At 37.2% G+C, this 101,247-nt stretch carries 88 protein-coding genes and 1 riboswitch (1 of these 89 only partly in view); of the genes, 40 read left to right on the top strand and 48 right to left on the bottom strand.

The window, feature by feature from the left end; translation table 11 throughout:
* From HW347_RS18820 to thiH, 7 genes are all read left to right on the top strand, one after another.
* Window positions 1-1,756 (top strand): OmpA family protein (locus HW347_RS18820; protein WP_214613276.1); only part of this gene is annotated, 1,756 nt, incomplete at its 5' end.
* A gap of 212 nt (window positions 1,757-1,968) precedes the next feature.
* Window positions 1,969-2,064, top strand: a riboswitch (TPP riboswitch).
* A gap of 114 nt (window positions 2,065-2,178) precedes the next feature.
* Window positions 2,179-2,382 (top strand): sulfur carrier protein ThiS, encoded by a 204-nt coding sequence (gene thiS / locus HW347_RS18815; protein ID WP_214613275.1) that lies wholly within the window; start codon window positions 2,179-2,181, stop codon window positions 2,380-2,382.
* A 101-nt stretch (window positions 2,383-2,483) separates the two neighbouring features.
* Entirely contained in the window at window positions 2,484-4,343 is a 1,860-nt protein-coding gene (thiC, locus tag HW347_RS18810) for a phosphomethylpyrimidine synthase ThiC (RefSeq protein ID WP_214613274.1), read from the top strand.
* Window positions 4,344-4,494: 151 nt separating this feature from the next.
* Window positions 4,495-5,088 (top strand): thiamine phosphate synthase, encoded by a 594-nt coding sequence (locus HW347_RS18805; RefSeq protein ID WP_214613273.1) that lies wholly within the window; start codon window positions 4,495-4,497, stop codon window positions 5,086-5,088.
* A 2-nt stretch (window positions 5,089-5,090) separates the two neighbouring features.
* Window positions 5,091-5,744: a thiamine phosphate synthase gene (thiE, locus tag HW347_RS18800; RefSeq protein ID WP_225901985.1), complete on the top strand. Its 654-nt coding sequence runs from the start codon at window positions 5,091-5,093 to the stop codon at window positions 5,742-5,744.
* Between the two features lie 2 nt (window positions 5,745-5,746).
* On the top strand, window positions 5,747-6,517 hold the full coding sequence (locus HW347_RS18795; RefSeq protein WP_214613272.1) for a thiazole synthase: 771 nt from the start codon (window positions 5,747-5,749) through the stop codon (window positions 6,515-6,517).
* A gap of 10 nt (window positions 6,518-6,527) precedes the next feature.
* Window positions 6,528-7,634, top strand: a complete 1,107-nt coding sequence (gene thiH, locus HW347_RS18790; RefSeq protein ID WP_214613271.1) for a 2-iminoacetate synthase ThiH — start codon at window positions 6,528-6,530, stop codon at window positions 7,632-7,634.
* Window positions 7,635-7,651: 17 nt separating this feature from the next.
* Here the strand turns inward: thiH and HW347_RS18785 are convergent, their stop codons facing one another.
* Entirely contained in the window at window positions 7,652-8,437 is a 786-nt protein-coding gene (locus HW347_RS18785; RefSeq protein ID WP_214613270.1) for an RluA family pseudouridine synthase, read from the bottom strand.
* A 158-nt stretch (window positions 8,438-8,595) separates the two neighbouring features.
* Complete coding sequence (locus HW347_RS18780) at window positions 8,596-9,663, bottom strand: hypothetical protein (RefSeq protein ID WP_214613269.1); 1,068 nt, start codon at window positions 9,661-9,663, stop codon at window positions 8,596-8,598.
* Between the two features lie 541 nt (window positions 9,664-10,204).
* On the opposite strand from HW347_RS18780, the gene HW347_RS18775 reads away from it, so the two are divergent.
* Window positions 10,205-11,434 carry a glycosyltransferase gene (locus HW347_RS18775; protein WP_214613268.1) on the top strand — a complete coding sequence of 410 codons (1,230 nt, stop codon included), beginning with the start codon at window positions 10,205-10,207 and terminating at the stop codon, window positions 11,432-11,434.
* Between the two features lie 54 nt (window positions 11,435-11,488).
* On the opposite strand, the gene HW347_RS18770 is transcribed toward HW347_RS18775, so the two are convergent.
* A complete protein-coding gene (locus tag HW347_RS18770; RefSeq protein WP_214613267.1) occupies window positions 11,489-12,253 on the bottom strand; it encodes a YoaK family protein in 765 nt (254 codons plus the stop codon).
* A gap of 371 nt (window positions 12,254-12,624) precedes the next feature.
* Between HW347_RS18770 and HW347_RS18765 the strand changes: the two genes are divergently transcribed.
* From HW347_RS18765 to HW347_RS18725, 9 genes are all read left to right on the top strand, one after another.
* Window positions 12,625-13,920, top strand: coding sequence for an integrin alpha (locus tag HW347_RS18765; RefSeq protein WP_214613266.1), 1,296 nt, complete (start codon window positions 12,625-12,627; stop codon window positions 13,918-13,920).
* A 473-nt stretch (window positions 13,921-14,393) separates the two neighbouring features.
* On the top strand, window positions 14,394-15,248 hold the full coding sequence (locus HW347_RS18760) for an alpha/beta fold hydrolase (protein WP_214613265.1): 855 nt from the start codon (window positions 14,394-14,396) through the stop codon (window positions 15,246-15,248).
* Window positions 15,248-15,982: an SDR family NAD(P)-dependent oxidoreductase gene (locus HW347_RS18755; protein ID WP_214613264.1), complete on the top strand. Its 735-nt coding sequence runs from the start codon at window positions 15,248-15,250 to the stop codon at window positions 15,980-15,982. Before HW347_RS18760 ends, HW347_RS18755 begins: the two co-directional genes overlap by 1 nt.
* A 37-nt stretch (window positions 15,983-16,019) precedes the next feature.
* On the top strand, window positions 16,020-16,706 hold the full coding sequence (locus HW347_RS18750; RefSeq protein WP_214613263.1) for a hotdog family protein: 687 nt from the start codon (window positions 16,020-16,022) through the stop codon (window positions 16,704-16,706).
* Entirely contained in the window at window positions 16,690-17,250 is a 561-nt protein-coding gene (locus tag HW347_RS18745; protein ID WP_214613262.1) for a hypothetical protein, read from the top strand. Before HW347_RS18750 ends, HW347_RS18745 begins: the two co-directional genes overlap by 17 nt.
* Window positions 17,251-17,262: 12 nt before the next feature.
* Window positions 17,263-17,523 (top strand): acyl carrier protein, encoded by a 261-nt coding sequence (locus tag HW347_RS18740; protein WP_155596945.1) that lies wholly within the window; start codon window positions 17,263-17,265, stop codon window positions 17,521-17,523.
* A gap of 47 nt (window positions 17,524-17,570) precedes the next feature.
* Window positions 17,571-18,905, top strand: a complete 1,335-nt coding sequence (locus HW347_RS18735) for a beta-ketoacyl-[acyl-carrier-protein] synthase family protein (RefSeq protein ID WP_214613261.1) — start codon at window positions 17,571-17,573, stop codon at window positions 18,903-18,905.
* 3 nt (window positions 18,906-18,908) lie between these two features.
* A complete protein-coding gene (locus HW347_RS18730; protein ID WP_214613260.1) occupies window positions 18,909-19,715 on the top strand; it encodes an enoyl-ACP reductase FabI in 807 nt (268 codons plus the stop codon).
* On the top strand, window positions 19,708-20,109 hold the full coding sequence (locus HW347_RS18725; RefSeq protein ID WP_214613259.1) for a holo-ACP synthase: 402 nt from the start codon (window positions 19,708-19,710) through the stop codon (window positions 20,107-20,109). Before HW347_RS18730 ends, HW347_RS18725 begins: the two co-directional genes overlap by 8 nt.
* A 269-nt stretch (window positions 20,110-20,378) precedes the next feature.
* On the opposite strand, the gene HW347_RS18720 is transcribed toward HW347_RS18725, so the two are convergent.
* The 17 genes from HW347_RS18720 to HW347_RS18640 form a co-directional block, all read right to left on the bottom strand.
* Window positions 20,379-20,822 carry a DUF1572 family protein gene (locus HW347_RS18720; RefSeq protein WP_225901984.1) on the bottom strand — a complete coding sequence of 148 codons (444 nt, stop codon included), beginning with the start codon at window positions 20,820-20,822 and terminating at the stop codon, window positions 20,379-20,381.
* 56 nt (window positions 20,823-20,878) lie between these two features.
* Window positions 20,879-22,495: a M28 family metallopeptidase gene (locus HW347_RS18715; RefSeq protein ID WP_225901983.1), complete on the bottom strand. Its 1,617-nt coding sequence runs from the start codon at window positions 22,493-22,495 to the stop codon at window positions 20,879-20,881.
* A 39-nt stretch (window positions 22,496-22,534) separates the two neighbouring features.
* Window positions 22,535-23,998, bottom strand: a complete 1,464-nt coding sequence (locus HW347_RS18710; RefSeq protein ID WP_214613258.1) for an alpha/beta hydrolase-fold protein — start codon at window positions 23,996-23,998, stop codon at window positions 22,535-22,537.
* A 360-nt stretch (window positions 23,999-24,358) separates the two neighbouring features.
* The gene (locus HW347_RS18705; protein ID WP_214613257.1) at window positions 24,359-25,168 is read right to left on the bottom strand and encodes a hypothetical protein; all 810 of its coding nucleotides are present in this window, start codon (window positions 25,166-25,168) and stop codon (window positions 24,359-24,361) included.
* A 133-nt stretch (window positions 25,169-25,301) separates the two neighbouring features.
* A complete protein-coding gene (locus HW347_RS18700; RefSeq protein ID WP_214613256.1) occupies window positions 25,302-25,916 on the bottom strand; it encodes a fumarylacetoacetate hydrolase family protein in 615 nt (204 codons plus the stop codon).
* Between the two features lie 41 nt (window positions 25,917-25,957).
* Entirely contained in the window at window positions 25,958-28,102 is a 2,145-nt protein-coding gene (locus HW347_RS18695; protein ID WP_214613255.1) for a DUF349 domain-containing protein, read from the bottom strand.
* A 190-nt stretch (window positions 28,103-28,292) separates the two neighbouring features.
* The gene (locus HW347_RS18690; RefSeq protein WP_214613254.1) at window positions 28,293-29,033 is read right to left on the bottom strand and encodes a shikimate dehydrogenase family protein; all 741 of its coding nucleotides are present in this window, start codon (window positions 29,031-29,033) and stop codon (window positions 28,293-28,295) included.
* 31 nt (window positions 29,034-29,064) lie between these two features.
* Window positions 29,065-30,093 carry a DUF368 domain-containing protein gene (locus HW347_RS18685; RefSeq protein ID WP_214613253.1) on the bottom strand — a complete coding sequence of 343 codons (1,029 nt, stop codon included), beginning with the start codon at window positions 30,091-30,093 and terminating at the stop codon, window positions 29,065-29,067.
* Between the two features lie 10 nt (window positions 30,094-30,103).
* A complete protein-coding gene (locus HW347_RS18680; RefSeq protein WP_214613252.1) occupies window positions 30,104-31,018 on the bottom strand; it encodes a DUF368 domain-containing protein in 915 nt (304 codons plus the stop codon).
* 115 nt (window positions 31,019-31,133) lie between these two features.
* Complete coding sequence (locus HW347_RS18675) at window positions 31,134-32,534, bottom strand: tetratricopeptide repeat protein (RefSeq protein ID WP_214613251.1); 1,401 nt, start codon at window positions 32,532-32,534, stop codon at window positions 31,134-31,136.
* 96 nt (window positions 32,535-32,630) lie between these two features.
* Entirely contained in the window at window positions 32,631-33,812 is a 1,182-nt protein-coding gene (locus HW347_RS18670) for an aspartate aminotransferase family protein (RefSeq protein ID WP_214613250.1), read from the bottom strand.
* Window positions 33,809-35,551: an OstA-like protein gene (locus HW347_RS18665; protein ID WP_225901982.1), complete on the bottom strand. Its 1,743-nt coding sequence runs from the start codon at window positions 35,549-35,551 to the stop codon at window positions 33,809-33,811. The genes HW347_RS18670 and HW347_RS18665 overlap by 4 nt, the downstream gene beginning before the upstream one ends.
* A 162-nt stretch (window positions 35,552-35,713) precedes the next feature.
* On the bottom strand, window positions 35,714-36,985 hold the full coding sequence (locus HW347_RS18660) for an adenylosuccinate synthase (RefSeq protein ID WP_214613249.1): 1,272 nt from the start codon (window positions 36,983-36,985) through the stop codon (window positions 35,714-35,716).
* A 12-nt stretch (window positions 36,986-36,997) separates the two neighbouring features.
* Window positions 36,998-37,453 carry a Fur family transcriptional regulator gene (locus HW347_RS18655; RefSeq protein ID WP_155596927.1) on the bottom strand — a complete coding sequence of 152 codons (456 nt, stop codon included), beginning with the start codon at window positions 37,451-37,453 and terminating at the stop codon, window positions 36,998-37,000.
* Between the two features lie 55 nt (window positions 37,454-37,508).
* A complete protein-coding gene (locus HW347_RS18650) occupies window positions 37,509-39,713 on the bottom strand; it encodes a RelA/SpoT family protein (RefSeq protein WP_214613248.1) in 2,205 nt (734 codons plus the stop codon).
* A gap of 102 nt (window positions 39,714-39,815) precedes the next feature.
* On the bottom strand, window positions 39,816-41,042 hold the full coding sequence (locus tag HW347_RS18645; protein ID WP_214613247.1) for a M48 family metallopeptidase: 1,227 nt from the start codon (window positions 41,040-41,042) through the stop codon (window positions 39,816-39,818).
* A gap of 53 nt (window positions 41,043-41,095) precedes the next feature.
* Window positions 41,096-41,908 carry a TrmH family RNA methyltransferase gene (locus HW347_RS18640; protein WP_214613246.1) on the bottom strand — a complete coding sequence of 271 codons (813 nt, stop codon included), beginning with the start codon at window positions 41,906-41,908 and terminating at the stop codon, window positions 41,096-41,098.
* Between the two features lie 62 nt (window positions 41,909-41,970).
* Here HW347_RS18640 and HW347_RS18635 point away from each other — a divergent pair, with 62 nt between their 5' ends.
* The 8 genes from HW347_RS18635 to HW347_RS18600 are packed head-to-tail and all read left to right on the top strand — an operon-like array spanning window position 41,971 to window position 46,971.
* The gene (locus tag HW347_RS18635) at window positions 41,971-42,771 is read left to right on the top strand and encodes a DUF6503 family protein (protein WP_214613245.1); all 801 of its coding nucleotides are present in this window, start codon (window positions 41,971-41,973) and stop codon (window positions 42,769-42,771) included.
* A 47-nt stretch (window positions 42,772-42,818) separates the two neighbouring features.
* Entirely contained in the window at window positions 42,819-43,061 is a 243-nt protein-coding gene (locus HW347_RS18630) for a MoaD/ThiS family protein (RefSeq protein WP_214613244.1), read from the top strand.
* A 57-nt stretch (window positions 43,062-43,118) separates the two neighbouring features.
* Window positions 43,119-43,592 carry a cyclic pyranopterin monophosphate synthase MoaC gene (gene moaC / locus HW347_RS18625; RefSeq protein WP_214613243.1) on the top strand — a complete coding sequence of 158 codons (474 nt, stop codon included), beginning with the start codon at window positions 43,119-43,121 and terminating at the stop codon, window positions 43,590-43,592.
* Window positions 43,576-44,172 carry an NTP transferase domain-containing protein gene (locus tag HW347_RS18620; RefSeq protein WP_214613242.1) on the top strand — a complete coding sequence of 199 codons (597 nt, stop codon included), beginning with the start codon at window positions 43,576-43,578 and terminating at the stop codon, window positions 44,170-44,172. Before moaC ends, HW347_RS18620 begins: the two co-directional genes overlap by 17 nt.
* On the top strand, window positions 44,169-45,242 hold the full coding sequence (moeB, locus tag HW347_RS18615) for a HesA/MoeB/ThiF family protein (protein WP_214613241.1): 1,074 nt from the start codon (window positions 44,169-44,171) through the stop codon (window positions 45,240-45,242). The genes HW347_RS18620 and moeB overlap by 4 nt, the downstream gene beginning before the upstream one ends.
* Entirely contained in the window at window positions 45,226-46,002 is a 777-nt protein-coding gene (locus tag HW347_RS18610; RefSeq protein ID WP_214613240.1) for a sulfite exporter TauE/SafE family protein, read from the top strand. The genes moeB and HW347_RS18610 overlap by 17 nt, the downstream gene beginning before the upstream one ends.
* A gap of 26 nt (window positions 46,003-46,028) precedes the next feature.
* Window positions 46,029-46,658 (top strand): WbqC family protein, encoded by a 630-nt coding sequence (locus HW347_RS18605; RefSeq protein WP_214613239.1) that lies wholly within the window; start codon window positions 46,029-46,031, stop codon window positions 46,656-46,658.
* The gene (locus HW347_RS18600; protein WP_214613238.1) at window positions 46,651-46,971 is read left to right on the top strand and encodes a DUF6122 family protein; all 321 of its coding nucleotides are present in this window, start codon (window positions 46,651-46,653) and stop codon (window positions 46,969-46,971) included. The genes HW347_RS18605 and HW347_RS18600 overlap by 8 nt, the downstream gene beginning before the upstream one ends.
* Here the strand turns inward: HW347_RS18600 and HW347_RS18595 are convergent.
* The 7 genes from HW347_RS18595 to HW347_RS18565 all read right to left on the bottom strand — a co-directional run bounded on the left by HW347_RS18595 (window position 46,954) and on the right by HW347_RS18565 (window position 53,199).
* Entirely contained in the window at window positions 46,954-47,976 is a 1,023-nt protein-coding gene (locus tag HW347_RS18595) for an endonuclease/exonuclease/phosphatase family protein (protein ID WP_214613237.1), read from the bottom strand. The genes HW347_RS18600 and HW347_RS18595 overlap by 18 nt on opposite strands.
* Window positions 47,977-47,979: 3 nt before the next feature.
* Window positions 47,980-48,846: a rhomboid family protein gene (locus tag HW347_RS18590; RefSeq protein WP_214613236.1), complete on the bottom strand. Its 867-nt coding sequence runs from the start codon at window positions 48,844-48,846 to the stop codon at window positions 47,980-47,982.
* A 1-nt stretch (window position 48,847) separates the two neighbouring features.
* Window positions 48,848-49,591, bottom strand: a complete 744-nt coding sequence (locus HW347_RS18585) for a rhomboid family intramembrane serine protease (protein WP_214613235.1) — start codon at window positions 49,589-49,591, stop codon at window positions 48,848-48,850.
* Complete coding sequence (gene mutL, locus HW347_RS18580; RefSeq protein ID WP_214613234.1) at window positions 49,592-51,442, bottom strand: DNA mismatch repair endonuclease MutL; 1,851 nt, start codon at window positions 51,440-51,442, stop codon at window positions 49,592-49,594.
* The gene (locus tag HW347_RS18575) at window positions 51,442-51,735 is read right to left on the bottom strand and encodes a riboflavin synthase subunit beta (RefSeq protein WP_317195329.1); all 294 of its coding nucleotides are present in this window, start codon (window positions 51,733-51,735) and stop codon (window positions 51,442-51,444) included. Before HW347_RS18575 ends, mutL begins: the two co-directional genes overlap by 1 nt.
* 214 nt (window positions 51,736-51,949) lie before the next feature.
* Entirely contained in the window at window positions 51,950-52,432 is a 483-nt protein-coding gene (gene ribH / locus HW347_RS18570) for a 6,7-dimethyl-8-ribityllumazine synthase (protein ID WP_214613232.1), read from the bottom strand.
* Entirely contained in the window at window positions 52,432-53,199 is a 768-nt protein-coding gene (locus tag HW347_RS18565) for a tetratricopeptide repeat protein (protein ID WP_214613231.1), read from the bottom strand. The genes ribH and HW347_RS18565 overlap by 1 nt, the downstream gene beginning before the upstream one ends.
* 115 nt (window positions 53,200-53,314) lie before the next feature.
* On the opposite strand from HW347_RS18565, the gene recF reads away from it, so the two are divergent.
* The 3 genes from recF to HW347_RS18550 are packed head-to-tail and all read left to right on the top strand — an operon-like array spanning window position 53,315 to window position 55,128.
* On the top strand, window positions 53,315-54,394 hold the full coding sequence (recF, locus tag HW347_RS18560; protein WP_214613230.1) for a DNA replication/repair protein RecF: 1,080 nt from the start codon (window positions 53,315-53,317) through the stop codon (window positions 54,392-54,394).
* 16 nt (window positions 54,395-54,410) lie between these two features.
* On the top strand, window positions 54,411-54,851 hold the full coding sequence (locus HW347_RS18555; protein WP_225901981.1) for a hypothetical protein: 441 nt from the start codon (window positions 54,411-54,413) through the stop codon (window positions 54,849-54,851).
* Window positions 54,832-55,128 carry a DUF721 domain-containing protein gene (locus HW347_RS18550; RefSeq protein WP_155596907.1) on the top strand — a complete coding sequence of 99 codons (297 nt, stop codon included), beginning with the start codon at window positions 54,832-54,834 and terminating at the stop codon, window positions 55,126-55,128. Before HW347_RS18555 ends, HW347_RS18550 begins: the two co-directional genes overlap by 20 nt.
* 58 nt (window positions 55,129-55,186) lie before the next feature.
* On the opposite strand, the gene HW347_RS18545 is transcribed toward HW347_RS18550, so the two are convergent.
* Complete coding sequence (locus HW347_RS18545) at window positions 55,187-55,606, bottom strand: nucleoside-diphosphate kinase (RefSeq protein ID WP_194534514.1); 420 nt, start codon at window positions 55,604-55,606, stop codon at window positions 55,187-55,189.
* Between the two features lie 48 nt (window positions 55,607-55,654).
* Entirely contained in the window at window positions 55,655-56,704 is a 1,050-nt protein-coding gene (locus HW347_RS18540; protein ID WP_214613229.1) for an alkaline phosphatase D family protein, read from the bottom strand.
* Between the two features lie 78 nt (window positions 56,705-56,782).
* Between HW347_RS18540 and HW347_RS18535 the strand changes: the two genes are divergently transcribed.
* From HW347_RS18535 to HW347_RS18515, 5 genes are all read left to right on the top strand, one after another.
* A complete protein-coding gene (locus tag HW347_RS18535) occupies window positions 56,783-57,799 on the top strand; it encodes a DHH family phosphoesterase (protein ID WP_214613228.1) in 1,017 nt (338 codons plus the stop codon).
* Window positions 57,796-58,341, top strand: coding sequence for a gliding motility-associated peptidyl-prolyl isomerase GldI (gene gldI, locus HW347_RS18530; RefSeq protein WP_214613227.1), 546 nt, complete (start codon window positions 57,796-57,798; stop codon window positions 58,339-58,341). The genes HW347_RS18535 and gldI overlap by 4 nt, the downstream gene beginning before the upstream one ends.
* Window positions 58,342-58,390: 49 nt before the next feature.
* Complete coding sequence (locus tag HW347_RS18525) at window positions 58,391-59,503, top strand: peptidylprolyl isomerase (RefSeq protein WP_155596902.1); 1,113 nt, start codon at window positions 58,391-58,393, stop codon at window positions 59,501-59,503.
* 131 nt (window positions 59,504-59,634) lie between these two features.
* A complete protein-coding gene (locus tag HW347_RS18520; protein ID WP_214613226.1) occupies window positions 59,635-60,672 on the top strand; it encodes a glycoside hydrolase family 5 protein in 1,038 nt (345 codons plus the stop codon).
* Window positions 60,673-60,814: 142 nt separating this feature from the next.
* A complete protein-coding gene (locus tag HW347_RS18515; protein WP_214613225.1) occupies window positions 60,815-61,171 on the top strand; it encodes a DUF805 domain-containing protein in 357 nt (118 codons plus the stop codon).
* A 60-nt stretch (window positions 61,172-61,231) separates the two neighbouring features.
* Here the strand turns inward: HW347_RS18515 and HW347_RS18510 are convergent, their stop codons facing one another.
* Window positions 61,232-62,692, bottom strand: coding sequence for an aminoacyl-histidine dipeptidase (locus HW347_RS18510; RefSeq protein ID WP_214613224.1), 1,461 nt, complete (start codon window positions 62,690-62,692; stop codon window positions 61,232-61,234).
* A gap of 144 nt (window positions 62,693-62,836) precedes the next feature.
* Between HW347_RS18510 and HW347_RS18505 the strand changes: the two genes are divergently transcribed.
* Window positions 62,837-63,904, top strand: coding sequence for a DUF3810 domain-containing protein (locus tag HW347_RS18505; protein WP_214613223.1), 1,068 nt, complete (start codon window positions 62,837-62,839; stop codon window positions 63,902-63,904).
* A gap of 28 nt (window positions 63,905-63,932) precedes the next feature.
* On the opposite strand, the gene HW347_RS18500 is transcribed toward HW347_RS18505, so the two are convergent.
* The 8 genes from HW347_RS18500 to udk all read right to left on the bottom strand — a co-directional run bounded on the left by HW347_RS18500 (window position 63,933) and on the right by udk (window position 71,371).
* Entirely contained in the window at window positions 63,933-65,123 is a 1,191-nt protein-coding gene (locus tag HW347_RS18500) for a molybdopterin molybdotransferase MoeA (protein ID WP_214613222.1), read from the bottom strand.
* Window positions 65,124-65,166: 43 nt separating this feature from the next.
* Entirely contained in the window at window positions 65,167-66,867 is a 1,701-nt protein-coding gene (lepB, locus tag HW347_RS18495; RefSeq protein WP_214613221.1) for a signal peptidase I, read from the bottom strand.
* Window positions 66,868-66,965: 98 nt separating this feature from the next.
* Window positions 66,966-67,667: a 4-hydroxy-tetrahydrodipicolinate reductase gene (gene dapB, locus HW347_RS18490; RefSeq protein WP_214613220.1), complete on the bottom strand. Its 702-nt coding sequence runs from the start codon at window positions 67,665-67,667 to the stop codon at window positions 66,966-66,968.
* A 56-nt stretch (window positions 67,668-67,723) separates the two neighbouring features.
* Complete coding sequence (locus tag HW347_RS18485) at window positions 67,724-68,365, bottom strand: DUF5683 domain-containing protein (protein ID WP_214613219.1); 642 nt, start codon at window positions 68,363-68,365, stop codon at window positions 67,724-67,726.
* Entirely contained in the window at window positions 68,358-69,260 is a 903-nt protein-coding gene (locus HW347_RS18480; protein ID WP_155596896.1) for a ParB/RepB/Spo0J family partition protein, read from the bottom strand. The genes HW347_RS18485 and HW347_RS18480 overlap by 8 nt, the downstream gene beginning before the upstream one ends.
* Entirely contained in the window at window positions 69,260-70,033 is a 774-nt protein-coding gene (locus tag HW347_RS18475; RefSeq protein WP_214613218.1) for a ParA family protein, read from the bottom strand. The genes HW347_RS18480 and HW347_RS18475 overlap by 1 nt, the downstream gene beginning before the upstream one ends.
* Window positions 70,034-70,424: 391 nt before the next feature.
* On the bottom strand, window positions 70,425-70,757 hold the full coding sequence (locus HW347_RS18470) for an FtsB family cell division protein (protein ID WP_214613217.1): 333 nt from the start codon (window positions 70,755-70,757) through the stop codon (window positions 70,425-70,427).
* A 5-nt stretch (window positions 70,758-70,762) separates the two neighbouring features.
* A complete protein-coding gene (gene udk, locus HW347_RS18465) occupies window positions 70,763-71,371 on the bottom strand; it encodes a uridine kinase (RefSeq protein WP_214613216.1) in 609 nt (202 codons plus the stop codon).
* 109 nt (window positions 71,372-71,480) lie between these two features.
* Between udk and HW347_RS18460 the strand changes: the two genes are divergently transcribed.
* Window positions 71,481-72,704, top strand: a complete 1,224-nt coding sequence (locus tag HW347_RS18460; protein ID WP_214613215.1) for a multidrug effflux MFS transporter — start codon at window positions 71,481-71,483, stop codon at window positions 72,702-72,704.
* An 80-nt stretch (window positions 72,705-72,784) separates the two neighbouring features.
* Here HW347_RS18460 and acs read toward each other — a convergent pair whose 3' ends face one another.
* The 5 genes from acs to nagB form a co-directional block, all read right to left on the bottom strand.
* Window positions 72,785-74,692, bottom strand: a complete 1,908-nt coding sequence (acs, locus tag HW347_RS18455) for an acetate--CoA ligase (protein ID WP_214613214.1) — start codon at window positions 74,690-74,692, stop codon at window positions 72,785-72,787.
* A 183-nt stretch (window positions 74,693-74,875) separates the two neighbouring features.
* Window positions 74,876-75,952: an anhydro-N-acetylmuramic acid kinase gene (locus HW347_RS18450; RefSeq protein WP_214613213.1), complete on the bottom strand. Its 1,077-nt coding sequence runs from the start codon at window positions 75,950-75,952 to the stop codon at window positions 74,876-74,878.
* A 4-nt stretch (window positions 75,953-75,956) separates the two neighbouring features.
* Window positions 75,957-77,531: a glycoside hydrolase family 3 protein gene (locus HW347_RS18445; protein WP_214613212.1), complete on the bottom strand. Its 1,575-nt coding sequence runs from the start codon at window positions 77,529-77,531 to the stop codon at window positions 75,957-75,959.
* The gene (locus HW347_RS18440) at window positions 77,524-78,798 is read right to left on the bottom strand and encodes an MFS transporter (protein WP_214613211.1); all 1,275 of its coding nucleotides are present in this window, start codon (window positions 78,796-78,798) and stop codon (window positions 77,524-77,526) included. The genes HW347_RS18445 and HW347_RS18440 overlap by 8 nt, the downstream gene beginning before the upstream one ends.
* A 192-nt stretch (window positions 78,799-78,990) precedes the next feature.
* Window positions 78,991-80,919, bottom strand: coding sequence for a glucosamine-6-phosphate deaminase (nagB, locus tag HW347_RS18435; protein WP_214613210.1), 1,929 nt, complete (start codon window positions 80,917-80,919; stop codon window positions 78,991-78,993).
* 193 nt (window positions 80,920-81,112) lie between these two features.
* Here nagB and HW347_RS18430 point away from each other — a divergent pair, with 193 nt between their 5' ends.
* Window positions 81,113-81,862 carry a DeoR/GlpR family DNA-binding transcription regulator gene (locus HW347_RS18430; RefSeq protein WP_155596886.1) on the top strand — a complete coding sequence of 250 codons (750 nt, stop codon included), beginning with the start codon at window positions 81,113-81,115 and terminating at the stop codon, window positions 81,860-81,862.
* A gap of 5 nt (window positions 81,863-81,867) precedes the next feature.
* Entirely contained in the window at window positions 81,868-82,677 is an 810-nt protein-coding gene (gene murQ, locus HW347_RS18425) for an N-acetylmuramic acid 6-phosphate etherase (protein WP_214613209.1), read from the top strand.
* A gap of 2 nt (window positions 82,678-82,679) precedes the next feature.
* Here murQ and HW347_RS18420 read toward each other — a convergent pair whose 3' ends face one another.
* A complete protein-coding gene (locus tag HW347_RS18420; RefSeq protein ID WP_225901980.1) occupies window positions 82,680-83,081 on the bottom strand; it encodes a c-type cytochrome in 402 nt (133 codons plus the stop codon).
* A gap of 52 nt (window positions 83,082-83,133) precedes the next feature.
* A complete protein-coding gene (locus HW347_RS18415; protein ID WP_214613208.1) occupies window positions 83,134-84,255 on the bottom strand; it encodes a PQQ-dependent sugar dehydrogenase in 1,122 nt (373 codons plus the stop codon).
* A gap of 136 nt (window positions 84,256-84,391) precedes the next feature.
* Here HW347_RS18415 and HW347_RS18410 point away from each other — a divergent pair, with 136 nt between their 5' ends.
* The 3 genes from HW347_RS18410 to HW347_RS18400 all read left to right on the top strand — a co-directional run bounded on the left by HW347_RS18410 (window position 84,392) and on the right by HW347_RS18400 (window position 95,673).
* A complete protein-coding gene (locus HW347_RS18410; protein ID WP_214613207.1) occupies window positions 84,392-93,184 on the top strand; it encodes a T9SS type B sorting domain-containing protein in 8,793 nt (2,930 codons plus the stop codon).
* 128 nt (window positions 93,185-93,312) lie between these two features.
* The gene (locus tag HW347_RS18405; protein WP_214613206.1) at window positions 93,313-94,029 is read left to right on the top strand and encodes a carboxylesterase family protein; all 717 of its coding nucleotides are present in this window, start codon (window positions 93,313-93,315) and stop codon (window positions 94,027-94,029) included.
* Between the two features lie 96 nt (window positions 94,030-94,125).
* On the top strand, window positions 94,126-95,673 hold the full coding sequence (locus tag HW347_RS18400) for an FG-GAP repeat domain-containing protein (protein ID WP_214613205.1): 1,548 nt from the start codon (window positions 94,126-94,128) through the stop codon (window positions 95,671-95,673).
* 4 nt (window positions 95,674-95,677) lie between these two features.
* Here HW347_RS18400 and HW347_RS18395 read toward each other — a convergent pair whose 3' ends face one another.
* The 3 genes from HW347_RS18395 to HW347_RS18385 form a co-directional block, all read right to left on the bottom strand.
* Window positions 95,678-99,265 (bottom strand): VCBS repeat-containing protein, encoded by a 3,588-nt coding sequence (locus HW347_RS18395; protein ID WP_214613204.1) that lies wholly within the window; start codon window positions 99,263-99,265, stop codon window positions 95,678-95,680.
* Window positions 99,266-99,369: 104 nt separating this feature from the next.
* The gene (locus HW347_RS18390; RefSeq protein ID WP_214613203.1) at window positions 99,370-101,115 is read right to left on the bottom strand and encodes a RagB/SusD family nutrient uptake outer membrane protein; all 1,746 of its coding nucleotides are present in this window, start codon (window positions 101,113-101,115) and stop codon (window positions 99,370-99,372) included.
* A 59-nt stretch (window positions 101,116-101,174) separates the two neighbouring features.
* A protein-coding gene (locus HW347_RS18385) for a SusC/RagA family TonB-linked outer membrane protein (protein ID WP_214613202.1) crosses the window boundary here: on the bottom strand, window positions 101,175-101,247 show its final stretch. The gene runs 3,326 nt beyond the window's last position; the window shows 73 of its 3,399 coding nt (coding positions 3,327-3,399); its start codon lies off the right edge, out of view — the gene reads right to left on this strand; it ends in the stop codon at window positions 101,175-101,177.

The raw sequence follows: 101,247 nt of genomic DNA, 5'->3' as shown, positions 1-101,247 counted from the left end.
GGGTAACGCGAACTATTTGAACGCGAACTACCAAGAGGCGTCCAATTGGTACGGGCAACTGTTCCAGTTGGGGATAACGGATATCGACCCGGAATACATGTACCGGTACGCCCAGACGTTAAAATCGCTGGAAAAGTACGATGCATCTGACGTTTGGATGAACAAGTTCAAGACGGCAAGGTCCAACGACCAGCGGGCCCTGGCCTTCGGCAACAACGAGGACTACCTGGAACAGATCGAGGAACGCTCGGGGAGGTACGAACTGAAGAACCTGGGACTGAACTCCAAGGTATCGGATTTTGCGCCCTCTTTCTACGGGAAGGACCTGGTCTTTTCCACGGCAAGGGACAGCGGACTGGTATCCAAGAACATCCACAGATGGAACAACGGCGCCTTTCTGAACCTGTACAAGGCTACCGGGGACGACCAGGGCAATTTCACGGAACTGGACAAGCTGGACCGGAAACTGAACAAGAAGACCCATGAATCCTCCACGGCCTTTACCAAGGACGGAAAGACGATGTACTTCACGAGGAACAACTCCAACAACGGAAAGTTCTCCAGGGACGAGGAAGGGATAAGCAGACTAAAAATATATCGCGCCGATCTAATTGATGAAGAGTGGGGCAATATCGTAGAACTTCCCTTTAACGGGGACAGCTACTCGGTGGCACATCCTACCTTGAACAATGATGAGACAAAGCTATATTTCGCCTCGGATATGCCGGGAACGGCAGGGGAGTCGGATATCTTTTCGGTAGAGATAAACGAGGACGGTACTTTCGGTGCACCCCAGAACCTGGGCCCACAGATCAATACGGAGGCGAGGGAGACCTTTCCCTTCGTAACGGCATCGGACATATTATATTTCTCGTCTGACGGACATCCCGGACTGGGAGGTCTCGATGTATTCGGAACGGATTTGAAGAACGATAGCGGCAAGGTACTTAACGTAGGAAGACCGTTGAACGGGGAAGAGGACGACTTTTCATATATCGTGAACGAGGGAACGAAGAAGGGCTTTTTCGCCTCGAACCGAAAAGGGGGACAGGGAAACGACGATATCTACAGTTTTGTAGAAAAGGAACCATTGGACTTTACCTGCCATACGAACATTACCGGGGTGGTGAAGGACAAGAAGACGGGAGCCTTGCTTGCCAACGCGACCATCAAGGTATACGATACGAAGAAGAACCTGATAGCGAGCTCGGAAACGGACGCCAACGGTGCGTTCGCCATGGAAGGGAACTGTGAGGACGGAAACTACAAAGTGGTGGCCACGAAAACGGACTACGACGAAGGCGACAAGATATTCGCCACGGTGAACGCGAAGGACGCCACGGGCATAGAAGTGGTATTGGCACAAACGGACAAGTCGGCACCTATCGGGACCGACTTGGCGAAGTACCTGAACATCGAACCGATCTATTTCGATTTCGACAAGCACTTTATCCGTGAAGATGCCCGTATCAGTTTGAACAAGGTATTGGCGTATCTTAACGAATATCCCAATGTGAAGATACAGGTAGGATCGCATACGGATTCAAGGGCCAACGATAACTATAACCTACGTCTGTCTGCAAACAGGGCGAAGTCCACGGCAGCGTACTTGGTGGAACAGGGAATCGATGAAGGCCGCATTTCTTTTGAAGGCTTTGGCGAAACGCAGCTGACGAACGATTGTAGCAACGGGGTACCATGTACCAAAGAGCAACATCAGATGAACAGACGTTCGGAATTCATCGTCGTGAAATAGAGCGGCATAAACAAATAAAGAAACAAACCATTAACTACATAGTAAAAAGGGAAGGAGCAATGCTCCTTCCCTTTTTATTTGTGCCATAAAATCACTCTCAGGTAAGGATAGAATGGAGATAGTCACATTTTTAGTTTATCGACATAACTCCTAAAAAACAAACTTCTTCAGTTTTTTCATTTTTATAACAGTTTCATTCTATACATTTGTAGGGTAAGCTTTAGGGGTGTTCCGAAATAAGGAACTGAGACATACCCTTTGAACCTGATGCGGTTAGTACCGCCGAAGGGAAAAGTTGAATAACACCTCGCAATGGGTGTTTACAACCTTTTCATTAGAATATTCCGTTTTTTTCTATAGGAATGTTTTCTTTTCAAAGACCTTTTCTAGACTTCTATTCTTACAGCATAAATCTATACTGTATGATAACTATTCACATGAACCAAAAGCGGTTAGAGGTCAACTCTAATACTACCATTCATCAATTTTTACAACAAATTGATTCTTCTTTAAATGGTGTGGCCGTCGCTATAAACGAACAGGTTGTTTCAAAAAATAATTGGCAAACCCAGGAGTTGAAAGACCAGGATAAGGTATTGGTTATTCAGGCCGCTCAAGGCGGATAATTGGAATACAGTTTTAGCGCAAAGCGAAAAATCAATTGAATTTAGAAAACTATATATAAACGAGTAAAAGCAATTAGCTTGAAGCTCCTAGCCACAGAAAAATGAAAAGTAAAGACACTGCACCAAAACAAGATCATATTACGAGACAACCGTTTCCGAATTCAAAAAAAATCTATGTGAGCGGAAAAATTCACCCAGAGCTTAAGGTGGCTATGCGGGAAATTGAGTTGAGCGATACTAAAGATTCTTTAACAGGAAAGTTGAAACCAAACGAATCTGTTACGGTTTACGATACTTCAGGACCATATACGGATCCAGAAAAAAAGATAGATGTACATAATGGTATTGAAAGAATAAAGGAGCAGTGGATTGTTGGGCGAGGAGATGTAGAGGAATTGGATAGTTATTCTTCGGAATATTGTAATGAACGTTTAAACGATGCTAGTTTAGATCACATGCGTTTTACACTCCTAAAAAAACCATTACGTGCTAAAAAAGGAAAGAACGTTACGCAGTTACATTATGCCAAACAGGGTATGATTACCCCTGAAATGGAATACATTGCCATTCGTGAAAACCAACGAATAGATGAAATGACGGAGATTACCAAGCAGCATAAAGGCGAGCATTTTGGTGCAGCAATTCCAGATAAAATTACACCAGAATTTGTTCGTGAAGAAGTGGCTCGTGGGCGAGCAGTAATTCCGTCTAACATTAATCACCCAGAAGCAGAACCCATGATTTTGGGTCGTAATTTCTTAGTGAAAATTAATGCCAATATTGGTAATTCAGCTACTACATCTTCTATAGAGGAAGAAGTAGAAAAAGCAGTTTGGGCCTGTCGTTGGGGAGCTGATAATATAATGGATCTTTCAACCGGTCAAAATATTCACGAAACACGAGAATGGATTATTCGTAATTCTCCAGTTCCCGTTGGTACTGTGCCTATTTACCAAGCATTGGAAAAAGTTAACGGTGTTGCCGAAGACCTTACTTGGGAGATTTTTAGAGATACATTAATCGAGCAGGCGGAACAAGGTGTGGATTATTTTACGATTCATGCAGGCGTTCTGTTACGTTATGTGCCTATGACGGCTAAGCGCGTTACGGGCATTGTTTCTCGTGGTGGTTCTATCATGGCAAAATGGTGTTTGGCACATCATAAAGAAAGTTTCTTGTATACTCATTTTGAAGATATTTGTGAAATTCTTAAGCAGTACGATGTTGCGTTTTCATTAGGCGATGGTCTACGACCAGGTTCTGTTGCAGATGCCAATGACGAAGCTCAGTTTGCGGAATTGGAAACTTTAGGAGAATTAACAAAGATTGCAAGAAAGCATGAAGTACAATGTTTTATTGAAGGTCCTGGTCACGTGCCCATGCACATGATTAAGGAGAATATGGAAAGACAAATTGAGGTTTGTGATGAGGCTCCATTTTACACTTTAGGTCCTTTAACTACTGATATTGCACCGGGTTATGATCATATAACTTCTGGTATTGGTGCGGCTATGATTGGTTGGTTTGGTTGTGCCATGTTGTGTTATGTAACTCCTAAAGAGCATTTAGGTTTACCGAATAAAGATGATGTACGAACTGGAGTAGTTACCTATAAATTGGCGGCACATGCGGCGGATTTAGCAAAAGGGCATCCAGGTGCACAGCATAGGGATAACGCATTGAGCAAAGCTCGATTTGAATTCCGTTGGGAAGATCAGTTTAACCTTGGTCTAGACCCGGAATTGGCTCGTGAGTATCATGATGAGACTTTACCTGCAGATGGTGCTAAAATAGCCCACTTCTGTTCTATGTGTGGACCTAAATTTTGTTCTATGAAAATATCTCAAGAAGTGCGTGATTTTGCGGCTGCTAATGATATTGTAAATAATGAGGTAATACAAAAAGGAATGGATGAAAAGTCGAAAGAATTTAAAGATAAGGGGTCAGAAGTGTATTTGTAGTTCATAGTTGTTAGGTGATCTTACTTCTATCACTTTCTACAATTTGGAGGCGGGAACCTGCTTTACACTTTATCTTTTATAGCTTTACAAAAAGTAACTAAAAAAGATGTTACTAGAATCAGGGCTAAATATTGAAAAATAGATTTAAAGTATGATTGTATTAATAGCACCAGAAGAAGATGTAATAAATGAAATAGACATACTTAATCGCCTGTTTGAGGAAGGGTTGGAATATTATCATTTAAGAAAACCTAATAAGGATTACCAACAGTATTGCGACTATTTAAATTTAATAGAAGAGAAGTATCATAATAAGATAGTGGTGCACCATCATCATGAGTTGGTAAATACCTTTAATTTAAAAGGTATTCATTTTCAGGAACAGAAAAGGCGGGATAATATAGACAATCCAGGTCAATATTTTTTAAACCTTAGTATGTATGGAAAAACCATTAGTTCTTCTTTTCATGAACCAGAAGAGTTAGAAGCTTGCGGTTTTGAATTTGATTACCATTTATTGAGTCCGGTATTTTCATCTATTTCAAAGAAGGGATATGAGGGTAGGGGATTTAATGTAAACCATATTGATAAAAGAATTATTGGTATGGGTGGTGTAACCAAAAACAACTTGTCAGAAATTCAAAAATTAGGATTTCAAGGTGTAGGAGTTTTAGGAGGAATCTGGAATAGTAAGACGCCTATAGATGATTTTAAGGCGATGCAAGAATTTTATAGAAACACATGATTATGATTATACCAAAACTACATTATATTTCTCAAGGAAAGACGCCTGAAGAGCATTTAGAAAACATTCAGAAAGCCTGTACATCGGGAGCTGAATTGGTACAATTGCGCTTAAAAAACGTAAAGAAAAGTGTGGTGTTAAAGACTGCCGAAAAGGCAAGAGAAATTACGGGGCATTTTCAGACACGATTAATTATTAATGACCATTATCAAATTGCCAAAGAAGTAAAGGCAGATGGTGTGCACCTGGGTAAAACTGATGCCGACCCAGCAGTTGCCCGTAAGTTTTTGGGTGATTACTATATCATTGGAGGTACGGCAAATACTTTGGATGACTGCTTGGCTTTAGTTAAAAAAGGAGTAAACTATATTGGTTTAGGCCCTTTTCGGTTTACTACTACAAAAGAAAATTTGAGTCCAATTATTCCACTTATAGGCTATCAAAGTATTGTGGAGGAATTAAAATCAGATACGCCCATTATCGCCATTGGCGGAATTACCATAGATGATGTGCTGGAAATTTTAAAAACAGGTGTTTACGGAATTGCAGCATCAGGTGAAATAACTAAGGATTTTAATAAAATAAATGCGTTTCATAAACTCTTGAAAGCGTCTTCTACCAACGAACAACCTTGGGATAGGGAAACAAATTTTTAGATATGACAGATGCACTTCAAATAGCAGATAAAACCTTTACCTCAAGGTTATTTACCGGTACGGGCAAGTTTTCGAGTTCGGAAAAAATGAGGGAAGCTATTCTGGCTTCGGAAAGTGAATTGGTTACCGTTGCGCTCAAAAGGGTAGAGGTAGACAATAAGTCTGATGATATGCTCAAGAGCCTGAATGCTGAACAAATCAACTTATTACCAAATACTTCTGGGGTGAGAACTGCTAAGGAAGCTGTTTTTGCAGCACAATTGGCACGTGAGGCTTTAGAAACCAATTGGATGAAATTGGAGATTCACCCAGACCCAAGGTATCTTTTACCTGACCCTATAGAAACTTTAAAAGCAGCTGAAGAATTAGTGAAATTAGGTTTTGTGGTGATGCCTTATATCCATGCTGACCCTGTTTTGTGCAAGCGATTGGAAGATGTGGGTGTACAATGTGTAATGCCTTTGGGTGCGCCTATTGGCAGTAACAAAGGAATAAAAACAGATGATTTTCTTAAGATTATTATTGAACAAAGTAACGTTCCGGTAATTGTAGATGCAGGTATAGGAGCACCATCTCATGCGGCATATGCCATGGAACTTGGTGCAGATGCTGTTTTGGTGAATACAGCCATAGCAGTTTCCCAAAGTCCGGTTGAAATGGCAATTGCCTTTAAAATGGCGGTCGAAGCTGGCCGAATGGCGTACCGAGCAAAATTGGCTCCTATGAAAGAAGTAGCTGAAGCTAGTAGTCCACTTACCTCATTTTTGAATTAAAATAGACCTTATGTCCTTTAGAGAAACATTTGATGCACATGATTGGAATACTCTTGAGCAAGAAATTTATGCGGTTACCGAGGCAGAAGTGGCAGCAGTTCTAAAGAAAGATAAAATTTCGTTAGATGATTTTAAAACACTGATTTCTCCTGCCGCCAAACCTTTTCTAGAAGAAATGGCACAGCGGAGTCATGGGCTGACCAAGAAGCGTTTTGGTAACACCATACAGATGTATCTGCCCATGTACTTGTCTAACGAATGCCAGAACATTTGTACGTATTGCGGGTTTAGTATGACCAATAAAATTCCTCGGAAAACTTTGAGTGATGCGGAGATTTTAAAAGAGGTTGCGCATATAAAGGCATTGGGTTATGACCATATTTTATTGGTAACGGGTGAAGCCAACAGAAAAGTAGGTGTAGCGTATATCAAACATGCTATTGAGTTAATAAAAACACATTTCTCAAATATTAGTATGGAGGTGCAGCCCATGGATCAAGAAGAATATGAAGAGTTGATGGAGGCTGGGCTGTATGCTGTTTTGGTATATCAAGAAACGTATCATGAAGCTACTTATAAAGTACATCACCCTAAAGGTAAAAAGTCGAATTTCCATTACCGATTAGATACCCCAGACCGATTAGGAAAGGCTGGAATTCATAAAATAGGAATAGGTGCTTTGTTCGGATTAGAAGACTGGCGTGTAGATAGTTTTTATACGGCTTTACATTTAAGATACTTGCAAAAGACCTATTGGAAAACCAAGTACAGTATTTCATTTCCAAGGTTGAGACCGCATCAAGGTGATGTGCAGCCCAAAGTTGAAATGACTGATTCTGATTTGGTTCAGTTGATTTGTGCATATCGACTTTTAGATGAAGATGTAGAACTCTCCATGTCCACAAGGGAGAGTGAAACGTTTCGGAACAATATTATAAAACTGGGAATTACATCTATCAGTGCGGAATCTAAAACCAATCCGGGAGGTTATACAGCGGAACCAGAATCTCTAGAGCAATTCGAAATTTCCGATGAACGCTCTACGGCGGAAATCAGTGAAATGATAAAGAAACAGGGCTATGAGCCTGTTTTTAAAGATTGGGAAATTTTTGCTTAATCACGGGGTGATACAGGTTAAATAGAACCAAATATTTTGGTAAACCGTTCCGGTAAATCATCTTTTATACTGATTTTCTCTTCTGTAAAAGGGTGGATGAATTCTAGGGAATAGGCATGAAGGTAAAGGCCTTTTCCCTTCAAAATAAAACCTTCTCTACCGTAGGTTTGATCCCCAAGAATAGGGTTGCTTATGGAAGCTAGATGTTTTCGTAGCTGATGGCGTCTTCCAGTTTTCGGGTCAAGTTTTACCAGATTGAGAGTTGCGTATTTTTCGGAAGCAACGGACTGGATAACCTCAAAATGACTCTCGGCAATCTTATTATCTATGGGAGTGGTGATTTTTCCGTGCGGAGGCATTTCTCCAATAGTTACCGCATAGTATACTTTTTGAACTTTTTTGTCCTGAAAAAGTTGATTGAGTTTACGAATGGCACTCCCTGTTTTTCCTGTTAATAAAACGCCCGTTGTAGCATAATCCAGCCTATGAACGGGTTGTGGTTTAGTAGTATCAATTAGTGCACTTGGTTTTAAGTTTTGAGGTAGAGCATCGGCCATAGTTTTAAAGCTATTACCACTAACAAGAATACCAGCAGGTTTGTGTAGTATAGCAAGATGTTCGTCTTCAAATAGGACATTCAAAGGGAAAATCAACTTTTTGCTAGAGTCCGTTTCGTTTGGAATTGATAATGTAATTCTTTCGCCACCAATTATATAGGTGGCTGTCGTAGCAATTGCACCGTCTACTTCTACATATTTTTTTTTGAGAACTTTCTTTAATGCCGACTTGGTAGGTACACTCATGAAAATCCCCACACCATATTCCTGAAGTCGGATTGGAGATGAAAGTGATGGAACGATATGATTTTCGGCAGCTATTTTTTTTAATGGATAGGTGAAATGTAAAATTAACTAATTTCAGCTTTAATCAATATCCTTTTAAGAAAGCGTACTAGGTTTGACTAAAAGATGTTAGACCAATCTAGCTCATGTAAATCGGAATATCCCCATTCACCAAATCGTCCAAAAGGAACTACTTCGTTTTCTTTGAGTCTAGCAATACTTTCAAGAGTGCTAGGTTCTGTAATAAGTTCTAATGGGTAGCACATGGGCACAAAAAGTTCTTGTGCAAATTCTAACCCCTCTATAGTGGGCGCCAATTCTTGAACTCTTTTTCTTATTTTTTCAACAGGTATCTGACCGTGCTTATCACTTCTTAATTGAGCGAGTAGAAAATCATTTTTTATTGAAAAAACGCGGAGAATATCAGAATTGAAATCACAATCATACACCACTTGGTTTTCTTTGAAACCGGTTTTATACTTGAAGAAGTAAAAGTATGCGCTTGCGAAGTCAGTATTGTGGTTATGTTTTAATCCGCAAAGGTCAAGCAAATAATGAAACGGTATAGTTGAAATTAATTTTTCATATTTAATGATGTAATCATTGGTATGAACTTCTTTTTTCTCAATATCTATTTTCTGAATATTGCTGTAATTTAATACTTCAGGATTTAGCTTATTAATAGCATACTTAAAAATTGATTTGCCGTTTACATAGCCTATTCTTGTATTACCGCTTTTTGATATGTAGTGTCTTTTAATTTTATCCTGAACTTGACTGAAAGGTTTAGAAAGCATTGAATCTCCCCATTGTTTCAACCCTAGACATAATCTCTGATCAATACCTTGATTAGATAGCATGAATGATGCTAGTGAGCCCTCCTCTATAGAGTGATCTTTATAATTAAAATTAGTCAGTTCGGAAAAGCTGACTGAAATAGGATCTTGTTTTGGAACATCATCGAATAAATCTGAATTGTAAAGCTCAGATTCTTCAACAGGGAAAATTGGTAGGGGACTAAAACGGGTTCCCTCGTGTTCTATTGAAAAGATTGGTGTAGAATTCTCATTTCTAAGTATCAGAATATCTTCGTGATTGTTTGTTTTAAGTAATTTGTGATAGGCAATTAAGGAAGCATAACCATAACCTAATAAACAATTTTTAACGTGCACCGTTTTTGTACTCATGAAAAGGGACTTTTTAGTCATTTAAAGCAATTTTTTTTCACTTTAAATATAAAGGCATGTTTTAAAGAGTTTCCATCTCTTGAGATTGATGACGAAGATAAAGCCTTTGTTAAAAAATAAAAGACTTAGTTAAAAATAATCGATTAAAATCAAATTATATCGACCGAATAATGTTATGTGAAAGTTTTTAAGACGTAATATGAAGGTGTTCAACACGTTTATTATATACAAGTAACTTTGATTTTAGGGAATTTATGCATTTTTAAGGATCTTTGAGGTTAGGATTTATTGTTTTATAAAATCCTATTTTTGTAGGATAATCGTAGTACATTGTAGTATTTCAAAAACGTTTAAAACCAAACCACTAATAGTCTTAAGTCATAGTTGTTCAACAATCCTCTTTTCTAAAGTAGGAGTAAGGGTTCAGCTACAATCTAATTATAATAATGCTTAAACCTTTCCTTACCAGTAAGGAGACAACCATGAAAGTTATTTTTATAATGGTAAAATTAGACGATGGTCTATTCTTTAATTAATTAAAATGAAGAGAGTATTATTAAGTGCATATGCTTGCTCGCCATATAAGGGTTCTGAATATTGTGTTGGCTGGTCATGGGCTGTAGGCTTAGCCTCGAAAGGTTTTGAAGTATGGTGTATTACGAATACAGAGGATCATGAAGATTGTGAAAAAGAGAAGCAAGAACTAAAGTTGGATAACCTTCATTTTATACCTATAAAATTTCCTTTTGTTGCAGATAAATACTGGCTTAATAATTCAAAAAAAGTAATTTATGCGCATTACTTTTTGTGGAAAAAGAAGGCTTCAAATGTAGCGGTATCTTTACATGAAAAATATAATTTTGATATTGCCCATCACGTTAGTTATGGCAGTTTTCAGCAAGGTAGCAGCTTATATAAATTAGATGATTGCAAAATTATATTTGGTCCAGTAGGTGGTGGACAGATGTCATTACCCATTTTTAAACCTTATTTTGGCTCTTCATGGGGTACCGAGATAATTAGAAAATATATGTCTGAATTTCTTATGAAGTACAATACTTCTTTGAATGAAACTTTAAAAAAAGCGGATGTTATTTTAACGGTTAATGAAGAAACAAAAACACTACTTAAAACTTCAAAATATTACAAGGAAGGACACGACTTTAGCGTCAGCGACTCAGCACTGCCAAAACAATTTGAGGGAAATCAATTTAATGCTAAGGAGCCTACAGAGGAATTTAGAATATTGTGGGTAGGCAGATTAATACCTCGTAGAGGTCTGGAATTGTCACTTAAGGCATTATCTTTTTTACCAGAGTACGTTAATTTTAAGCTCATTATTGTTGGAGATGGAGAACAGGGAGGGAAAGTACAAGGTTGGATAAAGAAATATAAACTAGATCCTTCAAAAATTCAACATTTAGGTTGGATTCCTTATTCCCAAGTTCACGAAGAATATGAAAATGCTGATGTAATGCTTTTTTGCCCTTTAAGGGATACGGCAGGTCTCCAGGCAACTGAAGCGATGGGATTTGGTTTACCTATTATAACAATGAATATAAGTGGAATGAGAACTATTGTGACCGAAGATTGTGGTATAAAAATAACACCTACTACTACAGATGGCACAGCCGAAGATATTGCAAATGCTATTGAACATATGTATTCTAACCCAGATTTTAGAAAAAAAGCATCAGAACAAGCATATAAAAGAGCTATGGCAAATACATGGGAAAATAAGATAGACGCGGTAACGGCTCAGTTTTATTAAAAATTAATCTATTAGATTACTCAGAAAACATCGTATTCTTTTAGGCTCATTAAATCACCTGCGAAATGCATGCTTATGTTTTCCACTTTTTTTTTGATTATACTTTCTTTTTACTTTTATGAGACGATATCTAATGTCATCATAAAACAAACTAATTAGAAGAATAACAGCAGCTATTATAAGAGTGTTCAGCTTTAAATCAGCTCTAGAATAGAGAAACCCGCCCATTAATCCTCCTCCAAAAAAGAAAAGAATAATAGAGATGCGTAACTGAATAGTGGATTTTAGTTTTTTTCTGTTCGGGTGTAATTTGGGGAAGAACAACTGGGAAAGTTCTATGCCTAAATCGGTAAAAAGGCCTGTTAGGTGGGTAGTTCTAACTACGGCATTAGAAATTTTTGTAACATAGGAGTTCTGAAGTCCCATGGCAAAAAGTAACATACAGGCAATAGCGTCCGGATATTCCATTTCCATAACATTGCTCAATAGGGCTATGGAAACTAAAATCAGACATTCAATTATTGTGGGTAGAACAAAAACGTTTAATTTTTTATTCGCTCGAAACTTTTCTATCAGGAAACTGGATAAAAAAGAACCAAAAAGAAAAGAGAAAATATAGAGAAAATATATGGTTCCTTTCCAGAACTTAAAATTAGCCACATCATAAATAAACAGCGCAAAATGCCCAGTGACATTGGTAGTCAGTTGTTCAATTGATAAAAACCCTGTTACATTAACGATTCCTGCTACAAAAGACAAAACTGTAGCAATCTGCAGATTATGTTTTAGTGTTCTGCTTTTACCTTGATGTCTGAACATTCACTCTTCATTTACCTTATTGCATAGTACAAAGGTCACATTTTTTTTAAGCTATACACAGGAATGCGTATTTTTTATTGAGACGAGGTAAAGTGTAGTAAAAATTTTCAATTTAAAAGAATTACAAAGTTTGACTGAATCAATGTTTAGGTAATAGTAATAACTCTTGAACTAAATTATTTTCTTTATTCCAAATACTATTAAGAGAGTAAATTTTTAGAGGAACTAATATTCCATTTGTCTTCTTTGATAAATTAGAGATGTTTTAATTATATTTTTTTCAATATATTATCTCACCTTATTTGAGGTTTTTATTTTAAAATTAAACTATTGTGATAAATACCAGTCAAAGGAGCAAGCAAAATATTCTTATGAAAAATCTAGCATTCCTTTTGATTATTCTAGTCCTTATAAGTTGTAGTAATGACGACAACTCAAACCAAATTACGGAGACAACGGAAACAACAGAAACTTTACAATATCAACCGGAAGGCTTTATAACTTTAAATGAGGGCTCAGGAGGGTTGGTTGCCAATTTAGAAGGAGGAGATAGGTTTGGAAGAGATCATAATAAAATAGGTGATGTTAATGGTGATGGAGTAATAGACTTTGTAGTAGGTGCACGCTCTGATGATGACGGGGCAATAGATGCTGGGGCCGTGTATATCTTATTCATGAATAGCGATGGAACTGTACAATCCAATCAAAAAATATCGATGTTGGAAGGAGGTTTTACAGACACTCTAAATGACGGAATTTTTTTTGGTTACGGTGTAGCAGGTATTGGAGATTATGATAATGATGATATTCCTGATATAGCTGTATCAGCGCCAGTTGCTCCTAACAATTCACTATACATTATTCATTTAAATATAGATGGGACGGTCAAGGATTTTGTTAAAAATGAAAATATTATTGCTAATGGCTTATCGGCTATTGGAGATTTAAACGGAGATGATAGAATAGATTTGGTTGCCTGCGTTCCGGGTTCTGATGACGGTGGAACTAATCGCGGAGCCATAGATATTTTGTTTTTGAATAGTTCATCTCAAGTTATCTATTCTGACAAAGTAACAATTAGCTCTACACAAGGTGGTTTTGGAACTGGCCTAGAAAATGAAGATCAATTTGGAGGAAGGGAAGTTGCTATGCTTGGCGATTTGGATAATGATGGGAACAAGGAGTTGGCTGTAGGTGCATTTATGTCCAATGGAGGAAAAGGTGCTATTTGGATACTCTCTTTGGACAACACCACGTATAATGTGGTAGCCAAAACTAAAATAACTGAAAACTTAAACGGTTTTGAAGATGAGCTAACTACAGATATCAATCCTAATGGTACGTTTGGTGCTAATTTTGGGCATGCCATGTGCGCGCCTGGAGATATTAACGGAGATGGAATACCTGATTTAATTACTGGAGCAAACCAACAAAATGAAGGTTGGGGATATGTAGTTTATCTAAATGCGGACAGGACCGTAAAAGCCTACGATAGAATAAATAATGCGGAAGGTGGTTTTGATTTAAATTTGGAACTAGAAGAACGTTTTTCCCGTTCCATTTCTTTTGGGGGAGACCTAAAAGGCGATGGTTCCATGGCTATAAATTTTGGGGGTGGAGCTGGAGGAACAGGAACGTTATACACATTGTTTCTTAGACCTCAATAACTATCGCTTAATTTACTTTATACTTCTCTGTCCTTAATTAGAATCTATTGTTTTGCTTGTTTACAGCTTATTTATTTATTAAATAGGCTCGGTTAGCATTAAAGTTACCTCTTCTACAACTATTTCTTTTGACAAACATATTACTCTGTAGAAATTAGTTGTCTCATAGGTGCTTTACTAAAATATAATTGAATTTTCTTCAAATTATAACGTATTATAAAATTGCATAGTTTTCTTCAAAAAGATTGAATTTTTGCGCTTTCGGTAGATTTTATAATCGGTATTAAGAAACTAATATTTCGATAATATTTAGTTGGTGTTGATGTAATTTTAAAGAAAATTTTGCCTAAAATTACTATAGAATTGTTTGAGGTCAATGATATTAAAATTGATTAGGAACTCTCTATAGTTTTGCTAAATTTGTGAAGGTATGTGACTAAGCAGGTATCCCCAAACAGACTAAATCACAAGTAATGAAGTCAGCCCAAATCCCCAAACTTGTTGGGCGATTGATTAATCTTATTGTTCGTGTTTCGCCTAAACTTGGGGCACGTATGGCGTTGTATCTTTTTAGATATCCACAGGCAGGAAAAATCAAAAGTAAACATGCAGAGCTTCTAAAAGATGCAGAAACCAAAACTCTGTATCTGAATAAATCAAAGATTCAAACCTACCGATGGAAAGGTGAGGGGAAAAGAGTACTCTTAATGCACGGTTGGCAATCTAATTCGGCCAGATGGACTCCCTTATTGCCTGGACTTCAAGAAAAATCTTATGATGTTATAAGTATGGATGCTCCAGCCCATGGTGCTTCAGGAGGTCGTTTCTTTGATGCTTATCAATATGCTTTAACGTTAGATGTAGTAGTAAAATATTTTAACCCGGAAGTAATCATAGCACATTCGGTTGGAGGATTAGCGGCACTCTATTATAAATCTCATTTTGAAAGTAATGGGATTAAAAAAATAATTTCTCTGGGTGCTCCTGACAGGCTAATAGATTTAACAACAGTTTTTATTAAACTGTTGGGATTTAGCGAGCAGACCATAAAAGCCTACGATAGGGAATTCACTAAGTTTTTTGAGAACGATCAGGATTATTACAACGCCGCAGATTTTGTAAAGAAAATTGATATCCCGGGGGCCGTTATTCATGATAGGAATGATAAGTTGAACCTGTATAGGGATGGGGTGAATATTGCAGAGAATTGGAAGGACTCCACGTTTTATACTACCTCAAGATTGGGGCACTCCTTGCAATCAGAGGAAGTCTATAATATTATCATGAAGGAGTTAGAAAAAACAAAGGAAGCAAAAATAATAACTTAATGGAGAAGAAGAAAGTTTTGGTAACGGGCGCTAGTAGGGGAATAGGCAAGGCAATAGCTTTTGCTCTTTCTGAGCAGTACAGTCTTATCCTTCATGCCAGCAAACCAGAATCTTTGGAGAGCCTTTTAAAGGAATTAGATGGCGAGCATGAAGTGCTGTGTGCGGATTTCTCAGAAATTAATGCTGTAAAGGAATTTTGTAGTGCACTAAAAAAGATGGCTGGAAAATCGTTTTACGGTGTTGTGAATAATGCGGGTGTTGCTTTAGATAAACCTTTAATGTACCAGTCCTTAAATGATATAGATAAGATGCTTAACATTAATGTAAAAGCACCATTGCTTATATCTAAAACAGCTCTAAAATTATTTATAGGTAATAAAGAGGGAGTTATTATAAACATGGGTTCTTGTGTTGGCGAAACCGGTAATGCCTTCCAAGTGGTTTATTCCATGACCAAAGCGGCCATGGTAACTATGACCAAGTCAATTGCTAAAGAAGTTTCTTTGATAGATAAAAGCCTTAACATTAGAGCGGTAACCGTATCACCAGGTTTTATAGATACGGATATGACCAAAAGTCTATCAGACGATGTAAAAGAAAAGTATCTAGAAATGATACCTTCTTCTTATTTTGGTGATCCAAATGAAGTTGCCAATGTTGTGAAATTTGCATTATCGGCGGAAGCGAAATATATAAACGGAACTAATATAGCCGTAAACGGTGGCATTGTCTAGGCTCAAGTTAAAACCAACTTAAATCTAATTTTAAATTATGAAATTAACCGAATGGCCTACAGATATTATTTTCTTAGATAAAGAAGATATCCATTTAATTTCTACCAAAGCGCATCCATGGCAAATAGCTCAAGGTCTTAAGAATAATACTCCGGATAAGGGAGACTGGTTTTCTTTACCGCAACCTTATATGCAATGTTTTCATGAGGTTGAGCTCAACTATATTAAAGGAGGAGGCAAGTATGGAAAAGGATATGCTAAGGCCAGTTATACTATCTCTGATAACGACCCATGGTTTTGGTGTCATTTTTTAGGAGACCCAGTTATGCCAGGAGCTCAAGGGCAGGATGGCTTTGCTCAGCTTGGTGGTATGTGGGCTGCAGGTTCTTGTGAAATTACAGGTCGCGGAAGAGCATTAAGTGGTGCTTTTGAGTATTATGGACAAGTGCTCCCCACGGCTAAAAAAATAATTTTTCACTTGGATGTAAAGAGATTTTTGAAAAAGAAAAAATTAATCTTCTTTGATGGATATATGTCCGTAGACGAACCTGATAACAGGGTTTATGAATTTGGCGAACACAAAGTAGGCTTTTTTACAAGAGAAGAATTGGGTATACCTAGCGGTTTGGCCTCTGAATATTATAAACCCGAATGGGACAAAGTGAAATCTAACACCGAATCGTGGATAAACGATGCTCGTAAATTTTATGGAGAAAACAAATAACTTAACTAGTTTGGTAGGGCTTTCCCCCCACGAAGTACTTCCGCATGGGCCTTCAAAAGTATATATAGATGAATTTTTATGGCACAAACCGGGAGTAGGAGTAGTGGCTGTTTATACTGCACGGGAGAAAGATACTCATGATCATTTTGGTGTTTTTAGAGGAGTAGATCAAATAGAGGCTTTTGGACAGGCAAGTGTAGTAGCTGGTAATGCTTTCATTTCTTGTGTAAAGAAAGGAATTACCTTTTCTGAGCTCTATGAAAATTACAATTTTGTCTTTCTTACGATGGGCTCGGCCATATGTAAATCATTTATTAAGCTTGGAGATACAGCTATAATTCATGCTCATTTTGACGATTATAAGTTTCGTCAGATGATTTCTAGCGGTAAAGTATATAAGGCATCTAAAGGTTTTGATTTAGAAAAGTATTACCAAGATTATACGGAAGAGCAATTTAGGAATGATGAAGTTCCGGAGGAGTACATGGAAGTTTCGGAATTTAATGGGTTAACCGGTAGAGGAATAAAGAATAATTTAATTTAAATAGATAGTAGAATGACAAGAGAAGAAATACTTAAAGGACTTATTGAAATTTTAGAGAATACACCACAGGTTGATTCTAGTAAGTTGAAAAATGTAACCGAGAAAACAGATTTTATTACAGATTTAGAGGTGCCTTCAACTGAATTGATAAATGTTATTGCTAAAGCGGAAAGTAAATTTGATGTTGAGTTTGATGATGATGATATAGATGATTTAGGATCGTCGGTTTCAGGAACTATCGATTTGATAGAGGCTGCTTTTAAAAACCAGTAGACATCTATCTGTAAGATTCACTAATCAAACTAAATCCCATTTTTAAAATGAATAAAGTCGCTATTGTAGGTATGGATGGTGTGTTCCCTCATTGTAAGGACATGCAAGAATTTGAAGAAAAACTTTTTAGCAACCAATCACTTATTCGAAATTGGGATTTAGTAGCTTCTTACGATAAAAAAATACGAACCAAAGTTGCCGGTTATGCTACGCCAGAGGAAACTGGATTCCAAAAATTCTCTAATGGTTTGCCAGATGAATATCCTATGGACTTAGAGGATATAAGTGGGCAGATACCCAACGTTAATTTAGCGACTAGTGATTTGGGTAGTGCATGGGCTATGAAAGCTAGTCTTGGAGCTATTAAAGATGCAGGTTGGACTAAAGAAGAAATAGAGTCCGAGGAAACCGGAGTTGTAATTGGTACAGGTTCGGGAGGTCAAGAAGGAACCCGTAAAGTCTGGAATTTATTTTTTGAACACGGTAAAAAAACAAGAGCTTTAGGTTCTAGTAATGTGTCTAGGTCTATGATTTATAGAGATGCAGCCAATGTATCTTGTCTTATTAAAAACAAAGGAGTTTGTGAGGCTATTGGTTCTGCCTGTGCTACAGGGCTAGGTAGTATTGGTTATGCATATCGCTTAATAGCTTTTGGTCTTCAGGATAGGGTTATTGCCGGAGGTACGGAAGGTACAGCCTTAGAAACCTTAATTGGTTTTGATGCTATGCAGGTTTTAAGTACCAAGTTTAGTCCAGAAGAGAGCTCTAGGCCTTATGATAAGGACAGAAATGGTTTTGTGTGTTCATTTGGTTGCGGTATTGTAGCTTTAGAAAATTACGACCAGGCCAAGGCAAGGGGAGCAAATATTCTAGGAGTAATAGATGGATATTTTAATAATTCTGATGGTGATGGTGATATGTTTGCACCTTCTTTTGATGGTCAACAAAGACTATGGACAGGCTTAAAAAAACAAACGTATATTAATCCAGATGTGGTTAAAGCCCATGGAACATCAACAGCTACCGGAGATGTAGTGGAACTTTTTAGTATTGCGGCACAATTGGGTAAGGATGGTTACCACGTAAGTGCACCAAAATCTCAATTTGGTCATATGTTAGGCGCTGCAGGAGCAGTGGAGGTAATCGTTTCTTTGTTAATGTTGAAGAAACAAATGGTTTCTCCATGTCTAAATAGTGATAATTTAAAGACGGAGCTTGAGTCGTTTCAAACAAAAGATGATTGGCAAGGTCCAAAAGAACCATTGGCTGCCTATCGTAATTTACTTCCTCAATTGGCACTAGCCAAACCCATCAATCAAATTGTATGTTTAAACTATGGTTTTGGTGGTACGAATAGCGCTATGGCCATTTCAAAAGATTAAAGTATGATTGATAACACAGGAAAAAATGCCTTACTATTCGGGGTTCGTAATGACAGTAGTATTGTTTGGGCTATCGCATTAAAGCTAATTGAGAGTAACTGTAAAGTTGCCTTGAGCGTAGATCATGACAATGTAGCCGTGGTGCAAACCATGGTCAAAGATTTACCAATTGAAGTATTTGCGTGCGATATTAGAAAGGATGACGAGGTAAAAGAGCTGTTTGATGCAATTGGTCAGAAATGGCAGCAAATAGATTATATGTTGCATGGTGTGGCTTATGGCAATCATAAAGTAATGTGTACATCTCCTCCAGGAGTAAAAGAAGCTCCGCCGGAATTTATAGATATTCCTTTTGATGATTTTATGGATTCTTTTAATATCAGTGCATTTTCATTAATGAGAATCTGTAAGATGGGTAGGTCCTTATTAACAGAGCAAGCTTCTATTTTAACATTGACTTACCACGCTAGTCAAAAAGTATTTCCTGGGTATGCAGGTATGGCAATAAGTAAAGCTGCTTTGGAGAACATGGTGAAATACTTAGCTTTTTACTTTGGAAAATCGGCCATACGGGTGAATGCTCTTTCTGCAGGTCTTGTAATGACGACTTCTGCAGGTGGTATAAAAGGGGTTAGAAAGCTTCGGAAAATGACTCGGAATTCAGCGCCGTTAGGTAATATTACTTCTGAAGATGTAGCAAACGGTGCACTCTATTATTTTTCGGATTTATCAAAAGGTAATACGGGAAACCTCCATTATATAGATGGGGGATTGAACGTAATGGCAGTAGCTACGAATCAGAATGAATAAACCCGATGTAAAGAAAATATTTGGGGAGAGCCCGGATTATAAAATTGGGAACGACCTGGTGTTTTTACCAGATTTCTATGCTATGCTCAATGATGCCTTTATCAATAGAGTTTACACCGAAGTTGAAAAGGAGTATGCGAATCAATTTAAAACTCCTTCGTTGCGGTTTGCTTCAACATTCTCAGTTAAGGAAGCTATTTATAAAGCGGTGAAGCAAGTTTATCCCAATGAGACCTTAGCCTTTAATAAAATTGAAATTACAAGGGATAGGGCAGCGGGAAAACCTAGTTGTAGAATTTTGTATTCGCACTTACAGCATTTAGAGATATCAATAAGTATTACCCATGATGGCGATTATGTGTGGACTATGGCGCTTTTGAAAAGTCGGAAATAGTAGTTGAGTTATCGCTATAATCAGTAAGTTTAGATTTACGAACTATTTTGCGACGGATGTAAAATGCTTTTTAATTAAAACAGACAGTCCAGTAGGATAATACGTTTTAGCTCTTTCTGAGGTTTACCACATATTATATTTATCACTCTAAAATAGAGTGAATTATAAGTGATTATTTAGAAATTAATAGAAAATGTATTCCTTTGGGCAAGGTTAAAAAATGAAGCGCTGCTACAGATAATCCAATTTACCGCTTTTCATTTTTTCTATTAATGTTCTAAAAGTCTTCTATGATAGTTTATCTGTCCAAGATGGTAAGTTAAATGGGAGTGTAAATGAATGAGTGTGAAATCAGTTTTTGTTTCATTTTTCCAAATAAGTGCAGGATAATTTCCATTTAGCTGATCATCGCTAAGCATACTAATTCCTTTAGTTACTATAGAAATTGTTTCGTCTATTTCTTTGTAAAGTATAGTCCTATCCACATTTTTCCCAGAAAACTCAAAATCTCTTCTACGGATGTAGTCATCTAGGGCCAATGCATTACCAATAAATGTTTTTAAGTTGCCTATGATATGAAGACATAGATTTCCGCCAGAATTTTTAATCGAATTTTCAACCTTCCATAAAGTAGTATCATCACTGTACAGGGCAATTTCATTCTTCAAGGTATTTAAATCTCTGGTAAATAACTCTATTAAGGTTTCTTTCAAAATTTTATTTTTCAGGATTAGTATGGCGCATTCAATACGGGTTGTGTTAGTTTCAATTACTTTATAACCGCTCTAAACTCGCTACCAGCGTAATATTTTGGAAAATAATCTTCATTAGCCAATTTTGAACCTACCTCAAAAAATAACTGTAAATCAAACTGAACACCACTTAAATCACTCGTTGCAGCATCGTATTCATCAGACGGTTGATGATATATATGCATAAGGTAGTTTTCTTTGATTTTCTTTACCTCCTCAATACTGGTGTCAAATCCTTCATAGGAACCACTTGCATAGAGGGCAGGAATACCAATTTTCGCAAAATTAAAATGATCCGATCTAAAGAAATATCCTTTATCAGCATCAGGATCTTGAATAATATAACGGTCTTGTTTTAGCGCAGCTGCTTCTGCATATTCATCCATTTCTGATTGTCCGTAACCAGTAATGGTTAGGTCTTTCATTTTTCCGGGACTATTTAGTGCATCAATATTAATATTGGCAACTGTTTTTTTAGGGTCAAAAATGGGGTTCTCAGCATAAAAGGCAGAACCCAGCAAACCTTGCTCTTCTCCGGTAAGGGCTATAAAAGCGATGGAACGTTTTGTAGGTGTACTTTTCTTGAAAGCTTCGGCAATAGCCAATAGAGCTGCAGTACCAGATGCATTATCTATAGCACCATTGTAAATAGAGTCTCCATCAATGGCTTTACCAATACCAAAGTGATCCCAATGTGCGGAATAGATAATAACTTCATCCTTCCTTTCTGTACCCGGTATTAGGGCAACTACATTTTTAGAAACATCTTTTTTAATTTTGTTCTGAATGGCGACGGAAACATTTAAATCTAGCGAAGTAGCTTTAAATCCTTTAATTCTTGCAAGGGTTTTATAATCCTCACCTTTCATGATAGAAGCATCAAAAATTTTTTGCGCACTCTCATTACTTATCCAAGACTCAACATCAAGAAGGGGCAAGTTACTTTCAATAATTAATTTAGCTCCGCTCCATCCAGATTCTATTACGTTCCAACCATAAGAAGCAGGCTCGGTATCGTGAATTATTATTAATCCGCTAGCTCCTTGTCTTGCAGCCTCTTCGTATTTGTAGGTCCAACGGCCATAGTACGTCATTTCATTACCTTTAAACAAGGTGGAATCTCCAGACTGAAAACCAGGGTCATTAATTAGGACCACTGCAGTTTTACCTTTCCAATCAACGCCTTCATAATCATTCCAATTATATTCTGGAGCAACAATGCCATAACCTGCAAAAACAAGTTCTGAGTTGTCCAGACTTACATCTGTTTTCACTTTACTAGTTACGGCAACAAAATCTTTTAAAACGTCCAAATTAAAACTTCCATCTTTTCCGGAAACAACCATCTTTTCTGAAGGTGTACCTGTAATTTCAACCATGGGGACCTCTTGGAAAAAGCTATCCCCATTTCCGGGAAGGACGCCTATTTTTTCGAACTCATCTTTTAAATAGTTTACCGTTTTAACCTCACCTTCAGTAAACGGTTTTCTTCCAAGAAATTCATCTGATGCTAGACGCTCAATATGTTTGGCAATAGTGGTTTGGTCAACTTCAGCCAACTCTTCAGTAGTTTTGTTGTTGCTTTTGCAACTTAAAAATAAGACAACCACCAAAAGCATTAAGTAATTCTTCATAATTGATATTTTAAATAGGTAGACCCTTGTAGGCATGCTTTATTTCTTTTTGTTTAACCAGGTGTTATAGTTTTTTTCTAAAAAATCAACTCCATCTTTCTTATAATCTTCTGTAAATAAAGTAAAATGGTCTCCAGGAAAATAGTCAAATTTAATATTTGCATTTAATGATTTCATTTCTTTTTCTAAAAGTTCAACAGAACGGTTCAAGAATATATTATCGCTAGTACCGACTGATATTCTAATCTTACCACCTAAATCTTTCTTAAGGTCTGTCCAATTTTCTCTTAGTATAATAGAGAGGTCGTATCTTTTCCAGAGCGGGAGGGCATTTTTATTTATTTCACCAGTAGATGAGTTAACTAGCCTAATTCTATTGCCAGCTTCATCGTATCCTCCAAAAACGGCGTCAAAAGAATGAATCTGTGAACCTCTGTAAAGAACATGTTCAGTTCTATAAAAGTCTTTCGTGCTAATTACAGGAATACGGCCAGCTATCGTAAATACAGGTAAGGGAGTACCTTTTTCGCTATAAAAGATATTATTGGATTCATAAATATTTACGTTTTGATAATTTCTAAAATCTACTTGGTCTGGTGCACTTGCCCAAGCTCCCGCAAATGTTTTTGGGTAGTTTACTTGTAGCCAAAGAGTAGTCCAGCCTCCGCTACTGTGCCCATGTAATAAAAAGGCACCATTGGTTCTATATTTTTGGTTTAGGGCAGGAATAAATTCCTTTACTAGTGCATCTCCCCAAGGTCCATTAACATCGCTATTTGCATATGTGGAATGACCTTCTGGACAATTGCCATCTAAATAAATTACAATGGCTGGTTGCTCGCCCAGCCGCCCCAAAAAACCATTATGTCCAGAATGTAATTTGTAATTGGCTCCAAAACCAAAAATAGAAAAGATAACAGGGTAATCTTTATCAGGTTGATTATAGTATTCTTCAGGTAAGCTCACCGCTGCATTTACTAAAACATCTTTTTTATGAAACTTGCTTAAGAGTTCTGATTTTACACTCAACTCTTTCAAAAATTCGGTTTCATTGAATTTTATGGCTTCAATAACCTTATTTGCTTCAATCTTGAAGACCTTGTCAAAATCTTTGTTTAGGTTTATTTGTGTTGATTCAGAGTAAATATTACCAGAACTTGAGCCAATATTAGCATCCCCAAGATTCATGTCAAACACAGCTTGTACATAATATTTTCCTCTCTCAATATTGGATAGTTCTACAGGATATGATATAGCGTCATCATTGAAAATCACAATTTCATTAGCTTTTAAATCTTCAACTGCAACCCTGTAGACAGGAGTCAATTCAAGGCCAACAAATATGTCTTTGGGTGATTTTTTTTCCTTTGAAAGATAGAGTAGAACATTTCCCGAAAAGTCTTCTCCCATTAAGCTTGAATCATAGCTAACCTCAAATATTTGAGCATTTACATTGAAACCAAGTATTATGAATAGAATACTTGAAATATACATTTTTCCCATATGAATATTTTTATGAATACTAAGTGTTGAGGGAAGTTTGATGGCTGTAATTTGCGAAACAGAACAATACAGCACCATCTAAAGATAGTATTTTTATGTGTAATCTTCGTTTAGAAAGTCCGCAAGTAATAAGTACTCAGGTTTCTTCAGCACTTAGTTTATATTCGTGAGAGGAGCAGGAAAGTTTATCGTACAACAAATTTGTATGTAGATAAATCGTTTAGAGAATCTGAAGGTTTCTTTTTGTATTTCTAACTAGATTATTATGGTAATCTTGAAAAACTATAATTGAATTTATCTGTCTCTAAGTAAAGAAGTCGGTTTTAAAGAACAACTTTGGGTCTTTATAAAAGAATATATCTATTGATTACAATCCCAATCAGGTCTATATTGAGCATCATTTAATTCAGCAAGATCTTTGTTAGCTCCAGTTGTGATTGATATATCTTTGGTATCATAAAGTAAGATATAGTCTATGTTGGCTTTTTGAGAACGACCAGACATGGTGAGAGTATATTCTTCTCCTTCTATTAAATTATACAAAATAGCAGATTTGTTATGAGCTTCACCACCATCTCCGGAATAAACAGCTCCCCATTGATCAACACCTCTGCCAAAAAACTTCAAATCAGTTTGTAAATCTTCGGTTGTATATTTATCAGTAGCAGAAGTAAAGTTGCCCTCCATCTTTATATAAACATCATTAGATTTATCTTCTTCGGCGCCTTCTAAACGCTGATATAAACGCATTAATAATTTATATTCTCCAGTAGATGGTGCCGTAAATATGTAATCTAAGGGGGATGTAACAGGACCACTACCTTGATTATTACCTGTGAATTCTAAATGTGTTTCATTTATGGGACCAAGACTTTCTTTGTCTAAATAATCGGAGTCACCTTTGGTAATTAGTTTCCATTGGTCTAAAGGTGATTCTGTTGCTTCTGCGTCAAAAACCACATAGTTTGTTCCCAATGTTTTTAGGCAACTTAAAACACTTTCAGTATCGGTTGTTTCTGGTTCAGGCTCTCCGTGAGTAGGGGTGTCAGTTGAATTTTCATCAAATAGATTTGTCTCGTTATCTTCCAAAGAGTCACTCTCTGATGAGCAAGAGATTAAATTCAAGGAAATACAGACAATTAACGCACTTAAATAATGTTTTGTTACCATGATTTAGATAACGCTATCACTAAGTATAAAATTGCAGAAACCTACTTTTCAGTACGATTAAGTCAATCTCACTTGTTTTTTACCACAGTTTTTTGCCAGATACTACAAATCCATATTTTGAGAATACCTTTTATTAAATCATCTTAAAATCCAGCAATAATTCTCCTTCTATTGATGCTTGTAGATGGTCACCTTTAAAGGTTTGTCCGGTCCCAGATGCTGGTGTGCCCGTGAATATTAAATCTCCAGGATTTAAAGTCATAAAAGTGGATACAAAACTTATAATTTCTGCAAAATTGTAAATAATAAAATCGGTGTTTCCTACTTGTTTTTGCTCACCGTTTATAACCAAATCAAAATTAATATTGTCTAATTCAGGGAAGTCTGAAATAGGTTTGAAACTAGAAATAGGTGAAGCGCCATCAAACCCTTTTGCTAATGCCCATGGTTGTTTTTTCTCTCTACTTGCAGTAAGAACGTCTTTTGCCGTATAGTCTATACCTATTCCTATTTCAGAGATGTATGAGTTTGCGTCATCTAAAGAAATATCTTTACCTTTCTTGCCAATTTTTACAACCAATTCTACTTCATAAACAAGTTGGTTCGTTATTGAAGGAAATACAACATCTTTATTATCTGTAACCAAAGATGAATCTGGTTTGGTAAATATTAATTGAGTGTCATTTTTTAATCCGCTTATTTCAGATTTATCATTGACATAATTTTTCCCGATACCTATTACTTTCATTTATTCTAATTTGTTGGTAAGTGATTGATTCTCAAAACTGGTTATTCTTGCTCTTCTGCGTCAGCTTCTGCACTGGCAGCTTCTTCCTCTGCATCGTGTGCTCTAATAATGTCATTCTTTAGAATGTTAAGTTTCTTCAACTTAGCTTTCCAGGTTTCAAGAGTTTCCTTGTGACTTTCAACTCGTTTAATAACATCACGTACTAATGGATTGTCCTCAGAAGCATTTGAGAAAAATTCAAGATTGGTTTCCAACTGTCGAATCTCTCCTTTGCTTTCCTCTATTTTCTTACGAATAAAACTACGTTCGTTTTGTATAGCGCGCTCATTATCGGCATTTGCCAATTCCTGAATTTTATTACCATATTTAAGGAGTTCAGATTCTTGACGGTCAATATCTAACTTCTTGAAAATTCCGTCTAGAATTTTATTAAACTTCTGGTCTATATTCTTCTTCTTAAATGGAACTCTACCATAAGTTTTCCATTCAGCAATAAAAGCTTTTATAGATGTTAAATCATCTTCTCTTTTACCGGATAGTTCAAAGGCCGCTAATTTATCCAAACAAGCACTTTTCTTTTCGAAATTTTCTTGTTCATCCTTAAGACCTTCATTTTTAACAGCATGCATGCGGTCAAAATAGTGGTTGCAAGCAGTTTTAAACTCCTTCCATATCTTGTCCGAATATTTTCTAGGTACGTGCCCTATTTGCTTCCAATCATTCTGGATGCGTTTCATTTCTGGAGTGGCACGGTCCCATTCTTCACTTTCCTTTAATGCAACTGCACGGTCTAGTAAAGCTCGTTTTTTATCAAGATTATCTTGTTGTTCTTTTTTGAGGTTCTTGTAATACGCATTTTTACTCTTGTTAAAATTACGTACAGCACCTTTAAAGGCATCCCAAGTTTTTTCATTTTGGTTCCTAGGTACTTTACCAGCTCCAAAAAAGGCATTTCTGAGCTCCTCTAACTTTTTAATTTGTTGTTGCAATGCTTTGTGACTGGTAGCAACGTTTCCGGACATAGCTTCAATAGCAGCTATAATCTCATTCTTTGCAACAAGGTTCTTTTCATACTCAGCATCAAGTTCTTTATAGTGATCTTGCCTTCTTTGATGTAAAACCTTTGTAGCATTACTGAAGCGTTCCCAGATTTCCTCACGGTGTTCTTGGCCTACAGGACCAATATCTTCTTTCCAGATTTTATGTAAAGTCTGTAAATCTCTAAATGCTATAGTTAAGTCGGGTTCTTTTGTTAAGATTTCCGCTTGTACAACCAACTTTTCTTTTTCCTCCAAGTTGTGCTTGAAATCTAAATCGCGTAACTCACGATTTAGGTGGAGAAAATCATAGAAAATCTCAATATGGTGCTGGTAGGTGCGCCATACGTTATTGTAATCCGTTCTTGGTATTGGTCCAGCATTTCGCCAGCTTTCCTGAAGTTCTTTGAATGCCTTGTAGGTTGTGTTCATGTCTTCATCAACATTCACCAAACCTTTTAACTCCTCAATAATCTCAAGACGTCTGCTTAGATTTTCTTTTAGATTTTTTTCAAGAGATTTATAGTATATATTTCGTTTTTCACGATAATCATCATATACTTCGTTGAATTGCCTTTTAGTTACAGAATTGTACCTAAAGTCAATTTCATTACCACCACCATTTATAAAATCTTCTTTTTTCTCTTCTAGAAATTCTTGAAATTTTAGGTCGAATTCAGATTTAATGCCATCTACCTGTTTCTTAATGGCCTGTACTTTCTCGTTACGAACTAATTTCTGTAATTCACCCACCAAATTCTCCATAGACATGGAGTGGTAGTCTAAAATAGGAATGGTATGACGCTCGTTGTTCCCTGTGTCTTCGGCATCCTCGGCATTACTCTCATCTATTTCTTCAAGAACAGCATCATCTCCATTTGCCGTTGTCTCCTCTTTTTTAGAATCGGTAGCTACAGGCTTTTCCCCTGCTTCTGATTTGGACGGAAGACTCTCTTCTGGTTCGGCAGCCTCTGTTGTTTCGGCCTCATTTTGAGTGCCGTTTTCATCTAGTGTTCCGGATGGTTCTTTTTCAGGAATTTCCACTGTTTCCGAAGCTTCCGTACTTGGCGTAGCCTCAGTATTTTCAGTGATTTTTTCTGTATTCTCTTCCCCTACGTTATGTTGTAGTTCCCGTTCCTTATCTTCCATCGTATATAAGATATTGATTTTGCAAATTGCTAGGGTAAGATACTAACAACCGCTCTAATGACAAAGGGTATAGGGGTATTTTAGCTTTTGATTAAAACCGAAGTATTACTGAAGCCCCTGTAAATGGCAGACGAGGCTAAACCCGCTTTGGCTTAGGGAGTTAGTGTTTTAAAATGAAGCTTAATGTGAATTAACTTTCTTGCCAAATTTGCCATGAACGGTCTGCCTGAAGTTCTAACATGCGTAGACCATTAGAAATTTGGGCACCTTTAGCCTCACCGGCAGTCAAAAAAGCTGATTTTTCAGGATTGTAAATAAGGTCGAAAAGGAAATGTTGGTCACTAAGAAATTCATAGGGTAGGGCAGGACGTTCCTCAATATTGGGATGTGTACCCAAAGGCGTACAATTTACCAATATGGTATGTTCTTTTAGAATGTCTTCAGTAACCTGATCATAACTTATTTTGTTATCTCCGGCGCTTCTTGAAACAAAAATATATGAAATATCTAGTTCGCCCAACACATAAGCCACGGCTTTTGAAGCGCCGCCAGTTCCTAGAATCAACGCTTTTTTATGGTGAGGTTTTAAAAAAGGTGCCATGGCATTCTTAAAGCCATAAGCATCTGTATTGAAACCCTTCAGTCCGTTTTTAGTGAATTGAATAGTATTGACAGCACCAATCTTTTTAGCCTCCGGGTCTAATTCCGATAAAAAAGGCATCACTTCTTGTTTATAGGGTATGGTAACATTCATACCTTTAATATCTGTATTGTTTTTAAGAACATCGGTAATTTCATCAATAGCTTGAAAATCAAAATTCTCGTACGAATAGTTGTCTAGACCTAAATCAGAGAATTTTTTGGTGAAATACCCTCGTGAAAAGGAGTACGAGATATCTTTTCCTACTAATCCAAACCTTGTTCTTTTCATGTTTTATTTTTTTTGATAAAGCTGAAACCTGTTACATTGATAACTCATTCTCTTTTCGAACCTTTCCGTACCAATCTAACAATAGTAGAATTGCAATACCAATGACCACAAAAAATACGGCCCACCAAGTTTCGGAACTTCCCAAATCTGGAAAGAACCGCTCATAATTAAGGATAATTTCTTTTCCGTTGCTATCCAGAACTAACTCTCCCAAAGCATCTGTTTTAAAAATAGTACGTTTCCACGGCCAAACCACACCTAGGGAACCTGTTATAAAACCAATGATAACCGCTGTGGTAATATTTTTAAAATGTTTTAGAACATAGGTCAAAAGATGCGAAAGGCTAACCAGTCCAGTGGCTGAACCTGCCGTAAATACAGCTAAAATGGTCAAAGTTCTTAAGCGCTCAGGGTTATTTGTAAAGCTATAATCGCCAATTAATATCTCTGCAAAAGTGTCATAGAGCGCATTTACGGAATCTACTAATAACAATACATAATTGCCTAAAAGTATAAGAATGAAAGACCCAGAAAGCCCTGGTAATGTCATACCGGAAACACTAATAATACCACAGACAAAAATGAAAAAAAGATTGTCATTCTCTTTTGCTGGACTAAGAAAACTTATGGATATACCTACAATAAGCCCAATTAAACCAGCTGTTATGGTTCTTTTGCTCCAATGTTCAAAGTCTTTTGAGATGTAGTAAATAGAGCCTAAAATCATACCAAAAAAGGCGGCCCAGACAAAAAGTTCTTTCTGTGCTAAGAAATAATCCAACAATCTAGAAATGCTGAAATAACTAATCAACATACCAAAAATAAGTAATGAAAGAAATGTACCGTTAATATACCGATAGAAACTTTTGAACCTGCCGCTTACAAGGAGTTTGAAAGCTTTGCCATTTACTTTTTGAAGTGAATAAATGAACTCTTCGTAAAACCCAGCAACAAACGCAACTATGCCACCTGATACACCAGGTACTTTGTTAGCGGCACCCATGCACAGACCCTTTATGACTAAAAAGAATTTGTCAAGAAATGTTCTGGTGTTGTACATGAATGGGGACTTATTTTTTTGAAGCTGTTCTTTCAAGAACGAAAATAACCAAGAAACCGACCAATGCAGCAATAATGGCTATCATAATTTTATTATCTCCATCAAAATTAAACGGACTCACGTTTTCATCTATCGTAATGATTTTTTTGCCTATCGTTTTAGTATCCAGAATTCTTTTCCATGGCCATATTTTATTCAAAGAACCAACAATGAAACCGGTCAATAGCGCAAGGGTAAGGTTCTTTTGGTGGTTGAACATCCACTTCAATAATTTAGCGAAACTCAATAATCCAAAAATAGCACCAACACCTACAACTCCTATAATTTTAAAGTCAAGATTGTGCACCGCATCAATTATGGTTTTATAAGAACCTAGTAGAACTAGGATAAAGGCACCAGAAATGCCCGGTAGAATCATAGCACAAATAGCAAGTGCACCAGATAAGAATAAATAGGGTAGGCTATCTGCACTTTCCGAAGGTGGTAAAGTTGTAATAAAGTATGCAATGGCAGCTCCTAGAACTAGTGCTATTAAGGTTTTAGCATCCCATTTCTGCACCTCTTTACCTACTAGCAGAATACTTGCTATAACTAGACCAAAAAAGAAAGACCATATAAGAATAGGCTTGTTTTCTAACAACCAGCTTACTAGTTTGGCCAAAGAAAGAACACTAATTCCAATACCTACAAAAAGAGCTAAAAGAAAGTTACCGTTTAGTTTGCTCCAAGCGGCTTTTAGTCCGTTTTCTTTGAGTTCTTTAAAAAGAGAAATATCTACGTTGTTGATAGAAGAAATAAGTTCTTCATAAATTCCTGAAATAAAAGCGATTGTACCGCCAGATACTCCTGGAACAACATCGGCAGCGCCCATGGCCATACCTTTTAAAGTGATGAAAGTATAGTCTAAAAAATTTCTGTTTTCCATGTGGTTTGTTCGTTGAAAAGCAAAAATAGCTTTTAAAATTTGAACGTAGGAAAAAATGGAACAAGCCCTTATAATTTTTATGGATTAAAAATATAAGGGCTTGTTAATTAGTTCTTTATTTTGAAGCTTTTTCAGCCTTTTCTACAGCTTCCAATACCCAGTCAGATTTGGTGTATTGAGGAAATTCTTCAAAGAAAAGTGAAAGTTTTTGAAGATCTAGCTTTAATGCATCCATAAAACTGATACGACCGTTTATCATATCCCTGTTGGCTAAATGAAACCCTGCAGTCTTATATTTAAGTTCTGCACTCTCAGGATAAAATTGTTGGCCTTGTGCCAAAATCTGTAAAGCACTTGCCGTATCTTCATTATTCAACACAACATCTGCCCAATTTAGCCAAGTCTTTAATTCATAGTTACCAAGATCTACAGCCTGTTTAAAAGCAAAATCTGCTTGATCGTACTTCTTAAGGGCTGCATTGATATAGGCACATTTTTTCCAATACGATGGGTTTTCTCCATCTATGTTTAAAGCTTTGTTCACGTAGTGAAGGGCTTTGTCATAGTTTTTTCTTCGGAAATAGAAATCGGTAATGGCTAACCATCCCTTGTCTAATAAAGGGTCTTCATGAACGGTATGGTAGTAATAATACTTGGCCATATCATCATTCTGCAATTGCTCATGACACTTTCCTATTCTCAAATAAGCGTGAGAAGTTGGATCTTCCATTTTAATGGTAGTCTCATAATTTTCTATCGCTTCATTGTATTTTCCCAATTTCTCCAACACTTTACCTTTCTCGAAGTAAGCTCCAATAAAAGTATCATCAGATATAATGGCAAAATCGAATGCAGCTAGGGCTTCAGTATGCATTTTCTTATACGTATACTGTTTACCGAGCTGATGCCATGCTACTTCACAGTATGGGTTTCGCTCCAGGTAATCGTTCAAGTACACAATAGCACCATCGTGATCTTCTAAGAACTCAAAACAATAAATGACATTGTATAGTGATGAATAGTCTTGCTCATCAAAGGAAACACAGCGCATAAAACTCTCTTTAGCCGATTTAAAATCGTCCATAAAGAGATACTCCATTCCTAATAAAGAATGAATATCAAAGCTGTTTTCCGCTAAATTAAGTGCCTTGTTCAATAAGGCTACGGCTGCTTCGTGGTTGTCTTTTTTTGAATATATGTTTGCCCGCTGTATAAAGATTTCTTCATTGGTAGGGTCTAGTATTTGAAGTTCGTCCAGATACTGCTCAGCAATATCTAGTTGGTTTTCAAAAACTAACACCTCAATATTCAACAATTTCAGCTCAATAGCATCTGGATGTTGTTGAAGACCAATTTTAATTGCTTTCTTCGCTAGCGCTATTTTGCCATTGTTTAAATAATGATGTATGATGTCCTCAAAATCCTCCGAGTCAAAGAAATAGACGTCGTCGGTTTTAAGCATCGATTCAAACTTGGCAATTGGCCTGTTCGGCCTTTCGTTGGATTCTAACGCCATAGGAACGTTTTGGTTAAACTCTGTTATTAAAAGTAGCCTTTTGAAGTGCTCTTCCGAACCTGATTCACCTATATTATTAACAAATTAGTTAACAAGTTATTGCTTGTAACCTTCTAAAACTTCAATGATTATGCCACACCCGGTTTCAATCTCATCTTTGGAAATGGTTAGTGGTGGTGAAATTCGTACCGCAGTGGGTTCAAAAAGTAACCAAAATAAGATCAAACCTTTCTTGGCACAGGTTAGCACTAAGTAATTGGCTATTTCGGCATTTTCTAGAATTAAGGCCAACATGAGACCTTTTCCTCTAATTTCTTTAATTAGTCGGTGTTTGAGTAGTTTTCTAACAAGAGCTTCTTTTATAAGGGTGTCAGAGATAAGTTGAGTTTCGGTAATTTCTTTTAATGTGGCCAAACAGGCAGCTGCAATAACAGGATTACCACCAAAAGTAGTGATATGACCTAATTTTGGACTTTCCTGTAATGTAGCCATAAGCGCATTAGAAGCTGTGAATGCCCCAACAGGTAGTCCTGAAGCCATTCCTTTTCCGGTCACTAAAATGTCTGGCACACAGTCATAATGCTCAAAAGCGAATAGTTTGCCTGTACGACCAAAACCAGGTTGAATTTCATCAAGAATCAATAAAGTGCCCGTTTCGTTACAACGCTGTCGTACTTTTTTTAGATATCCATTTTTTGGCTCTATAAAACCTGCACCACCTTGTATGGTCTCTAAAATGACACCCGCAGTCTTCTCTGTTATCTGTTTTAAATCTTCATCGTTGTTAAACTCAATAAAACTTACATCTGGTAATAGTGGTCTAAAGGCACTTTTTCGTTCTTCATACCCCATTACGCTTAAACTGCCCATGGTATTACCGTGGTAGGCATGGCGGGCTGCTATTAATTGACTTCTGCCAGTAGCTCTTCGTGATAATTTCAGTGCACCTTCAACAGCTTCAGTTCCGCTATTGACCATATAAGTGGTTTCTAAAGAAGCTGGTAGGAGCGAAGCAAGTAATTTGGTGTACGCTACGGCCGGTTCTTGAACATATTCTCCATACACCATTACATGCATATAGGTTTCTGTCTGTTTTTGAACGGCAGCTACAACTTTGGGATGACAATGCCCTAAGCTACAGGCCGAAACACCTGCAACAAAATCTAAATGTGCGTTACCATTGGTGTCATAGATATAACTGCCTTTGGCATGCGAAACTTCTAAGGCCAACGGATGTGGCGAAGTTTGCGCTTGGTATTTTAGAAAATCTTGTTTCATTGTACAGGACTGGAAGTAACTTTTTTGACCTTTGGTCTAAGGATAGGTGCAGAGGCCTTATCATTGGCTGGAGGTATCTTGTTTATAGGGTCGCCAGAGTTTCGGGAACGTTCTGCTTCTTCAGCATCAATATCAATAGGGTTTTCTATACCTCTTATAATAGTGAGTTCCATATTATTGTCGTCTTCGTCAAAAATATCATCCTTGGTTACTATACGCTCATCGCCACGCCAGATAAAACCTTTTAGCTTCCTACTTTCAACGGGAAGTTCCGTTTCAGGAAAAATATCACCATCCGGATCAATAAAAAAGGAAAGGTCTTCTACATCGTTGTTGGCCATTACAATATTTATTTTACTGCAAATGGTTTTGTTTATACCTATAAGCTCTTCATCATCATTATACATGTAATAAATAACCTCGGTATTCTTTACTAAATCTATATGTTTCAGTTCGTTTTCTACAAATTTTCCGAAGAGGTCTTTACCTTTAGCTTGGTTGTAACCGTTCATACTAATACTGTCCAATGAGATAATAAAAGCATTTTCCAGTACTTTGAGCGAATCTAGTTTCTCTGTTTCAAGGTTGGATATAAGGTGTATGCTGTCACCGGTCATTTGATTATCACCGTTCCATATCACGGGATTACGAATCAATTGAGTAATTCCTGATTTTTCGGAGGAATGTATAGAATCACACTTTCCGCTTAAATCTGTCTTGAAAAATTTAGCATTTCTAAAAGCGCGAAGCACCCTATTATCGGGCTTTCCTGTAATCATCAATGTATCGCCGTGCATATAAAGCGAATCTTGTTCTACTAGACTTATAGAAACAGCTCGTTTAGTGGCAAATACAGAATCTTTTGCTTTAAATACTTCTGCATAATGAGCGCGAATAATACCGTTGTTTACCGTATCCGTTACTGTAATATTATTGGTAGCCGATGCAAACTCAGAAGCTTTATCAAAATAGACACTATCGCCTTCAATAATACGGTTGTTATAATCAATACGAGTATTTTTAATCCCGTAGCCGCTTTCTATTTTTGTATCATAAAAACCACGTTCGCAATATATTTTATAGGCTTCACCAGTAATGGTAGAAGGGCCATACATATATGCATTTTTAGAGGTGGTGTAGTAATCAAGCTGTTCGGAATCTAGAATGTACTGTGGGTTGTCTATATGAACGCTATCTAGAAACTGATATTTATCTAACTCCATAAAATAGCGACCTATTTCACTTGTCAAAGTATTTGTAGAATCTATTATAGTACCCGAACTATTATAATACGACTCTTGATTTTCACGATCAAAATACAGTGTATCTGTTTGAAGAGTCATCTTTCCACTCTGTTGATCAGTTTCCAAGAGAACACTCTCAAAAGCCTTGGCTAGTTTTGTTTCACCATCGTAATTGATTTTTCCACTGGTCATTTCAATGGAATCACCCTGCTTCAGGCGTACATTGCCAACTGCGCGTAAGCGGTTTTCCTTTTGGTAAAATATAGCAATATCGCACCAAAGGTCTGCGCCTTGGTGTTCAAACTGCACCTGCTTATCATCTTTACTGAAAATTGATGCTCCAGGAAATTGAGATTCGTTTTTGGTGAAGTTAGCACCGTAAACAATATTAATCTGCTTGCTTTGTGTGGTGTCTTGAGAGGAAGTCTTTTCTTCTTGTGCGTAGCCAATTAGCGACGTGGCAAGGAAAAACAATAAAATACGGAGTAGATTCAATGCTATCTAAATTTTGCCTAAAAGTAGGTTTTTTTTAAAGGAAGCAATATAGTTTAGGATAGATTTAGGAGGATTACAGATTGCAATGAAATCTATAGGTGTCCACACTATCCTAAACTACATATCGAAATGTGTATTTCGAAGTTCTTTTATAACCTTTGGTTATCTGTGTATAGTCTGCGTACGGTCAGGCCCTACGGAAACTATTTTAATAGGCACTTCCAGCTCTTTTTCTAAGAACTCTATGTAAGCCATTAAGGTTGCTGGTAATTGATCAGCGCTACTCATTTTAGTAAGGTCTTCTTTCCAACCTTTCATTTCTGAATAAATAGGCGTTACGTTTTCTGCTTCAATATTAAACGGAAGGTGCTCTATTTTTTCGCCTTTATAGTTGTAAGCAGTACAGATTTTTAAAGTATCAAATCCGCTTAAAACATCAGCCTTCATCATCATTAATTCGGTAACACCGTTAATGATTACAGCATATTTTAAAGCAACAAGGTCTAACCAACCACATCTTCTAGGACGGCCAGTAGTAGCTCCAAACTCGTTACCTACACGAGCCATAGTCTCACCATCTTCATCAAAAAGTTCTGTTGGAAAAGGGCCACTACCTACTCTTGTAGTATATGCTTTAAAAATACCTTTTACCTCACCTATTTGGTTTGGGGCAACGCCAAGACCTGTACAGGCACCTGCAGCAGTAGTGTTACTAGATGTTACAAAAGGATATGTTCCAAAATCAATATCTAGTAAGGAACCTTGTGCGCCTTCAGCCAATATTTTCTTTCCACTTTTTTGAGCTTGGTAAAGATATTCTTCACTGTCAATAAAAGTAAGTTCTTTTAATTCGGTAATAGAGTCAAAGAAGTCTTTCTCCAATTCTGCCAAATCATACTGGATATCTACATCGTAAAAAGAAATCATAGCTTCATGCTTGTTAGCTAGGCTACGATATTTTTCTTTCCAATCAGACATTTCAAGATCACCGATACGCATACCGTTACGACCTGTTTTGTCCATATAAGTTGGGCCTATTCCCTTAAGGGTAGAACCAATTTTAGCTTTCCCTTTAGATGCTTCTGAAGCCGCGTCTAATAAACGGTGGGTAGGCAATATAAGATGTGCTTTTCTTGAAATGAACAATTTAGCTTTAATATCTAAATTGAACTTTTTTAAAGCGTCTAATTCTTTTTTGAAGATTACTGGGTCAATTACTACTCCGTTACCAACAATGTTTAAAGCGCTTTTGTGAAAAATTCCTGAAGGTATGGTGTGTAAAACGTGTTTAATACCATCAAACTCCAAAGTGTGTCCTGCATTGGGACCTCCTTGAAATCTTGCGATAATGTCGTAATCTGTTGTAAGTACATCAACAATTTTACCTTTTCCTTCGTCTCCCCACTGTAATCCTAACAATAAATCTACTGCCATTTAAAATTTTGGTTAGCTGTTCGTGTTTTCTTTTTTATTTCGAGTACCATAAAAATAGAGGGAGTGTGTATTGATTGTAATATCAAAAACTTCCTCAATGGTTTTCTTTATAGATTGAATACGAGGGTCGCAAAACTCCATAACTTCACCGGTATCGGTCAAGATAACATGATCATGTTGGCGATCAAAATATGATTTCTCGTATTGTGCCTGGTTTTTACCAAATTGATGCTTTCTAACCAGTTTACACTCTAATAAAAGTTCAATAGTATTATAGAGTGTAGCACGACTTACCCTGTAGTTTTTGTTCTTCATGTTTATGTACAGCGATTCGATATCGAAGTGCTCTTCGCTGTCATAAATTTCTTGAAGTATAGCATAGCGTTCGGGTGTTTTTCTATGCCCGTTCTCTCCTAAAAAAGTGGTAAAAACATTTTTTACGATTTCCTGATTTTTGTTGGCTGCCATAACTAGGGTTACATTCGTCAATCCGCAAAGGTACGGTTATATTTTAATTACAATTCTAAATTCTTGTGACTTTATCTATTCCGTTTATTTTCTTCAGATTTGCCATCACTTTTTTCAGAATGCCGTTGTTTTTGACTACTACAGTAATCGTACCCTTAAAAGTTCCACCATCAGTACTAAAGTTAAGATTTCGGATGTTTACGTGCATATCATCAGATATAACTTCTGTAATCTCGCTTACTAAACCAAGGTTGTCTATTCCCGTTAATCGTATTTCAGACAGGAACTCTTCTTGGCTAGAATCAATCCATTTGGCACTAATAATACGATACGCATAATTAGATTGAAGCTGTATGGCGTTGGGGCAGTTTTTCTTATGAACTTTGATTCCTTCGTTTATACTAACAAAACCAAAAACCTCGTCTCCAGGAATGGGGTTACAGCAAGGAGAGAGTTTATACTCAAGTTTTTCCTCTTCCTTACCAAAAACCAATACATCATATTTGGCGGTAATCTCCTCTTTTTGGATTTCTAACGGATTAGGATTTCTTCGCATTTTATTTTTGAAGAAACTTATGAACGCATTAGAGTAAGACGAAGAAAAGTCTTTTAGCATCTGGTTGTCTATAGATCCAATGCCTACTCTATAAAAGAGATCTAAGCTGGTCTTTAGCTTAAAGAAGCTTACCATTTTATTAACTGAATCCTCGTTAAGGGTAACTTTCTGGGATTTTAATTTTCTGCGTAAAATTTCCTTGCCCTCTTCCGCAACAGATTTTTTCTCTTCTCTTAAAGAAGATTTTATTTTTGCTCTGGCCCTTGCTGTAGTAGCATAATCCAACCAGTTTTGATTAGGTTTTGCTTGAGCAGAAGTTATAATTTCTACTTGATCACCACTATTAAGAGTTGTGTTTAAAGGAACTAATTTTCCGTTTACTTTAGAACCTCGGGTACGCATACCAACCTCTGTATGTATATTAAAGGCAAAGTCTAACGGTGTGGCTCCTTTTGGTAAAGATTTAAGTTCACCTTTTGGAGTAAAGACAAAAATTTCTTTGGCGTAGAGGTTTAGTTTAAATTCTTCAACAAAATCTACTGCGTTTGTATTGGCGTTTTCAAGTGCTTCCTGTAAACGATTGAGCCATACGTCAATACCTTTTTCTTTTTGGTCTCCGTGTTTGTATTTAAAGTGAGCTGCGTAACCTTTTTCTGCGATTTCGTGCATACGTTCGCTACGAATCTGTACTTCTACCCATCTCCCTTTGGGTCCCATAACAGTAATGTGCAGAGCTTCGTATCCTGTAGATTTAGGCGATGATATCCAATCGCGAAGGCGCACTGGGTTAGGAGTAAAGTGATCGGTTACGATAGAATAAATCTTCCAAGCCAAGAATTTTTCATTCTGCCGATCTGACTTATAAATAATACGAATGGCAAACTTGTCATAAATCTCATCAAAAGCTACGTGCTGAACTTTCATCTTTTTACGGATGGAGAAAATGGACTTCATTCGCCCTTTTATGTAATAGTTTAGACCTTCTTCTTTTAAAGATTTATCTATTACACCTGAAAAAGCGTCAATATAGGCTTGTTGATCCTCTTTTGACTCTTCAATTTTATCCTTTATACTTTGGTATACGCTAGGTTCAGTATACTTTAAACTAAGGTCTTCTAATTCTGTTTTTATGTTGTAAAGCCCTATGCGGTGTGCTAATGGAGCGTAGATATATAAAGTCTCGGAAGCCATTTGTACCTGTTTATGCTCAGGCATGGCATCCATAGTAAGCATATTGTGGTAACGGTCTGCAATCTTAATAATAATCACCCTCACATCATCATGGAGAGTAAGTAACATCTTCCGGAAATTTTCGGCCTGTTGCGAGGTGCTCGTGTCTTTTTTAAGATGTGCTATTTTGGTAAGGCCATCAACGATACGTGCAATGGTTTCGCCAAACATTCGTTCAATGTCATCTAAAGTATATTCGGAGTCTTCTACAACGTCGTGAAGTAGGGCAGAAGCAATGGATGTAGCATCTAGACCTATTTCTGAAGCTACTATTTTTGCCACTGCAATAGGATGGAAAATATAAGCTTCACCAGATTTTCTTCGTTGAGTTTTATGTGCGTCTACTGCAATCTCAAATGCAGAGCGTATGAGTACCTTATCATCGTCTGAGAGATGTTGATAACTAATGCGCAGCAATTCTTTGTATTGCTTGGCAATCTCCTTGTTTTCCTTCTCTATAGCTTCCTCGGTCATATTCAAATAAAAATAGAACAATCTTAGCAAGCGTACAACAAAAATTGCCCCTCTTTTTAGGCTATGTCAAAGTGTCCTTAATTTTGAATACTGATGCTTGTACTATCTTTTTAGATTCTGAATCCGATTAAGAAGTGTAGGGTGAGAATAGTGCACAAAAACGAAAGCAGGATGAGGGGTAAGGTTGCTTAAACTGTTTTTAGATAGTTTTTTCAATGAGGTAATAAGCGGTATAGCAGCATACGTGTCTTTGGCATAATCATCTGCTTGATACTCGAATTTCCTTGAAAAATGATTCATTATTAATCCAGTTATTTCTGAGATAGGACTGTAAAGAATACCAAAACCAATAAGGGCCGCATGAAAACTGGGCTGAGATACGCCAATCGCAATAGATACAGCAGGATTATTGACGAACAATGATAATACAAATAGCGTGATACCTGTCAATACTAAAGATGCTATGAGGTTGAAAATGATATGCTTCTTTTTGTAATGTCCTACTTCATGGGCCAAAACAGCAACAATTTCTTCTTCGTCCAGGTCATTTATCAAGGTGTCGTATAAGGTGACCCTTTTTTCTTTACCAAAGCCAGAGAAATAGGCATTTGCCTTTGTAGAACGTTTTGAACCGTCTATTACAAAGATGTTATTGAGTTCAAAACCAACGTTTTTGGCAAAGGCTTCTATTTTAGTTTTTAAGCTTCCATCTTCTAGAGGTGTTTGCTTATTAAAAAGAGGTACAATGAGTTTACTGTAAAACAAATTCATGAACACCGTAAAAACAGATACAAGAGCCCAAGCATACAACCAGAAATTGTTGCCTGCCCATTGGAAAAACCAAATGATTACGGCTAAAAGTAGCCCGCCTACTACTGCGGTCATTAGCCAACCCTTTATTTTATCTAAAAAGAAAGTGCCTTTGGTAGTTTTATTGAAACCGAATTTCTCTTCTATTACAAAAGTGGAATAGTAGGATAAGGGAAGGGTAACGATATCGCTTCCTATCATAATAATACCAAAGAACATTAGTGCCATTGGTATAGGTTGGATTGTTACGCTACGTACAAGTTGGTCTATCCGTTCAAATCCACCAAAAGCCAAAAAACATAAGGTCAAGAGAAATGAAAAGGTAGATGTTAATAATCCAAAACGATAATTGGTCTTTTTGTATGCCTGCGATTTTTTATACTCATCCGCATCAAAAACATCGTTAAGTTCCTCTGGTATAGGATCATTGTAGCGTTTGGCATTCAGGTAATCAAGAACGGTCTCGAGGATAAATTGTAGCACGAGAATGGCAATTATAGTATAAAACAGAATGCTCATTCGGTATTTTTTTTGGTATATGGGGGTTGGTATGTTGAGAATTGACGCGTTATTTACTCGAAATTCCGCTGTCTTTTCGCTTCAAAGATAACAATAGCGGCTGAGACGGATACATTCATGGAATCTATCTCTCCTTGCATAGGTATAATAATGTTCTGAGTTGAGTTTTCAAGCCACTCTTGGGAAAGCCCGTCCGCTTCCGTGCCTACCACAATGGCAGATGCCGGATTGAAGTCGGTTTTAATATAATTTTCAGAAGCCGAAAGTGCTGCGCAGTAAATGTTGATATTTTGTGCCTTTAAAAATGCTATAACCTCAGAGGTACTGCCCATAGCTACTTTGTTTGTAAAAACACAGCCCACACTAGAGCGTATAATATTAGGGTTGTAGAGGTCTGTTTTTGGGTTGGCAATGATAACTGCATCAAGGTTTGCAGCATCGGCAGTACGTAATAGGGCTCCTATGTTTCCTGGTTTTTCTGGGGCTTCGGCAATAAGTATTAAAGGATTTTTATTCTTTAGTTCCAATTCTTCCAGCAATGTGGGTTTGCTTTTGGCAATGGCCAGAACACCTTCAGTAGTCTGTCTGTAGGCTAGTTTTTGGTAGACATCCTTTGTAACTTCAATATAATCGGGTGTTAACTTACTGTTTTCAAATAGGGTATAGGTTGCATTTAAGTCAATCAAGTCCTTTTGAAAAAGTACAGTTTCAATTTCATAACCACCTTTGAGCGCCAATTCAATTTCCCGTTGGCCTTCAATAATAAAAAGTCCGGTTTTCTTTCGTTCCCTAGACTTCTCCTTTAAAAGCAGTATTTTCTTAACCAACGCATTTTGTACGCTAGAGATTTGCTTGATTTCGTGCATACCGCAAATGTAAATAAAAGAGCAATTGTGCGACCTATGTACCTAAAACTAAAAATAAACACATGAAACAAATTTTTACAATCTTACTGGTTTTAGTTCTAACGAACTGTAAAGAAGGGCCTAAGCAGAATGAAACTGTTCAAAAAGAAGTAAAAACGGAGGTTAAGGAAGAAAATAATGACTACCCTGAAGCACTAAATAAAGTTTTTGAAGCCCATGGCAGTTTAAAAAAATGGAGAAATAAACGCACACTAAGTTTTGAAATTGTTAATCCAGATGGTAATGAAAAGCACACTGTAGATTTATATTCAAGAAAAGATAAGGTTGAAACCCCTCCGGTTGAAATTGGTTTTGATGGTAAAGATGTTTGGTTGTTAGATGAGGCAAAGACCTACAAGGGTAATGCTGAACTATACCATAACCTTATGTTTTATTTTTATGCAATGCCTTTTGTTTTGGCAGATTCAGGAATCAATTATAAAGTTGCCGAAGATTTGGTTTATGATGGTAAGAATTACCCTGGGATTCACATAAGTTATAATGACGGAGTTGGAGCTTCTTCAAAAGATGATTACTATTTGTATTATGACTCGGAAACCTACGAAATGGCTTGGTTAGCATATACCTTCACCTATGGAACGGATGAGAAATCTGACAAATTGAGCTTTATTCGTTATAACGATTGGGCAGATGTTAATGGGGCAAAATTACCTAAATCTATTACTTGGTACTTAAATGAAGGTATATCAATAAAGGAGGTTAAAAAAACGGTGACTTTTGATAATGTTGTTCTAGAGGAAACCTCAAAACCTGATGCATTTTATGCCGTTCCAGAAAATGCTAATGTCATCTTAAAGCCTTAATTTTTCTTATTTTTTAAGTACCTTGTATCTTTAAATTTTATTTGAATATGGAGGTCTTGTTATTCGGCATAGCCAAAGATATAGTAGGTAGGTCATCGTTTCGTTTTGAAGAAGGTGATGAAATGCCCAAATCGGTTTCGGAATTGAAACAGAAATTGAATAATAGCTTTCCGGATTTTGGGAAGCTTTCTTCTTTAGCGGTAGCCGTAAACAGCGAGTATGCCGAAGATGCTAAGATTTTAAGTAAAGGTGATGAAATTGCTATAATCCCTCCCGTAAGTGGTGGGTAATCTAGAACTATAAAGGCATCTTCGTCAATTCAAAAACTTTAATAGGAGTATAGATTCATGGAAAAAAAACTATCACATGTTGATGCCTCGGGAAACGCGGCAATGGTAGACGTATCCGAGAAAAAAGTAACCGCTAGAACAGCTGTAGCTTCCGGTTGGGTAGAATTTCCACAAGAGGTTTTTGAAACCTTGGCAGCTCAAGATTTTTTGGGTAAAAAGGGAAGCATTATTCAAACGGCAGTAATTGCAGGTATTCAGGCAGTTAAGAAAACCTCAGAACTGATTCCGCTTTGTCATCAAATTAACTTATCCAAAGTACAAATTGATATTGTTCCCAATGGGCGGGCTTTAGAAATAAGTTGTACCGTAAAATGTACGGAGAAAACGGGAGTTGAGATGGAAGCGCTTACAGGTGTTTCTGTTAGTGCATTAACTATTTACGATATGTGCAAGGCGTTGTCCCATGATATACGGATTACTAACGTTCAGTTGAAAGAAAAAACAGGAGGAAAGAATGATTATAGGTCCTAAAATATATGGCTTGGTGCTTGCAGGAGGGAAAAGCACCCGAATGGGAAAAGACAAAGGTTTAATTCCGTACCACGGTATGCCACAACGCGATTATCTGTATAATCTACTGGGTAGGGTTTGTGAAAAAACCTTTTTGAGTATTAGACCGGGGCAACAGGATGAGATTGCCAATGAAGTTGAAGTGATTGTTGATGAGAACAAGTATAGAGGGCCTTATAACGGACTCTTATCTGCTCATTTGAAGCATCCTAATGTGGCTTGGTTGGTTTTGGCGTGTGATCTGCCATTAATGGACCTTCTAGCACTACAAGAATTAATAGCTGCTCGTGACCCAAATAAAGTAGCAACTTCGTTTGCCCAAAAAGAAGACCCTTTACCGGAGCCTCTCTGTGCTATTTGGGAGCCAAAAGCTTTTAAGGAAAGCTTGGCTTATCTAGAAAGTGGAAACGGGACTTGTCCTAGAAAATATTTGATTAATAGTGAGGTTAAATTGGTTTTCCCTAAAAACCCCAACGTACTTCTGAATGCGAATTCTGAGGAAGAGTATAAGGAAGCCATCGTGAAATTAGCAGTGGAATGAACGCAGAACGCTACGACAGACAAACGATTCTAAAGGAGTTTGGCATGGAGGCTCAACTGAAATTACAGTCGGCCAAAGTACTGGTGGTAGGAGCTGGTGGGCTTGGGGTTCCCGTGCTTACCTATCTGAATGCTATGGGTGTGGGAGTTTTGGGTATTGTAGATAATGATGTGGTGTCGCTATCTAACTTACACCGGCAAGTATTATATTCTGAAAAAGATATAAATAAGCCCAAGGTAGCTACCGCTGTTTTAAAATTGAAAGAACAGAATTCAGAAACTAAAATCATTTCTCACGAAACATTTTTGACACGCGAAAATGCTCTTGAAATAATAGGAGACTATGATATAGTCGTTGATGCTTCGGATAATTTTCCTACCCGGTATTTGGTGAACGATGCTTGTGTGATTTTGAATAAACCTTTTGTTTACGGAGCATTACACAGTTTTGAAGGGCAAGTAAGTGTTTTTAATTTTGAAGGAGGACCTACATACCGTTGTCTTTTTCCTGAAATGCCAAAAGCAGACGAAGTGCCTAATTGTAATGAAAATGGAGTTTTGGGTATTGTACCGGGAATCATTGGTAATTTCCAAGCGCTAGAAGCTGTAAAAATACTTACGGGAATAGGGGAGACCCTTTCTGGTAAATTATTACTTATTGATGGGTTGTCAAGTAATTTTCAGAAAATACGTTTTTCAGTGAATCCTGAAAATCTAAAGATAAAAACCCTTCAGAAGAATTATGATTTTGATTGTGAAGTGCCTATAAATTCTATTGCTTCGGATGCTTTTCAGCAAATTATAGATAAGAATGAGGTGCAACTTATAGATGTTCGCACTCCCAAAGAGTTTAATAGAAATCATTTCTCTTTTGCCAAGAATATTCCACTTTCCGAACTTGATGAACGGCATGGTGAGATTTCGTACGATGCTGGAATTTACGTCATCTGTCAGTCTGGGGTGCGCAGTAGAAAAGCCGTAGAAAAACTCAAAGGCTTACATGCCAATGCAAATTTGATTAATGTAGAAGGAGGGATGAACCAAATTTCAAAGCATGCTATTAAGTACTGAGAACCTGGTGCTCCTGTGTTTGGGTTTCTTTATTGTAGCTACTCTGTACTCTTCAGTAGGATTTGGTGGTGGGTCTAGTTATTTGGCATTATTGACCTTATTCTTAGGAGGTTTTTTTGCTATACGCTCTATAGCTTTAATATGTAATTTAGTAGTAGTTTCTGGAAGTACTTTTTTATATTTTAAGAATGGTCATGCAAAGTTAAAAGACTTTTTGCCCTTTGTGTTGGCCAGTATCCCTTTAGCATTTCTTGGAGCCTCTTTTCGATTGGAAGAAAATGTTTTCTTTCTTTTATTGGGGTTTTCACTTGTAACCTCCTCTGTGTTTTTGGCGTCACAAACTTTTTCAAAAAGAGATTTTTCAGAAAAGGTCGCTAAATACCCTAAGTTCTTAACTTATATATTGGGTGGTGGTATTGGCCTTTTATCTGGACTTGTAGGTATTGGCGGTGGTATATTTTTAGCACCAATATTAAATCACCTTAGATGGGATAAATCGATTAAAATAGCAGCTTTAGCCAGTTTTTTTATATTAGTGAATTCCATTTCAGGCTTAGCAGGTCTAATTCAAGGAGGAATGTTAGATTTGCCTTGGAAGGAAACCTTGGCCCTAGTTGTTTCTGTACTCATTGGCGGTCAACTGGGTATTCGTATTAGCTTAAAGAGATTTACGCCCAAAGGAATTAAAAGGGTAACAGCCTTATTGGTTTTTGTTGTAGGGGTTCGTATTTTACTCAAATATATCCCAGAGGTATTTTAATAAAACAATTTTAAAAAGTAATAGCATTGAAAATTCTTTTAAATCCAACATATTTTCCTGATATAGCAACTTTTTCTACAATAGCCCAGCATGAGGTTTGTTGGGAAGTTCAAGATAATTTCCAGAAACAGACCTATCGGAACCGGGCTTACATCTGTAATGACCGTGGCAGGCATATGCTCAGCATTCCCATACAACACGTAGGGAACAAGAAGGGTAGACTGAATAAGGACGTTAAGTTGGATAATACTTACGAATGGCAACGTCAACACTGGCGTACTTTAAAAACGGCTTATAGAACCTCACCTTTCTTTGAGTTCTATGAAGATGAGATAGCGCCGCTTTATGAGAAGCAGTACGACTATTTATTAGATTATAATCTTCTGACCATAGAAACAATTTGTGACTGTCTTCAGCTAGATATGTCAACTGAAAAAACGGTAACATATGATGTTAGTCGAGAAGGTCTTTTTGATGGTAGATTTCTTGTAAACCCAAAGGGCAAGTTGAATTTTGATCAGGAAGAATACAATCAAGTTTTTTCCGATAGAAATGAGTTTTCTAGAAACACGAGTGTATTGGATTTACTTTTTAACGAAGGAACGAACGCATTAAGTTATCTAAAGAACCAAAAAATAAGTTTCTTGAATGCTTAGATTTCTCATGCATTATGGCATTCATTTTTTGGCGCCCATTTTTGTTGGGTGGTATTTTTATAAGGAATATCGGTTAAAGGCTATTCTAATATTATTGGCGGGTATTGTAATAGATATAGACCACTTACTTGCTAGTCCAGTTTTTGACCCTGACCGTTGTAGTATTGGTTTTCATCCGTTACACAGTTATTGGGCAATTGCCATCTACTTTGGATTGTTGTATTTCAAAAAAACTAGAATCTTTGGATTGGCCTTTTTGATTCATATTTTGGCGGATGCCACGGATTGTTTCTTTCTATTTCAATCTAAATGAGGCCATAACTGGGAAGTGATCTGAGTATTTCTCATTGTAATTTTTGTGGCCCATTACCTCAAAACTGGAATCAGCCATTATAAAATCAATACGAATAGGTATCATAAGAAAATTATAAGAACGCCCATAGCCGGACCCTTTCTCAATAAAGGTATCTTGCATGTCCCCTTTAATAGTATGATAGACCGATGAAAATTGGGTGTTATTAAAATCTCCACATACTAAAGTTTTATAGGGGCTTTTTGCTTTGTGCTCGGCTATAATTTGAGCCTGTTGCTGTTGTCTTTTGAATGCTTTGGTAACCCGTCTCAACAGTCGCTCGGAAGATTGTGAGCGAAGAACTCCCGTGCCAGGAGTAATCCCAAGAGATTGCATATGCAAGTTGTATAGTCGTAACGTATCGCCTTTGTAAAGTATATCGGCATATGACCCGTTATTAATACTGTTCGGGAAATCAATAATCTCTGCTTTGATTATTGGGTACTTGGAGAATATACCCATATGTACCTTATCTCCAGTAGGTATCTTCTTTAGGAAGTGATATGGATAATCCAAATAATTTTCTTCCATATCATAGCCTACTTCTTGGAAACTAAGTATATCTGGATTTTCCTTCCTGATAAAACTTTTTATTTGCTGAGGAATACTATCATTATCTAAGTACTTATACCTGTTAAAACCACGCACATTAAATGTCATTAACTTTAACTCGTCTTCTTGGAAATCTGTAGATTTTGCTGAAAATTTTAAAAAAGTCCCCAAAACAAAGTAGCCAAATACAAGAACAAATAGAGAGGTGAAAGCCTGTTTTTTAAGTCCTAACAACCAATATAGGAAGAAAAGGGTGTTTACTACTACTAGGGCCGGTACGCCTAAGCTTAAAATTGATAAAAAAGGAAAAATTTCTAAAGAAAGATAGGGTACCGCACATGCTATTAATAGCACAACGGCAAAGATGACATTAAAGAAAAATATAATTTTATTTAAAAATGACAGTCCCCTCATACGCTAGTCTTCCTTACCCGCCTTGAATAGAAAGTCTTTTTCTATTTTGGAAAGGCTTTCGTATCCAGATTTACTGATTTTATCCAGAATTGCATCTATCTTTTTCTGGTGCGTTTTTTTATCGTAGTTGGCTTTTTTGGTAGCCGTCTTTTGTTGATTTTTGAAAACCGTTTTCATTGGAGCTTTCTTTTCGCTTTTCTTGAAAAGGTTAACAACACCATCAACGAAATTAGAAAATCCTTCACCAATATCTCTTCCGTTGTAAAGTTGTCTGGCATACATGTAACCTAAAAGAGCGCCTCCTAAATGAGCTATTCGCCCACCTATATTTCCGCCCATAGGAATCTGAACTAAATCCATCAAGACAACGAATAATCCTATTTGCCAGAGTTTTACGTTAAAAAAGAAAAGACGAACCTCTTGGTTGGGAATATAGGTACACACAAAAATAAGTACCGCCATAACCCCAGCTGATGCCCCAATAAGAGAAGCATTTACGCCAATTAGCGTTGGAAAAATATTATAACTTAAAAGAAATAATAGTCCGCCTAAAATTACGCCTAGAAAATAAATGTTTAAAAATCGTCTCCCGTCAAACAGATTCAATATAATACGTCCGGCCACATAGAGTATATACATGTTCCATAGAATATGGAATATACCACCATGTAAAAAAGAGTAAGTTATTATGGACCATGGTTGCATTAGAAAGTCGAAAAAATCCTTAGGTAAGGCAAACCAATTTTCAACATTAGGGCTAACGAGAGCTGTAATGAGCCCCATTACGATAAAAACAATAACGTTAATGGCTATGAGCTTCTCAGAAACGCTCAATCGTGCATATTGATATTTTAAGTTTCCGTTTGTCATATTAGTTCCAGCGGTTGTTGTTAAACTGATTTTTTTTCCAATACCACATCATCAGAAAACCAAATAAGGCTCCTCCAATATGAGCAAAATGTGCTATGCCTTGACCAAAAATAGCATATCCTGTCACTCCTGAAAACAAATCCAATCCGATTAAAACGGGAATAAAATATTTTGCTTTAACGGGTACAGGGATAAACATAAGGAATAACTCACTATTTGGGAACATCATGCCAAAGGCTACTAAAACTCCATAAATAGCTCCTGATGCCCCAACGGCCGGTGTATTATAGGCAGATAGAAAATTATCTATTGTGCTTTTTGATGCAATATTATACCAATCTGGACTGTATTGACCAGCAGAGATAATATCCAACACATTACTCTCGGTCATACCACTACTAACTAAAGCTTGCATGCCTTCGTTAAAATAGTAATAGTTTACAGCTGTATGGAGAAATGCAGAGCCTAGACCTGCGGAGAAATAGAAAAATAAAAATTTGTTACGTCCCCACATTTTTTCAAGTGGAGAACCAAAGGCCCATAGGGCATACATGTTAAAAGCAATATGCATGAAACCACCATGCATGAACATATGGGTTATAACCTGATAAAAAGCAAAATTTTCGTTTTTTGGAAACCACAACGAAAACCATTGATACATCTGATCACCATACATAGAGGTTGCCACAAAAAACAGAACGTTAATTATGAGTAGGTGCTTTATGGCTTCGGTTAGTTTTCCCATTTAAATAAATTTTTTGTCAATATCATTTTCGGTAATAGTGATATATACCGGTTTATTAAACGGACTTACCATAGCTTCCTTACAAGCGAACAAGTCATTTACAAGTGCAATTTGAGAGGCATTGTCCAATGTCTCTCCTGTTTTAACTGCCAAAGTCTTTGCCAAAGTTTTTGAAAGTATGTCCGTATGAGAAAAACTTTCTTCGGTTATCTCCTGTTGGTAGTCAGAAATTAACTGGTCTAATATCATGCCAACTTCGCTTTCTGCTACCAATAATGGAACACCGGTAACGGTAATGGATTCGCCTTCTATTTTTTCAAAGAGAAATCCTATGGAAACCAAAATATCCTCAATTTCTTGAAGTGCAATGATTTCTGATTTTGAGAAAGAAACGCTTAATGGGAATAATAATTGTTGACTAACAGCTTGTTGTACCGTACTGTTCTTCAAAAATTTCTCATAAAGGACTCTTTGGTGTGCTCGGCTCTGGTCTATAACAACCATACCCGATTTTATGGTAGTTACAATATATTTTCTTCTAATCTGGAAGGTAGTCGTAACGGCTTCTGTTGATTCTTTTTCGCCTTCAAAAATAGAACCTGTTATGGTGTCCGATTCAAAACTAATGCTTCTGGCATTATCATCAGCGCCCATTTTTGATTCATGCCCAACATATAAACTTTCCCAACTCTGTGTATTTGGTTTTTGATAACTACGCGAAGCAGAGGCCGTATTTCTCGTTTCCTGAAAAGGATTGAATCCTGAATTTACAGTGACATTTGGTTGTATGACCGACTTATTTTTGAATTCATAGGGGGTCTGTAAATTAGGGTCATGTTCGAAATCTAGGGCAGGAGCAACGTTAAATTGTCCTAAGCTATGTTTAACAGTAGACCTTAAAATAGCGTACAGACTATGTTCATCATCAAACTTAACTTCAGTTTTCGTGGGATGAATATTTATATCAATCGATGCTGGGTCAACTTCCAAATAGAGAAAGTAGCCAGGATAACTATCAGATTTTATAAGTCCTTCAAACGCCGCTACAATAGCATGGTGTAGATAAGGACTTTTTATAAATCGGTTATTAATAAAGAAAAACTGTTCTCCACGACTCTTCTTAGCGAATTCCGGTTTTGTAATAAAGCCTTTTATTACTACAATTGGTGTCTCTTCTTCCACAGGAACTAGCTTTTGATTAGTTCTAGTTCCAAAAATATTTACAATTCGTTTTCGGTAATTGTCTGAAGGAAGGTTAAAGAGCTCACTTCCGTTATTATAAAAGTGAAAGGCAATTGTTGGGTGTGCCAAAGCTACCCGATGAAACTCATCTGTAATATGGCGGAGTTCTACTTGGTTACTTTTTAAAAAATTACGTCGTGCGGGAATATTGAAAAACAAATTCTTGACCGCCATAGAGGTGCCCTTTGGCGTAACGCTTGCTTCTTGGAATATTATTTTACTGCCTTCTATTTTAAGGTGGGTGCCTAGTTCTTCGTTTTCAGACTTGGTCTGCATTTCTACATGTGCAATAGCAGCAATAGAAGCTAAAGCTTCACCACGAAAACCTTTGGTACTTAAATTAAAAAGATCTTCTGCTTTTTGAATTTTAGAAGTGGCGTGCCGTTCAAAGCTCAATCTAGCATCTGTGGCACTCATACCCAAACCATCATCAACTACCTGAATAAGAACTTTTCCGCCGTCTTTAATAATCAGTTTTATGTTATTAGCACCGGCATCTATGGCATTTTCAAGCAATTCCTTAACCACTGAGGCAGGGCGTTGAACCACTTCACCCGCTGCAATCTGATTAGCAACATGGTCCGGTAAAAGTTTTATGATATCTGCCATTAGTTAGGGAAGAATATAGAGATGTCAAAATCGATGATATAAAGTACAATCAACACTAAAATAGCTATGATAATCGCCATTCTCACCTTTATGTTGGTGTCTCCTTGGCGCTTTACATCAGACATGGCGCTGCCAAATTTTCCTTTTAAACCTCTTGCGGGATTTAGTGTACTTCTAAATTGATCCAGTTTTGGTTCAATTTTAAACGGATTGCCTTTACCCTTATCGTCATAATAACGAGGGGCGTAATCGAATTTTTTACTTCGCTTTAAGCGCGTGAATTTACTTAGCATTCCCATGAACTCCAAAGTTACTTAAAATCGAAAAATATGCCGTATTACAGCTGCCAAAATTTGTTAACAGACCTTAAGATGTAGGTCTGTAAGCGGTAAAACTATAGCTCACTCTGTTTAATAGGGGGTAAGCACATAGTTTGCCTGTTCGTTTTGGAACAAACCTTACTAAGAAAGTAAGATTTTCAAATGAAGTTTGTACTGTTTTACTTGACTATTTACCTAAACTAGCCATTTGTATAGCAGCAATAGCAGCTTCGGTACCTTTATTTCCATGTTTACCTCCGCTACGATCTCGTGATTGCTGTATGTTGTTATCAGTTAGTACACAAAAAATAACTGGCGTATCTAATTGCACGTTCAAATCTTTAATACCTTGTGCGGTAGCGCTACAAACAAAATCAAAATGCTTGGTTTCGCCTTGTATAACGCTTCCTATGGCAATAACGGCATCAACTTCTTGTGTAGTTGCCATTTTTTTACAGCCATAGGTCAATTCAAAACTCCCTGGTACATCCCAACGTACTATGTTAGATTCCAATGCTCCACAATCTATAAGGGCATCAATAGCTCCTGAATATAGACCTTCGGTTATTTCGGTATTCCATTCTGAAACAACAATCCCAAACCGAATATTCTTCGCGTTTGGGATTTTTGCTTTATCGTAGATAGATAAATTTTTGTTTGCCGTAGCCATTAGTTGCTGGTTTTAGCCATTCCTATAAATGCATCTACAGTACGGGCTTCGTCAGAAGATGAATACTCATCTTTAATTTTCTGAAAATATGCTAATGCCTTATCGTTTTGCTTTAATTCTAGAGCGGTAACACCTGCTTTGTATAAGAATTTAGGAGCTGTATAGTTATTGCTGCTATGAGCAATAGCTTTATCATAATATCCTAAAGCATCTTCTGGTTGACCTAATTGCATAAACGCATCGCCAAGACCACCTTTTGCCAGAGCACCAAGAATATCATCTTCTGAGCTAAAATCTTCAAGATGAGAAATAGCCTCTTGATATTTTTGCATGTTCAAATACGCCATACCAGCAGAGTAGTTTGCTAAGTTAGCAGCTTTTGTACCACTGTATTCACCTATAATATCTAGAAAACCATATTTTCCTTCGGCACCGTTCAAAGCAAGATTGAACAAAGAATCTTTTGCAGTTGGACTGTTAAGTGCTTGATCAAAATATTGCTGAGGATAATACATTTCGTTAGCAGCACTTGCCTCTTTTGGCTTAACAACAAATTGTGTGTATGCCAAATATCCAAGAACACCAACAGCTATAACACCAATGATACCTAGAATATAATTCTGGTTACCGGCTACCCAAGCCTCGGTTTTGGAAGCACTTTCGTCTAGTGTACTAAAGACTTCTGCAGTTGCGCTTTCTTGTTCTGTAATCTCTTGCTCTTCTGCTTTATCCTTAGGTTTAAAACCTCGCTTCTTATATGTAGCCATTTTCTAATTTTATTGGTCGCGCAAAAATAATGGTTTTATCCAAAACCGAAAGGGTATTTATTCGTTATTTTTGAGGTTTGTGAACCAAGCACCGTCAAAACTGGAATTATAGCGCATGTTTTTAAAGAAATTATCCCTCATCAACTACAAAAATTTTGACTCAAAGGATATTGAATTTGATAAAAAAATCAATTGTATGGTGGGACCAAACGGAGTTGGGAAAACCAATATTTTAGATGCGGTGTACCACCTTTCTTTTGGTAAAAGTTATTTTAATCCTGTCTCTACGCAGAACATAAGACATGATGAAGAATTTTTTGTAATTGATGGTGAGTTCGAAAAAGATGATCGCGAAGAAAGGATAGTTTGTAGCTTAAAACGTGGTGCAAAAAAAATCATTAAACGTAATGGTAAAGCCTATGATCGCTTATCTGATCATATTGGTTTATTGCCTTTGGTTATAATTTCTCCTGCAGATCGGGACCTTATCATAGAAGGTAGTGACACAAGAAGAAAATTCATAGATGGAGTCATTTCTCAATCCGATAAAAGCTATTTACAAGATCTTATAAAGTACAATAAGGTTTTGGCGCAGAGAAATTCCCTTTTAAAATACTTTGCTGTTAACCATACGTTCAATAAGGATACTCTAGCGGTTTATAACGAACAATTAAATGATTATGGAACCAAGATTTTTGATAAAAGATTAGCTTTTTTAGAGACTTTTATCCCTATTTTTAAAGAACAATATATAGCTATATCCGGAGGCCGAGAAGAGGTTTCTTTAAGTTATGATAGTAAATTACTTGATAATAATTTATTGACTCTTTTAGGGAATTCAGTTGAAAAAGATAGGGCGTTACAATATACATCGGTAGGGGTTCATAAAGATGATTTAGGCTTTGAGATTTCAGGGCATCCTATTAAGAAATTTGGTAGTCAAGGGCAGCAGAAATCGTTCCTTATCGCTTTGAAGTTTGCCCAATTTCAGTTTATAAAAGCTCGGTCTAAAACAACACCTATTTTATTGTTGGATGATATTTTTGATAAATTAGATGAACATCGGGTGTCACATATCGTAGCTTTGGTGAACAATGAAAACTTTGGTCAGATTTTTATTAGCGATACCCATGCAGAACGCACCGAAGAAGTGGTGAAACAAATACACCAAACGTATAAATTATTTAAATTATAGGAATAGATTTTTGAAAATGATGAATAAGATATTTTTAATAGGATTCATAGGTTTGTTTTTGGGATGCTCCTCTGGTATTTCAAAAGAGGATTTGAATACGCTTGATGGATATTGGGAAATAACACAAGTAACCTTTCCTGATGGTAATATTAAAGAATACAAGGTGAATACTAGTATAGACTATATTTCTATGGATGGAGACGAGGGATATCGTAAAAAAATGCAGCCTAGACTAGATGGTACATATGAAACCTCAGATGATGCAGAGGCTTTTGTAATTGTTGGAAAAGAAAACGATTTTTCAATAAATTACAAGACGGAACTCAGTGAGTGGTCAGAGAAGTTAATGGAGTTAGATGATACCACTTTTTCTGTGCTAAACGAAGAAGGAATTCGGTACGATTACAAAAGATTTGAACCTATTTCAATCCAAAAAGATGGCGAAGAGAAGAAATGAGAACCTGAATATGAGCCAAGCCCTGAATGAATTCATAAAGGAAAATAGGCTTCAGAAAGGTATGGATAAGGTAGATGCCCGTGAAGCATGGCGTAATTTAATGGGTAACGGTGTCAATAATTATACAACAGAAATTGAGCTTAGGGGAGATACGCTTTTTGTAGCATTATCATCTTCTGTACTTCGCGAAGAATTAAGCTTGGGAAAATCAAAAATAGTAAAGATGCTCAATGAAGATTTGGGCAAGGAATTAGTGCAAAAACTGGTGCTAAGATAAAAAGCCTGTAAACTTCAGAGATCTGAAGTTTACAGGCTTTTTGTAAAAGTATAATGTCTTAGTAAATTTCTCTTCCAGAAAAATGGAAAGCACCTTCAATAGCAGCATTTTCATCACTATCTGATCCATGTACCGCGTTCTCAGCGATATTTGAAGCGAATAATTTTCTAATAGTACCTTCAGCTGCTTCAGCGGGGTTTGTTGCTCCGATCAATGCGCGGAAATCATCAACTGCATTGTCTTTTTCCAAGATAGCGGCAACAATAGGGCCACGGCTCATGAATTCTACCAATTCTCCGTAAAAAGGACGCTCATTATGAACGGCGTAGAACTCTTGTGCATCTCTTGTGCTAAGTTGAGTATATTTCATGGCGACGATCTTGAAGCCAGCGGAAGTTATTTTTTCCAGAATGCCACCAATGTGTCCGTTTTCAACCGCATCGGGTTTGATCATCGTAAATGTTCTGTTCGTAGTCATTGTAATAATTTTTTGCAAAAATACGCTTTATTCAACAATCGGCAACTTTTAATAGGTTTGATGTAGTTCACCCATCACTTTTAAGTCGTTCCCAATCATTTGCATTTGCGCCTCTTTAGTTTTAAAATTGAATTTAATTAGTCCAAAACTTTTAGTAAAAACAACGTTGCCCACCCTAAACGGATTGGGTTCGCCATTAAAAGCGGAATAGGTATGTGTAAGGCCACTACTTGTAAAATCAACTAAGGGGTAATCTACCCCAGATATCTCAGTTTTAGAAAATTCGGAAATATGACGATCTCCAGAGAGCATAATAACACCCTTTGCTTTAGAATCAACAATAAGTTTTCCCAGTTTATCTACTTCATGAGGGAAGTTGCCCCATGTCTCAAACCCATGTTCATTAGATAATATTTGAATACTGCTAACTAGAATATTAAAATCTGCAGTTGAATTTTTAAGTTCATCTGTTAACCAGTTCCATTGGGTTGTGCCTAGAACTGTACCTACGCCATAGGCATTTGGTTTAGTACGCTTTTTGCTTTCGGTATCCGGAGTAAGGTCGGTTCTAAAATACCGGGTGTCCAATACCAATATCTTTATGCTCCCTTTTGGTGTGTTGTAAGTATGTGCGGCATAAACACCTTCTTGAGTTCTTCTAGGGTCATTTCTGTCCACTCCCATAAAATCTAAAAACTCCTGCTGACTTTCCTTCTTTTTATCAAAATCAACACCGCCATCATTTAAGCCGTAATCATGATCGTCCCAAGTGCCAATTACGGGTACTTCGCTTTTTAGTTTTTGGTATCCTAAAACGGAATTTTGTTTAGCATACATGGCACGCAAACGTTTCATGTTATCCGTATCTGCATAAATATTATCTCCGCCCCAAATCCAAACATCAGGATTTGTTTTAAGAATATCATCCCAAAGTAAATTAGTTTCGTTTTGCTTATTACAAGAGCCAAAAGCCAAAGTAAAATCAGCTTTAGAGGTTGTGTCTACTATCTCTTTATTCGTAGTCTTTTCTACCTGATTTTGCGTCTTACAGGCTGTAGCGATACATAATAAACAAATGGCGATATACTTATTAAACATATATTGGTATTAAAATCTTACTACAAAAATAAGACTTTGCCTTAAAAGACTACGTTATTAAATTGTATCTTTGCACGCATGAATTTGGAGTCTATAAAAGCGGTTCAGCAACTACTTTCCCAACCGCAAAAAATCGTAATCGTACCGCATAAAAACCCTGATGGCGATGCCATTGGTTCAACTTTGGCTCTTTGTCATTATCTTGTTAATAGGGGGCAAGAAGCTGTAGTTGTAGCGCCTAATGATTATCCTAAGTTTTTAAAATGGATGCCCGGAAACGAGAACATTTTAAATTTTGAAAAACAAAATAGTCAAGCCAAGGAGAAAATTGCCGAAGCAACGATAGTTTTTACTTTGGATTTCAATCACTTGGGTAGAATAGGGCAGATGCAATCTGTTTTAGAAGATTTGACAGTGCCTTTTGTTATGATTGATCACCATCAAGCACCGTCAGACTACGCAGAGATTATGTATTCAGATGTATCAATGAGTTCTACCTGCGAAATGGTATACAACTTCATTGAATTTTTGGGAGATGTAGATAAAGTAACGTCAGAAATGGCAAATTGCCTTTATACTGGTATTATGACAGATACCGGGTCTTTTAAATTTAGATCTACTACGGGTAGAACGCACCGTATTATTGCCGATTTAATTGATAAAGGCGCTGAAAACACACAGATTCATCATAAAATTTATGATACGAATACACCAGGTAGGTTACACCTTTTAGGTTGTGCCCTTAAGAACATGGTTATTCACGATAAATACAGGACAGCTTATATTACGCTAAGTCAAGATGAACTTGATATGTATAAGTATCAAAAAGGAGATACGGAAGGTTTCGTTAATTACGGACTTACCCTTGAAGGTATTATCTTTGCCGTTATTTTTATAGAGAATAAGGAAGAAGGTATTATAAAAATTTCTTTTAGATCTATAGGCGATTTTAATGTAAACGAATTTGCAAGAACTTATTTTGAAGGAGGTGGTCATAATAATGCTGCAGGAGGAAAAAGCGATAGGTCGCTTAAAGAAACTGCTGTTTATTTTGAATCACTTTTAGAAAACCATCAAGACCAATTACAGGCATGAAAATCTTAAGTCTTATTTTTTTAATAACCCTAGTTGGTTGTGGGGGACCAGAAGCAAGAAGGCCCGTAGAAGTAAAATCCGGTAGTTTTTTTAGGCAATCGGTAAAAAGAAGCAAGGAGCTTTTGGCTAAAGAAGAGAAATTATTGCAAGATTTGATGGCAAAAGATACGTTGCACGAGTATACGCATTCCGCCAGTGGGTCTTGGTTTTTTTATGAGGTTAAGAATGAGTCTGCAGATTATACGGCACAACCAGATGATTTGGTTATAATGAGTTATAATATTGTTAGCCTAAAGAACGATACTATTTATAGTATGGATGATATTGGTACGCTAACCTATAAGGTAGATAAGCAAGATTTATTTCCGGGTTTAAGAAATAGTGTAAAGATGTTAAAAGAAGGTGAGACAGCTACTTTTTTGTTTCCTTCTTCTTTAGGATATGGTTATCATGGTGATAATGACAAAATTGGAATAAACGTACCATTTAAGGTTACTTTATCGGTTTTTAAAATTGAAAAAAATCAAGAATTAGTAGAGTAAAGCTTACCTAATAAATAATAAAAGTAAAATATAAACAAAGGATTAAGACATGAAAAAAATCTATTACGTAATTACCCTAGTGGTTTTGCTAGCCAGTTGTAAAAGTCAGTATTCCGAATTGGGAGATGGCCTTTTTGCAGATATACATACCAGTAAAGGGGATATTATTATAAAATTGGAATATGAAAAGACACCGGTTACCGTGGCTAACTTTATTTCATTGGCGGAAGGCGATAGTCCATTTGTTACTGATAGCCTAAAAGAAAAGAAATTTTATGATGGTCTTATTTTTCATAGGGTCATTAAGGATTTTATGATTCAAGGAGGAGATCCAACAGGTACTGGTGCTGGAAACCCAGGATATAAATTCAAAGATGAGTTTAATGATTCTTTAGTGCATGATAAAAAAGGAATCGTATCTATGGCTAATTCTGGTCCGACAACTAACGGGAGTCAGTTCTTTATCACGCATAAAGAAACTCCGTTTTTAAATGGAAGACATACGGTATTTGGTCACGTAGTAGAAGGCTTAGGTGTTGTAGATTCTATTGCAACTACTGAGACTTCTAAAGATGCAGCTTCACAAGATAAGCCTCTTGTAGATGTTGTTATGAACAGTGTAGAGATTGTTCGTAATGGTAAAGCAGCTAAGAAATTTGATGCTGTACAGGTTATGACCGATTATTTTGCTGAAGAAGAAGCAAAGATAGCAGCTTTTGAAAAAATGAAAACTGACTTTGTAGCAGCACTTGAAGGTGAGAAGCAAAAAGCCAAAGAATTACCTAGTGGCCTTAAAATCTTAACGTTAAAAGAAGGTAGCGGAGAAAAGCCAACTATTGGTGGTCAAGTACTTGTTTACTATGCGGGATATTTAGAAGATGGAACTTTGTTTGATAGTAACTATGAAGATATTGCTACTAAATACAACAAATTTGATGACAGAAGAAAACAAGGTGGCGGTTATGACCCATTACCAATGGTGTATAGCCCAGACGCTAGCTTAATTGCTGGTTTTAAAGAAGGTCTTTTAAATATGAAAATTGGTGATAAAGCAAGAATCTTTATTCCTTCGCATTTAGGTTACGGTCCTCAAGGTACTGGTCCAATACCACCTAGTGCAGATTTAGTATTTGATCTTGAAATTACAGGAGAGGTCGAGTAAAAAATCACCTAATAAAATATAAACCCGCTTCTTGCGGGTTTTTTTGTGCCCAATAGTTTTAAAAATATATGATTATATTGAAAGAATTGTATGGATGCCTATTGCGGAAATAATTCATAAAACGTAGAAATATGAAACTAGTAAAACTTATTTTTTCACTCATTTTTATTGTTTTTTTTGGATGTAGCTCAAAAACGGATGCCGTTCTTGAGACAGAGGAAATCCTAGAAGTTCAAAAGGAAGAAAGTGAGACTCCAGAAATAATAGCTAATACTGCTGTGGAAGAATACGGACAGTTGCGTGTTGATGGAAAAAATATGGTTGATGAAGATGGAGACCCTGTGCAATTGCGAGGTATGTCTTTATTCTGGAGCCAGTGGATGGGCGAGTTTTATACCAAAGAAACCGTGAAATGGTTACAGGAAGATTGGAATATAAATATTATTCGTGCTTCAATGGGTGTTGAGGATGATGGAGGGTACCTTACTAATGCAGTTACTGAAAAAGCAAAAGTATTTGAGGTAATTGATGCTGCAATTGAAGAAGGTATTTATGTTTTGGTGGATTGGCACAGCCATCACGCAGAAGAGCATGTTGAGGAGGCTAAAGCGTTTTTTGCAGAAGTCGCTGAGAAATACGGAGACTACCCCAATATTATTTATGAGACGTATAATGAGCCTTTAGATGTTTCTTGGGAGGCCGTGCTAAAGCCTTATCACGAAGCGGTTGTGGCTGAAATAAGAAAGTACGACTCTAATAATATAGTGGTGTGTGGTACTCGTAACTGGTCTCAAGGCGTATCGGAAGTTATAGGGAATAAGTTAGCTGATTCTAATATTATGTACACATTACATTATTACGCATCAACCCACAAAGAAGAGTTACGTAATGCCGCGCAAACGGCTTTAGATAATGATGTGCCATTGTTTGTAACCGAATACGGAGTAACGGAATATACGGGTGACGGTGTTATAGATATTGCGTCGGTAGAGGAGTGGTGGGCGTTTTTAGACGCAAACGCTATTTCATGGTGCAATTGGTCCGTTGCCGATAAAGAAGAGAACTCAGCCGCTCTTAAACCCGGAGCAAGTGGTTTAGGTGGATGGCCTATAAGTCAGGTTACGCAGTCAGGACAAATGGTCCGGGATGAAATGAAGGAGAAAAACTAAAAAACTACCTAAGCTATAGTAGAATTCTGCCGATAATCTATTTTGTGTATTTTTCGTGCAGTTCATCTAAAAATTCATAATACTTCGTAAAGATATCCGTTTGTACCATTCATAAATTGTGATAACCCTAAATCTTAAACCTATGAATTGGTATTTAAAAGTTTTACAGAACTATGCAGGCTTTGAAGGTCGTGCCAGAAGAAAAGAATATTGGATGTTTTTCTTATTTAATATATTGATTTCCTATGGATTACAAATTATAGCCTTTGTTGTTGATGTTCCTGCGCTTGTTTTTCTAGCTTTAATATATTCTTTAGGAGTTTTAATACCTGGTATTGCCGTAGGTGTAAGAAGAATGCATGATGTTGGTAAAAGTGGATGGTTTTTACTTGTGCCTATTTATAACCTTATTTTAGCTTGTACAGATAGCGAACAAGGAGAAAACCAATATGGTGCTAACCCAAAAATAGAAGAAGAGGCAAGCTTGCAGAAGGTTTAGTCTGAATCAAAATATAATAAAAAAAGGGTTTGCCGTTACGGCAAACCCTTTTTTTATGTTTTACTTTTTAGGAATGTCTTCTAAAATATTCAACAGAAACTTCCAAAATTTCTGTGTTGAAGAAATACAAACGCGTTCATCGGGAGAGTGAGCTCCCAAAATTGTTGGACCAAAGCTTATCATATCCATCTCAGGATAGTTTTGACCTAGAATACCACATTCCAATCCGGCGTGGCAAGCGGCCACTTTTGGTTTTTCGCCAAAAAGCGCTTTATATTTTGCTTCAGCTACTTTTAATATTTTGGAATCAGCATTTGGTGTCCATCCAGGGTAAGTTCCACTGAATTCAACATTAAAACTAGCCAATTCAAAAGTCGATTTTAAGGCATTTGCCAAGTCCATCTTTGCAGAGTCTACAGAAGACCTCGTTAAGCATCCTATTTTTGCCTTTCCGTTCTTTACAAGAACACGTGCCACATTATTAGAAGTTTCTACTAAATCAGGAATAGCAGCACTCATAGCATAAACTCCATTGTGAGCAGCATAAATTCCCTGTAGCAAACGTGTCTGTGCTTTCTTGCCCATAACGCCCTTTGGTAACTTTATAGACTCAAAAGAGACTTTAAGGTTAGGCTCTAAAACGTTTAGTTCTTTTTTTATAGTAGACTCATATTCTTTTAGAGTCTTTTCAAACTCATCGCTTTGCGTTTTGAGAATAACAACCTTAGCTACACTCTCTCGGGGAATGGCATTTCTAAGGCTACCTCCATCTATCTCCGCAATACGGAGCATAAATGAGTTAGAGGCCCCATAAAGAAAACGGTTCATGATTTTGTTTGCATTACCAAGACCTTTATGAATCTCAATACCACTATGACCTCCACATAATCCGTTAACCGTAATTTGGTAAGCTACCGTATCGCTGGGCACTGATTTTTCCTTGTACTTTCTGGTTGCGGTAATATCAATTCCACCTGCACAACCAATATCAAGCTCATCATCTTCCTCGGTATCTAGGTTCAATAATATCTCACCTTGTAAAATATCACCTTCAAGACCCATGGCACCGGTCATCCCTGTTTCTTCATCAATGGTAAAAAGAGCTTCTAATGGAGGGTGTGTAATTTCTGTGCTCTGCAGTAATGCCATTATAGCAGCTACTCCCATACCGTTATCGGCACCAAGAGTAGTGCCCTTAGCTTTAACCCAGTCGCCTTGTACAAACATTTCAATACCCTGTTTGTCAAAGTCAAATACGGTATCGTTATTTTTTTGATGTACCATATCCAAATGCGATTGCAAGGTTACGGTAACTCTATTTTCCATACCCTTACTAGCAGGTTTTCTTATAATAACATTGCCTACCGCATCTTTAAAAGTTTCAAGACCAAGTGACTCACCAAAGTCTAGCATAAATTGTATTACACGCTCTTCTTTCTTTGATGGACGTGGTACTGCATTAAGGTCTGCAAATTTATTCCAGACCTCCTTGGGTTGTAATTCTCTTATAGCTTCGTTCATGTGATGTTATATTTTTGCAAAAATACGCAGTCAAAAATTGGTATGGATGATATTTGGTTAATTTTGGCTTTATATAGGTCATGTAAATATTGCTGAAATTTTTCAGAATTAGGATGAGATGATTTCAATATTAAAAACAGGTTGTTGAAAAATAGATTAAGAAACGGTATCGCTTTAAGTTTGCTCCCTCAAATTCTTTTGGTAGCATGGTTAGGTGGTAACCCAGAGGTTGTGGAGACTTATTACAGCAATGGTATTTACCCTGTAATAAGTCAGTTTTTTAGGATTCTCTTTGGGTGGGTTCCTTTTTCTGTAGGCGAAGTTATGTATGTGCTACTTATTGTGCTCGGCATTAGATATCTCTATGTAAACCGATTGAAAATTAGAAAGTTTCCTTTTCAGTTTTTACGGAATGTAGTGGTGGTGCTCTCGGTTTTTTACTTCACTTTCAATTTGGTATGGGGCTTGAATTATTACCGACAACCAATTGCCGAAAACTTTGCTATTCGTGATAGTGTGCAAACTAGTGAGGTAATTGATTTAGCCGAAAGGTTAATTGTAAAAACAAACCAGCTTCAATTTGAACTTACTTCAGACAGTACAAAAAGAGTACAAGTACCGTATAGCCGCAACGAAATCTTTGATAAGACTGTGGATGGTTATAAGCAGTTGCAAAAACAACTTCCGTTTTTAAAGTATAGTCATCGTAGTTTAAAGAAGTCCATGTTCAGTACGTTGGCCAGTTATATGGGGATAGGTGGTTATTTGAATCCGTTTACGAACGAGGCTCAGGTAAATGCGCTTACTCCGGAGTTCAGGTTTCCTGTGGTAAGTGGACATGAGGTAGGACACCAAGTGGGATATTCAAAGGAGAATGAAACTAATTTTATAGGGTATTTAGTTACCATGAAAAATGAAGACCATTATTTTCAGTATTCGGCATCTGCGTATGCACTCAGCCATTGCTTGAGTGCTATACGCCGTTCAGATAAGGAGAAATTTGATGAATTGTATGCTAAAGTAAATGTTGGGGTACAGGAGAATTACAGGGAGCTTTATGAGCATAACCTAGAATTTGTAAATCCTTTTGAACCCATTTTCAAATCTATTTTTAGTACTTTTTTGAAAGCCAATCAGCAAAAAGACGGTATTAAAAGTTACGGTAAGATTGTAGAATTAATGGTGGGGTATCACGAGAAATATCCGCTTTAAAAATATAGAATTTGTTAAGTACAGGGAGTTAAGAAGCCTCAATAAAGTCTAAAATAGTTCCTGAAGGTATTTCTTTGTCGCCTTGTGGAACACGAATAAACCCGTCTGCAAGGGCTAAACTGACTAAATCACCGGAACCATTGCCTTTTAGTGTTTTTGCAATGAATTTGCCTTCATGGAGTTGCGTAGTAACTTGGGCAAACAGCGTTAATGATGGGTGAGGTTGTATAGGCTCGTCTAAAATAACAGACTGTTTTTTGTTTTCTACACTAAGCGATTTTTTTAACCATGGTAAAAAGTACACATGGTAATTGGCAAAAGTAGAAACAGGGTTTCCGGGGAAAGAGAATACTACTTTCTGTTTTCTCTTTTGTACCCCAAACCAGAAAGGTTTTCCGGGGCGTTGTGCCACACGGTGAAAAACTTTCTCAATACCTAAATTATTTAAGGCATCGGGAATGAAATCGAACTTTCCTTTAGATACGCCACCACTAAGCATCAGTACATCAAATTTTGACAGAGCCTGTTCAAGTTCTTTTTCAATAATTGACTTGTCATCTGCTATATGTAAAAGGGTAGGAGTGATTTTTACTTTTTCGAGAGCAGATGCAAGTGAAAGAGAGTTGGATTTTCGAATCTGATGGGGTAGTGGGGTTTCATGTATTTCTACAAGTTCGTTTCCGGTGGAGACCACACAAATTTTAGGAAGTGTTTTTACAAGGACATCCTTTTTTCCAACAGAAGCCAATACGCCAATAACCGCAGCAGTAATTTCCGTTCCTTTTTTTAGAAGGATGGCGCCTTTTTTTTCATCTGTACCTTGGCGATGTATATTTTGTCCTTTTTTAGGCGTTTTTATAATCGAAGCCCAACCATTTTTAATTTCAGTTTCTTCGTACATGACAATAGTATCTGCCTGTTCAGGAAGAACGGCACCTGTCATAATCTCAAGACAATTATTATGCGTTGAAAGTTTTTGCTGAGGCATGCCTGCACTTAGAACACCCTCCACCTTAAAACGAGTAATTCCCTTTTCAATTGCCGAGAATGCAATGACAATACCATCTTTGGTAGAGCGATTAAACGGCGGAAAATCCCTATCTGCTTTAATATCTTCACTTAGAACTCTACCGGTGCTGTTTAAAAGCGCTACGGTTTCATCTCCAAGGTCCAACGTATGTTGTAATACGTGTTCAAAAGCATTTTCAAAGGTTATCATCCTATAATCTGATATTTAGATAAGGCAATCGTAAAAAGAAATACTATCCCTTAGCTTTCTTTTTGTTCCATAACCAACTTCCCACAAAATAAGCAACCAAGGCAATTAGGAAATATTTAAAGTAAGAAACGGGTTCTCCTGAGCCATTGACGGTTGTGAAAATACGGTCCCATCTAGGTCTCCAGCTAAGAATACCGTCGTTAAAATTATCAACACTTAACCAGATAAATATAGGTGTACCTACAATATGATTTTCCGGTACATAGCCCCAAGCCCTACTATCTTCGGAGTGATCACGGTTATCACCCATCATCCAATAGTAATCTTGTTTAAATGTATATGAATCAGCTACTTCTCCATTAATTTTTATTTGGTTACCAGCAACGCTAATGGTATTACCTTCATACTCTCGTATAATCTTTTTGTAAAGCGGTAAAACCTTTAAATTTAATGCCACAGTAGCACCTTTTTCAGGAATATAAATAGGCCCCATTTGGTCGTAATTCCATGGGTAATCCCTGCTTTGAGGAAATATGTTTGCACCAGCTACCCCTTTTTTATCAACCATTCTTACAATGGAGTCCAATGAAGGTTCTTTTTTAAGTTGTTCTGCCATTTCAGCAGTAAGGGGAGCAATGCGTGAAAGACCAGTTTCTTCAGCTAAAGAAATTGCATTTTTACGGGCTACTGAAACGGGTATACCACCTTCCTTGGTATAGACTTCCAACTTACCATCTGTACGCTGTTTATAACCCTTAACGTATTTCTGAATGCTGTTTAGTTGCTGTTGGTTCAGCGAATTGATAATATATTTTCTAGTCCAGCCTGTAGCATCTACTTTTTCTAACAATGTAGATGAAACCCCTTTGCTAGAGTAAAGTGTATAGTCGTATTGGGGCTTGGCTCTGTCAGATAGTTTTAATTGCTTTCCGTTGATATATACATAACCATCTATAACGGCTAATGAATCTCCCGGAATACCCACACAACGTTTTACGTAATTAGATTTTTTATCGATAGGTTTAATTACTCCTTTTTCTCTTTTAAAAAACTGACGAACCGTATCTGCTGGCCAACTAAAAACAACAATATCGTTGCGGTCAACTTTTGTAAAACCTGGCAACCTAAAATATGGAAGCTGAGGTTTAGTTAAATATGATTTTGTACCTATAACCGGTAACGTATCGTGAACCATAGGAGCAGCAACCGTAGTCATTGGCGTTCTTGCACCATAGTTGAATTTACTAACAAATAATAAATCCCCAACACGTAGCGTGCGTTCTAACGATGGTGTCGGAATTACATAAGGCTGGATGAAGTACGTATGAACAAGTGTAGCAGCGATAACTGCAAAAGCAATTGAACTTACCCATTCGCCAGTTGCTGTTTGTGGCTGAAGGCTTCTGTCTTCAATATATTTTACGTCTAAAGCATAATTTACATAGAAGATGTATAAGCCAAACGTAAGTATCACTAACCATGTGTCTGCTGTGCTATTCCGTCCAAAACTACGTATGGTTTCAATCCAAATGATAGGAAACATCAATAAGTTGATGATTGGAATGAACAAAAGTATCGTCCACCATTTAGGGCGATTGATAATTTGCATTAAAACAATAGCATTGTATACTGGTATTGCAGCCTCCCAAGCTTTTCTACCGGCTTTTACATATAACTTCCAAGTTCCTGCAAAATGGATAATCTGAATAACCAGAATAAATAGTAACCACTGTGTTGCGTCCATTTGTGTATTTTTTAATTGCAGCTAAGGAATTTTTAAATGACTAGATTCCTGAGACTCTATTGCAAGTAAGCTTAATTCTTATTCAATTATTGTATGTATTAACCAAGGTTTAATACATCTTTCATGGTGAAAACACCTGTTTTGCCCACAATCCACTCGGCAGCAATAACAGCACCAAGGGCAAACCCTTCTCTATTGTGTGCCGTATGCTTTATTTCTATGGAATCTACCTCACTACTGTAATCTATACTGTGTGTACCGGGTGTTGTACCAATTCTTTTTGATACAATAGGAATTTCACCTGCCGGAGCCTTTTCAAGCTTCCAAGCATTATACTTGGTATTTTTGATAATTCCTTCGGCTAGTGTAATGGCTGTTCCACTAGGCTCATCTAATTTCTGTGTATGATGAATTTCTTCCATAGACACTTTGTATTGGTCTAAATTCTTCATCATCTTGGCTAAATATTCATTTAGCTCAAAAAATACATTTACTCCCAAACTAAAATTAGAAGCATATATAAAGGCACCTTTATTTTCTTTACACAAAGCTACAGCTTCGTCATATTTATCTAGCCATCCTGTTGTTCCCGAGATTACTGGAACACCATGTTCAAAACATTTGATAAGGTTGCCGTAAGCCGCACTTGGCATACTAAAATCAATAGCAACATCCATTTCTGAAAAATCAATATCAACTGTGTCAACATCTACTTTTGCAACAATAGTATGATTTCTACTTAGGGCGATTTTCTCAATCATTTTACCCATTTTACCGTATCCGAATAGTGCTATTTTCAATTTGTATAATTATTTCGATAACTGATTTTAACTAACTTAAAAACAGCTGTTTGTGTTTAAAATTTTATTATTAGGGCCATCCCGTAACTCGGGTTATTGGTCACTGGGTCTAAATCCAAATAAGGTTCCATATCAAAGCTCAGGTCGTCGTCCACATTAAATTGCTTTAAATGTGCGTCTACATTAGCATCCACAATATTTAGAGCATATAAGGCTATTGATACCAATAGTAATAAATCTCTATCTTGTTGATATCTTTCCTGTTCACTCTGTAGAGCGTCGTCACTTATAGCGGGGGTGGTACTACCAGTATTGTTGGGGTCGTAGAATTCATCATCGGTAAAACCGGCTTGCCTTCTCTTAAAAGCAGTACGTGCACGTTGGTATTGGCTATTATTCCAAGTGTAGCCATAAACGGCAGCACCTATGGCTCCATAAACAATGGGTACTTTCCAATATCGTTTATTGTAAATCTGACCTAGACCAGGGAATACAGCAGAATAAAATGCCGCTTTACTGGGGGCAAGTGCATTAAATCGGACTTTTTTCTTCACGAGTGTATCCACTACAATAAGCCCCTCTTTTGCTACATTTGTTTGAAGTGAGTCTACCTCTTTATCTTCGACCGTTTCTTTTTGAGCAGCAACGGTTAAAGTGAAAAGAGAAATAAAAATAAGGGTTAGCAAGGATTTACTCACCTAGGATCAATTTTTTGATTCGATTGAATTCTTCTTGAGAATGAAAAGGAATGGTTATTTTTCCATTTCCTTTTTCGCTGGCAGAAATATCTACTTTAACCGAAAGGTGCTCAGTGAACGGTTTAATGTTTCCTTGAACAAATTCTGGCGCTTTTGAAGCTTTCTTCGCAGGTTTTTCGGGAGCAACACCTTCATGGTAAGCCTTTACGGCGCGTTCCGTTTCGCGAACAGAAAGGTTCTGACCTATGATTTTCTCGTATAAAGCTATTTGGTCTCCCTTTTTTTCTATGTTCACCAAAGCACGGCCATGTCCCATACTTAAAAAACCATCTCTAATACCTGTCTGTATAATAGGGTCAAGCCGTAAAAGACGCAAATAATTGGTAATCGTAGAGCGTTTTTTACCAACACGATCACTCAATTTTTCTTGAGTTAATTGAATTTCATCAAGTAACCTTTGATATGAAATAGCTATTTCTATAGGGTCTAAGTCTTGGCGTTGAATATTCTCTACCAAGGCCATTTCCAATGATTCTTGATCATCGGCAATACGAATATATGCTGGTATAGTGGTAAGACCCGCCAATTTTGAAGCTCGGCATCTTCTTTCACCAGAAACCAACTGGTATTTATTAAAATCTAGTTTACGAACAGTAATAGGCTGTATAACACCTAGTTGACCTATTGAAGTGGCCAGTTCCTTAAGAGTCTCGTCATTAAAGTTTGAACGAGGCTGAAAAGGATTCATTTCAATAGCCTCAATATCCAATTCCACGATATTGCCAACTACTTTGTCAGCATTCTTGTCTGCTGCAGATTGGATATCATTTTCTGGATCTTTCAATAAAGCGGAAAGTCCGCGACCTAGTGCTTGTTTTTTTGTTGCTTTCGCCATTAAGCTATCTCTTTATTTTTCTTGACGACTTCATTGGCCAGGTTCAGGTAATTAGTTGCGCCTTTACTGCTTGCGTCATATTTTATGATGCTTTCTCCATAACTAGGAGCTTCGCTCAATCGTACGTTACGCTGAATTATTGTATCGAAAACCATATCTGAAAAATGCTTGCGCACTTCTTCTACTACTTGGTTTGAAAGTCTTAAACGTGAATCGTACATGGTCAATAACATGCCTTCAATATCTAAGTTGGCATTGTGTATTTTCTGAACACTTTTAATGGTGTTCAAAAGTTTTCCAAGGCCTTCTAAAGCAAAATATTCACATTGTATAGGAATGATAACAGAGTCTGCAGCGGTAAGGGCGTTCAAAGTAAGTAAGCCCAAAGAAGGTGCACAATCAATTAAAATATAATCATAACTGTCCCTAAGGTCAGAAATGGCCTGTTTCATCATATACTCCCGTTGATCCTTATCTACCAATTCTATCTCAATGGCAACCAAGTCAATGTGTGCGGGAATAAGATCTAGGTTAGGAGATTCTGTACTTATGATAGCTTCTCTGGCACTTATAGTGTGCTCAAGAAGCTGATATGTTCCGTATTCAACAGTTTCTACATCAATGCCCAAACCAGATGTGGCATTTGCCTGTGGATCAGCATCTATTAGCAATACCTTCTTCTCTAGAACACCTAGAGAGGCCGCTAAATTAACTGCAGTAGTAGTTTTACCTACGCCTCCCTTTTGATTCGCAATAGCAATAATCTTGCCCATTATTAGTTTGAGTTAGGGGGTAAAAATACGATTATTTACCATGCAATTAAAACCATTTTGTTAACACAAAGTGAATAAGTATGACCTTTTACGTTAAAGTTCGTTAACTGAAGGCGCCTTTTTGTAATATATATGGATTTAGAGTTGAGTTTCAATATGGAGAATTTGAAACTTGTGGTAATTGAGTGTTTGAGAGTTTTAATCGATTTGAAGTTTAATACTAAATATCTAAAAACACCTAAGTATCTTGTATTTAGTTATTTACAAATTTAATGTAAATGATTAATTGAGTATTTCAGAAATCTTATTTTGATTTTTTTAAAACTGTAATTAACAGAAGACGAACTCTTTTTTTAAAATCAGTTTTGTTATTAACAAAGCTCTTTTTGTTTTACTCTTTTTCCTCAATCTTTAAGCTATCCTCATATTCGATAAGGTAAATTTCTTCATCCTTTTTTTTAAGGAAATATTGCTCTCGCGCAAACTTTTCCAATTCTTCTGGATCTGATAATTTCTTTAGGATTTTTTTGTCGTTAGCAATCTCATCCTTTAGAAACTCCTGTTGCTTCTCAAGTTTTTGGATTTCCTTTTTAAGTTCTAAGTGAATCAATAGGGAGTTGGTGTCAAAAAAAAGCATCCATATAACAAAAACGGTCAGCACCAATACGTACATATTGGTAAGGATGTTAAACCATTTTTTCTTTTTCAAATCTTTGAATCCCATTTTTACTATGCTAGTTTCTCGTTGATGATTGTACGTACAATATCAACTGCAACTGTGTTGTATTTATTGTTGGGAATAATAATATCTGCGTATTCTTTGCTAGGTTCTATAAATTGAAGATGCATTGGTTTAATGTTGGACTGGTACTTATCTAGTGTTTCGTCTAGATTCCAACCACGTTCATTAACATCTCTTTTTAATCTTCTGATCAATCTTTCGTCCGAATCTGCATGAACAAAAATCTTGATGTCCATCATTTTACGCAGCAGAGAGTTGGTCAAAATAAGAATACCTTCTACAATAAGAACTTTTGTAGGGTGTACTGGAACAGTTTTGTTTGTGCGGTTACATTCAAGAAAAGAATACACCGGTTGTTTGATTGAGTGGCCTTCTTTTAAAAGCTTCAGGTGCTTTTCAAGCAAATCAAAATCAATAGATTGCGGATGGTCAAAATTAGTTTTCCTTCTTTCTTCCAAAGGCATTTCGGAGAGGTCGTTATAGTAAGAATCTTGAGAAATTACTCCAACTTCACCTTCTGGCAGCGAGTCTATTATTTGGTTTACAACTGTTGTTTTACCACAACCTGTGCCTCCCGCTATTCCAATTATCAGCATGCTATTTAAATTTTTGTCAAAAATACATATTTGTGAATCAATTACGGGTTTATACCTAAAAGGAACTTTTGGTAATACGCCTTTCTAAGCTAATACTTACTTTTGTACTATGCAGAATGATAATGTCAGTCCAAATTTTGAATTTATAGCCTTAATGGCCTCTTTAATGTCTATTGTAGCCTTAGCAATAGATGCCTTATTGCCTGCTCTTTCGCATATAGGAATTACTATAAATAGCTTGGATCCCTTGGAAAATCAGCTGTTAATAACCATGATTTTTTTGGGTCTTGGTGTTGGTCAGTTATTTTTTGGGCCTTTATCGGATAGTTACGGTAGGAAACCCGTGGTTTACATTGGTTTTTCCATTTTTGCGGTTGCAAGCGTTATTTGTGTTTTGGCACCTTCGTTGGAGGTTATGATTGTAGGTCGTATTTTACAAGGTATTGGCTTATCAGCACCACGTACTATTGCCATTGCTATTATTAGAGATACCTATAAAGGCGATTATATGGCTAAGATTATGTCATTTGTTACCGCCTTCTTTATCTTGGTTCCCGTAGTGGCACCGGCCATTGGTAAATGGATTATGGATGCTTTTGGCTGGGAATATATCTTTTATGTTCAATTGTTCTTTGGACTGGTCGTTAGTATTTGGTTCTGGAAGCGCCAACCAGAAACTTTAAAAGCACAGTTTAAAATACCTTTTACGATATCTGTTTTCATAAACGGTTCAAAAGAATTTTTTAGACACCGTGAAACGGTTGCTTTTACTTTTGCTTCTGGATTTGTGACCGGTGCTTTTTTGGTATACTTAAGTTCATCTCAACATGTCTTTGAAGATCAATATGATATGGCGGAAAATTTCCCATACATATTTGCTGGTCTTGCTTGTTCTGTTGGCTTATCTACTTTTTTGAATGGAACTATGGTATTGCATTTTGGTATGCGGAGATTGGCTGTTACAGCTATGGCGGCATTTTGTGTTATTGCATTATCCTATGTAGTACTCTTTTGGGGAAAACCGAATCCAAGTATGCCTATTTTGGTGATATTCTTATTCGTTCAGTTTTTATGTTTGGGTTTTCTATGGGGAAATTTCAGGTCTATAGCAATGGAGCCTATTGGGCATATTGCCGGAATTGGCGCGGCTATAAATGGTTTTATTTCTACCCTTCTTTCCGTTCCCATAGCTAATTATATAGGTGGACAAGTACAGGAAACAGTTTGGCCTATGTTTGTAGGTTTAGCTGTATGCGGATTACTCGCTTTAACTACGATACTAATGGTGACCAGAGGAAAAGTTTTTGCTACTGCTGAGCGCAGTGGGCTTTAGTAATTAAGTAGAGCTAAAAAAAAATATACCGGCAAAAGAGAATCATTAAGACTCATTCTTTGCCGGTACTTTATATCACTTTAAATTGCGTTTTCAATAATTTCTTCAACCACTTCAGGGTTTAGTAGGGTACTAGTATCTCCTAAGTTAGAGGTGTCTTTTGAAGCTATTTTTCTGAGAATTCGACGCATAATTTTTCCACTACGTGTTTTTGGCAATCCAGAAACAAACTGGATCTTATCCAATTTGGCAATTGGTCCAATATGCTCTGTAATTTGCTGATTAATTTCCTTACGCAGATTGTCTCGATCTCTGGTTTCTCCAAATTCCTTTAGAATAACATAACCATAAAGTGCATTTCCTTTAACGTCATGGGGAAAGCCAACAATAGCGCTTTCAGCTACTGCGGGATGCTCATTAATAGAATCTTCAATAGGAGCTGTTCCTAGGTTGTGTCCGGAAACAATTATAACATCGTCTACGCGTCCTGTAATTCTGTAGTATCCTACGGCGTCTCGCAATGCGCCATCTCCCGTAAAATACATGTCTTTATAAGCGGAAAAATAAGTATCTCTATATCGCTCATGATTGCCCCAAATGGTTCTGGCAATAGATGGCCATGGGAATTTAATACACAACCTTCCGGATACTTGGTTGCCTTTTAGTTCTTTTCCTACTTCATCCATTAAAGCGGGTTGTATGCCAATAAATGGTAGGGTCGCATAGGTGGGCGCAGTAGGGGTAACGTATGGGATTGGGGTAATCATAATACCACCTGTTTCAGTTTGCCACCACGTATCTACAATAGGGCTGTTATTTTTACCAACATTATTGTTGTACCAATGCCAAGCTTCTTCGTTAATAGGCTCACCTACGGAACCTAGGACTTTCAAGGAAGAAAGGTCATGCTTTTCTACAAATTCTAAATTCTCTTTTGCTAAGGCACGAATTGCCGTTGGTGCGGTATAGAATTGATTCACCTTGTGTTTTTCTACGACCTCCCAAAACCGACCATAATCTGGGTATGAAGGAACACCTTCAAACATTACGGTTGTTGCTCCGTTTGCCAATGGTCCATAAACGATGTATGAATGTCCGGTAATCCAACCAATATCCGCAGTACACCAATAAACGTCTTCTTCTCTATATTGAAATACGTTTTTAAAAGTATATGCAGTATATACCATATAGCCCCCGGTGGTATGCACCATTCCCTTTGGTGTTCCAGTAGAACCAGAGGTGTAAAGAATGAACAATGGGTCTTCTGCATCCATTATTTCTGCTACGCAATCTGCATAAGCCTCGTTAAGTAAGGGTTGCAACCATTTGTCACGCCCTTCTTCCATATGAATATCACCGTTTATGCGTTTGGCTACCAATACATTTTTAACTCCAGGACAATCTTCAAGCGCCTTGTCTACAATTCCTTTAAGGTCTATGGATTTTGAACCACGAAATGAACCATCTGAGGTCAGTACTATTTTACAATCGGAATCATTTATACGGGTAGCTAAAGCATTGGATGAAAAACCGGCAAAAACAACGGAATGTATTGCTCCAATTCTAGCACAGGCCAAAAGTGAAACGGCAAGTTCCGGAATCATAGGAAGGTAAATACAAACACGGTCTCCTTTTTTAACGCCATGGTCCTTTAGGACGTTGGCCATGCGACAAACCCTTTCGTGTAGCTCTCTATACGTGATGTGGAGCGCTTCTTCATTAGGGTCATTTGGCTCGAATATAATGGCTGTTTTATCCCCTCGCGTAGGAAGGTGCCTGTCAAGGCAGTTATCTGTAATATTGAGCTTTGCACCCTCAAACCATTTAATTTCAGGCTTAGAAAAATCCCAACTTAAAACGTTGTTCCATTTTTTGCGCCAGACAAAATGTTCTTCCGCTATTTCTTCCCAAAAGGCTTCAGGATTCCTAACAGATTTTCTATATACTTGGTAGTATTCTTCTAGATGTTTGATGTGGTAATTACTCATTGTGCCTCGATTGTTTGAATTGATATTGATACGAAAACCCTTTTAAACTTCATAAAATAGAGAGGTATTCTATGTTTTTTTATTTTGGTAAAGGGAAGCATGTCTTTCTTTTTTACATTTCCGGAAATCTATATTGTGATATTAAAAATAATAATTTTTCACTCTAATTAATATTAGCTGGTTTTAATTGGGTAAAAATAAAACTCCACTAGACGAGTCTCTTTTTGCACCGGTTACAGAGCTCAAAACGTTTGTTTTCTTCTCTATTCTTAAAACACCCATTAAAGCAAAGACTAATGCTTCCTTAAATTCTATAAGTTGTTTGGAGGGAACTACCACTTTTGCAGTATCCCCTAGCTTTTGTTGAAGAGTCTCTATTAGAAAGTCGTTCAAGGCGCCACCACCAGTAACAAATAAGGTGCTTCCAGATTTTTTCCTATTTGCTTTTATTTGGATAGCTACTTGTTCGCAGACATGATGAATACTGGTGCATAGCAGATTTTCCATACTGTCTTCTGTGCTTTCAACAATTGGAACTACCTTTTCTATAAACCATTCATACCCGATTGATTTAGGAAAAGGAAGTTTATAAAACTCTAATCCGTTGAGTTTTTCAAGCATGTTGGTATTAACCTTGCCGTTTTTTGCCAGATTTCCTCCCGCATCATAATCCAAATCATTTTTTCGGGTAATGTGGTTTAGAATCATGTTGGCTAGGCCAATATCATAGGCAATACGATTACCATTGTGTTCAAATGAAATATTGCTGATACCTCCCAGGTTCAAACAGTAATCATATTTATTAAAAAACAATCGATCACCAATAGGAACAAGAGGAGCTCCTTGACCACCAAGCGCAACGTCATTGGTTCTAAAATCACATACTACTTTGTGTTTACTAGCATTGGCCAAATGTTGACCGTTCCCTATCTGAAAGGTCAAACCGTTTTCTGGTTGGTGATGTGTGGTGTGCCCGTGACTAGAGATGTAGTCAACTTCTAAGCCGTGATCATTTATAAACAGATCACATTGTTCGCCAAGCCATGTACCGTATCTGTTGTGAAGCTTTAAAAGTGCATCGGCAGGCAAATAAATGGCGTCTTTTAATTGGGCTTGCATTTCTGTGGAATACGAAACGCTTTTAGTTTTTTTGATACCAAATTGCCATGTATGGCCCTCTTGCCAAATGGTGCAATATGAAAGGTCTAGGCCATCTAAAGAAGTGCCTGACATAAGACCCATAATTTTATATGTTTTCATAGTTTTAAATGCTTATTGGTAGTTTGCCCTGTGCTTCTAAATTACCTAAAAAATGATTTGCTGCTACTTTTTGAAAAGACTTTTGATTTTGATATGCAACTACAACAGCTTTTGCATTTTCTATGTTGATGTGGTTAAGCACATATGGATTTCCAAAGATGTAAAGAATCACATTATTTGTGCTGATAAGTCTGTTGATTAGAACAAGTTCTTCTTCGGTGAAACCAAAGTTGTTAGTAGGCTTTATTTGAGGAGGGAAAAGTGCTAAAAGTATATTTTCCTCAACCTTATCTGTCTCATTTATTTCAGTGATAGAAGTAAATTTCTTGTTGTTGTAAATCGATTTAAAAAAATGATTATCAAGGTTTAATGAGATTGATAGACCTTTAAATTCAGTTTCTTTAAATGTCTCAATCATCTCTTTGGTACCCTTAATCAAAGAAAGGCTTTGCTTAGCTATTTTTTCGTTTAGCTCATCAGGATTTGTTAGATCAGAATATAAATTCTTAGTAGTTGGGATTGCTTTTTCTTTTAGTTTCCAAATTCGGTCAAAACTTTTTTCTATGGCTTTTTCTGAGGCATTTTTTAAGATGGTTTCAATGCCTTTTTTTACATGCTCGGCAAAACAAAGCACATCGTTTCCAGCATCAAAAGCTAACCATTCTAATTCTCCTTTTATGGGGTAGTTTTTGGAAACTGCATGCATATTTAATGCATCAGAAATTACAACACCCTCGTATCCCATTTCTGTTCTTAGAACCCCTTTTATAATATCTTTTGAAATGCTTGAAGGCGTATCTTTACCATTGGCCAGAGCAGGAACAGATAAATGCCCCGCCATAACCGAATCTATCCCTTTTAGAATCAGTTTTTGAAAGGGGTACAGTTCGTTGTTTACTAGCTCTTCTTTTGTCTTATTTATTAGGGGTAGACCTAAATGAGAATCAGTTGCGGTATCTCCGTGTCCGGGAAAATGTTTAATACTAGTTAGTATGCCTTCTGAGCTAGTCCCATTAATATAGGCTAAGGCCTTTTGAGTTACCTTAGTTTTATCTTCTCCAAAAGAACGATACCCGATAACAGGATTATGGGGGTTGTTATTGATGTCTACGCAAGGAGCAAGGTTCCAATGTATTCCTGCAGCTGTGCAGTCTTTTGCAATATTTTTTCCTACCTCATAAATCAAGTTTTCAAAATCATTTGGAATGGCTCCAAGAGTTATGGCGTATGGGTATTGCGGCGTTTTTTCAATTCGCATTGCCAATCCCCATTCGGCATCAATTGCAATCAGTAAGGGGTATTTAGCAGCTTTTTGATAACGGATGATTAGGTTTTGCAAGGTTTCAAAACTCTTCTCATTAGATACTACTTTTTTCTTTCCTTCAAAATTGGTTGCTGCACTTGCTCTGCTGTGGAAGAAGCATAATGAGCCAATATGGTGTTCTTTAATGAGTTTTTCTAACTGTTGAATTTCGTCTTCGGTATCGTTTATGAAAGCGGCAGGCATGAATAACTGACCTACCTTTTCGGCTAAATTCAAAGTTTCTGTGGCTTTGGTGTATGGTAATATATTAGGCATCTAATTTGGTAGATTTTTTCCCGAAATCTGCAGGGTATTTTATGAAATTCACTAAAAATAAAGCAGGAAGCGCTGCAATTACGACCCAAACAAAGAAACCGCCGTAACCCAACCATTGCTGCATATAGCCACTAACCATACCCGGAAGCATCATTCCTAAGGCCATAAAGCCGGTTGCAATAGCATAGTGTGAGGTTTTTGACTTTCCTTCAGAAATATAAATGAGGTACATTAAAAAAGCTGCAAACCCAAAACCGTAGCCAAACTTCTCCAGTATCACAGTTCCGGTAACGGCATAGATACTGGTTGTTTTAGTCATGGCTAAAATGGCGTAGAGTACATTTGGTAAGTTTAAAGAAATGACCATAGGTAGCATCCATTTCTTGAGTCCATCTTTTGATATTAAGATACCTCCTAAAATACCTCCGATGGAAAGGAAAATAACGCCTGCCGTTCCAAAAATGGTTCCTAATTGTTCTGTAGAATAGCCTAAACCTCCTTTATCTGGGGCATCCAATAGAAAAGGTGCAGCCATTTTTACTAATTGAGATTCCCCTAAACGGTAGGTGAGAATAAAAGCCAGTGCAATGCCTATTCCTGGTTTCTTAAAAAAGGAGGAGAACACTTCAAAAAAGCCAGTTGGTTTCTCTTTCGTAATGTTTGATGAAGATTCATATTTGGGAGCTGCAAAAAAGTTTGAAACCGTAAGTGCTAGCATAAGAAATGCAGCTGCAGTCATGGTAATACTCCATGCTTTTGAGTTGTCTCCGTATTTGTTTTCCAGAAACCCGGCCATAACAACAATTAGTCCTTCGCCAGTAACCATGGCCAATCGATAAAACGTACTACGCATACCAACAAAAAACGATTGTTTTTTCTCGGTGAGACCCAGCATATAATATCCATCAGAAGCAATATCATTGGTGGCAGAAGCAAAAGCGGCCATCCAAAAACAGGCTAGGGTAGTGGTTAAAAACAGGCTGGTAGGAATAGTAAGAGCAACTCCAAAAAGCGCTAATGCAATTAAAAGCTGCATAGATAAAAACCATTTTCGCTTGGTGCTTTTGAGGTCCACAAACGGACTCCATAAAGGCTTTAGAACCCACGGCAAATACAAAAGGCTAGTGTATAAGCCAATGTCTTCATTGCTAACTCCTAATTGTTTGTACATGATAACGGATACACTTACGACTAAAACGTATGGTAATCCTTGCGTAAAATATAAAATGGGTACCCAAACCCATGCTCCTTTGTCTTTTTCTATCATGAAGTTAAATGTGTAGCTTGAAGTTCAAAAGTGGTTTAAAGCTACTATTTTTTGAGGGTATTATGAGTAGCATACTCATCAAAGTGTAATGTTCTTATAAACAACATCATTTTTTCAATCTCTAAAGGATTGAAAAACAGTAAAAGGCCTGTTAGCTAATTGCAACAGGCCTTTTATAAATTGTTTTTAAAACTAAAATTTATAACGTACAAAAGCTTCCATTGCCGCATAGTGCGAAAGGCCTAGCGCACGATATCGTTCTGCTGTATTTTTGTTACGTTCTTCGGCACGCATCCAAAACTCTCTGGAATCATCGCCTTGAAACATAACTCCATCCTTTTGAGATTGGTGACAGAAAATAGCATATCGTTTCTTAAGAACCTGACTTGGGCTCATAGGTACGGCCATTTCAATTTCATCTACATCCCATTCGTGCCAAGCACCTCTATATAGCCAAACCCAGCAATCATCCATATAAGATTCTGCTTTTAATCTGTCTAGTGACTCAAAAATAGCATCAAGACAAACTTTGTGTGTGCCATGAGGGTCTGCTAAATCTCCTGCAGCATATATTTGATGAGGTTTTATCTCTGTAATTATAGATTTTACAATTTCAATATCTTTTTGCGAAAGATTATTTTTCTTGATAGTTCCCGTTTCATAAAAAGGAAGGTCTAAAAAGTGAACATGAGAATCTTCTAAACCTAAGTAGCGTACTGCTGCATAGGATTCTCCCCGTCTAATATTTCCTTTCAACTTTCTTACTTCAAGAGAATCAAAACTACTATCGCTTTTGTCCTTAATACAGTCTATAATTTTCTGTGCCTCATCTGTTGGTCCTATTCGTTTTGATATTTCTGCATACCTGAGTGCATCTGTATCGGATACAGCAATATTCCCTGAGGTTTGGTAAACGACGTGAACGTCATGGCCTTGCTCTATCAATCTATCAAAAGTCCCTCCCATTGAAATTACATCATCATCTGGATGTGGGCTAAAAATAATAACTCGTTTTCTAGCTGGTTCTGCACGCTCAGGGCGGCTAGAATCATCGGCATTTGGTTTTCCACCAGGCCATCCGGTAATAGTATGCTGTAACTTGTTAAACATTTTTATGTTTAAGTCGTAAGAGTCTTCCGTTGTCAATAAACCGGACATACCATTATCGTTATAATCTTTGTCCGTTAGGCTAAGGATAGATTTGTTGGTTTCATCACAAAGCCAAACGATAGCTTTAGAAGTCAAGCTCTCTGTCCATTCTAATGATTCATCTACTAACCATGGCGTTTTATTTCTGGTAAGTTGGCTACCTGCGCCAGTATCCAAAACAAACGTACAGTTTTTATGGTTCTGTAAATAGGTAGCGGGAACTTGTGGGGATATCTCGCCTTCAATGGTCTTTTTAAGAATGTTGGCCTTGTTCTCTCCCCATCCTAAAAGTACAATTCTCTTAGCGCTCATAACGGTTGCAATACCCATGGTTATTGCTTTTCTAGGTACGTTATCAATTCCTAAAAAGGCAGGTGCCGCATCTACTAAAGTAATGTGGTCTAGGGTGATAACACGTGTGCCAGAATTGTAGTGTGATCCAGGTTCGTTAAAACCAACGTGGCCCGTACGTCCAATACCTAGCAATTGAAAGTCTAACCCCCCGTTTTTCTTGATTTTATCATCATAAGAAATACAGTAGTCAATTACTTTATCACTAGAAACCGTCCCATCGGGAACATGAATATTCTTAGGATTTATGTCTACGTGATTAAAAAGGTGCTCGTGCATGAAATACCAATAACTCTGACGATTATCCTTCTCCATAGGAAGGTACTCATCTAAATTAAAAGTGATTACGTTGTGGAAGCTCAGGCCATCTTCTTTGTGCATTCTTACCAATTCTTCATAAACTCTAATAGGAGAGGAACCTGTGGCCAGACCTAAAACACAATTTTTATTAGCTTCTTGCTTTTTTCTAATAAGTGCAGCGATTTCTTCGGCCACTTTTATAGAGGCTTGATTTGAATTAGAAAAAATTACATTATGAATTTTTTCAAAACGGGTTTCTTCAAATTGACCAACAGGTTTATACCTTATATTGGCTCCATTTTTTTCTAAAATTGTTTTCATAGAAGCGGCTCTTTTGTGTTTGTTGTGTGATGTAGTAACCTTGCAAATATATGCAAAACAAATTCTATTTGCTGTTTTTTGCTTCTTTTGAATGCTGTTTTGTGCTTTTTTAATGATTATTTAACTTTAAGCTGGTATAAAACGGCAATTCTCAATTTTTGCTATCTTTGTTGAGAATATAATTTAAAGTACAATGTTAAAAGAAGAACGGCATCAGGCAATTCTAAGTCAAGTTGAGATACACAACCGGATTTTATTAACCGATGTGGCAGAAAATCTAGATGTTTCTATTGATACCGTCAGGCGTGATGTTAAGGAGTTAGATGCCGAAAATAAGTTGCGCCGTGTACACGGTGGGGCAATATCATTAGGGTTTACGACTAATAGTGCCAAGAATAGTAATATTTATAGGCAAAAGGACAAGATAATAATTGCTGAAAAAGCTTTAGGGCTTTTAAAAGATGGAAGCGTAATTTTTGTTGATGGCGGTACTACATGTATGGAATTGGCGCATTTAATTCCGTCTAATTTAAATTTGACTTGTTTTACCCATAGCCTTCCTGTTGCTATGGAGCTGTTAACAAAGCCAAATGTTACCGTTATTATGGTGGGTGGACAAGTTTCTACAGATTCGCAAACAACTATAGGGGCTAATGCAATTCATAATTTAGCAGAGATAAGGGTAGACTTTAGTTTTATAGGTACGGGTTATGTAGATTCCAACTACGGGCTTACGGAATTTGATTGGGATATTGTACAGGTAAAGAAAGCAGTGATTAAATGCTCGAAAAAAACGGTACTTTTGTCCATCTCTGAAAAATTGAATTCGCAACATCGCTACAAAACATGCGATATCAATGCAATTAATACACTTGTTACCGAGTTAAAGCCAGAGGACGACCTTTTGAGCTCATTTAGAAACCACGATATTAGAATTCTATAAGTATTATGCAGTATACCAAAATAACCGAAACACCTTCAAATCACGATAATTTAGAGAAGATGGATACGACAACTCTTCTTCAGAAAATAAATGAAGAAGATCAGAAGGTTGCCGATGCCGTAGCTGCAACGATTCCACAAATCACCAAATTGGTAGATGGCCTTGCGGAACGTTTTGAAAAAGGAGGTCGCTTATTTTATATTGGTGCAGGTACCAGTGGGAGATTAGGAATTTTGGATGCTTCTGAAATACCCCCAACTTTTGGTATGCCTCATACAAGAGTTATTGGTTTGATTGCTGGTGGGGATACTGCCATACGAAAAGCAGTAGAAAATGCGGAAGATGATGGTGTACAGGCTTGGAAAGATATGATGGAGCATAACATTACCGAAAATGATGTAGTAGTAGGTATTGCCGCTTCTGGAACTACACCTTATGTTTTAGGAGGTATTGCCGAGGCTAAGAAAAAAGGATTACTTACTGCTGGAATTACAAATAACCCCGGTTCTCCGTTAGCAGTTGCAGGAGATATTGCAATTGAATTGAACGTAGGTCCAGAATTTTTGACAGGAAGTACACGTATGAAAAGCGGTACTGCTCAAAAATTGGCCCTTAACATGATTTCTACTGCCTTAATGATTAAGATAGGGAGAGTAAAAGGAAACAAGATGGTAAACATGCAGCTAAGTAATAGCAAACTTGTAGATAGGGGAGCGCGTTATGTTGCAGAAGGTTTGGGTATTGATTATGATAAAGCTGTGAAACTTCTAATAAAGCACGGTTCTGTAAAAGCAGCAATTGACGCAGGAGCCTAAATCTATTTTTCTATAGCTTCTACTTCTTCTATGGTGACTGTTTTATCTGAAAAATTGCCCCATGAATTCATTATGTAATTCATGACGTCTGCTATTTCATCATCTTCTAAGCCCAAAGGGGTCATGATATTGTTATAGGTTACTCCGTTTACGGTTATTTCACCTTGTAGACCATATTTAACGCCACGAATACTTGCTTCACGGTTTTGTGCCAGATAATCGGATTTGGCTAATGGAGGAAAAGTACCAATTATTCCTTCACCTTCTTCTAGATGACAGGTAACACAGAAATCAGAGTAGATTTCACTGCCACGTTGCATACTTTCTGCGAGAACGGATTCTTGTGCTTGGCCAAAACAACCAATAAAAATTAAAAAAATAAGGGAACTGTAATAGCTTTTCATGCGGATTGTTTCTTTGAGCCAGTCAAATACCTATAGGGCAAAAGACAGTTATTTAGGCTTTGGGTACTAACTTATATATTCCTTTTCCTTCAACGGCAACATAAATTAATCCGTCAGGGCCTTCTTTTATATCACGAACTCTACCTAAATCGGTCATTAGTTTTTCTCGTTTTACAACTTTGGTTCCCTCCATTTGGAGACGCTCCATGTATTGAAACTTTAACGACCCGACAAGAATACTCCCTTTCCAACCCTTATAATTATCTGTAGTAACAAAAGCCATACCACTTGGCGCTATACTTGGCACCCAATAGTGAATAGGTTGGGTCATGCCTTCCATTTCTGTTTTATCCGTAATTGGTGTACCACTATAATTAACGCCATAAGTAACCAATGGCCATCCGTAATTGGCACCTGCTTTAATGACATTAATTTCATCACCACCTTTTGGGCCATGTTCGTTATCCCATATTTCACCAGTTTCAGGATGTTTTGCTAAACCCTGTGGATTTCGGTGTCCGTAGCTGTAAATTGCGGTTTTAGCACCTTCTTTACCTACGAACGGGTTATCTTCGGGAATTCCTCCATCGTCATAAAATCGATAAATTTTACCACCATCTCGTGTAATGTCCTGCGGATTCTCATCTCTGGCACCACGTTCACCAATAGACAAATAAAGGTAACCGTCATTGTCAAATTCAATACGTGAACCAAAATGTTGGCCTTTGGTCGTGTTTGGTGTTGCTTTGTATAATAACTCCTTATTTGTTAATGTGTTATTATTTAATTTACAGCGCATTAGCGCTGTGTGGCCACCTTTTTCCTCGCCTTCTTCTGAAGCATACGAAATGTAAATCCACCCTGTATTTTCATAATCAGGATGTAGTTCAATATCCAATAATCCGCCTTGTCCTCTGGTGTAAACTTCCGGAGTATTTTTGACTACCGTTTTTTTTCCATTTTCAAAGTGGATGAGTTCCCCGGATTTATCAGTAATGAGCAGTTCATTTGCAGATAAAAACACCAAACCCCAAGGAGATTGCATTTCATCGATCAGTAGTTGGGCGGTGTATGGAGGGTTTGTAGGTGTATCTACTTTGTTTTCAATGTCTTGCGCGCAAGAATAGCTGAGAGTTATTGCAGCTAACGCTATCGTTAATACACTATTTCGCATAATTTGACGTTAAAAGATAATATTAAGGTGTCCCGTTATGGTTAAAGATAACGAGAATTTACAAGTTTAAAAGAATTACCCGAGAGAAAGTGATGCAACCCAAATCGCTCATTTTCTTTTTAAAATGACTTAACCTATGCTCCCAAAAAAAACACAGCGTATTCTGTACGCTCTACTGTTAATGACCTTTTCAGTAGTTTGTACTTCTGCAATTGCAGGCAAGACGGCTTTCAAAATTTATGATGAAGTAGCCTCTGCCGTAAAGGAAGTGGTCACTGTAAAAAGTGAAACCACAGACAATGCAACAACAATTTCTAACAAGGTATTAACGAGTAGCACAACCAAAAAGGTTGCTGCCGCTCCACCAATGTTTGCAACCATCATTCAAAATGCGGATGAAGAAGTGGGTTGTACCGCGGATGGTTCTACGGTGGCACGATTTAATCTTTGTGGAGATTCCGATGACCAGATTATTTCGCTTTCTGGTTCCTATAGTAGTGTATCATGGCAAGTTTTAGGAGGCAGTTGTAGTCCTAATATAAACCAAGATTGTCCAAATACGAATATATCATGCTATACGGAAGTTGCTATAACAGACACGTTTCAATTAGATGCTAGTGCAATCTCAGCTTCAACAGGTGCAGAATATCGTGTAGTAGCAGATGGGCAACAATACTTTTTTAAGGTTAAGAAAAGTACCATATCATACGGTATTTCATCAAAAGATTATGTTTGTAATAGCCCAGGTAGAATTGAAATTACAGGACTTCCTAACAGCTATCAATTTCAACTTCTTGAAGCAGGAGCTATTGTTAGACCTTATCAATCTTCTTCTATTTTTTCTACTTTGGATGCAGGTACTTATACAGTTCAGGCAAGGTTGAATATTCCGGGAGAGCTTTGTGAGTACTTAATTGGTCCTATAGAGATAGAACAAGTAGATATTGATATTGATGTAACTTTTACAAATCCTGTTTGTAGTGGAGAAACAGGTACTATTGATGTTTCGATTAACCCTGAAGTTCCTGGACCTTATGTATATACTTTATTAGATGATAGTGGTGCGGAAATAGAATTTACCTCTACCATATCTAGTAACACATACACATTTGGGGCGGTGAGTGAAGGTACTTATGCCGTAAAGGTAGAAACCAATGATTGTAAGGAAGACATTCCAAATGGTATTGCTGCTCCTATACAATATACGGATACAAGTGGTGATCCAATTACAGTAGGTACGGGTTTAAATCCAATTACAGTAGCTACGGATACCAATGGTATGAGTTTTGGCTGTTCTACGATTTCAAGTATTGATATAGATGTAACTCCTTCAGGAGGTTCTGGTACGTACAGTTATACAGTAACTGGTGGCGGCTCTGGTACTTCTGGCGGTAATTTTACAGGTACTAGTTCTTATACCGTAACAAGTCCTGGAACGTACACTTTTTTCATTACAGATGATCAAGGCTGTACAGCCGAGAAATCTGAATATGTTGCTGAATTAACTCCCCCAGATGTTACTGCAGCAGATATTGTTGGTACCTGTACCAATGGTGGTGGAAAAGTTGAATTTACAGTTACTGACCCCAAAGGTTTTAACTTAGAATATAGAGCAACTAATAATGCAGGAGACCCGTTTACAAGTTCGTCAACAATTCCTGTAACCGATGATACGTATACTATAGTTGAGGTTCAATATTCTCAAGGTGCATTCAGTTGTGTTCTATCTTTAGGACCTATTACCGTTACCTCTGCTGGGGGTCTTAGCGGTTCCGCTTCGTTAACACAAGATTATACCTGCGCAAATGCAGGAGGTATAATTGATTTTGCAGTCGCTACAGGCGGTTCAGGAACCGGTTACGAATATAGTATAGATAATAGTACGTATCAACCAGGAACCTCTTTTACAGGTTTGGCACCAGGTAATTATATTCCTTATATTAAGGATGATGCAGGTTGTTTCCAAGCATTGACACCAATTGATATTACGGAACCAATACCTCCTACTTCTATTACTTTTGCCCAAGATGACCTTGACTGTTCTACAGGAACAAGTAGAGTTACTATAGATGTATTACCAGCAACTTTTACAGTTGCACAATATGAAATTATTTCTTCTACACCTTCCACAACTTTACCTGCTGCACAGGCAAGTAATGTTTTCCCAGGTCTAGATTTGGATACGTCTTATCAGTTTGAAATTACTGATGCCAATGGATGTACATATCCTGCAAGTTTTACAACTGGTGGTTTTAGTACTATTAGAGCACGTGTAAAATCAGGTGGAGACAGGCGCGTATGTCCAGGTGCTACAGATGGTACCGGTGCTTTCTTAGTGGATGGTTATGGTATTGATTATGACTATACAATAAATAGAACAGCTCCTACTGCTGCGGTTATTACCGGGACAACTACGAGTACTGATTTAGAAATTCCGATAACAGGCTTAGGTGCGGGTACGTATGAAATTACGGTAACAGATAATGAAACCAATTGTACTTCTACAACTTCCTTTGATGTAGAAGAAGCGGCGTCACCATTGAGTATTACTGCGGCAGAAACCGCTATGAGTTGTCAGAATAATAATATTGGTAGGGTAACCGGAACTGCTACTGGCGGCTTTGGTGGGTATCGCTATGAGTTACAATGGCCAACAGCATCTACCGTGCAAGGACCAAAAACAGGACGTACTTTTGGTAACTTAACAGAAGAGGGAACTTATACCTTAACGGTAATAGATTCTGAAGGTTGTACTGCTTCCACAACGTTTGCATTAACTAGTGTTGATGCACCAACAATTACAACTGGAGCTATAGATTATTGTTATTCTGCTACTAATGATGGTGAAATCACAGTGACATCAACTGCAGGTACGGCTGCTTTGGGAACACATGAATACCGAATTAACGGAGGTACCCTAGTGCCTGGTGTTGCGGGCTCACATACCTTCACAGGCTTAGTTCCTGGTAACTATACTATTGAAGTCGTTGATGCAAACGGCTGTACAGCTTCTACATCAGCAATTAGAATACCGCCACAAATTCAAGTTAGTCTTGACCTGAATCGTGAGATAGATTGTGGAGGTGATGGAGAAATGCAGATTACGGTATCAGGAGGAGATATAACCAATCTAGCTTCTACTTCATATACTATTTTCAGAAATGGAGTTGCGGTTCCTGCCCATACGGCAATTCCACTTACTTCCAATACGTTCGATTATACCATGAACTTTACGGAGTTTGGAGATTATACTGTAGAAGTATCAGATAATAATGGTTGTAGTATTTTATCCGAACCTCTAACGTTCGCAGAACCTACCAATATAGCTGCTACACATAGAATAGTTGGCCCTAGTTGTGGTGATGCGAATAGCGGTTTTGTTGAGGTAATCCCAACAGTATCTTCAGGAGTGCCACCATTTGAGGTAGTATTTGCTCCAGTAGGTGAGTTACAGTCTAATCCTTTAGATCCAAATAGTCCAACAGGTGATGCTATTACCTATAACTATTCAGATCAAACAATTTATTCAGGTTTGGCAGCAGGAGATTACGAGTATGTAGTTAGAGATGCAAGAAATTGTGTTACTGCTGTAACTGTAGTTTCGGTAGTGACAGATCCTATAGGCGCACCAGATGCCACGGTAACTCCTATTGATGCTACTTGTACAACAGGGGATTTATCAGGAGGAGTAATAGTTGACCTTCCAACAACGGGAGTAGAGAACTATACTGTTGTAATTGAAGATAATTTCGGAAATCCTTTCTACACACAAAATAATGTTGCAGATATAGATTTTCCACTTACAATTAACGACCCAAGTCTTATCCCTGGAAATTATCAGGTAATTGTTTTAGATTCAAGAGGATGTAATGATATAGACCCCTTCACTATTGATTCGGCAAGTTTAGACATTACCCCAATATATCCGACACCACCACCTACTTGTAGCCCTGGTGGGACTACAGTATGTATTGATATTACAGGAGGTACTTCCGGTAGCTATGAAGTTCGTTTGTTGGAAAATCCGGCTTTAGCTTGGGAAACTCCAAATGGAGCACCAGCTTTACCAGATCAGCATTGTTTCAGTGGTCTACTTTGGGGAACTTCTTATACTGTAGAAGTACGGGATACGGTTACAAATTGTATCTATGAAGAAGTAATTACCTTACCAGATGGGCCAGGATTAAATGTAACCATGACCATTGATAATGCCACTTGTTACAATGGTAATGTTGGACTAGAATATACCATTACATCTGGTACTGGTCCGTACAATGTAATAATTACAGATCTTGATACTGGGATTGAAGAAGTAAATCTGTCAAATTCAGTACTAACGAATGACCTTATTCAAGTACCCGCCGGACATTATGGTATTTCCGTTGAGGATACAACCACTTTTTGTAGTGGCGGAGCTGAAGCAGAAGCAATTTTAAATTTACCAAGAGTAGACGTTATTGACAATCAAAATGCCAATTGTAATGCCTTAGGACAAATTACAGTTAGAGCAAATGGAGGAACTGCCCCTTATGAATTCGCATTTGTAGAACAAGGTACGTTAGCTCCTGGAGTTGCCCCAGCGCCATCAGAATTTGATAGTTCGCCAACGAAAGAATTAGTAGGTTCTATAACAGGTATTACTTATGATATCTGGGTAATGGATGCAGGTGGTTGTCCAGCTAGTACATCAGCGGCAATTATTCAGACGAATCCTGATTTACCTTTGCTCGATCCAGTAGTTGATAATCAGTGTGATGTAACAGCTACTGCTGCAACGGGATTTGATATTACACTTAGTTTACCAGGTGATTTTGACACTCCAACGTTTACACTTAATGGGGTTAGTCAAACGGTAGCTAATTCTGGTGATCCAGCTATTAATACCACGGCAACATTTACAGTAAACAGTGTAGGATCTTATACTTATGATATTATTGATGCAAATGGCTGTAATATAGATGGTGTTGCAGAAGTTTATCAAGTCTTAACTGCATCAGGTGATTTTGAAATTGAACCTAATTGTGAAGAGGCAGACGGTTCAATAAGAATTACTACCGACGGAGGTAGTGGTAATTTTAATTACACTTTGAGTGGATTTGATATTGGTGGTAACCCAGTAAGCATGACTATTCTTGATGATGGTGATGACACTGTGTACAATCCCATTGTTGATTTTACAAATGTTCCTCCTGGAACTTATGATGTAATAATTGAGGATCAGATTGTACGTGATGGTGTAGGCCAATGTGCTACTTCGGTGAACAGTATAATTCGATCAGCACCAACATCTCCAGATATTGATGAAACAGGAGCAACGGATGTAAGCTGTAATGGTTTAAATGATGGTAGTATTTCTGCATCAATTATTGCAGGTACCGATGTAGATGGTATAAAAGAATATAACCTTTATAATACTGATTTGATCTCCATGCCATCAAATTATGATGTTACAACTCGTGATGAAACTAATATTTCTGGTTCTTTCTTAGGTTTAACTCCAGGTACTTATGTACTAGAAGTAGTGACCGATAGAAATTGTTATGATAGAGAAGAAGTAGTTATTAACGAACCACCTGTATTCAGCGTTAATGCAACCGCAGGTACGTTATTATGTGAGGTTGGAGCTAATAGATATAGCACAACAATACTAACTGCCACCGTTAATGGCATAGGAAATGGAGCAGACTACGGATTTAAGATTAATGCTACGGATAGTTATCAAACTACGAGTCTTAATACTATGGATTTTGTGATAGTGGATAATGGTTTACAACAAACCTTTAATGTATATGCAATTGATAGTAATGGTTGTGAGTATATTAGTGCAGATGTGGTCATTGACCCTCCTAATAATGTAACAGCAACAATTACTCAAGTATCTCCAATGGATTGTGAGAATCCTGAACGAGTTCGTGTAACCGTTACAGGTAGTACCAACTTTATTATTGAAGATCAAGGTTTCTCAGTATCACCAGTAGGTGATCAAGCACAACCAAGTGGTAGTTTTGTAGAATTTGACCTTCCAATGGTAGCTGGTGAATATAATTTACGAGTAAATGATGTTGGAGGCTGTACTTATCCTATTGTAGCTTATGTTGTAGACGAACCTGTAGTGCCAACAGTAGCTATAATAGAATCACAAGCTGTAAGTTGTTTTGGAACAACTAGTGGAGAATTAAGTATTGACGTAAGTGGATTCACTGGTGAATATGAATATTGGGTATACCAATCTAATGACCCAGGATTTAGTGGCGGTGTATTTGGTGCTCCAGTGGCTGGAAATTCTAATGGCATTGTGGATATAGCTACAGACGGAAATCCTTTTATCATAACAGGATTAGAAGGAGGTAACCATCGTGTGGTTATCCGAGAGAGTAATAAAACAGTTGCTGGTTGTAATGTATTCAGTAATGCAACCCCTATAAACACTCCAAATGGTGATTTATTGATAACCGATTTGGATGAGGTAGGAAGAGTTGGTTGTTCTAATGATTTAGGAGAAATTGTAGTGACTACCCAAGGTGGTTGGGATGCAGCGCCTTACGAGTACATGTTAGAGTATGAGAGTACGGTAGGAAGTGGTTTTACACCGCATTCCAATGCTTCTTATGCTACATTTGCCGCTAATGGAAGCAACACTACTTTTTCTGGCCTTGCAAGTGGTAATTACCGTGTAACCGTAAGGGATGCTGAGCTTTGTACTCATACTTTAGAGAAGGAGCTATTTTCAGTACCTGATATAGAGGTAGAAGCGATTATTACTAGAGAGCTTGAATGTCCTACAGGAAATGATGCCATAATATTAGCTGTTGACCCAACAGATAGTTCTACACCAGGAGCAATTGGTGGTGTGCCCGGTGCAGGATATCAATACAGGTTATTACACTTAGCAGATAATGATAATACAAATATTGTGTCTACAACTGGTTACCAGAGCAGTCCTGAATTTTCAGGAACATCAGGAGTTATTCCTGGCGGTTGGTATGCGGTTGAGGTAGCGTCTGCTTTAGGTTGTGGCGTAGTGTCAGCACCTATTCCGGTAATTCCGCCACCACCAATTAACCCGGCATTAATTCAAACATCTGTTCCTGCATGTGGTAATGCGGCAACTATGATGATTCGTGTGAATAATCCACAAGGGGGAACTTATGAGTATAGCGTGAATGGATCAGGTGGACCTTGGACTCTTATTAGTGGAACAGACACAAATGGTCTGCCAATAGCAGCAGGTATACCAGGAACTATTGGTTCATCATATCGTTATGAAGTTCGTAAGGTTGGAAGTTCAGGTTCTTGTTTGGCAGTTAAGACCAACGGTATTACTATTACTGATGCAGAAGCGTTGAGTATAGATATAAACTCTCCTACTTTTGATGTTTCGTGTGCCTATGAAGTAGATGGTAGAATAGAGGCGATTGCTAATGGAGGTACTGGTATTTATGAGTTTAGAATTTATAACTCAGACCCGGGTACCGATGCATTTGTTGCTGAAACAATGCCGACCTATGAAAACCGTGCAGATCAAGATTTCGGAACTTTCGAAAACCTAGATGCTGGTAGTTACTGGATTTCAGTTATCAGTCGTGCTAATTGTGGTGAGGTTCAAGGGCCATTTACTATTGCACCAGCAATACCAGTAAACATAACAGGTATTAGTACACCTACTACATGTTTTGGTGAAACTGATGGTACCATTACTATGGAGGTAACCAGTGGAACGGGAGGTTTAGTACAATTTGCAATTGAGCCTAACTTAAGTGAATTCTTTAGTGATCCGGCTAACCCAACAACGTATACATTTACGGATTTACCGGCTAATACGCCTAGTAATCCAACATATACGGTATTGGCACAGGATGCTGAAGGTTGTCCGCAAACTTTTGAAATTACGGTAACCGAACCAACAGTATTAGAAATCACAGATTTTGATACAACACCTGAGACCTGTATAGGTTTTGAAGATGGTACTGCGCAAATAACAGTAACTGGTGGTACACCATTTATAGACTCAGTAACCATGGTCGAATATTATGAGACTCGTTTAGTAGGTCCTAATTCTGATGGAACAGAGGTTTTCTTGAGAAATGATAATTTATCTTTTAATGGTTTAATTGGAGGAGAAGGTTATATCGTTTTTGTACAAGACGCTAATGGGTGTAATACTAATGTTTTCATTCCTATAGAAATAGGGGTTGATTTAACAGCATCTCCTTTAGTGCAATATGGTTGTGAGGGAATTTTTCCTAACAGTACGGCTTCGGTTCAGATGCAAGAAGAAAGTTTAGTTTCTGAATTGTTATTCGCCTTAAATCCTATTGACCCAACTGATGCTATTACGGCATTGGCAACAACAGACCGTTCATGGGGAGATTTAACTCCAGGAAATTATACTGCGTATATCTATCACGAAAATGGTTGTACAAACTTTGTAGACTTTACTATTGATGCATACGACCCATTAACATTGATAGCAGAAAAGACTGGACCAAATGAAATTACAGCAACAGCTGAAGGTGGTTTTGGTGGCTATGAGTTTTTCTTTGATGGACAATCGTACGGAAGCGAAGGATTGTACACTACAACAGAAAGTGGTGAAGTTGAAATTCGCGTAGTTGACCAAAATGGTTGTGTGGCAGTTGCCGTTATTCCGTTTGAGTTTACTGGAATGCTAGAGATTCCAAATTTCTTTACGCCTAACGGTGATAATGAAAATGATTTCTGGGCCCCGGGTAACCGAGAATTCTTCCCAAATATAGAAGTAATTATTTATGACCGTTATGGTAGGGTAGTTGCTGAGCTGGACCAAGTAAACAAATGGGACGGACTTTATGAAGGTAAGGAACTACCAACTGGTGATTACTGGTATGTAGTGAATCAAAATGATGATAGAGATATACGTTATGTTGGGCATTTTACCCTTTATCGTTAAATCTTAAATAAATAATAAATTAAAAAACGGATGTCTATTTAGGCATCCGTTTCTTTTTTACGCAGTTTTTTAAATTGTATTTTAACCGATGAATTCCGTTATAGCTATTTACGGAGAAGAATACATAAATGCTTCAGAAATTATATTTCCTTTTACTCTGTTTTGTTCTACAAGGTTGTGCCGCTCAATCTAAATATAAGTTAATAGATGCCGAGCAAGAAACGGTCATCAAAGAGAACTATAGTTACTACCTGTACTATCCCGAAGGGTATGAGGAAAATCCCGAAGAAAAATATCCGCTACTACTTTTTCTTCATGGCGGAGGAGAGTCAGGAGATAGTCTGGTTTACGTGAAAAGAAATGGTCCGCCTAAACTTATTCAAAGGGGAAAGAAATTTCCTTTCTTGATATTAGCTCCTCAAAATCCACAAAAGAAAATGTGGTGGAATACTCGTTCGGTAATGCAGTTGCTGGACACCATTGTAGATAATAACCGAGTTGATAAAAAAAGGATCTATTTAACCGGACTTAGTAGAGGAGGAGGAGCAGCTTGGGAAATGGCCGTTCAGTATCCAGAAAAGTTTGCCGCAATGGCTGTGGTCTGTGGTATGACGCCGCTACCATATGCTTCTTGGATAGACAAAAAAATGCCCATGTGGGTCTTTCACGGAGAAGAAGATGAGTCTATTCCAATTTCAGAATCAGAAACCATGGTGGCAAAATTAAAAAGTATGAATTACGATATTCGCTTTACTAAATACCCAGGTGTAGGTCATGATTCATGGATACAAGCTTATGATAACGAGGAGTTGTATGAATGGTTTATGAAGCAGGAGCGGCAGTAGTATACTATAATCACATTATTCTATTTAAGGTAATTCTATGTCGATTAATAATTTTGAAAAGACAAATTTATTAAGTTCTCATAAGAATAGATTTTTATGCATTTAGAACAATTTGAAGAGGTAATTAATAATATGAAAAATTCCGCAGTTTTAATAATTTTAGTTTTTCTATTAATCTCTTGTGCTAAAAATAAGGAAGAAAAAAGCGCTCAACTTTTTAAGACACAATGTGCCAGTTGTCATCAGCTACCTAACATTCAACATTTGCCAAAACATTTATGGGCAAATAAGGTACTGCCAGAAATGGGAGCAAGAATGGGTATAAAGAATTCTGGATTTAATCCACTTAATGGTTTTTCTTTTCAAGAGCAAGGTGCTATTCTGAAATCTGGTATATATAGCGTAAAATCAAAAATTTCAGATGAAGATTGGCAACTTCTAAATGAATATATAATATCTAATGCCCCAGATAGTCTAATAGTAGAAGGTGCTAAAATTGAAAGGACCGAACTTAATAACTTTAAATTAGAACTAATAGACATTGATAGTACGGAAGGGAGTTCAATTATCTTTACTGAATTTGATGCGGAAAAAGGCAAGTTGAATGTAGCCGATTCAAGAGGTAGAATTTATGAGTATGATCAGAAGAGTAAAAATTTAGAGAAACTATTAAATGGAAGTGGTCCTATATCTGCTTATACAGAAAAGGATGATGTAAAATTCGTAACTTCAATAGGGTCTTTAAGTCCTTCGGAAATAGCGAATGGAAGAATTTTTTCAATAAAAAATAAAACTGTTGAGCCCCTACCTATAAATTTTCATAGGCCAGTTCATACTACTGTAATCGATTTTAATAAAGATGGCGTGGATGAAATTTTGGTTTGCGAATTTGGAAACCTCACAGGTAGTTTGTCATTAGTTGTAAAATCTAAAAATGGCAGTTTAGAAAAAAAAGTATTATTGAATCAACCTGGAACTATAAGGGCAGTGGTTCAAGATATGAATCAAGACGGTAAGGAAGATATTATTGTTATGAGCGCACAAGGTAATGAAGGAGTGTTCATTCTTTATCAAACTGAAAATTTAGAGTTCCAAACAGAACAGGTTATTCATTTTAGTCCAGTGTATGGTAGTAGTTGGTTTGAAATTGTAGATTACGATAATGACGGAGATCAAGATATTATTACCGTTCACGGAGATAATGCGGATAAAACACAGGTGCTTAAGCCGTATCACGGTTTACGTATCCATTTAAATGATGGATCTAATAACTTCAAGGAAGAATTTTTCTATCCTTTACATGGTGCTACCAGAAGTGTTAGTAGAGATTTTGATCAAGACGGAGATATAGATTTTGGTATAATCTCTACTTTTCCCGATTATAAAGAACATTCAGAAATGTCATTCGTTTATTTGAATAACATTAGTCAAGATAAGTTTGAATTTGAACCTCAAATATTAAAAGAAGACTTCTCCGGTAGATGGTTCTTAATAGATTCTGGAGATTTTGATCAAGACGGAGATATAGACATAGCCTTAAGTTGTTCAACTTTAAATTTTACCTTCTTGCCTGCTGAATTAGCTAAAGTTTATAAAGAAAATCCTTGGGATATATTGCTTCTTGAAAATAGCCTGGTAGAATAATTCTTTATGGTTTAATTTGTCGAGTTAGGTTTCCATTGTTGTCATAGAAACGAACTTCTATAAAGTCTTCTTTAACTTCTATGAACCGTCCTGATTGTGATTGAAATGTACTGCCCCAGTAAAACTCATGCATTTGTTTGGTACTATCGTGCAATTCTACTTGCGCCCTTACCTCATTTGGTTGTAAAGCAAGTACTTTAAATAGGGTCAACCTAGGCGTATTAAAAACTTTTAAAGAATCATTATTTTGAGATACAGCAATCAATTTTTTTGAATCACCCGCTCTAAGATTAACAATTGCTTTGGCGTCTCCGGGAACAAAGAAACCACTCTCATCTAATGAAACTGGTGTAAAATTACCATTGCCCTCATTTTTTAAAGCAAGCCCAATAAAGGCATCTGCAGGCCCTTGCTGTACTTCCATACCAAAGTCATTACCTACTAAAAGAATATCGTTCAGGCCGTCAGCGTTAAAGTCTAGAGGTTGAATCCCATAGACCGGAGCAAACTGTGCCTGAACTGGCAGTTCGTGCATTTTAAATTTTTCATTTCCTAAATTCTCTATCCATGAACTTTTCATATAGGTAAGAGAGTCAACGGTGGCATCATCTAAAAGACCATCAGAAAACATTTCAGGTAGTGTGGATTCGCCAAACTCACCGTAGGAATTAAACATTTTTCTAATACCTACGTACTGCTTGGTTACATCTTGCCAAGGATGGTATAAATATTCCTTTTTAATACCGATGCTATCCCTTAAGTAAAAGGAGATAAGTGGATCTATGGAGCCATTCTGGTCAAGGTCTTTAGAGTATATATGTACAGGTTCTTCCTTAGAGCCTTTAAAGTTGATATTCTCACCAACATTTCCTGCAATGTAATCTATGTCTCCGTCGTTGTCTAGGTCAGCAGCGGCTAAGCTGTTCCACCAGCCAGAATAATTAGATACACCTGTGTTATCCGTAATTTCAATTAATTTTCCATTTTCATTTCGGAAGAAACGTAACGGAGCCCATTCTCCGGCCAGAATGAGGTCAGGCCAAAAATCACCGTTAAAATCTGTCCATAGCGCATCGCTTATCAATCCAGGGAACTCAAGACTAGATGCCATATCTGTCGTTACATCGGTAAATTTAACATGCTCCTTAGTACTGTCATTTCTTAAGATGTATGAACGATCTGGCTTGGGGTATGAAAAAGGGAGAACTCTGCTTCCAACAAAAAGGTCTAGGTCTCCATCACGGTCAAAATCGGCAGCTTTAACTGTAGAGGAATTAGTTTTCATGTCCGGAAGGCCTTCCTCAGATTGAGAAAAGCTTCCTTTTCCATCATTAATCATTAGAATATCTTGGTAATAGTCGTGACCAGTGGGGTACTGGGCACAACCACGAGCAATGAATAAATCTAAATCTCCATCATTGTCCGCATCAAAAAGCAACGTTCCAGCATCTTCTTCTTCAAGCTTGTCCGATGTTTTATATCCTACTTCGATTTGATTAAAAGTCTGATTTGAATTTTGAATAAACCATTTTTCTTTAAAATTTCTACTTGAAGCAACAAACATATCATCTAAGCCATCACCATTTACGTCTCCCACTGAAAGAGAAGGGCCATATTGAGAGAATTTATGTGGTAGGGTACTTTGAAAGTTGAAATCAATAAAGTCATGATCTTGAGAAAGATGCTCTAAATTATAATTTTCAGTAACATTTTCAAAGGTAGTTTTATACTCAATCGTATTGCTCTTGAGATTCCTTGTCTCTTTTGGGTTGTATGCAATGTTTAGGACAGAATCTAATACAGTAGTTTTAACTACTTGGCTTTTTCCATTTGGCCAACTGATTAAAAGACTATCAATTTTTTTTCTATCTCCTAATCCGAAATGAAAAGTAAGTTCCGGTTGAGAAAGGTATCCACGCCCAGATAAAAGGGATTTCTTTTGATGTAATGAATCTGCAAAAATTTCAACATATGCGCCAATAGCACTAATGTTTTCTTTCTGACCTGTTAATTTAACTCTTAGGTAGTGTTGAGATTCCGAAAATTCGTTGGATTTGTTTTCGAGTAGCAGAGCGTTGTCATTTATATTACTTACCACTAGGTCTAAATCTCCGTCATGGTCTAGGTCTGCGTAAGCTGCCCCAGTAGAGTAGGTGGGCATGTTCAAGCCCCAATTCTTAGTGCTATCTTCGAAGTTTAAATTTCCATGATTACTGAACATAAAGTTCGGTATCTTTATTTCTGGTATGGCTGCCAGTAGTTTCTTTTTACTTAATAATCTACTTGAACTAGCTCTGAAATCCCCAAAATCTCGATCTGTAACATCTTTAGGAAATCCATTGGTAATAAAAAGGTCTTGAAGCCCGTCATTATTATAATCAGCAAATAGAGGAGCCCAACTCCAGTCAGTTTCTTTTGTTTCTGTAAGCATTGCTATTTCACCATAAATAGGAAGATTAGTTTCTGGATTGGTTCCTAGTTTAGTTTGAAGCGTATTCCGTGCATATTGCTTTTCGTAATCGTATTTTTTAATAAATATTTCTTTTTGGTAATTGCTAGGGCCCTGAAATAGTTTTTTTCTTTTGTTGTAGTAGGGCTGCATTTCAGTGGTGAAAAACTCAAGATTACCATTATTGTTAATATCCGCAGCATCACTCCCCATCGAAGAAAAACTAAAATGCTTAAATATGTCGCGAGCTTTATTCGTGAACGTACCGTCGTGATTATTTATGTAAATCAGGTCACTGCTTAAAAAATCATTTGCCACATAAATATCTGGCCAGCCATCGCTGTTGAAGTCATGTATTAAAGTACTATGACTATATCCGTGAAACTTAATGCCCGCTTTGTTGGATACATTTACAAAGTGTTGTTTATTGAGGGTTGAGTCCCATGTGTTTTCATAAAGACGGTCCTTGCTCATAGATGAACCATCATCTTCAATAGGTCTAAAATCACTTGGGTCAATACCTTCAATTTGGTTTACTCCAATAAATAAATCAAGGTCACCATCATTATCGTAATCAAAAAATTGTGCATGAGATGAGTAGGTGTCGTCAGCAACGCCGTAATCCTCGGCCATTTCTTTAAATTCAGGAATACCTTGTGTATTGTTACCCTGATTAATATATAGCAGGTTTTTTCTTTGAATATCAGTTTTTCTGAAAGTATTACAGATGTAAATATCCAACTTGCCATCCGCGTTAATATCTATGATCGATACACCGGAAGACCATTGTAGCGAATCTGTTTTTCTTATAAGGGCAGCTTCTGTAGCATCTTTAAATTTAAGCTCTTTAAGATTAATGAAAAGTTTGTTCTCAACTTGGTTACCAGCAAAGAATATATCGTCAAAACCATCACCATTTAAGTCACCTAAAGCAACGCCCGCACCGTTATAAACAAACTCGTTGTCCATGATGTTTATAGAATCATTTTCACTTAGTTTATTATTGAAAATAAGTTTGGAATCGTTTTGGTCTACACTTATAAACCTTGTAGCTGAAGCTTTTTTATTACAACTTGTAAAAAGTAGAAACACAGTAGAAAATACAAAAAATAGTATTGTTGGGAACGAGTTTTTTAATTTCATTTGACACTTGGAATATGGTAGTCTACAAATATGCAAGAAGGTTTGAATATAAACAAAAAAAGCTGCTCGTTAGAGCAGCTTTTTTAAGTAATTAAACTTATATATTAATAACCAGGATTTTGTTGTAATACACCTGGCTGTAAATCAAGCTGTGTTTGAGGAATAGCTCTGTACTCATCTTTGCCTGCAGTAAAACTGGCTCCGGAATAAGCTGACTGTAAGAATTGCACCTCATAGTTAAGGTAGTCATTGATCTCTTCAGCCGCAACGCCCCAACGAACTAAGTCAAAGAAACGATGCCCTTCACCTGATAATTCAAGTTTTCTTTCAAAACGAACTGCTTCTGTAGCAGATTCTTTGCTAGCAAATTGAGCAGCAGGGTATTCTTCAATAACATAATTAGCTGCATCAGATCCATCTTCGTTTTTAATCCAAAATTCAGATTTAGCTGCTCTAGCGCGTACCATATTTACATAGGTTCTTGCATTTTCCAATGTTCCTGCTTCTATTTCTGCTTCAGCAGCCATAAGCAGCACATCAGCAAAACGGATGATTGGGTAATTCATAGTGGCATAACCACGTGTCCATGAACTAGCATCGGTAAGCGTGCCTTCTTGGTCAGCATAGTAGACAAACTTTTTAGGGGAATAAGGACCACCATAAGCCTGTACTCTTATCCAAGCTTGTCCTGGGTGAGGTTTCCATCCTAAATATGGAATATCTCTTCTACCTATTGAAAAGTCGATTCTTGGATCTAATGGACCGGCATCTGGAGTGAAATCGTCCACTGTAGCAACACCCATATCATTTTTCACCTCATTAGCGGGGAGGTTATATGATTTATCCAGTAAAGGGAGTCCATCAGCACCAGTTCTAAACGAATTAGCTAATTCAAAGCTAGGCTGAAAAAATCCACAACAATCACCAGGACCTTCATTACCGGTAAGGTAAGGATAGTTTAAATCATCAAACCAGTTTGAATTTCTTACACTTCCTGTTTCATTGGAAGATTCAACATCCATAATAGCTTCAACATGATTGTCAAATGCAGCGTTAAAGACCTTTGCATAATCATCTAGAAGAGCATACTTCTCTCCATTCCAAGCAACGCCATTAGCAATTACATCATCAAACCATGTTTTGGCTTCCGCATACTTTTTTTGATATAATTTAGCCTTACCCATATAAGATGCCGCGGCCCATTTATTTACTCTACCTGCATCTGTGGTTTCAGGAAGGTTGTCATAAGCATACTGAAAATCAGCTTCAATCAGTGCCCAAGCATCACCATCATTAGGTATTAAAACAATATCCGTAGGGAGTACCGTTTCATCAAAAACAACAATATTGTTGAAGTTTTTCTTTAGGTCAAAATAAAAATGACCGCGTAACATTCTAGCTTGAGCATTAACCTCGGTTACTTTTTCAGCAGGAAGTGATTCACTGCTTTTAGCAACAGTGCTCAAAACAGTATTACATCTACTGATACCTTCGTAACGAGCAGTCCATAAACCATTTATTTCATTAAAAGTTGCATCTGCCTGAAATCTTTGAAAAGTAGCCAATGCAGCGCCATCCCCAGGATCGGTTCCTTTATTAGCATCCCCACCAAGCACAGACCCTACAAGCCAATGATTAGGAGTAGAACCACGGTTGCCACCTAAATTTCCGTTAATCATTGAATAGGCACCAATTAAAAGACCATCAATACCTTCACTAGTACTTACTTGAGCATCAGCTAAGGAACCCGTTGGGGCTATTTCCAAAAACTCATCACTACAGGACACGCCTAACGCGAGCAGTGCAACCATAGCTATAGCCAGCTTTTTTGAATTCTTATTTGTTTTCATATTATATTTTTAAAATGCGATTTGTAACAGATATTCTTTACAAGCTTCTTGTAAACGAATTAAATTCCAATTTCAAAATTGATCATATACTGAGGGCCTACAGGATAGTTACCTATATCAATACCAAAGTTG

It is taken from the genome of Zobellia barbeyronii, from assembly GCF_018603515.1.
GTDB lineage: Bacteria > Bacteroidota > Bacteroidia > Flavobacteriales > Flavobacteriaceae > Zobellia > Zobellia barbeyronii.
This window is presented reverse-complemented; position numbering and strand designations above follow the sequence as displayed.

Excerpts from the sequence above, each read along its gene's own strand:
- thiS (WP_214613275.1), top strand. The coding sequence starts at position 2,179 with ATGATAACTATTCACATGAACCAAAAGCGGTTAGAGGTCAACTCTAAT.
- thiC (WP_214613274.1), top strand. The coding sequence starts at position 2,484 with ATGAAAAGTAAAGACACTGCACCAAAACAAGATCATATTACGAGACAA.
- HW347_RS18805 (WP_214613273.1), top strand. The coding sequence starts at position 4,495 with ATGATTGTATTAATAGCACCAGAAGAAGATGTAATAAATGAAATAGAC.
- thiE (WP_225901985.1), top strand. The coding sequence starts at position 5,091 with ATGATTATACCAAAACTACATTATATTTCTCAAGGAAAGACGCCTGAA.
- HW347_RS18795 (WP_214613272.1), top strand. The coding sequence starts at position 5,747 with ATGACAGATGCACTTCAAATAGCAGATAAAACCTTTACCTCAAGGTTA.
- thiH (WP_214613271.1), top strand. The coding sequence starts at position 6,528 with ATGTCCTTTAGAGAAACATTTGATGCACATGATTGGAATACTCTTGAG.
- HW347_RS18785 (WP_214613270.1), bottom strand. The coding sequence starts at position 8,437 with ATGAGTGTACCTACCAAGTCGGCATTAAAGAAAGTTCTCAAAAAAAAA.
- HW347_RS18780 (WP_214613269.1), bottom strand. The coding sequence starts at position 9,663 with ATGAGTACAAAAACGGTGCACGTTAAAAATTGTTTATTAGGTTATGGT.
- HW347_RS18775 (WP_214613268.1), top strand. The coding sequence starts at position 10,205 with ATGAAGAGAGTATTATTAAGTGCATATGCTTGCTCGCCATATAAGGGT.
- HW347_RS18770 (WP_214613267.1), bottom strand. The coding sequence starts at position 12,253 with ATGTTCAGACATCAAGGTAAAAGCAGAACACTAAAACATAATCTGCAG.
- HW347_RS18765 (WP_214613266.1), top strand. The coding sequence starts at position 12,625 with ATGAAAAATCTAGCATTCCTTTTGATTATTCTAGTCCTTATAAGTTGT.
- HW347_RS18760 (WP_214613265.1), top strand. The coding sequence starts at position 14,394 with ATGAAGTCAGCCCAAATCCCCAAACTTGTTGGGCGATTGATTAATCTT.
- HW347_RS18755 (WP_214613264.1), top strand. The coding sequence starts at position 15,248 with ATGGAGAAGAAGAAAGTTTTGGTAACGGGCGCTAGTAGGGGAATAGGC.
- HW347_RS18750 (WP_214613263.1), top strand. The coding sequence starts at position 16,020 with ATGAAATTAACCGAATGGCCTACAGATATTATTTTCTTAGATAAAGAA.
- HW347_RS18745 (WP_214613262.1), top strand. The coding sequence starts at position 16,690 with ATGGAGAAAACAAATAACTTAACTAGTTTGGTAGGGCTTTCCCCCCAC.
- HW347_RS18740 (WP_155596945.1), top strand. The coding sequence starts at position 17,263 with ATGACAAGAGAAGAAATACTTAAAGGACTTATTGAAATTTTAGAGAAT.
- HW347_RS18735 (WP_214613261.1), top strand. The coding sequence starts at position 17,571 with ATGAATAAAGTCGCTATTGTAGGTATGGATGGTGTGTTCCCTCATTGT.
- HW347_RS18730 (WP_214613260.1), top strand. The coding sequence starts at position 18,909 with ATGATTGATAACACAGGAAAAAATGCCTTACTATTCGGGGTTCGTAAT.
- HW347_RS18725 (WP_214613259.1), top strand. The coding sequence starts at position 19,708 with ATGAATAAACCCGATGTAAAGAAAATATTTGGGGAGAGCCCGGATTAT.
- HW347_RS18715 (WP_225901983.1), bottom strand. The coding sequence starts at position 22,495 with ATGAAGAATTACTTAATGCTTTTGGTGGTTGTCTTATTTTTAAGTTGC.
- HW347_RS18710 (WP_214613258.1), bottom strand. The coding sequence starts at position 23,998 with ATGGGAAAAATGTATATTTCAAGTATTCTATTCATAATACTTGGTTTC.
- HW347_RS18705 (WP_214613257.1), bottom strand. The coding sequence starts at position 25,168 with ATGGTAACAAAACATTATTTAAGTGCGTTAATTGTCTGTATTTCCTTG.
- HW347_RS18700 (WP_214613256.1), bottom strand. The coding sequence starts at position 25,916 with ATGAAAGTAATAGGTATCGGGAAAAATTATGTCAATGATAAATCTGAA.
- HW347_RS18695 (WP_214613255.1), bottom strand. The coding sequence starts at position 28,102 with ATGGAAGATAAGGAACGGGAACTACAACATAACGTAGGGGAAGAGAAT.
- HW347_RS18690 (WP_214613254.1), bottom strand. The coding sequence starts at position 29,033 with ATGAAAAGAACAAGGTTTGGATTAGTAGGAAAAGATATCTCGTACTCC.
- HW347_RS18685 (WP_214613253.1), bottom strand. The coding sequence starts at position 30,093 with ATGTACAACACCAGAACATTTCTTGACAAATTCTTTTTAGTCATAAAG.
- HW347_RS18680 (WP_214613252.1), bottom strand. The coding sequence starts at position 31,018 with ATGGAAAACAGAAATTTTTTAGACTATACTTTCATCACTTTAAAAGGT.
- HW347_RS18675 (WP_214613251.1), bottom strand. The coding sequence starts at position 32,534 with ATGGCGTTAGAATCCAACGAAAGGCCGAACAGGCCAATTGCCAAGTTT.
- HW347_RS18670 (WP_214613250.1), bottom strand. The coding sequence starts at position 33,812 with ATGAAACAAGATTTTCTAAAATACCAAGCGCAAACTTCGCCACATCCG.
- HW347_RS18660 (WP_214613249.1), bottom strand. The coding sequence starts at position 36,985 with ATGGCAGTAGATTTATTGTTAGGATTACAGTGGGGAGACGAAGGAAAA.
- HW347_RS18655 (WP_155596927.1), bottom strand. The coding sequence starts at position 37,453 with ATGGCAGCCAACAAAAATCAGGAAATCGTAAAAAATGTTTTTACCACT.
- HW347_RS18650 (WP_214613248.1), bottom strand. The coding sequence starts at position 39,713 with ATGACCGAGGAAGCTATAGAGAAGGAAAACAAGGAGATTGCCAAGCAA.
- HW347_RS18645 (WP_214613247.1), bottom strand. The coding sequence starts at position 41,042 with ATGAGCATTCTGTTTTATACTATAATTGCCATTCTCGTGCTACAATTT.
- HW347_RS18640 (WP_214613246.1), bottom strand. The coding sequence starts at position 41,908 with ATGCACGAAATCAAGCAAATCTCTAGCGTACAAAATGCGTTGGTTAAG.
- HW347_RS18635 (WP_214613245.1), top strand. The coding sequence starts at position 41,971 with ATGAAACAAATTTTTACAATCTTACTGGTTTTAGTTCTAACGAACTGT.
- HW347_RS18630 (WP_214613244.1), top strand. The coding sequence starts at position 42,819 with ATGGAGGTCTTGTTATTCGGCATAGCCAAAGATATAGTAGGTAGGTCA.
- moaC (WP_214613243.1), top strand. The coding sequence starts at position 43,119 with ATGGAAAAAAAACTATCACATGTTGATGCCTCGGGAAACGCGGCAATG.
- HW347_RS18620 (WP_214613242.1), top strand. The coding sequence starts at position 43,576 with ATGATTATAGGTCCTAAAATATATGGCTTGGTGCTTGCAGGAGGGAAA.
- moeB (WP_214613241.1), top strand. The coding sequence starts at position 44,169 with ATGAACGCAGAACGCTACGACAGACAAACGATTCTAAAGGAGTTTGGC.
- HW347_RS18610 (WP_214613240.1), top strand. The coding sequence starts at position 45,226 with ATGCTATTAAGTACTGAGAACCTGGTGCTCCTGTGTTTGGGTTTCTTT.
- HW347_RS18600 (WP_214613238.1), top strand. The coding sequence starts at position 46,651 with ATGCTTAGATTTCTCATGCATTATGGCATTCATTTTTTGGCGCCCATT.
- HW347_RS18595 (WP_214613237.1), bottom strand. The coding sequence starts at position 47,976 with ATGAGGGGACTGTCATTTTTAAATAAAATTATATTTTTCTTTAATGTC.
- HW347_RS18590 (WP_214613236.1), bottom strand. The coding sequence starts at position 48,846 with ATGACAAACGGAAACTTAAAATATCAATATGCACGATTGAGCGTTTCT.
- HW347_RS18585 (WP_214613235.1), bottom strand. The coding sequence starts at position 49,591 with ATGGGAAAACTAACCGAAGCCATAAAGCACCTACTCATAATTAACGTT.
- mutL (WP_214613234.1), bottom strand. The coding sequence starts at position 51,442 with ATGGCAGATATCATAAAACTTTTACCGGACCATGTTGCTAATCAGATT.
- HW347_RS18575 (WP_317195329.1), bottom strand. The coding sequence starts at position 51,735 with ATGCTAAGTAAATTCACGCGCTTAAAGCGAAGTAAAAAATTCGATTAC.
- ribH (WP_214613232.1), bottom strand. The coding sequence starts at position 52,432 with ATGGCTACGGCAAACAAAAATTTATCTATCTACGATAAAGCAAAAATC.
- HW347_RS18565 (WP_214613231.1), bottom strand. The coding sequence starts at position 53,199 with ATGGCTACATATAAGAAGCGAGGTTTTAAACCTAAGGATAAAGCAGAA.
- recF (WP_214613230.1), top strand. The coding sequence starts at position 53,315 with ATGTTTTTAAAGAAATTATCCCTCATCAACTACAAAAATTTTGACTCA.
- HW347_RS18555 (WP_225901981.1), top strand. The coding sequence starts at position 54,411 with ATGATGAATAAGATATTTTTAATAGGATTCATAGGTTTGTTTTTGGGA.
- HW347_RS18550 (WP_155596907.1), top strand. The coding sequence starts at position 54,832 with ATGGCGAAGAGAAGAAATGAGAACCTGAATATGAGCCAAGCCCTGAAT.
- HW347_RS18545 (WP_194534514.1), bottom strand. The coding sequence starts at position 55,606 with ATGACTACGAACAGAACATTTACGATGATCAAACCCGATGCGGTTGAA.
- HW347_RS18540 (WP_214613229.1), bottom strand. The coding sequence starts at position 56,704 with ATGTTTAATAAGTATATCGCCATTTGTTTATTATGTATCGCTACAGCC.
- HW347_RS18535 (WP_214613228.1), top strand. The coding sequence starts at position 56,783 with ATGAATTTGGAGTCTATAAAAGCGGTTCAGCAACTACTTTCCCAACCG.
- gldI (WP_214613227.1), top strand. The coding sequence starts at position 57,796 with ATGAAAATCTTAAGTCTTATTTTTTTAATAACCCTAGTTGGTTGTGGG.
- HW347_RS18525 (WP_155596902.1), top strand. The coding sequence starts at position 58,391 with ATGAAAAAAATCTATTACGTAATTACCCTAGTGGTTTTGCTAGCCAGT.
- HW347_RS18520 (WP_214613226.1), top strand. The coding sequence starts at position 59,635 with ATGAAACTAGTAAAACTTATTTTTTCACTCATTTTTATTGTTTTTTTT.
- HW347_RS18515 (WP_214613225.1), top strand. The coding sequence starts at position 60,815 with ATGAATTGGTATTTAAAAGTTTTACAGAACTATGCAGGCTTTGAAGGT.
- HW347_RS18510 (WP_214613224.1), bottom strand. The coding sequence starts at position 62,692 with ATGAACGAAGCTATAAGAGAATTACAACCCAAGGAGGTCTGGAATAAA.
- HW347_RS18500 (WP_214613222.1), bottom strand. The coding sequence starts at position 65,123 with ATGATAACCTTTGAAAATGCTTTTGAACACGTATTACAACATACGTTG.
- lepB (WP_214613221.1), bottom strand. The coding sequence starts at position 66,867 with ATGGACGCAACACAGTGGTTACTATTTATTCTGGTTATTCAGATTATC.
- HW347_RS18480 (WP_155596896.1), bottom strand. The coding sequence starts at position 69,260 with ATGGCGAAAGCAACAAAAAAACAAGCACTAGGTCGCGGACTTTCCGCT.
- HW347_RS18475 (WP_214613218.1), bottom strand. The coding sequence starts at position 70,033 with ATGGGCAAGATTATTGCTATTGCGAATCAAAAGGGAGGCGTAGGTAAA.
- HW347_RS18470 (WP_214613217.1), bottom strand. The coding sequence starts at position 70,757 with ATGGGATTCAAAGATTTGAAAAAGAAAAAATGGTTTAACATCCTTACC.
- udk (WP_214613216.1), bottom strand. The coding sequence starts at position 71,371 with ATGCTGATAATTGGAATAGCGGGAGGCACAGGTTGTGGTAAAACAACA.
- HW347_RS18460 (WP_214613215.1), top strand. The coding sequence starts at position 71,481 with ATGCAGAATGATAATGTCAGTCCAAATTTTGAATTTATAGCCTTAATG.
- acs (WP_214613214.1), bottom strand. The coding sequence starts at position 74,692 with ATGAGTAATTACCACATCAAACATCTAGAAGAATACTACCAAGTATAT.
- HW347_RS18450 (WP_214613213.1), bottom strand. The coding sequence starts at position 75,952 with ATGAAAACATATAAAATTATGGGTCTTATGTCAGGCACTTCTTTAGAT.
- HW347_RS18445 (WP_214613212.1), bottom strand. The coding sequence starts at position 77,531 with ATGCCTAATATATTACCATACACCAAAGCCACAGAAACTTTGAATTTA.
- HW347_RS18440 (WP_214613211.1), bottom strand. The coding sequence starts at position 78,798 with ATGATAGAAAAAGACAAAGGAGCATGGGTTTGGGTACCCATTTTATAT.
- nagB (WP_214613210.1), bottom strand. The coding sequence starts at position 80,919 with ATGAAAACAATTTTAGAAAAAAATGGAGCCAATATAAGGTATAAACCT.
- HW347_RS18430 (WP_155596886.1), top strand. The coding sequence starts at position 81,113 with ATGTTAAAAGAAGAACGGCATCAGGCAATTCTAAGTCAAGTTGAGATA.
- murQ (WP_214613209.1), top strand. The coding sequence starts at position 81,868 with ATGCAGTATACCAAAATAACCGAAACACCTTCAAATCACGATAATTTA.
- HW347_RS18420 (WP_225901980.1), bottom strand. The coding sequence starts at position 83,081 with ATGAAAAGCTATTACAGTTCCCTTATTTTTTTAATTTTTATTGGTTGT.
- HW347_RS18415 (WP_214613208.1), bottom strand. The coding sequence starts at position 84,255 with ATGCGAAATAGTGTATTAACGATAGCGTTAGCTGCAATAACTCTCAGC.
- HW347_RS18410 (WP_214613207.1), top strand. The coding sequence starts at position 84,392 with ATGCTCCCAAAAAAAACACAGCGTATTCTGTACGCTCTACTGTTAATG.
- HW347_RS18405 (WP_214613206.1), top strand. The coding sequence starts at position 93,313 with ATGCTTCAGAAATTATATTTCCTTTTACTCTGTTTTGTTCTACAAGGT.
- HW347_RS18400 (WP_214613205.1), top strand. The coding sequence starts at position 94,126 with ATGCATTTAGAACAATTTGAAGAGGTAATTAATAATATGAAAAATTCC.
- HW347_RS18395 (WP_214613204.1), bottom strand. The coding sequence starts at position 99,265 with ATGAAATTAAAAAACTCGTTCCCAACAATACTATTTTTTGTATTTTCT.
- HW347_RS18390 (WP_214613203.1), bottom strand. The coding sequence starts at position 101,115 with ATGAAAACAAATAAGAATTCAAAAAAGCTGGCTATAGCTATGGTTGCA.